General features: G+C 71.9%; 84 protein-coding genes and 1 pseudogene. 42 read left to right on the top strand and 43 right to left on the bottom strand.

Features of this window, described 5'->3' with window-relative positions; all coding sequences use genetic code 11:
• Both DP939_RS39150 and DP939_RS39145 read right to left on the bottom strand, forming a co-directional pair.
• Positions 1-295 (bottom strand): annotated as a pseudogene (locus DP939_RS39150) (IS21 family transposase); the annotation flags it as partial.
• A 1,174-nt stretch (positions 296-1,469) separates the two neighbouring features.
• Positions 1,470-2,114, bottom strand: coding sequence for a hypothetical protein (locus DP939_RS39145; protein ID WP_113985898.1), 645 nt, complete (start codon positions 2,112-2,114; stop codon positions 1,470-1,472).
• Positions 2,115-3,472: 1,358 nt separating this feature from the next.
• Between DP939_RS39145 and DP939_RS39140 the strand changes: the two genes are divergently transcribed.
• Complete coding sequence (locus DP939_RS39140; protein WP_113985897.1) at positions 3,473-4,765, top strand: glycoside hydrolase family 18 protein; 1,293 nt, start codon at positions 3,473-3,475, stop codon at positions 4,763-4,765.
• 133 nt (positions 4,766-4,898) lie between these two features.
• Here the strand turns inward: DP939_RS39140 and DP939_RS39135 are convergent, their stop codons facing one another.
• Together DP939_RS39135 and lepA are read right to left on the bottom strand one after the other, a co-directional pair.
• On the bottom strand, positions 4,899-5,213 hold the full coding sequence (locus tag DP939_RS39135; protein ID WP_147268311.1) for a hypothetical protein: 315 nt from the start codon (positions 5,211-5,213) through the stop codon (positions 4,899-4,901).
• A gap of 320 nt (positions 5,214-5,533) precedes the next feature.
• Positions 5,534-7,375 (bottom strand): translation elongation factor 4, encoded by a 1,842-nt coding sequence (gene lepA / locus DP939_RS39130; RefSeq protein WP_225878761.1) that lies wholly within the window; start codon positions 7,373-7,375, stop codon positions 5,534-5,536.
• Between the two features lie 167 nt (positions 7,376-7,542).
• On the opposite strand from lepA, the gene DP939_RS39125 reads away from it, so the two are divergent.
• The 6 genes from DP939_RS39125 (at position 7,543) to DP939_RS39100 (ending at position 16,816) form a co-directional block, all read left to right on the top strand.
• On the top strand, positions 7,543-8,553 hold the full coding sequence (locus tag DP939_RS39125; protein ID WP_113985894.1) for a glycoside hydrolase family 18 protein: 1,011 nt from the start codon (positions 7,543-7,545) through the stop codon (positions 8,551-8,553).
• A 202-nt stretch (positions 8,554-8,755) separates the two neighbouring features.
• Positions 8,756-9,028 carry a 30S ribosomal protein S20 gene (gene rpsT / locus DP939_RS39120; protein ID WP_113985893.1) on the top strand — a complete coding sequence of 91 codons (273 nt, stop codon included), beginning with the start codon at positions 8,756-8,758 and terminating at the stop codon, positions 9,026-9,028.
• Between the two features lie 273 nt (positions 9,029-9,301).
• Positions 9,302-12,505 carry an ABC transporter permease gene (locus DP939_RS39115; RefSeq protein WP_113985892.1) on the top strand — a complete coding sequence of 1,068 codons (3,204 nt, stop codon included), beginning with the start codon at positions 9,302-9,304 and terminating at the stop codon, positions 12,503-12,505.
• Positions 12,502-15,192 (top strand): FtsX-like permease family protein, encoded by a 2,691-nt coding sequence (locus DP939_RS39110; protein WP_113985891.1) that lies wholly within the window; start codon positions 12,502-12,504, stop codon positions 15,190-15,192. The genes DP939_RS39115 and DP939_RS39110 overlap by 4 nt, the downstream gene beginning before the upstream one ends.
• Positions 15,193-16,128, top strand: coding sequence for an ABC transporter ATP-binding protein (locus tag DP939_RS39105; protein ID WP_113985890.1), 936 nt, complete (start codon positions 15,193-15,195; stop codon positions 16,126-16,128). It abuts the gene before it with no gap.
• Positions 16,121-16,816 carry an ABC transporter ATP-binding protein gene (locus DP939_RS39100; protein ID WP_113985889.1) on the top strand — a complete coding sequence of 232 codons (696 nt, stop codon included), beginning with the start codon at positions 16,121-16,123 and terminating at the stop codon, positions 16,814-16,816. Before DP939_RS39105 ends, DP939_RS39100 begins: the two co-directional genes overlap by 8 nt.
• A 79-nt stretch (positions 16,817-16,895) precedes the next feature.
• Here DP939_RS39100 and holA read toward each other — a convergent pair whose 3' ends face one another.
• The 3 genes from holA to DP939_RS39085 all read right to left on the bottom strand — a co-directional run bounded on the left by holA (position 16,896) and on the right by DP939_RS39085 (position 22,764).
• Positions 16,896-17,876, bottom strand: a complete 981-nt coding sequence (holA, locus tag DP939_RS39095; RefSeq protein ID WP_199565700.1) for a DNA polymerase III subunit delta — start codon at positions 17,874-17,876, stop codon at positions 16,896-16,898.
• Positions 17,877-17,914: 38 nt separating this feature from the next.
• Positions 17,915-20,008 carry a ComEC/Rec2 family competence protein gene (locus tag DP939_RS39090; protein WP_225878760.1) on the bottom strand — a complete coding sequence of 698 codons (2,094 nt, stop codon included), beginning with the start codon at positions 20,006-20,008 and terminating at the stop codon, positions 17,915-17,917.
• Between the two features lie 1,748 nt (positions 20,009-21,756).
• On the bottom strand, positions 21,757-22,764 hold the full coding sequence (locus tag DP939_RS39085; RefSeq protein WP_225878759.1) for a ComEA family DNA-binding protein: 1,008 nt from the start codon (positions 22,762-22,764) through the stop codon (positions 21,757-21,759).
• A gap of 1,806 nt (positions 22,765-24,570) precedes the next feature.
• Here DP939_RS39085 and DP939_RS45675 point away from each other — a divergent pair.
• Positions 24,571-25,029: a hypothetical protein gene (locus DP939_RS45675; protein WP_147268310.1), complete on the top strand. Its 459-nt coding sequence runs from the start codon at positions 24,571-24,573 to the stop codon at positions 25,027-25,029.
• Positions 25,030-25,580: 551 nt separating this feature from the next.
• Here the strand turns inward: DP939_RS45675 and hutI are convergent.
• The 3 genes from hutI to DP939_RS39070 form a co-directional block, all read right to left on the bottom strand.
• Positions 25,581-26,795, bottom strand: coding sequence for an imidazolonepropionase (gene hutI / locus DP939_RS39080; RefSeq protein ID WP_113985887.1), 1,215 nt, complete (start codon positions 26,793-26,795; stop codon positions 25,581-25,583).
• Positions 26,796-27,241: 446 nt separating this feature from the next.
• Positions 27,242-28,705 carry a GTPase HflX gene (gene hflX, locus DP939_RS39075; protein WP_113985886.1) on the bottom strand — a complete coding sequence of 488 codons (1,464 nt, stop codon included), beginning with the start codon at positions 28,703-28,705 and terminating at the stop codon, positions 27,242-27,244.
• Between the two features lie 99 nt (positions 28,706-28,804).
• Positions 28,805-29,500 (bottom strand): DUF4097 family beta strand repeat-containing protein, encoded by a 696-nt coding sequence (locus DP939_RS39070; RefSeq protein ID WP_113985885.1) that lies wholly within the window; start codon positions 29,498-29,500, stop codon positions 28,805-28,807.
• A gap of 241 nt (positions 29,501-29,741) precedes the next feature.
• Between DP939_RS39070 and aceB the strand changes: the two genes are divergently transcribed.
• The 6 genes from aceB to DP939_RS39040 all read left to right on the top strand — a co-directional run bounded on the left by aceB (position 29,742) and on the right by DP939_RS39040 (position 36,431).
• Positions 29,742-31,331 carry a malate synthase A gene (aceB, locus tag DP939_RS39065; protein WP_113985884.1) on the top strand — a complete coding sequence of 530 codons (1,590 nt, stop codon included), beginning with the start codon at positions 29,742-29,744 and terminating at the stop codon, positions 31,329-31,331.
• A 105-nt stretch (positions 31,332-31,436) separates the two neighbouring features.
• Complete coding sequence (locus DP939_RS39060; protein ID WP_225878758.1) at positions 31,437-32,891, top strand: FAD-linked oxidase C-terminal domain-containing protein; 1,455 nt, start codon at positions 31,437-31,439, stop codon at positions 32,889-32,891.
• Positions 32,892-32,907: 16 nt separating this feature from the next.
• A complete protein-coding gene (locus tag DP939_RS39055) occupies positions 32,908-34,125 on the top strand; it encodes an FAD-binding oxidoreductase (RefSeq protein ID WP_113985882.1) in 1,218 nt (405 codons plus the stop codon).
• A 33-nt stretch (positions 34,126-34,158) separates the two neighbouring features.
• Complete coding sequence (locus DP939_RS39050) at positions 34,159-35,409, top strand: (Fe-S)-binding protein (RefSeq protein ID WP_113985881.1); 1,251 nt, start codon at positions 34,159-34,161, stop codon at positions 35,407-35,409.
• Positions 35,406-36,179: an IclR family transcriptional regulator gene (locus DP939_RS39045; protein ID WP_113985880.1), complete on the top strand. Its 774-nt coding sequence runs from the start codon at positions 35,406-35,408 to the stop codon at positions 36,177-36,179. Before DP939_RS39050 ends, DP939_RS39045 begins: the two co-directional genes overlap by 4 nt.
• A 30-nt stretch (positions 36,180-36,209) precedes the next feature.
• Positions 36,210-36,431 carry a DUF2277 domain-containing protein gene (locus tag DP939_RS39040; protein ID WP_113985879.1) on the top strand — a complete coding sequence of 74 codons (222 nt, stop codon included), beginning with the start codon at positions 36,210-36,212 and terminating at the stop codon, positions 36,429-36,431.
• On the opposite strand, the gene DP939_RS39035 is transcribed toward DP939_RS39040, so the two are convergent.
• On the bottom strand, positions 36,428-37,387 hold the full coding sequence (locus DP939_RS39035) for an SPFH domain-containing protein (RefSeq protein ID WP_113985878.1): 960 nt from the start codon (positions 37,385-37,387) through the stop codon (positions 36,428-36,430). The two genes, DP939_RS39040 and DP939_RS39035, sit on opposite strands and share 4 nt — an antisense overlap.
• A 48-nt stretch (positions 37,388-37,435) precedes the next feature.
• The gene (locus tag DP939_RS39030) at positions 37,436-37,888 is read right to left on the bottom strand and encodes a hypothetical protein (RefSeq protein ID WP_113985877.1); all 453 of its coding nucleotides are present in this window, start codon (positions 37,886-37,888) and stop codon (positions 37,436-37,438) included.
• A gap of 101 nt (positions 37,889-37,989) precedes the next feature.
• Here DP939_RS39030 and DP939_RS39025 point away from each other — a divergent pair, with 101 nt between their 5' ends.
• Genes DP939_RS39025 through DP939_RS39015 form a run of 3 tightly spaced genes read left to right on the top strand, consistent with a single transcriptional unit; the run spans position 37,990 to position 40,310 of the window.
• A complete protein-coding gene (locus DP939_RS39025; RefSeq protein ID WP_113985876.1) occupies positions 37,990-38,670 on the top strand; it encodes a response regulator transcription factor in 681 nt (226 codons plus the stop codon).
• A gap of 10 nt (positions 38,671-38,680) precedes the next feature.
• The gene (locus tag DP939_RS39020) at positions 38,681-39,955 is read left to right on the top strand and encodes a sensor histidine kinase (RefSeq protein WP_113985875.1); all 1,275 of its coding nucleotides are present in this window, start codon (positions 38,681-38,683) and stop codon (positions 39,953-39,955) included.
• A gap of 46 nt (positions 39,956-40,001) precedes the next feature.
• Positions 40,002-40,310 (top strand): PepSY domain-containing protein, encoded by a 309-nt coding sequence (locus tag DP939_RS39015; protein ID WP_113985874.1) that lies wholly within the window; start codon positions 40,002-40,004, stop codon positions 40,308-40,310.
• Between the two features lie 25 nt (positions 40,311-40,335).
• Here the strand turns inward: DP939_RS39015 and DP939_RS39010 are convergent, their stop codons facing one another.
• From DP939_RS39010 to miaA, 6 genes are all read right to left on the bottom strand, one after another.
• Complete coding sequence (locus DP939_RS39010) at positions 40,336-41,022, bottom strand: HNH endonuclease family protein (protein WP_225878757.1); 687 nt, start codon at positions 41,020-41,022, stop codon at positions 40,336-40,338.
• Positions 41,023-41,114: 92 nt separating this feature from the next.
• Positions 41,115-41,303, bottom strand: coding sequence for a hypothetical protein (locus DP939_RS45670; protein ID WP_147268309.1), 189 nt, complete (start codon positions 41,301-41,303; stop codon positions 41,115-41,117).
• A 254-nt stretch (positions 41,304-41,557) separates the two neighbouring features.
• Entirely contained in the window at positions 41,558-42,520 is a 963-nt protein-coding gene (gene bla / locus DP939_RS39005) for a class A beta-lactamase (protein WP_225878756.1), read from the bottom strand.
• A gap of 240 nt (positions 42,521-42,760) precedes the next feature.
• On the bottom strand, positions 42,761-45,082 hold the full coding sequence (locus DP939_RS39000) for a tetratricopeptide repeat protein (protein WP_225878755.1): 2,322 nt from the start codon (positions 45,080-45,082) through the stop codon (positions 42,761-42,763).
• Between the two features lie 37 nt (positions 45,083-45,119).
• Positions 45,120-45,926: a diaminopimelate epimerase gene (gene dapF / locus DP939_RS38995; RefSeq protein ID WP_113985871.1), complete on the bottom strand. Its 807-nt coding sequence runs from the start codon at positions 45,924-45,926 to the stop codon at positions 45,120-45,122.
• Positions 45,927-45,935: 9 nt separating this feature from the next.
• Entirely contained in the window at positions 45,936-46,883 is a 948-nt protein-coding gene (gene miaA, locus DP939_RS38990) for a tRNA (adenosine(37)-N6)-dimethylallyltransferase MiaA (protein ID WP_113985870.1), read from the bottom strand.
• 49 nt (positions 46,884-46,932) lie between these two features.
• On the opposite strand from miaA, the gene DP939_RS38985 reads away from it, so the two are divergent.
• Positions 46,933-47,142, top strand: coding sequence for an antitoxin (locus DP939_RS38985; RefSeq protein ID WP_158578936.1), 210 nt, complete (start codon positions 46,933-46,935; stop codon positions 47,140-47,142).
• 87 nt (positions 47,143-47,229) lie between these two features.
• On the opposite strand, the gene DP939_RS38980 is transcribed toward DP939_RS38985, so the two are convergent.
• A complete protein-coding gene (locus tag DP939_RS38980; RefSeq protein WP_225878754.1) occupies positions 47,230-47,763 on the bottom strand; it encodes a methylated-DNA--[protein]-cysteine S-methyltransferase in 534 nt (177 codons plus the stop codon).
• A gap of 73 nt (positions 47,764-47,836) precedes the next feature.
• On the opposite strand from DP939_RS38980, the gene DP939_RS38975 reads away from it, so the two are divergent.
• Positions 47,837-48,766: a ribonuclease Z gene (locus DP939_RS38975; protein ID WP_113985867.1), complete on the top strand. Its 930-nt coding sequence runs from the start codon at positions 47,837-47,839 to the stop codon at positions 48,764-48,766.
• Here the strand turns inward: DP939_RS38975 and DP939_RS38970 are convergent.
• The 4 genes from DP939_RS38970 to DP939_RS38955 all read right to left on the bottom strand — a co-directional run bounded on the left by DP939_RS38970 (position 48,755) and on the right by DP939_RS38955 (position 51,604).
• Entirely contained in the window at positions 48,755-49,168 is a 414-nt protein-coding gene (locus tag DP939_RS38970; RefSeq protein WP_113985866.1) for a type II toxin-antitoxin system VapC family toxin, read from the bottom strand. The genes DP939_RS38975 and DP939_RS38970 overlap by 12 nt on opposite strands.
• Entirely contained in the window at positions 49,165-49,413 is a 249-nt protein-coding gene (locus DP939_RS38965) for a hypothetical protein (protein ID WP_113985865.1), read from the bottom strand. Before DP939_RS38965 ends, DP939_RS38970 begins: the two co-directional genes overlap by 4 nt.
• Positions 49,414-49,529: 116 nt before the next feature.
• Positions 49,530-50,930 carry a dihydrolipoyl dehydrogenase gene (lpdA, locus tag DP939_RS38960; RefSeq protein ID WP_113985864.1) on the bottom strand — a complete coding sequence of 467 codons (1,401 nt, stop codon included), beginning with the start codon at positions 50,928-50,930 and terminating at the stop codon, positions 49,530-49,532.
• 146 nt (positions 50,931-51,076) lie between these two features.
• Positions 51,077-51,604, bottom strand: coding sequence for a hypothetical protein (locus DP939_RS38955; RefSeq protein ID WP_147268308.1), 528 nt, complete (start codon positions 51,602-51,604; stop codon positions 51,077-51,079).
• A 116-nt stretch (positions 51,605-51,720) separates the two neighbouring features.
• On the opposite strand from DP939_RS38955, the gene DP939_RS45665 reads away from it, so the two are divergent.
• Positions 51,721-52,347 (top strand): hypothetical protein, encoded by a 627-nt coding sequence (locus DP939_RS45665; protein ID WP_147268307.1) that lies wholly within the window; start codon positions 51,721-51,723, stop codon positions 52,345-52,347.
• Between the two features lie 18 nt (positions 52,348-52,365).
• Here the strand turns inward: DP939_RS45665 and miaB are convergent, their stop codons facing one another.
• Positions 52,366-53,868 carry a tRNA (N6-isopentenyl adenosine(37)-C2)-methylthiotransferase MiaB gene (gene miaB / locus DP939_RS38945; RefSeq protein ID WP_199565699.1) on the bottom strand — a complete coding sequence of 501 codons (1,503 nt, stop codon included), beginning with the start codon at positions 53,866-53,868 and terminating at the stop codon, positions 52,366-52,368.
• Positions 53,869-54,041: 173 nt separating this feature from the next.
• Between miaB and DP939_RS38940 the strand changes: the two genes are divergently transcribed.
• From DP939_RS38940 to DP939_RS38920, 5 genes are all read left to right on the top strand, one after another.
• On the top strand, positions 54,042-54,797 hold the full coding sequence (locus DP939_RS38940) for an amino acid ABC transporter ATP-binding protein (RefSeq protein ID WP_113985860.1): 756 nt from the start codon (positions 54,042-54,044) through the stop codon (positions 54,795-54,797).
• Between the two features lie 98 nt (positions 54,798-54,895).
• Positions 54,896-55,786, top strand: coding sequence for a glutamate ABC transporter substrate-binding protein (locus tag DP939_RS38935; RefSeq protein WP_113985859.1), 891 nt, complete (start codon positions 54,896-54,898; stop codon positions 55,784-55,786).
• Between the two features lie 97 nt (positions 55,787-55,883).
• Positions 55,884-56,552, top strand: a complete 669-nt coding sequence (locus DP939_RS38930; protein ID WP_113985858.1) for an amino acid ABC transporter permease — start codon at positions 55,884-55,886, stop codon at positions 56,550-56,552.
• The gene (locus DP939_RS38925; RefSeq protein WP_113985857.1) at positions 56,549-57,436 is read left to right on the top strand and encodes an amino acid ABC transporter permease; all 888 of its coding nucleotides are present in this window, start codon (positions 56,549-56,551) and stop codon (positions 57,434-57,436) included. The genes DP939_RS38930 and DP939_RS38925 overlap by 4 nt, the downstream gene beginning before the upstream one ends.
• Positions 57,437-57,571: 135 nt before the next feature.
• A complete protein-coding gene (locus DP939_RS38920) occupies positions 57,572-59,491 on the top strand; it encodes a S9 family peptidase (protein ID WP_113985856.1) in 1,920 nt (639 codons plus the stop codon).
• Between the two features lie 5 nt (positions 59,492-59,496).
• Here DP939_RS38920 and rny read toward each other — a convergent pair whose 3' ends face one another.
• Positions 59,497-61,116, bottom strand: coding sequence for a ribonuclease Y (rny, locus tag DP939_RS38915; protein ID WP_113985855.1), 1,620 nt, complete (start codon positions 61,114-61,116; stop codon positions 59,497-59,499).
• A gap of 406 nt (positions 61,117-61,522) precedes the next feature.
• Between rny and DP939_RS38910 the strand changes: the two genes are divergently transcribed.
• Positions 61,523-62,083 carry a GNAT family N-acetyltransferase gene (locus DP939_RS38910; protein ID WP_113985854.1) on the top strand — a complete coding sequence of 187 codons (561 nt, stop codon included), beginning with the start codon at positions 61,523-61,525 and terminating at the stop codon, positions 62,081-62,083.
• Between the two features lie 134 nt (positions 62,084-62,217).
• Here the strand turns inward: DP939_RS38910 and recX are convergent, their stop codons facing one another.
• Together recX and recA are read right to left on the bottom strand one after the other, a co-directional pair.
• The gene (gene recX / locus DP939_RS48280) at positions 62,218-62,751 is read right to left on the bottom strand and encodes a recombination regulator RecX (RefSeq protein WP_225878753.1); all 534 of its coding nucleotides are present in this window, start codon (positions 62,749-62,751) and stop codon (positions 62,218-62,220) included.
• A gap of 1,121 nt (positions 62,752-63,872) precedes the next feature.
• Positions 63,873-64,988, bottom strand: coding sequence for a recombinase RecA (gene recA, locus DP939_RS38900; RefSeq protein ID WP_113985852.1), 1,116 nt, complete (start codon positions 64,986-64,988; stop codon positions 63,873-63,875).
• A gap of 245 nt (positions 64,989-65,233) precedes the next feature.
• Here recA and DP939_RS38895 point away from each other — a divergent pair, with 245 nt between their 5' ends.
• Entirely contained in the window at positions 65,234-65,503 is a 270-nt protein-coding gene (locus tag DP939_RS38895) for a hypothetical protein (protein ID WP_113985851.1), read from the top strand.
• 16 nt (positions 65,504-65,519) lie between these two features.
• Here DP939_RS38895 and DP939_RS38890 read toward each other — a convergent pair whose 3' ends face one another.
• Positions 65,520-65,714, bottom strand: coding sequence for a DUF3046 domain-containing protein (locus DP939_RS38890; RefSeq protein WP_113985850.1), 195 nt, complete (start codon positions 65,712-65,714; stop codon positions 65,520-65,522).
• Positions 65,715-65,806: 92 nt separating this feature from the next.
• On the opposite strand from DP939_RS38890, the gene DP939_RS38885 reads away from it, so the two are divergent.
• Positions 65,807-66,046 (top strand): hypothetical protein, encoded by a 240-nt coding sequence (locus tag DP939_RS38885; RefSeq protein ID WP_113985849.1) that lies wholly within the window; start codon positions 65,807-65,809, stop codon positions 66,044-66,046.
• A 59-nt stretch (positions 66,047-66,105) separates the two neighbouring features.
• Here DP939_RS38885 and DP939_RS38880 read toward each other — a convergent pair whose 3' ends face one another.
• Positions 66,106-66,594, bottom strand: coding sequence for a VOC family protein (locus DP939_RS38880; protein WP_111171071.1), 489 nt, complete (start codon positions 66,592-66,594; stop codon positions 66,106-66,108).
• Positions 66,595-66,723: 129 nt separating this feature from the next.
• Here DP939_RS38880 and DP939_RS38875 point away from each other — a divergent pair, with 129 nt between their 5' ends.
• Positions 66,724-71,331, top strand: a complete 4,608-nt coding sequence (locus tag DP939_RS38875) for an ATP-dependent helicase (protein ID WP_113985848.1) — start codon at positions 66,724-66,726, stop codon at positions 71,329-71,331.
• A gap of 100 nt (positions 71,332-71,431) precedes the next feature.
• On the opposite strand, the gene DP939_RS48275 is transcribed toward DP939_RS38875, so the two are convergent.
• From DP939_RS48275 to DP939_RS38840, 6 genes are read right to left on the bottom strand one after another with little or no spacing between them, the layout of a single operon-like run.
• Positions 71,432-77,557 carry a non-ribosomal peptide synthetase gene (locus DP939_RS48275; RefSeq protein ID WP_225878752.1) on the bottom strand — a complete coding sequence of 2,042 codons (6,126 nt, stop codon included), beginning with the start codon at positions 77,555-77,557 and terminating at the stop codon, positions 71,432-71,434.
• On the bottom strand, positions 77,554-78,648 hold the full coding sequence (locus DP939_RS38860) for a 2-oxo acid dehydrogenase subunit E2 (protein ID WP_113985847.1): 1,095 nt from the start codon (positions 78,646-78,648) through the stop codon (positions 77,554-77,556). Before DP939_RS38860 ends, DP939_RS48275 begins: the two co-directional genes overlap by 4 nt.
• Positions 78,641-79,624, bottom strand: a complete 984-nt coding sequence (locus DP939_RS38855) for an alpha-ketoacid dehydrogenase subunit beta (protein ID WP_113985846.1) — start codon at positions 79,622-79,624, stop codon at positions 78,641-78,643. Before DP939_RS38855 ends, DP939_RS38860 begins: the two co-directional genes overlap by 8 nt.
• Positions 79,615-80,553, bottom strand: coding sequence for a thiamine pyrophosphate-dependent dehydrogenase E1 component subunit alpha (locus DP939_RS38850; protein ID WP_113985845.1), 939 nt, complete (start codon positions 80,551-80,553; stop codon positions 79,615-79,617). Before DP939_RS38850 ends, DP939_RS38855 begins: the two co-directional genes overlap by 10 nt.
• Positions 80,546-82,021, bottom strand: a complete 1,476-nt coding sequence (locus DP939_RS38845) for a condensation domain-containing protein (protein WP_113985844.1) — start codon at positions 82,019-82,021, stop codon at positions 80,546-80,548. Before DP939_RS38845 ends, DP939_RS38850 begins: the two co-directional genes overlap by 8 nt.
• Positions 82,018-83,454: a class I adenylate-forming enzyme family protein gene (locus tag DP939_RS38840; protein WP_199565698.1), complete on the bottom strand. Its 1,437-nt coding sequence runs from the start codon at positions 83,452-83,454 to the stop codon at positions 82,018-82,020. Before DP939_RS38840 ends, DP939_RS38845 begins: the two co-directional genes overlap by 4 nt.
• A 261-nt stretch (positions 83,455-83,715) precedes the next feature.
• Here DP939_RS38840 and DP939_RS38835 point away from each other — a divergent pair, with 261 nt between their 5' ends.
• Genes DP939_RS38835 through DP939_RS38820 form a run of 5 tightly spaced genes read left to right on the top strand, consistent with a single transcriptional unit; the run spans position 83,716 to position 90,401 of the window.
• On the top strand, positions 83,716-86,748 hold the full coding sequence (locus DP939_RS38835) for a non-ribosomal peptide synthetase (protein WP_199565697.1): 3,033 nt from the start codon (positions 83,716-83,718) through the stop codon (positions 86,746-86,748).
• A gap of 3 nt (positions 86,749-86,751) precedes the next feature.
• Positions 86,752-86,919 carry an MbtH family protein gene (locus DP939_RS47305; RefSeq protein ID WP_199565696.1) on the top strand — a complete coding sequence of 56 codons (168 nt, stop codon included), beginning with the start codon at positions 86,752-86,754 and terminating at the stop codon, positions 86,917-86,919.
• A gap of 1 nt (position 86,920) precedes the next feature.
• Positions 86,921-87,205 carry an acyl carrier protein gene (locus DP939_RS38830; RefSeq protein WP_225878751.1) on the top strand — a complete coding sequence of 95 codons (285 nt, stop codon included), beginning with the start codon at positions 86,921-86,923 and terminating at the stop codon, positions 87,203-87,205.
• Entirely contained in the window at positions 87,202-88,509 is a 1,308-nt protein-coding gene (locus tag DP939_RS38825; protein ID WP_113985842.1) for a condensation domain-containing protein, read from the top strand. Before DP939_RS38830 ends, DP939_RS38825 begins: the two co-directional genes overlap by 4 nt.
• On the top strand, positions 88,506-90,401 hold the full coding sequence (locus DP939_RS38820) for a N,N-dimethylformamidase beta subunit family domain-containing protein (RefSeq protein ID WP_199565695.1): 1,896 nt from the start codon (positions 88,506-88,508) through the stop codon (positions 90,399-90,401). Before DP939_RS38825 ends, DP939_RS38820 begins: the two co-directional genes overlap by 4 nt.
• A gap of 7 nt (positions 90,402-90,408) precedes the next feature.
• On the opposite strand, the gene DP939_RS38815 is transcribed toward DP939_RS38820, so the two are convergent.
• Positions 90,409-91,584 (bottom strand): ROK family transcriptional regulator, encoded by a 1,176-nt coding sequence (locus DP939_RS38815; protein ID WP_113985841.1) that lies wholly within the window; start codon positions 91,582-91,584, stop codon positions 90,409-90,411.
• A 221-nt stretch (positions 91,585-91,805) separates the two neighbouring features.
• Between DP939_RS38815 and DP939_RS38810 the strand changes: the two genes are divergently transcribed.
• From DP939_RS38810 to DP939_RS38790, 5 genes are all read left to right on the top strand, one after another.
• Positions 91,806-93,149 carry an extracellular solute-binding protein gene (locus DP939_RS38810; protein ID WP_113985840.1) on the top strand — a complete coding sequence of 448 codons (1,344 nt, stop codon included), beginning with the start codon at positions 91,806-91,808 and terminating at the stop codon, positions 93,147-93,149.
• 95 nt (positions 93,150-93,244) lie between these two features.
• Complete coding sequence (locus DP939_RS38805; protein WP_225878750.1) at positions 93,245-94,174, top strand: carbohydrate ABC transporter permease; 930 nt, start codon at positions 93,245-93,247, stop codon at positions 94,172-94,174.
• Complete coding sequence (locus DP939_RS38800) at positions 94,171-95,022, top strand: carbohydrate ABC transporter permease (RefSeq protein WP_113985838.1); 852 nt, start codon at positions 94,171-94,173, stop codon at positions 95,020-95,022. The genes DP939_RS38805 and DP939_RS38800 overlap by 4 nt, the downstream gene beginning before the upstream one ends.
• Before the next feature lie 111 nt (positions 95,023-95,133).
• On the top strand, positions 95,134-96,627 hold the full coding sequence (locus DP939_RS38795) for a glycoside hydrolase family 3 protein (RefSeq protein WP_113985837.1): 1,494 nt from the start codon (positions 95,134-95,136) through the stop codon (positions 96,625-96,627).
• 131 nt (positions 96,628-96,758) lie between these two features.
• Complete coding sequence (locus DP939_RS38790; RefSeq protein ID WP_113985836.1) at positions 96,759-98,276, top strand: glycoside hydrolase family 3 protein; 1,518 nt, start codon at positions 96,759-96,761, stop codon at positions 98,274-98,276.
• A gap of 22 nt (positions 98,277-98,298) precedes the next feature.
• Here DP939_RS38790 and DP939_RS38785 read toward each other — a convergent pair whose 3' ends face one another.
• Positions 98,299-99,477, bottom strand: a complete 1,179-nt coding sequence (locus DP939_RS38785; RefSeq protein WP_113985835.1) for an ROK family transcriptional regulator — start codon at positions 99,475-99,477, stop codon at positions 98,299-98,301.
• 298 nt (positions 99,478-99,775) lie between these two features.
• Here DP939_RS38785 and DP939_RS38780 point away from each other — a divergent pair, with 298 nt between their 5' ends.
• Together DP939_RS38780 and DP939_RS38775 are read left to right on the top strand one after the other, a co-directional pair.
• The gene (locus DP939_RS38780; RefSeq protein ID WP_113985834.1) at positions 99,776-100,225 is read left to right on the top strand and encodes an RrF2 family transcriptional regulator; all 450 of its coding nucleotides are present in this window, start codon (positions 99,776-99,778) and stop codon (positions 100,223-100,225) included.
• A 26-nt stretch (positions 100,226-100,251) separates the two neighbouring features.
• Complete coding sequence (locus DP939_RS38775; protein WP_113985833.1) at positions 100,252-101,055, top strand: DNA-formamidopyrimidine glycosylase family protein; 804 nt, start codon at positions 100,252-100,254, stop codon at positions 101,053-101,055.
• A gap of 16 nt (positions 101,056-101,071) precedes the next feature.
• On the opposite strand, the gene DP939_RS38770 is transcribed toward DP939_RS38775, so the two are convergent.
• The 5 genes from DP939_RS38770 to DP939_RS38750 all read right to left on the bottom strand — a co-directional run bounded on the left by DP939_RS38770 (position 101,072) and on the right by DP939_RS38750 (position 107,299).
• The gene (locus tag DP939_RS38770) at positions 101,072-101,428 is read right to left on the bottom strand and encodes a helix-turn-helix domain-containing protein (RefSeq protein ID WP_113985832.1); all 357 of its coding nucleotides are present in this window, start codon (positions 101,426-101,428) and stop codon (positions 101,072-101,074) included.
• A gap of 351 nt (positions 101,429-101,779) precedes the next feature.
• On the bottom strand, positions 101,780-102,373 hold the full coding sequence (pgsA, locus tag DP939_RS38765) for a CDP-diacylglycerol--glycerol-3-phosphate 3-phosphatidyltransferase (RefSeq protein ID WP_113985831.1): 594 nt from the start codon (positions 102,371-102,373) through the stop codon (positions 101,780-101,782).
• Positions 102,370-103,782, bottom strand: a complete 1,413-nt coding sequence (gene rimO / locus DP939_RS38760) for a 30S ribosomal protein S12 methylthiotransferase RimO (RefSeq protein ID WP_113985830.1) — start codon at positions 103,780-103,782, stop codon at positions 102,370-102,372. The genes pgsA and rimO overlap by 4 nt, the downstream gene beginning before the upstream one ends.
• A gap of 116 nt (positions 103,783-103,898) precedes the next feature.
• A complete protein-coding gene (locus tag DP939_RS38755) occupies positions 103,899-104,645 on the bottom strand; it encodes a helix-turn-helix domain-containing protein (RefSeq protein ID WP_158578935.1) in 747 nt (248 codons plus the stop codon).
• A gap of 74 nt (positions 104,646-104,719) precedes the next feature.
• A complete protein-coding gene (locus DP939_RS38750; RefSeq protein WP_113985900.1) occupies positions 104,720-107,299 on the bottom strand; it encodes an FtsK/SpoIIIE family DNA translocase in 2,580 nt (859 codons plus the stop codon).
• 187 nt (positions 107,300-107,486) lie between these two features.
• Between DP939_RS38750 and DP939_RS38745 the strand changes: the two genes are divergently transcribed.
• Positions 107,487-108,404, top strand: coding sequence for a sugar kinase (locus DP939_RS38745; protein ID WP_199565694.1), 918 nt, complete (start codon positions 107,487-107,489; stop codon positions 108,402-108,404).
• Between the two features lie 36 nt (positions 108,405-108,440).
• Here DP939_RS38745 and DP939_RS46515 read toward each other — a convergent pair.
• On the bottom strand, positions 108,441-108,656 hold a 216-nt coding region (locus DP939_RS46515; protein ID WP_199565154.1), incomplete at its 5' end, for a hypothetical protein.

Raw genomic sequence — 108,656 nt, 5'->3', positions numbered from 1 at the left:
GCCGCCGGAAGTTGCGCGCCGACCCGGCATACCCGGCGGCCTGGGCCAGGGGCAGCAGCCGTTTGGCCGAGATCCGCCCGGCCGTGCTGGTGATCTTCTCGGCCACCAGATCGGCGACCGTATCGAAGTTGTGCCCGCGCCGTCTGCGGCCCGGCGGCTTGCCGTCGGCCAGCGCCCGCTCGATGATGCGTCTGACGGTCTTGTGCGTGGTGCCGCACATCTGCGCGGCTCCGCGATAGGTGCCTACCTCCTGGTAGGCGGCGATGATGTCCATGATTTCCCCCGAAGACTTCATGGCCGGGCAGACCCCCTGGGCGGTGATCTCGTGACTGGCTGACACCGTCACGATCACCGCTCAGGGCACACATCGCCGCGCGACACACCAACCAGCGCGAAGACGAAGTGGGGACCTGAACCGGCCACCTGTGGTGGCCTCGAACTGGCCACCTGTGGGGACTTTTACATGGCCACGGACACATTCGCTGCCGATTCCCACCAACAAAGCCAGATGGGCACGCTCAGATGCTGTGGGCGGTGTGGGCAGGGAAACCTTGCGCGCCAAGATGGAGGCACGGCTGGGCCCTGTACGCAAGGCGGGCGTCATGAGAACCCGCGCGAGCGGTGCGCACGGTCAGATGGTGAGGACGGTGTGGGCAGGGGATCTTGCGCGCCAAGGTGAGCAGGGTCAAGACGCCGTATACAAGGCGGGCACCCAGAGCTCATGCGCAGAGCAGGAACGTCACGCCTCCTGCGCAGAGTGGGCCGATCAGACCTCACGCGCAGATCGGGCGCGCTGAGGCCCTGCGTGTGAGGTAGGCACGCCCAGGCGTTGTGGATAGCGTGGGCAGGGAGATCTCGCGCGCCGAGGGAGGCGCGGTCAGGCCCCGTGGGCAGGGCGGGCACGTCCAGATCCCAGTACATGAGTCGGGCACGATGAGACGTCGCGCGAAGCGCTGATCGCGCCCTGCGGAGCGATGGTACTTTCCCGCTGCCTGGACTGGCCGACCCGTGCAACGTCTGATTTGAATATTCCCAGTTACACCACTCGGTGGGACCAACACACCAGATGGCGTCCCCACGAGTGGTGGAAATGCCGCCCGGCTCCGCGTTCCGGCGGACCGCCGTTGGCGGGCGCCGGGCACCGCCGTCGCGCGTCTCGCCGTTGCGGCGCCCGTGGGGGTGCGGCCGGGGCGGTCATGATCCGGCGGACCACGGCCGTTCTTGCCGGTCCACCAGGTATGACCGTGATCACTGGGCTTTTACACCACTAGGTGGGACGCCATCGGACACCATCCGAGCGACGCGGGCAGGGAGATTTTGTACGCCCCAGCGGGCATGGTGAGACCTCATGCGTGGGCGGGCGCGACGAGACCCCGCGTGAGCGATGGGCACGGTCAAGACGCCGTGCGCAAGGGGGCACGGCCGGGCCTCAGGCGCAGGGTGAAACCTCGCAAGCGAGGTGGACAGGGTCAGATTTCGTGGGCGGCTCTGTCGGGTAGGCCGTGGTCCTCGGCCACCGGGTTCCAGAGTTGGATGAACTCCTGCTTCGCGGCCGTCGCCTTCGTGGAGGAGGACAGGCCGGCGTTGTAGTCGGGGTCCTTGGTCCAGTCGGCGTCGCAGTCGTTCGCGCGGCGGCGGGCCCAGGTGAGGAAGCTCTCGTCGGCGTCGAGGGACGCCTGCAGGGCGGTGGTCAGGCGGTTCTTGATGGTGGCGCCGTCGGTGACCGCGCCGAGTTCGAGGGTGCGTACCTGTTCGACCTGCTTGCGGCGGGCCTCGGTGACCCGCTCGATGGTGCTGATGGCCGAGGTGGTCTCCTCGCACTGCCGTACCTGCACCAGCGCGGGGCCGAGCCCGGAGCGGGCGCCGCCGCTGTCGGACAGCAGGTCGTCGACGGCCTGGGCCTGCCCCTTGGCGGTCGTGCCGCCTCCGGCGTCCTGGGGGGCCTCGGACGGCTCACCGGACTCCGACTCCTGCGGATCCCGCGTGCCCGTGCCGGTCGCCTCGCCTCCGGCCGCGGTCGGGGCGCTGACCGGCGTCGCCTGCTGGGGCGTGCCGCCGCGCATCAAGAACCACATCACGCCTGCGGTGACCACGGCGGCCAGCACGGCCGCCATGAGGGGCCACATGACCCGTCGTCGCCCCTCGCCGCTTCGCGGAGGCTCGCCGTCCCCGCCATCCCCGCCGTCCCAGACCTCGGGCCCTCCGCCGAGCCAGCCGCCGCCGCTGGGTGCCTGCGTACCTCCACGGCCTCCCGCCTCGGGCCCTCCCCCGAGCCAGCCCTCGCTGTACCTCTGCGTACCTTCATGCGGTCCCGCCTGGGGCGCGGCTCCGCCCTCCGGTCTCCACCAGGAGGCCGGATCGACCCCTTCCGGGCTCCACCCGGGAGCCGGGCCGCCGGCCGGTGCACCCGGACCCGATGCCGGAGCTCGTCCATCGCCGGCCGTGCCCCATCCGGACGTCTGATCGCCTTCGCCCGCCAAACCCCCACCGCCCTCCGAAGTCCATCCCGATGCCGGACCCTCCAAGGCCCTCGTTTCGCCCGCCTGCGCCGGCTCGCCGCCGATCGGGATGATCGCCGCGCCGCCTCCGCCGGGCATGGTGGGCGGGTCTGGATCCTCGCCCGCCGGCCGGCCGGCGGGCGGGCCACCGGATGGACCGCTCCCCTCCCACTCGGCGGGACGGATGGACCGTAACGGCTTCTCCGCCTCGTGTGGCGCGGGCCGCCCCTTGGGGTCACCGGGCCTGCGGAATCCGGGCGGCGGCAGCCGGCCCCCTGCCGGGGTCTGGGCCTGCGGGCTCATCCGCTGGGTGGCATCCGCGCCAGGTCCCCCAGAGGAAGCCACAGAGGGATCCGCAGCGGGATCGGGCGGGGTGGCCGATGGGCGGGAGTGCCTGCCGTACGGGATGGAGTGCCTGGGGGCCGCAGGGCGTCCGGCGGCGGGTCGGTCGGTGGAGGAGCCGAAGCTCTGCGGTACGGCGGGCGGCTGCGGTCGCCCCTCCGCGCCGCCGAGCGGCTCCGGGCCCGCCCCCCAGCCGCTCTCCGGCACGCCGGGCCCACCGGGCGGGCCTGGTGGCACGCCGCCCGATAACTCGCCTGACAACGAGTCCGAAGGAGCGCCGCACCTGGGACATCGGGCGAGATCCCCGACGTTCACCCCACAGCGGCGGCACGCTTGCTGCTCGTCCATTCCGAAGCTCCACCCCCCAGCCGGGCGATGGCCGGACCCCATGATCCGCCCACCGGGATGAAACCACCCGTGTAACCGTACCTTCGGGACGTCTGAGCTGGTAGCTCTGGCCGCTCCCTAAACCCGAGGCTAGCCGAGGCACGCCGCTCGGCGGTGGAATATTTCGGCAAGGCCGTTGACGTGAGGATCCTCCGGTTCTACGATCCGGAACAACTTTAAGGAAACTTTCCTAAAAGTTGTGCAGCTCGCAGCCCGTCCACCCCCCGCCGAGCCGTGGAGTTCACGTGGTCCGATTCCTCAGGCACCTCACCGTCGCCGCAGCAGCCCTCGGGCTCGCCGCGGCCGCCGCATTACCCGCCCAGGCCCAGCCGCAACCGCTGGGGCAAGACCGGCACGGGCACCACGACAAGTTCAAGCGCGTCGGATACTTCGTCCAGTGGGGCATCTACGCCCGCAACTACCATGTCAAAGACCTGGAGGCGAGCGGCGCTCCCGCCAAGCTGACCCACATCAACTACGCGTTCTCCGACGTCAACGCCAAGGGACTGTGCGCGTCCGCCGACCCGTGGGCCGACTGGGACCGCCCGGTGCCCGCCGAGCTGAGCGTGGACGGCGTCGCCGACGCCCCCGACCAGGTGCTCAAGGGCAACCTCAACCAGCTCAAGAAGCTCAAGGCCAAACACCCCAAGCTCAAGATCCTGATCTCGCTCGGCGGCTGGACCCTCTCCAAGTACTTCTCCGACGCGGTCCTGACCCCCGAGTCCCGCAGCGCGTTCGCGGCCTCGTGCGTCGACCTGTGGCTGAAGGGCAACATCCCCGGGCTTCCGCCGGGCGCCGGCGCCGGCATCTTCGACGGCATCGACCTCGACTGGGAGTGGCCGGGCTCGCCCGGGGCCGAGGGCAACGTCGTGCGTCCCGAGGACAAGCAGAACTTCACGCTGTTCATCGCGGAACTGCGCAAGCAGATGAACGCGCACGACCGGCGCTCGCAGATCACCGCCTTCCTCGCCGCGGCGGCCTCCAAGATCGACCCCGGCCTCGAAGTGGCCAAGGTCTTCAAGCTGCTCGACTTCGCGACCGTCCAGGGGTACGACCTGCACGGCTCCTGGGACACCAAGACCGGCCACAACGGCAACCTGTTCACCGACCCGCGCGACCCCTACCCGGTCCGCTACAGCGTGGACCAGACCGTGCGCGACTATCTGAAGCGCGGCGCGCCCCGGCACAAGATCGTGGTCGGCGTCCCGGCGTACGGTCAGGGCTGGACCGGCGTGACCGGCGGCGGAGACGGCCTGTGGCAGCCCGCCACGGGACCGGCCCCCGGCAGCCAGGCCGCGGGCTCGGAGGACTACAAGCTGCTGGCCAAGAAGCCCGGCAAGCGTTATAGGGACTTCAAGACCGGGGCGTACTGGCTGTACGACGGCAATGAGTTCTGGTCCTACGACGACCCGGCCTCGCTCACCCAGAAGGCCCTCTACATCCGCGCCAAGCGGCTCGGCGGCTCGATGATGTGGTCGCTGGACCAGGACGACGAAAAGGCGTCGCTCACCTCCGCTCTCCACCGAATCCTCCGCTAGGTCCACACAGGTCCGCTAGGGAGGAATCCCCTCAGACCGGGCGGGGTCGCGCATCCTGGGGTCAGTGCGCGCCCCCGCCCGCTTCATCCCGGCCCATCGCCGTCGCCCGGTGGCACCCCCAGGCCGCCGTGGCTCAGCTCGCACTGGGCTCGCCCCCCTCGGGAATGAGCGAGGCGAGCTGGAGCACCGGCTCGACCATCGCCTGCCGCGCCTCCTCCGTGCCGGCCGCCCCGCGCTCGGCCGGCCCGAAGCAGGCCGCGGCGGCGTCGAGCACGGCGAAGAGCACCGTGGAGTCGGGGAAGGGCACCTCGACCAGGATCGTGCCGTCGTCGGCGACCTCGGCGAGCTTCACGTGGTCGCGCAGTATCCGCTGGATCTCCGCCGCCATCGCGCTGCCCAGCATCGCGGCCCGCACGAACCGCTCGGCCGCCTGACCATCTCCAGTCACAATCGAACCTCCAGTTCGCACATGCGTTCGATCAGACGGTACGGCACGGCACCGACAATTCCGTGGGACACGAAGGTGCCGGTGCTGGAACGGCGGGCGACCACGACACCCGCAAAACCCGGCCACCGGGGCGGCACCGGCGACGGCGGACGGCGAGCGGGACGCCCCGCCGTAAAGAGTCTGAGGCCCCGCCGCAAAAGAGGACCGAGGCCCCGCCGTAAAAGAGCCGCCGTAAGAGAGTCGCTACAAAAGAGCCGCCGCAAAAGAACCGCCGCCCGCCCCGCGAAGGGACGGACGGCGGCAACCACGCAGGTAGAGGGCTACTTCTTGGGCTTCTCAGCCGCGGAGGAGTCGGTGGAGAGCGCCGCCACGAACGCCTCCTGCGGGACCTCGACGCGGCCCACCATCTTCATCCGCTTCTTGCCCTCCTTCTGCTTCTCCAGCAGCTTCCGCTTACGCGTGATGTCGCCGCCGTAGCACTTGGCCAGGACGTCCTTCCTGATCGCCCGGATGTTCTCCCTGGCGATCACCCTGGACCCGATGGCCGCCTGGATCGGCACCTCGAACTGCTGCCGCGGGATCAGCTCGCGCAGCTTCTTGGCCATCTCCACGCCGTACGCGTAGGCCTTCTCCCGGTGCACGATCGCGCTGAAGGCGTCCACCGCCTCCCCCTGCAGCAGGATGTCGACCTTCACCAGGTCGGCCTCCTGCTCGCCCGCGGGCTCGTAGTCGAGCGAGGCGTAACCGCGCGTCCGGGACTTGAGCTGGTCGAAGAAGTCGAAGATGATCTCCGCCAGGGGCAGCGTGTACCGGATCTCGACGCGGTCTTCGGACAGGTAGTCCATTCCGAGCAGCGCGCCCCGGCGCCCCTGGCACAGCTCCATGATCGCGCCGATGTGGTCGGAGGGGGCCAGGACAGTGGCCTTGACCACGGGCTCGTAGATCGTGGCGATCTTGCCGGCCGGGAACTCCGACGGGTTGGTGACGATCATCTCCTTGCCGTCCTCCATCACCACCCGGTAGATCACGTTGGGAGCGGTCGAGATCAGTGACAGGTTGAACTCGCGCTCCAGCCGTTCGCGCACGATCTCCATGTGCAACAGCCCGAGGAAGCCGCAGCGGAAGCCGAAGCCGAGCGCCGCGGAGGTCTCCGGCTCGTACACCAGCGCGGCGTCGTTGAGCCGCAGCTTGTCCAGGGCCTCGCGTAGCTCGGGGTAGTCGTCGCCGTCGATCGGGTAGAGGCCGGAGTAGACCATCGGCCGCGGGTTGTCGTAGCCCCCCAGCATCTCCTGCGCGGGGCGGGCCGCGGAGGTGACGGTGTCACCCACCCGCGACTGGCGGACGTCCTTCACGCCGGTGATCAGGTAGCCCACCTCGCCCACGCCGAGCCCCGCCGCCGAGGCGGCGGGCTCGGGCGCGATGACCCCGATCTCCAGCGTCTCGTGCTGGGCCGTGGTGGACATCATCAGCAGCCGCTCGCGCTTGCCCAGGTGGCCGTCGATGACCCGGACGTAGGTGACCACGCCGCGGTAGGTGTCGTAGACGGAGTCGAAGATGAGCGCGCGGGCGGGCAGGTCGGCCCGGCCGACCGGGGCGGGCACCTCGGCGACGACCTTGTCCAGCAGCTCGCGTACGCCCGCGCCGGTCTTGCCGGACACCCGCAGCACGTCGCCGGGGTCGCAGCCGATCAGGTGCGCGAGCTCTTCGGCGTACTTGTCGGGCTGGGCCGCGGGCAGGTCGATCTTGTTGAGCACCGGGATGATGTGCAGGTCGGCGTTCATCGCCAGGTAGAGGTTGGCGAGCGTCTGGGCCTCGATGCCCTGCGCCGCGTCGACCAGCAGGATCGCGCCCTCGCAGGCGGCCAGCGAGCGCGACACCTCGTAGGTGAAGTCGACGTGGCCGGGGGTGTCGATCATGTTCAGCACGTACTCGGCGCCGTCGACCTGCCAGGGCAGCCGGACGGCCTGCGACTTGATGGTGATGCCGCGCTCGCGCTCGATGTCCATCCGGTCGAGGTACTGGGCGCGCATCTGGCGCTCGTCGACCACACCGGTGAGCTGCAGCATGCGGTCGGCTAGCGTCGACTTACCGTGGTCGATGTGCGCGATGATGCAGAAGTTCCTGATCACCGCGGGATCGGTCTGGCCTGGCTGGATGCGCACCGGAGTCCGTTTCGGCTGGGCTGCTGGGAGCGGGGATGCCCGGGATCTGCCCGGCCCCCCTGCAAGTCTAGCGACGGGCCCGACGGGCTCCGCCCACCCCATGTCGCCGGATACGCGGCGGATGCTCTGCTTTGACGGAGATCGCCGGAAGGCGCTGATAATGCGCAATGCGAGTGACGATCGTGGCGCGCCGCGCGTCACGCTTACTGGCCTGGCCCCTGACCGTGCTCCTCATCCTGGTGGCCACGTTCGCCGCGGCGCTGTTGACGCAGTACTCCAGGCCGGCGGCCGGCTGGGCCGCCACGACCGGCCACGACGCGATGTGGCTGGGACACGCGTGGGTGGACGGCCGGCGCACCGAGCGCGACGTGAAGGCGCTGGCCGTACGACTGCGGGGCACCGGCATCAGGGACGTGTACGTCCACTCCGGCCCGTTCGACTTCGACGGCACACTGAACCCCGCCAAGTACCTCAACGCGCGAAATTTTCTGAAGTGGTGGCGGGACCACCTCCCCGGCGTCCGCGTCTCCGCCTGGCTCGGCCAGGCCGTCAAGAACGGCCTCGACCTCGACGACCCCGGCGCCCGGCGGCGGGTGCTCGACAGCGCCCGCGACATCATGGCCACCGGCTTCGACGGCGTCCACTACAACTTCGAGCCGATCGGCGACGGCGACGCCGAATTCCTCGACCTGCTCACCCGCACCCGCGCGATCGTCGGCGAGCGCGGCCTGCTGACGACGTCGGTCCCCCAGGTCGAGCCGTACTCCGGCCTGCGCCCGATCGCCCGCGCCCTGCTCGGCCACGACAAGTACTGGTCACGCGGCTACCTGACCGAGGTCGCCGCCCGCACGGACCAGATCGCGATCATGACCTACGACGCCGGCGTGCCCACCCGCGGCCTCTACGGCGGCCACGTCGTGCGGCAGGCCGCCATCGCGCTGGACCTCATCCCCGAAGGCGGCGCGAGCATCCTCATCGGGGCCCCGGCCTACCACGACCACGGCCTGCCGCTCCTGGACGCCGCCGAGAGCGTCGCAGACGCCGCGCAGGGGGCGCGGATCGCGCTCACCGACTACGGCAGGCGCAGGGAGCGGTTCGGCCTGGCGCTGTACGTCGATTTCGCCGCGACCGAGCAGGATTGGGCTGAATACCGGCAACACTGGCTCCGCACCGGCTAGACTGTGATCCGGAGATGTCCCCGAAGATCCCTGGCCGGTCCCCAGCGACGGCGGGTCCAGGAGATCCCGGGCGATTCCGAAGACCCAGGCCGCTGATTTGAGCTGCGCACCACCCGGTTGGTAACCTGTTCAACTGCGTGTGGCGCGCCCTCTCATCTGCCCGCGCGCCCCATCCAACCGACCTGCAGACCGAGGCTCCTTCGTGGCGAACATCAAGTCCCAGATCAAGCGCAACCGGCAGAACGAAAAGCGCCGGATGCGCAACAAGGCTGTCAAGTCGTCCCTGAAGACGGCGATCCGCAAGTTCCGCGAGGCCGCCGACGAGGGTAAGACCGAGGAGGCCGTGGTGCTCATGCGCAGCGCCTCCCGGCAGCTCGACAAGGCGGCCAGCAAGGGCGTCATCCACAAGAACCAGGCGGCCAACCGCAAGTCGGCGATCGCCAAGCGCGCCGCCGCTCTCGGTGCCGCCGGCTGAGCGACCCGCCGCCGTTCCCGGCCGCACGCCGCACTCCCCACCATGTCGGGGGTGCGGCGTTTTCGCGTTTCCGCAGGCCCGCGGGGCGTCCCCTGTAGCGGATGGATAACCCCCGCTCGTCATAGGTTTGTCACAGTTTCGATATCACATCCGCATAGCCAGGGGATATCGGCTGAGCAACCGTGATATCCGGCCTATTGCCGGATCCCGCCCCGCTCCTCAATGGTGCATACGGAACGTGAAACAAGTGAGCACCACGGGAAGGCGGATCTCATGCGGGGGAGGGCGCCGCTCGTCCTGCGACGCGCGTTCAGCGAACCGTTGCTGCTGCTCGCGGCGCTCGGGTCGATCCTGCTGGCGACCACGACCCTGGTCGCGCTGAGCACGTACGCGTCGTCCGTGGTCGACATGGGCGTACGCCGCGCCGTACAGAACGCCTCCTCGCTCACCACCGCGGCCAAACTCACCTCCACCGTCACCAAGGACGGCTTCCCCGGCCTCGACGCGGCCGTCAGGGACCGGATGACCCGCGCTTATGCCGGCCTCCCGGTCACCGTCACGATCAACGCGCTGTCGGACTCCTACGCCATGCCCGGCCAGGAAAAGCGGGAGACGCCGGATCTGACCAGGTTCGGAGTGTTCGAGGGCATCGACCGGCACGCCCGTCTCGAATCGGGCCGCTGGCCCTCCCCCGCGCCCGAGGGCGCGCCCGCCGTCGAGGCCGCGCTCTCCCAGACCGCCGCCCGCGGAATGGGCCTCGGCGCGGGCGACGAGATCACCGTCGCCTCCCGGCTGCGCGGGCGCGAGCCGATCAAGGTGCGGATCGCGGGCGTGTTCGCGCTCAACGACCCCGCCGACGAGCGCTGGGCCGCCGCCCGCCTGCTCTCCGCCGGTGTCGAGACCGGCGAGTACACGACCTACGGCCCGCTCGTCGTACCCAAGGAGACCTTCGCCGGGCGCTTCACCACCAGCGTGGCGGCGACCTGGCTCGGCGAGCCGGACCTGCGCACACTCGCCCCGGACCGGCTCGGCCCGCTCGCCGCCTCGGTCGGCGCGCTGACCCGGATCGAGGACTCGGCGCTGCCCGGCTGCGCCGACTGCACCGCCACCACGAACCTGCCCGCGATGTCCGCCCAGCTCACCACGGCCGGGCTGGTGGCCCGCTCCACCATGCTGGTGCCCATCCTGCAACTGCTGCTGCTGGCCGCCTACGCCTTGATGCTGACCGCACGGCTGCTCGCCGACCACCGCCGAATGGAGGTCGCGCTGCTGCGTTCGCGCGGCGCGGGCACCCTGCGGCTGGCCGCCCTCGCCGGGGGCGAGGCCCTGCTGGTCGCGCTGCCCTGCGCGATCACCGCCCCCTTCCTGGCCGCCCCGCTGCTCCGGCTGGTCGCCTCGATCCCGTGGATCAGGGCGTCGGGCGTGCAGCCGTCCTCAGCCGCCGAGACCGCCGGGTTCCTGGTGTCCGGGGTGGTCGCGCTGGCCTGCGCGGTACTGCTCGCGCTGCCCGCCATCCGGGGCGCGCGCCGCACCTACGTCGAGGAGCAGTCGATGCGGGGTCGCGGCGACCGCAGCGGACTGTTCCAGCGGGCCGGGGCCGACGTGGCGCTGCTGGGCGTCGCGGCGCTGGCCATCTGGCAGCTCCAGCGGTACGGCGCGCCGGTCACCCAGACGGCGGGCGGCGGCCTCGGCATCGACCCGCTGATCGTCACCGGCCCCGCGCTCGCCCTGCTGTGCGGCGGGATGCTAGGCCTGCGCCTGGTCCCCCGCGTGTCGGCACTGGCCGAGCGGATCACCTCGCGGCGCGCCGGCCTCGCCCCCGCGCTCGGCGCGTGGCAGGTCAGCAGGCGTCCGATGCGGTACTCCGGGCCCGCGCTGCTGCTCACCATGGCCGTCGCCATCGGCGTGGTGTCCATGGCGACCGCCGCCACCTGGCGCGGATCCCAGGAGGACCAGGCCCGGCACCAGGCCGGGGCCGACCTGCGGGTGGCCGGTCCCGCCGAGGCCGCCGAACTCGGGCCGCTCGGCCGCGGCACCGCCTACGCCGCGCTGCCCGGCGTCGCGGCGCTCAGCCCCGCCTACCGCAGCAGCGCGGAGTTCGGCGGCAACCAGGTGACCATGCTGGCGCTACGGGCCGAACGGCTGCCCGCGCTGCTCAACCTGCGCCCCGACCTGTCGGCCGACCCGCTCCCCGCGATCGCCGAGCGGCTGGCCGCGAACCGGCCCGCGACGGCGGCGCTGCCGATCCCCGGCGAGCCGCGGGAACTGCTCCTGAACTTCCGCGTGGAGAGCGCCTCCGGCCCGGCCGAGGCGCGGCTGACGATCGAGGACGCGCTCGGCGTACGGCACGACGTACGGCTCGGCCCGCTGCGCGCCGGGGACAACGCGATGAAGGCCGACCTCGCCGCGCTGGCCGGGCGTACCGGCAAGCTCAGCCACCCACTGTCGGTGCGCGGGTTCACGATCTCGGTGCCGCAGGGCGGCGGACGGGTCACCCTGGCGGGCGTACGCACCGGCGACGGCGGCGCGGTCGCGCTGCCCGTCGGACACACCTGGGGCCACCAGGCCGCCGACGGTCTCACCGTCGCCGCGGACGAGGGCCTGTTCAGCGTGTCGGCCGAGCCGGGCGTCGAGCGCGTGACGCTGCTGCCCGTCGGCGCGGGCGGCACCGGCCTGGGCACGCCGGCGGCCCGCCCGCTGCCGGTACTGGTCACCCGGGACCTCGCGGTCAGCGAACGGATGGCCACCGGCCAGCAGACGACGGTGACCCTGGACCAGCGCCCCACCCCCATCACGGTGGCCGGCATCGTGGACACGCTGCCGGGGGCGGCGGGGCGGCCCGCCGTACTGGCCGACTGGGCGACCGTGCAGGCGCGCGACGCGATCGCCGGGGCGCCCTCCCGGCCCGCCACCGAATGGTGGCTGGACGCCCGCGGCGGCGACACCGCGCCCGCCGTCGCAGAGCTGGCCCGCCACCCCGGCTGGGACCAGACGGTGGTGGACCGCGCGGCGCTCACCCGCGAACTTCGCGATGACCCGCTGGCCAGCGGCCTGCAGGGGGCGCTGATCCTCGGGTTCGCCGCGGCGCTGGTGTTCGCGCTGCTCGGCTTCATGGTCAACGCGGCGGTCGCGGCGCGCGAGCGCGCATCGGAGTTCGCCATCCTGCGCGCGCTCGGCATGAACTTCCGGCAGGTCCTCGGCCTGCTCGCGGTCGAGCAGGCGTTCCTGATCGGACTGTCGCTGGCCGCGGGGACCGGGCTCGCGGTGGCGGTCGCCCTCCTGGTCGTCCCGCACATCGTGGTGACCGGCCAGGCGACCGCGGTCACGCCCGCCGTCACGCTGGACATCCCGTGGCTGCCCACGGCCGGGTTGCTGGTCGTGGTCGCCGCGCTGCTGTTCTTGATCGTCGCCGGACTCGCCAGGACCCTGCGCAGGCAGGCCCTCGGCGGTGCGCTTCGGGCCGGGGAGGACCGGTGAACGTGCTCGTGCTGGCCACCCGCGTACATCGCGGGGCGGCGGCGGTGCTCGCCGTACTGACGCTGACCGCGTCGCTGCTGATCGGCGGGCTGCCCCGCGCCGTGCAGGGCGCCTACGACGACGCCCTGCACGAGGTGATGAACTCCGTCCCGGCGCACCGGACCGACCTGGCCGTACTCCAGTCGGTCGACGCGGACCTCATCGGCGACGCCGAGGGGTTCGCCGCCGCCATGGACCGCTGGCAGCGGCTGCTCCCGCCGGACCTGCGCGCCGCCACCGACCTCGGGCCCAGGTCGCGGACGCACGCCGCCGCCAAGACCGCGCAGACCCCCGTCTCCGGGCGCATCACCCCCGGTCACCAGAAACACCAGTACGTCAACATCGGCTGGGTGTCCGACGCCGACCGCCGGGTCCGCTACGTGGAGGGGACCGCACCGGGGCCGGTCACCACCGCCAAGCGACCCGGCGGGCAGGGGATGCCGCAGTTCGACATCGCCCTCACCAGGGAGGCGTCGCAGCGGATGGACATGCCGGTCGGCACCACGCTGGTACTCGGGCACAGCGACATGATCGCCGCCCGGGTCACCGCGATCTTCGAGCCGCTCGCGCCCCGCGACCGGTACTGGGACCACAACGGCGACATGCTCGCCGTGAGGATCGAGTCACAGCCGGGCAGCGACAACAACGACACCTACATCACCGCCCTGACCTCCGCCGCGACCCTGGCCAAGCTGGACGGCCGGGCCCGCCAGCTCACCTATCGGTGGATCATCGCGGTCGACTCGGCCAAGATCGACGCCCGTAACGCCCGCCAGGTGATCGACGCCACGTCGGTGTTCGTCGACAAGGCGGGCACGCTGGCCATGGGGCAGACGGCCGGCCAGGGCGTACTGCCCGGCGGCGGCTCGCCCGGCCGGGCCGCCACGGGCCTTTCCACGCTGCTCGGCGACTACCTCGTCCGGCTGGGCAACGCCGAATCGCTGCTGCTGCTCATCCTGGCCGGGCTCGCCGCCGTCGCGCTGGGCGTGATCGCGCTCGCCGTCCAGTTGCTGACCGAGCGCGTCCGTCCGACGCTCGGCCTGATGCGCGCCCGCGGCGGCTCCCTGGGACAGGTGGTGGGCACGGGCGCGGGAGTGGCCGCCGCGGTCGCGGTGCCCGCCGCGCTCGCCGGGTACCTGCTGTCGTACCTGGTGCCGGGTCCGCTCACGCCGATCTCGCACATCGGGCCCGTGGTGCTCGCGCTGGCGGCGGTGCTGTTCGCCGCCGGGCGGACGGCGCTGGCCCATCGCAAGCCGCTGCACGACCGGCGCGACGACGTGGTGAGCCGCCGTCCGTCGCCGCGGCGGCTCATGCTGGAAGTGGTGGTCGTGGTGCTCGCCCTCGGCGGGGCCTACCTGCTGCGCACCCGCGGCCTGACCACGTCGGTCGCCGAACACGGGACCGACCCGTTCCTGATGGTCGTGCCGGTGGCGCTGACCGTGGCGGGCGCGCTGATCACCGTGCGGTGCTACCCGTATCCGCTGCGGGCGATCTCCGCGCTGGTGGACCGGCGGCCACGGGCGGTGCCGTTCCTGGGGTTCACGCTGGCGGCCAGGGCCAGGGCGTTCAGCGCGCTGCCGGTGCTCATCCTGCTGCCCGCGCTCACCGTCTCGGTCTTCGCGGCGGTGATCTCCAACGGCCTCACCTCGACCCAGCGGGAGGCGGCCTGGCAGCGGGCGGGCGCCGACGCGCGGATCGACAGCGCGGTGGCCATCCCGCCGGAGGCGATCGAGCGGGTGCGGCGGGTGCCCGGGGTCCGCGAGGTCGTACCGGCCGCCAAGGAGTCGGTGCAGATCGGCAGCGGCGGGGTGTTCGGCACCGGCTTCGCCGTCGACCTGGCCGCCTACCGGAAGATCCTCGCCGGGACGCCGCTGTCGATGCCCGCGCCGCCGGAGGGGGTGCCCGCACCGGCCGTACCGGCCCTGGTCAGCCCCGAACTCATCGGCAACGACACGCTCCAGATCGGCTGGAAGGCGCGGCTGACCGTGGTGCCCAAGGGCACGGTCACCGCCCTGCCCGGCGTTTATGGCGAGCCACGCGGCCTCGTCGTCGTGCCGCTGGACGCCAACGAGCGGGCCGGTTCGCGCACCGAGATCAACACGCTGCTGATCGGCGGCACCAACCTGGACCCTGCGCGCCTGACGGCCGCCGCCGGGCTGTCGGTACCGCCCATCGTGACCACCGTGGACGGCGAGCTGAGCCGGATCACCTCCACCCCGCTGGCCGGTACCGTGCAGACCACCCTGCTGGTGGTCACCGTGGCCCTCGGCGGCTACGCGCTCCTCGCGGTGCTCATCGTGCTGGTGATCACCGGTGCCGAGCGGAGCACCGCGCTGACGTACCTGCGCACCCTCGGCATGTCCGAACGGCAGGCCCGCGGCCTGACCGTTCTGGAGATCGCCCCTATGATCGTGCTGACCGCGCTGGTGGGGCTGCTGCTCGGGCTGGCCCTGCCCGCCGCCCTCGGCCCCGGCATCGACCTCAGCGTCTACGCGGGCGACGTCCGGATCGAGGGCTACCCCATCGATGTGCTGACCCCCTCCCTGCTGGCCATCGGCCTGGCGGGGGTGGCGGTGGCCGGTGCGTTCGCGCACGCCGCCGTCGCCCGCCGCCGCTCGCTCGGCTCCGCGCTCAGAGTAGGTGACTGAATGACGACCGAAACCCCGTCGCTGTCCGACCTGGAGGCCCAGGCCACCAGGGCCCGGCCCGCCTTCGGCGAGCACGCCCACATCCTGTGCGACAACCTGGTGCGCATCTACAAGACCGAGGGCGTCGAGGTCGTCGCCCTGCAGGGCCTTGACCTGCTGGTGGAGAAGGGCGAGCTGATCGCCGTGGTCGGCGCGTCGGGGTCGGGCAAGTCCACCCTGCTCAACGTGCTGTCCGGGCTCGACGTACCGACGGCGGGCGTGGCCAGGGTGGCCGGCATGGACCTGCTGTCGATGAAGCCGAAGGACCGGCTCAGGTACCGCAGGGAGGTGGTCGGCTTCATCTGGCAGCAGACGGCCCGCAACCTGCTCCCCTACCTGAACGGCCAGGAGAACGTGACCCTGCCCATGCGGCTGGCCGGCAAGCGCGCCTCCCAGGCCCGCGCGGGCGAGCTGCTGGAACTGCTGGGCGTGCCGCACTGCGCCACCCGCCGTCCCGGCGAGATGTCCGGCGGCGAGCAGCAGCGGGTCGCCATCGCGGTCGCGCTGGCCAACTCCCCCGAGGTCATCCTGGCCGACGAGCCCACCGGCGAACTGGACAGCGACAACTCCGAGGAGGTGTTCGCCGCGCTGCGCGGCGCCAACCGGGAGCTGGGCGTCACCGCGGTGATCGTCACCCACGACGACCTGGTCTCGGAGCAGGTCGACCGTACCGTGGGCATCCGCGACGGGCGGACCAGCAGTGAGACGCTGCGCCGCGAGTCGGGGGACGGCGGGCTCATCGCCGAGGAGTACGCGGTGCTGGACCGCGTGGGACGGCTGCAGCTTCCCCGCGACTTCATCAACGCGCTGAACATGGAACGCCGGGTGCGGCTGGAGCTGGAACGCGACCACATCGGAGTGTGGCCGGAAGCGTCGGGGGGTGGCGAGGATGAGTGATCCGCTGGTCGTCGTGGAGGGCGTCCGCAAGGTGTACCGGAACGGCCCCAACGAGGTCGTCGCCCTCAAAGAGGTCTCCTTCCAGGCGTTCCCCGGCGAACTGATCGCCGTACGCGGCCGCTCCGGCTCCGGCAAGACCACCCTGCTCAACCAGGTGGGCGGCCTCGACCGCCCGGACGCGGGCCGCGTCGTGGTCGCGGGACAGGAAGTGACCGCCATGCCCGAGGACGGCCTGCTCGCGCTGCGCCGCGACGTGATCGGCTTCGTGTTCCAGTCGTTCGGGCTGATCCCGGTGCTGTCGGCGGCGGAGAACGTCGGCGTGCCGATGCGCCTGGCCAAGCTGCCCGCCGCCGAACGCGACCGGCGCACCGCCATGCTGCTGGCGTTGGTCGGCCTGGAACGGCACGCCAACCAGCGTCCTTACGAACTGTCCGGCGGTCAGCAACAACGCGTCGCCATCGCCCGCTCCCTGGCCAACCGCCCCCGCCTGCTCATCGCCGACGAGCCCACGGGACAGCTCGACTCCCAGACCGGCCGCCAGATCATGGAACTCCTACGCGCCCTGGTCCGCACCGAGAACGTCACCGCCCTCGTCGCCACCCACGACCCCAGCCTGATGACCTTGGCCGACCGCGTCCTCGAAATGCACGACGGCACCCTCACCACCCCCCAACCCGCCACCACCTGAGGCGCTACTCACCCCCGCCCACGCCACGAAACTCCAGACCCCCTGGCCAGGGGTCACCCCCACGACTCCGCATGCGGCTTCAGCGGGTCGTCGAGCGGCTCGCCACGATGGTCTGGACGGCGTGCTCCAAGGCGTACGCGGGGTCGGCGCCGCCGCCCTTGACCTGCTCGTCGGCCTCCGCGACCGCCTGGATGGCCCGGGCGATGCCGTCCGGGCGCCAGCCGCCGAGCTGCCGCCTGACGCGGTCCACCTTCCACGGCGGCATGCCGAGATGGGAGGCGAGCTGTCCGCCGCGCAGGTTGCGCGGGGCCCCGCCGACCTTGGCGAGGGATCGGAGCCCGCCCGCGAGTGCGCTCACGAGCAGCACCGGCGCCACGCCCGTGCCCAGCGCCCAGCGGAGCTGCTCCAGCGCGTCGGCGAGCCGGCCCTCGACCGCCGCGTCGGCCACCGTGAACCCGGTCACCTCGGCCCGCCCCCGGTAGTAGCGGGCGACCGCCGCCGCGTCGATGCCCTTGCGATCGGCAGGCGTGTCGAACGCGAGCTGGCTGCACGCCGCCGCCAGCTCCCGCAGGTCGCTCCCGACCGCGTCCACCAGCGCCTGCGCCGCGTCCGGCGCGATGGTCCGGCCCGCGCGCCTGATCTCGCCCTTGACGAAGTCCAGCCGCTCCCCCGCCTTGGTGATCTTGCTGACCGTGACGACCTGGGCGCCCGCCTTCTTCACCCCGTCCACGAGGGCCTTGCCCTTGACCCCTCCCGGATGGGCGAGCACGAGCACGATCCCCTCGGCGGGCCTGGCGGTGTACTTGACCACCTCGGCGATCACGTCCTTGCCGAGGTCCTGCGCGGACCTGATCACGATCGCCGCCCCGTCCCCGAACAGCGACGGAGACGTCAGCCCGGACACCTGCCCGGGCTCGACCTTCCCCCCCAGGAGATCATGCAGCTCCAGCCCTGGGTCCACCTCTCGCGCCGCGGCCACCACGGCGCTCACTGCACGGTCGGCGAGCAGCTCCTCATCGCCGAGAACCAAGGTCACAGGGGCAGGACTAGTCGCGGCCATGCTCAGAGCATCCCACATGCGATCGTCTCGCCGGGCGGCTAGCGAGCAGGGGGCCCGCGGGGCAGGACGGAGAGCGATCCGGAGGCGGTGGCGATCACCGCGAGGTCGCCGGAACGGTCGGTGCGGTAGACCCGCATGCCCGCCCAGGTGAGCCGGGAGACCGTCGGCGCCGCCGGGTGGCCGTAACCGTTGTCCGCTCCCACACTGATCAGAGCGGCACGCGCACCGACGGACGATAGGAAGGCCGAATCCTGGCGCGCAGACCCATGGTGCGGGACCTTGAGCACATCGGCCCGGGGAAGCCCACCGCTCAGCAGCGCGGCCTGGGCCTCGGTCTCGATGTCACCGCTCAGCAACGCCGATCCCGCCGCCCAGCGAACATGAAGCACGACGCTGGCGTTGTTCACCGCCGCCTCGTCCCCGAGGCCACCGGAAATCTCGCCGGCGGCAGTCCCGAGCACCGTGAGCAGCGAAGGCCCGAAGCTCCACCACTGACCGGGACTCACCCGCCACTCCGGCACCCCGTGTCGTGCGATGTCCGCCGAGAGGCGGTCGACGGCCGGTGCGGCCCGCGTCTGAACCCCCATGGCGACCGCTCCCACCCTCCGCCCCCGGAACGCTCCGGCGAGCCCGCCCACATGGTCGGCGTGCGGATGGGTCAGAACGAGCAGCGGAATCTCACGTACGCCGAGATCGCGCAGGCACCTGTCCACCTGCGTGCCGTCGGGCCCGGTGTCGACCACCACCCCCTTGCCCGGCCCGGCGGCGATGACCAGCGCGTCGCCCTGGCCGACGTCGCACGCCACGAGCAGCCACCGCGCGGGCGGCCAGGCCGCGACCGAAGGCCCGATGGTCAGGAACGCGACGAGCGCCCCCGCCGCCACCGCGCACGCGGCCCACCGGCCGAGCGGACTGCGCAGGAGCGCCACCAGCAGGACCGCCACCGCCCCGAGCAGACCGATCCCGACCACTCCGCCCGGCCACGGCACCGCCCCGTACGGCAACCGCGCCGCCCAGTCGGCCACCATGATGATCCATCCGACCGCCACCCCGGCCGGTCGCACGACCCAGCTCGCCGCCTCGGCGTGCAGCGGAGCCACCAGCGACGCGACGAAACCGAGCAACGTGGCGGGCGCGACGGCAGGGCCCGCCAGCAGATTGGCCGGTACCGCTGCGAGGGAGACCTCGCCCGACATGAGCACCAGGACCGGGGCGACCGCCGCCTGGGCCGCGGCCGGGACGGCGATGGCCTCGCTCAGCCACCTCGGCAGCCTTCCCGCCAGCCGATCGCGCCAGCGGGGGGCGAGCACGAGTATGCCCGCCGTGGCGCAGACGGACAGCGCGAAGCCGTAGGAGCGGGCCAAGGAGGGTTCGAACAGGATGAGCAGCAGGATGGCCGCCGACAGCGCCGCCAGCCCGTCACGGGACCGGCCGGTGCCCAGTGCGATGGCCGCGACCAGCCCCATGAGCAGCGCCCGCAGAACGCTCGGGGATGGCCGCGCCACCACCGCGAACGCGAGCATCGCCGCGGCGGCGAGCACCGCGCGTACGGGCAGCGGCATGTAGACCACCCTGCCGAGGGCCACCGCGGCACCGGCGATGATCGCGAGGTTGGCCCCACTGACCGCGAGCAAATGGGCCAGCCCGGCATCCTCGAAGTCGGCCTCGACCTTCCCGTCCATACGCGAGACGTCGCCCACCACCAGTCCGGGCAGCAGCCCGGACTGGTCGGCGGGCAGCACATCGGACGCGGTGCGCAACCCCGCCCGCAGCACACCGGCGATCCGCTGAACGTGGTTCGGCCCGCCGAGGATCAATGGCCGGCCGCGTACCAGGAGCATCCCGGCTACCAGCCCGGGACGGTCGGCGGACGCCAGCCTGCCCCTGACCCGCAGCCGCTGGCTGGGCAGCAGGCCCTGCCAGCCGTCTCCGGAACCGAGCACGACGACCGGCACACTGACGGCGTGCCTGCGCCCGCCCATCTCGATCGCCTCGACGGCGGCGTCCACGATCACCCGCGGCCCGCCGAACCGCGCCTGAGTGCGCAACGCGCGAGGGTCGTCGGTCAGCACGATCTCCGCAGTGACGGTGGCTCCGACCCGCACACCATCGGCCACCGGCCCACTGCTCACCGCATGCACCCGAGCCCCGACCCCGACGGCAGTCGCCGCCACACACCCCAACACCGCAACCAGCAGCCCCCACCACCCCCACGCCCACTCCCCCCGCCTCACCAGCCCGCCCACAGCCGCCAGACGCCCCGACCATGCAGCCCACCCGCCCGTTGCCACCACGGCCACCCCCCGCCGCTCGCGCCCCGCGGAGTGGTAAAGCCTTTCCGCTGCCCGGGGTGGCCGACGTGCGCGGTGTCCGACTGGAACGTTCCCATTCACGCCACCCGACGGGACACCATCCCCCCGCCCTGCCGCCTCCCCCGAGCTCCCCACGCGGCGTGGCAGTTCGGAACGCAGGACCGTCGTCGGCACAGCCGGAACAGCGCCCGGCAACCCCTGCCGCTCCTGGCCCCCTTCGCCCCCTCCCACAAGCCCACCCGAGCCCCCCAGCCGACGCGTCCGTACGCCCCGCAGAACCGTCGCCAGCCCGCCGACCAGCGGTCCTCGCCATCCCTGCGCCCACTCCCCTCGCCTTTCCAACCCGCCTGTACTCCTCGAGCGGCGCGACCGCACGGCACGCATCACCGCCGCAACCGACCGTCGCCGCCAGCCCCGCCCTCCCCCGCCCCGCCCTACGGGTCCACCGGAGCCCTCCATGTGGCCCGCCCGCATGGCCTCCGGAGTGGTCGGCGCAGGGCCCGGCAGCTCCCCCCGCTCCGGCGACCCCTCACCACCTCTCACAGACCCACAGGAGCCCTCCACGTGGTCCGTCCGCACGGCCTGCGGAATGGTCGGCGCAGGGCCCGGCAGCTCCCGCCACTCCGGCGACCCCTCACCACCTCTTGCAGGCCCACCTGAACGCTCCACACGGCCCATCCGAACGCCCCACCGGACGGTCGCCGCAGCGCCCGGCAGCTCCCGCAGCCCTCCGCCCACTCCCACATACCCATTCGAGACCTCCACACGGCCTGACCGAACGTCCCGCGGAACAGTCCGCACAGCGCCCGGCAGCTCCCGCCACTCCAGCGACCCCTCACCACCTCTTGCAGACCCACCTGAACGCTCCACACGGCCCATCCGAACGCCCCACCGGACGGTCGCCGCAGCGCCCGGCAGCTCCCGCAGCCCTCCGCCCACTCCCACAGACCCATTCGAGACCTCCACACGGCCTGACCGCACGTCCCGCGGAACAGTCCGCACAGCGCCCGGCAGCTCCCGCAGCCCTCCGCCCACTCCCACAGACCCATTCGAGACCTCCACACGGCCTGACCGCACGTCCCGCGGAACAGTCCGCACAGCGCCCGGCAGCTCCCGCCACTCCAGCGGCCCCTCACCACCTCTTGCAGGCCCACCTGAACGCTCCACACGATGCGTCCGTACGGTCTGCCGGACCGTCGTCAGGACGGCAGGCAGATCTCGCCAAGCCCGTGCCTGCTCACCCCTTCCTGCCAACCCGCCTTTGCTCTGCGGGCGAGGTGGCGGTGCGGGGCGCAGGACCGTTGCCAGGATGGCCAGGACGGCCGCTCCCGCCACGATCGTCGAGGTAAGTGGGGAGCAGCCCAGCAGGATCCACGCCGTTGCCCAAGTGGCGAGTGCGGGCGCCGCCAGCGCGGGCACGTTCAGTGCCGGTTTCTGCTCGCCCGGAGGCTCCGCCGAAGCGGCGTCCGGTTGCGGGCCACGACGGGCGGGCAGACGGCTGACCTCGAACCTCAAGCGGACCTCCTTTCGTCGAGCTCGCTGAAGACACCGGTGTACGCGAGGTGGTGTCACACGCGGACTTTGTCCTTGATGTCGGCGAACTTGCTGTCGCCGATGCCAGAGACCTCCTGGAGCTGGTCCACGGTCCGGAAGCCGCCGTTAGCAGTGCGGTAGTCGACGATGCGCCGCGCCAGCACCTCGCCGACGCCGGGTAAGACATCGAGTTGCTCGACGGTGGCCGTGTTCAGGTCGATCAACGCGCCAGGCAGGCCGGACTCCCTTGGGACACCTGGGGCATCGGGCGCGGGTACTTGAGCGGGCGCGTGGGCGACGGGCGGGCCGCCGACGATGATCTGCTCGCCGTCCATCAGGCGCCGGGCGAGGTTGATCGAATCGGTGGCGACACCTCTTTTGGGGCCGCCTGCGGCGGCGACCGCGTCTTCCACCCGGCTGCCATCGGGCAGGGTGAAGACGCCCGGTCTTCGCACCTTGCCTGCCACATGCACTGTCACCTCGGCGGCCGCTGGAGAGCGAGAGACCGGTGAAGAGGGCAGGGCGACAGGACGCACCGCCCCGGTGGGCAGTGGTGGCAGCGGCTCGGCCACAGGTTGCGACCGCCATAAGTAAAAGCCACCGGCCAGCGCCGCCCCTAATCCGAGAAGAAGCAGCAGGCGCGCCTTGGGGCTGTCGAGCTTGAGCGCCACTTCATTGGCGGCGATCGTCGAGCGAAGCGTCTCACTGAGCGGCCGCGGTGGCCGCACGGCCGGCGCTCGCTCATCGTGGGTCATCGACGCCTTTGAAGCCCGTCGATCCTCGCGATCCACCCGTTCCCAGGTGTCGCTCGGTGCCGCGAAGCCCGCTGACCCGTCAGAGTCCACAAATTCATCTGGGATGCCCTCGAACTCCACCGCCCCAGCGGCCCGGCTTCCCGAACCCGCCAGCACAAAGGGATCCCGGCGATCCTCCAGGCCACCCCCGAGCACCGCCGATCCACGAGACCTGTCGGTAAAGCCCGGCAGCTCATCGGAGAAGTCCTCAAAGCCCACCGGCTCATCCGAAATGCCGCCAAGCACCACCGCCCTATCGGACCGACCTCCCGAACCCAGCGATCCAACAGAAAGGTCCTGGGGGTCCACCGGCTCATCCGGAACGCTCTCATAGACAGCCGCCCAACCGGACCGGCCGCCAAAGCCAGCCGAGACGACCTGATGATCCCGAGAGCCCGCCAGCCCGTCCGGCGCACCTCGAAGGCCCACAGACCCACCAGGCCGGCCCCCGAAGCCCCCCGGCTCTCCAGGTAGATCGCCAGAGCCCGGCCACTCATCCAGCGCATCTCCAAGGCCCGCCGACCCACCGGACCGCCCGCCGAACGCCGCCGACACAACATGACGATCCCCAGGCCCCGCCAGCCCGTCCGGGATGCCCCCAAGATCCACCGATCCACCAGGCCGACCCCCGAAGCCCCCCGGCTCTTCAGGTAGATCGCCAGAGCCCGGCCACTCATCCGGCGCATCCCTAAGACCCGCCGACCCACCGGACCGCCCGCCGAACGCCGCCGACACAACATGACGATCCCGAGAGCCCGCCAAGCCGTCCGGGATGCCCCCAAGATCCACCGACCGACCGAGCCGATTCCCTAAGCGGGTCAGCCCTTCAGGAAGATCATCGGAGCCCGTCCACCTATTCGGTGCGTCTCCAACGTCGGCCGACCCACCGGACCTACCATCGAAGGCCGTCGACACGAGATAACGATCCCGAGAGCCCGCTACCCCGTCCGGCGCACCTCGAAGATCCACCGATCCATCAGGCCGGCCCCCGAAGCTCAGCGGCTGATCAGGGTGATCATCGGAGCCTGTCCATTCATCTGGAACGCCCCCAAGGTCCGCCGATCCACTGGAGCGACCTGTGAAGCGCGCCGACAGAACAGGAAGATCCTGAGGGCTCATCGGTTCGTCTGCGATACCTCCATGAGGCGTCGGCTCACGGGACAGACCCCTCGGGCCCAGGGGCTCAGAGGGAAGATCATTGAATCCCGTCCGCTCACCCGGGAGGTCCTCGAGATCCGCTGGTTCAGCGGGGCGCCCCCTGGAGTCCACTGAAACCTTGGGACTATCGGTGTCCTCTTGATGTGCGAAGTCACCGGCCCGTCGGCGTCGAAACCACCCTCGTCGGCCGCCGTGCTTCGATGGTGGCTCTGGCCGTTTCTCTCGTCTTCGTCGGGCCTTGTCCCGCTTCTTCGCCCTTGGAGCTTGTGGTCGCTGGTCCACCTCCGCCGCCTCGGGCCAGGCCCAGTCCCATCCCGGCGTCGCCTGCTGCCCCCACAGGGCCTCTCCGGCGCCCGTCCGCTCCGCCTTGCCCCACCGCGGCGAAAACCCCTCAGAACGAACCCCATGCGTCTCTGTCGACTCACGACGATCGAACGCTCGCGTCCAAGCGAAATCCCCCTCCACCGTGTCGGGCGGAACGGGGTGGTTCCAGGGGAGCCCTTTCTGTCCGGCCCGCCGCACCCCCGTTGCCGGAGCCGGATCCACCCGAGGAAGCCGCTCTGCCCCACTCTTTCGAGGGGGATCGTCCTCCTGTACTCCGGCCGCGTCACCGACCAGGCCCGGCCTGCCCGCCGGAGGCCAGTCCCACTCGGGCGTCGTCGGTCCCGACTGCTCGTGATCTCCGGCCTCCACCGCCTGCGGCCGGGCGCGCCGGGATGGAGGCAGGAGGCCCAGCAGTCTCGCCTCCGGAGTCGTGTGGGCAGATTGTGAATTCGCCATGCAGCGCAGGTTAAGCGGCTAGCGACCGCCGTTTCGGCGCCGAACGGCGTTCTGGGGATAACCCTGCCAAGTCGCACGATCATGCCTGTGGATAATGGCGGACTACAGAAATCAAACATGAGCGTTGCGGCAACCGGCAAGCTGCGGTACCTGCACGACGCTGACATCCCCGACCGTGCCGCCACGGGCATCGGTGCTGCCTACGCGATCAAGCCTGCGGACGATGGCTGCCACGCCCAGGGCAGTGAACCGGATCAGCGTTGCGGCAACTGGAAGCTGGTGGTGCCCCGCCGAGTGGTCCAAATGGAAACGCTCAAATGGGACATCGTTCAGGTCTTCCACTCCGGCTGCGAGGGAAAGTTCTACCACTCCGCAGGACGCGATCCACCGATCCGGTCGGCCCGCACAGCTCACGATCAACTCTGTGAACGATGGCGGGCTGCCATGCCGCGGCAGGAGGATTGGATCACAGATCGACATCGACAACGCTGCCGCCCCACGCGATCGAACTCATGGACCACAACGGACTGCCGCACCCAAGCAAAGGAACCGGATCAGACATCGGCGCTGCGGTAACCGGCGAGCTGCGGTACTCGCGCAACGCTGACCTTCACGTCCTCTCCCGCCGCCGATCCGGTCAGCCGCGAACATGGGTGCCAGCTCACGCGAGCGAACTCATTACGATGACCGGCTGCCACACCTACGGCACAGAGCAATGGGTCACACGTCGTTTTGCGGTAGCCAGCAAGTGGCAGTATCCGAACGGCGCCGGCATCGGCCCAGACCATCCGTGTCGGCCCACACGATCGAGCTCGTAGGCCACAACGGTCCACCACGTCTAGAGCAACGGAACTGGATCACGTGTCGGCGCTGGGCTGTCCCCGCACGAAGCTGGCGGCCGTCAGGGGGTCTCTGGGAGGATCGCCGGATCGGACTCCAGTGTCGGCGGCGTGGGAGGGGCATGGGGAGCGGGAGATGCCCCGGCGGGGCGAGGTGGCGGTCAGGCAGCGCGGAGGGATCGCCTTGCGGGCGTACGCCCTACGGGGTCCGGTCGATGGGCTTGTGCCCGGACCGCCGCTCGTGGCTGTCTGATCCGGTGCCGTCGTCGAGGGCGGGTGTGGCTCGTGTTACTGGACGGGGGTGCCGCCGCTCCAGACGCGCTTGGGCTTGAGGCCGAAGGACCAGGCGAAGGCGCCCTCGTGGTCGGCGTCCCATTGGACGATGTCGGCGAGGCGGCCGGGGGCGAGGACGCCGCGGTCAGGGGCGCTCAGGACGGTGGCGCCGCCGAGGGTGGCCGCGCGGAGGGCGTCGTTGACGCTCATGCCGAAGGCGGAGACGGCCAGGCTGATCACCAGCGCCATGGAGGTGATGCCGCAGTGGCCGGGGTTGTGGTCGCTGCCGAGGGCGATCGGGACGCCTTGGGCGATCATGCGGCGGACCGGTGGCATGGCGCCCATGCCGTGCTGCATCGCGGTGGCGGGGCAGACGACGGCGGGGATGCCGTAGCGGCCGAGGACCGCGATGTCCTCGTCGGAGGTGTGGTGCAGCAGGTCGGCGGAGGCGCAGCCGAGCTCGGCCGCGAGCTGGACGGCGCCGCGCCTGCTGTAGGCGCCGGCGTGGATGCGCGGCAGCAGGCCCACGTTGCGGCCGGAGGCGAGCACCCAGCGCGCCTCCTCGGTGGTGAAGTGGCCTTCGTCGCAGTAGACGTCGACGCTGTCGGCACCGGCCGCCGCGGCGTCGCCGCACCAGGAGCCGACCGCCTCGACGTAGTCGCGCTGGCGGCCGAAGTATTCCGGCGGCACGACGTGCGCGGCCAGGAAGGTCGCGTGGATGCGCGGCATCATCGGCTCCTTCTCCAGCTCGCGCAGCAGCCGGATGTCGGCCAGCTCGCCGTCGCGGGTGAGGTGGTAGCCGGTCTTGGCCTCGACGGTCGTGGTGCCGTTGAGCAGCCAGTCGCGCAGGCGCTCGCGTACGCCGTTGCAAAGAGTCCAGGGGTCGGTGCCGCGGGTCACCGTCACGGTGGAGCCGATGCCGCCGCCCGCGGCGTTGATGGCGCTCGACGAGGAGCCGCCGGACCGCATCGCCATCTCGGCGTAGCGGTTGCCCGCGTAGACGGGGTGGGTGTGGGCGTCGATGAGGCCGGGAGTCACCAGGGCGCCGCCGAGGTTCTCCACATGGTCGACGTCGACGATGTCGTCGACGACTCCGGGCACGCTCTGCGGCAGGTCGGCCGCGCGGCCCACCCAGGCGATGCGATCGTTGTGGACCAGGATCGCGGCGTTGCTGCACACGTCGTTCCCGGTCCAGAGCCGACCGATGTTGGTCAGCAGGCGAACGGTCATCGCATCACCGCCCGGTCGGGAACCCCGAGGGTGAGCGGCGCCCCGGCCCGCTCGGGCGCCGTGGCGCCAAGGGGGCCCGCTCGCATTCCGGACGACATCGGGGGTCTCCTGCTCTCATCCGCTTGAGGTTGTGCGGTGACCGTATCGCCGTGATCATGATCCGGCGATTTCAGTTCAGTTACGTTATTTCACAGGTCGGCTCGGTGTACAGGGTTATTCGCGAAGAACGCCCTGTCGATCTTGCGCTCCCCCGCTGGGGGCGGCCGGTCGTCCCGCCTCGCTCGCCGACGCGACAGCGCATCTCAGGCCACATCTTGGCGGACCAGCATCAGAACTCACAACAGCCGACATACGAAACCCGCGCCAGAATCGTGTCGAAAGGTTTGGCTAATAGTAGCAATACGGACCCTTCCGGGCCACCTTCTCGGACCCGGAAGGATGCCGTCTCAGCTTACGATCTCCATCGGCTTGGCGTGCCGTTCCAGCTCCACGAAGAGGCTGGGCAGCACCCGTGCGTGCAGGATGCTGCCGTCGCCGGTGTGCTCGACGGACAGCACCTCGCCTTCCGCGTGGGCGCGGGAGATCAGGTCGCCCCTGTCGTACGGCACCAGCATCCGGACCTCGTGGTCCAGTCTGGGCAGCTCACGCTCGATGACGGCCATCAGCTCGTCGATCCCCGCGCCGGTCCGGGCGGAGACCACCACGGAGCCGCGCTCCTTGGCGGTGAGCGCGGCGAGCGCCACCGGGTCGGCGGCGTCGGCCTTGTTGACGACGACGATCTCGGGGATGCCGGCGGCGTCGACGTCGCTCAGCACTTCGCGTACCGCGGCGAGCTGGGACTCCGGATCGGCGTGGGAGCCGTCCACCACGTGCAGGATCAGGTCGGCGTCGCCGACCTCCTCCAATGTCGAGCGGAACGCCTCGATGAGCTGGTGCGGCAGGTGCCTGACGAAGCCGACGGTGTCGGCGATCGTGAAGAGCCTGCCGTCGGGCGTGCGCGACCGCCGTACGGTCGGGTCGAGCGTGGCGAACAGCGCGTCCTCCACCAGCACGCCGGCTCCGGTGAGCCGGTTGAGCAGGGAGGACTTGCCCGCGTTGGTGTAGCCGGCGATGGCGACCGCGGGGACCTCCCGCGTGCGCCTGCGGGTGCGCATGGTCTCGCGCGCGGTGGACATCTCGCCGATCTGGCGGCGCAGCTTGCCCATGCGGGTGCGGATGCGCCGCCGGTCCAGCTCGATCTTCGTCTCACCGGGACCACGGCCGCCGATGCCAACGCCGCCCGCGGCCCGGCCGCCGACCTGGCGCGACAGGTTGCCGCCCCAGCCGCGCAGCCGCGGCATGAGGTATTCGAGCTGGGCCAGCTCGACCTGGGCCTTGCCCTCGCGGCTCTTGGCGTGCTGGGCGAAGATGTCCAGGATCAGCGCGGTCCGGTCGATCACCTTGACCTTGACCACGTCTTCGAGCTGGCGGAGCTGACCGGGGGTCAGCTCACCGTCGCAGATCACGGTGTCGGCGCCGGTCGCGGCGACGACGTCGCGCAGCTCCACGGCCTTGCCCGAGCCGATGTACGTCGCCGGGTCGGGCTTCTGGCGGCGCTGGATCAGGCCCTCAAGGACCTCCGAGCCCGCCGTCTCGGCCAGCAGCTTCAGCTCCATCAGAGAGTTGTCCGCGTCAGCGGCCGTGCCCTGCGTCCACACGCCCACCAGGACGACCCGCTCCAGCCTGAGCCGGCGGTATTCGACCTCGGTGATGTCTTCGAGCTCTGTGGAGAGCCCCGCCACCCGGCGGAGCGCCTGGCGGTCTTCCAGGTCCAGCTCGCCCGTCTCGGGGGCGATCTGGGAGATCTGCTCCAGGTCGTCCCACTCGCGGGCGCTGTCACGGGTGAACCGGGTACGGGAATCGTTCGGCATATACGTCATCTCTGTGAGGAGAACGCTCGGACACCGTGGTGTCTTCCCCGATGGTGGCACGTCTTAGTCCGGCGTTCATCCGGTTATCTTCGCGGGACGTCAGGATTTCAGGACCGACGCGTTGCCGGAGCCCGTGGTCAGCGTCAGCTTGTTGGGCACGGACCTGTCCTGGGCCACCTCGACCTTCTCCGAGCCCGAGCCCACGTCGATCGTCACGTCGTACTTGCCGTCCGGGACGTACACCGTGGCGTCGCCCGAACCGGTCTCGACCTCCACCTCGTCGGGGATGGCCATGTACTTGAACTGCACGTTGCCCGACCCGGTCTCCACCAGGGCCGACTTGCCCGTCAGGCCCGCCGCCTCGATGTCGCCGGAGCCGGTGTTGGCGGTCACCCCCCCGGACGCGGCACGCAGGGTGATGTTCCCTGACCCCGTGTTCAGGGCCAGTACGACCCCTTTGGGGATCTCCACCCGGTAGTCCACCGAGCAGGTCGTCACCCCGATCCCGTTGGGGCAGTCGTAGCGCAGGGTGACCTTGTCGCCGGTCACCGGGTGCTCGGCCTTGGGCTTCTGCCCGCGCCAGTGGATCGTCTCGGTGACCTTGATCCCCTTGCGGTCCGACTCCGTGACGATGATGTCGCCCGACCCCGTGTCCACCTGCATATGGGCGATCTTTTCGGTTATGTCGTAGTTGACGACGCTCTCCTTCTCGGGCCCGCCGAATCCGCCCGCTCCGCAACCGGCCAGGATGAGCCCGGTTCCGAGGACCGCCCCCGCTACGGCGTACCTGTTCATCTTCCAAACCCTCGTCTCTTCGGAGTCGCCGACTGTGTCTCCGCGATCAGCTTGGCGCGGCTCACCGCTTCGTGCCCATCGGGGAGTCCCCCACCCGTCCCCCGGTATCACCCCTAAATGAAATGTCCGGGGAAGCCCGGAAAGTCGGGGGTCCCCCGTTGACGTCTCAGGGGCATGAAGTAGCGTCACTTCCATAATCCAGAAGACAGTTTCCACTGTACGGAAAACCAAAGGGGAGGCCATGGACAGTGTGGAGATCACCGGCCCCATGCTGGACCGGTTCGACGAGATCCTGACGCCCGAGGCGCTGGCCTTCACGGCGGCCCTGCAGCGGGAGTTCGGGCCACGGCGCGCCGAACTCCTCCAGGCGCGCCAGGCACGGCAGGCCGAACTGTCGGCCGGCGCGACCCTCGACTTCCTCGCGGAGACCAAGCAGATCCGCCAGGACGACGCCTGGCGGGTCGCGGACCCCGCGCCCGGTCTGGTGGACCGCAGGGTGGAGATCACCGGCCCGGTCGACAAGAAGATGACCATCAACGCGCTCAACTCCGGCGCCAAGGTCTGGCTGGCCGACTTCGAGGACGCCAACTCCCCGCTGTGGGAGAACTGCGTGAACGGCCAGCTCAACCTGCGTGACGCGCTCGACCGTACGATCGACTTCTCCGTCGGCGAGAAGACCTACGCGCTGCGCCCGGACGAGGAACTGGCCACCGTCGTGGTGCGGCCGCGCGGCTGGCACCTGGAGGAGAAGCACCTGCTCGTGGACGGTTCGCCCGTCTCGGCCTCGCTGTTCGACTTCGCCCTGTACTTCTTCCACTGCGCACGCCGCCAGATCGCCAAGGGCCGCGGCCCGTACTTCTACCTGCCCAAGATGGAGTCGCACCAAGAGGCCCGCCTCTGGAACGACGTGTTCGTCCGGGCCCAGGAGGCCCTGGACATCCCGCGCGGCACGATCAGGGCGACCGTGCTCATCGAGACCTACCCGGCCGCGTTCGAGATGGAGGAGATCCTCTACGAGCTGCGCGAGCACTCCGCGGGGCTGAACGCCGGCCGCTGGGACTACCTGTTCAGCGTCATCAAGAAGTTCCGCACCAGGGGGCGGGAGTTCCTGCTGCCCGAGCGCAACGCCGTCACGATGACCGCGCCGTTCATGCGCGCCTACACCGAGCTGCTGGTCAGCACCTGTCACCGGCGCGGCGCCCACGCCATCGGCGGCATGGCGGCGTTCATCCCCTCCCGGCGTGACCCCGAGGTCAACAAGGTCGCGCTGGAGAAGGTCCGCGCCGACAAGACCCGGGAGTCCGGAGACGGGTTCGACGGCTCGTGGGTGGCCCACCCGGACCTGGTCCCCATCTGCCGTGAGGTCTTCGACGGCGTGCTCGGCGACCGGCCCAACCAGGTGGACAGGCTGCGCGACGACGTCCAGGTCACGGCCGAGGACCTGCTGGCCGTCTCGCGTACGCCGGGCGAGATCACCGAGACCGGGCTCCGCGCCAACGTGAACGTCGCGCTGCGCTACCTGGCCGCCTGGATGGCGGGCAGCGGCGCGGTGGCGATCTTCAACCTGATGGAGGACGCCGCGACCGCCGAGATCAGCCGGTCCCAGATCTGGCAGTGGATCCACAACGACATCGAGCTGTCCGACAGCGGGATCACGGTCACCCGTGCCCTGGTGGAGCGGGTCATCGAGGAGGAACTGGCCAAGATCCGCACCGAGCCCGGCTACGACGAGGCCCGCTTCACCGAGGCCGCCGCGCTGTTCAGGGAGGTCGCCCTGGACGACGACTTCGCGGACTTCCTGACCCTTCCCGCCTACGCCCGCATGCCCTGATCCACCCGTGCCGGACGAGGGATCTTCGCCGCCCAGGCGAGGGTCCCTCGCCGGGTCGGTCCACCCTGACGTTGCAGGAGGATGGAAAGGGAGGAGGGAGCCATCGTGACTGAATTGTACGACGTGCTGCCCGGGAGACTGGCGGGCGTCCTCGGGCCGGACGCGGTGATCACCGATCCGGTGCGCCTGCGCACCTACGAATGCGACGGCCTCACCTACCACCGGGCCACGCCGGGGGTCGTGGTGCTGCCGGAGACGGCCGAGCAGGTGGCCGCGGTGGTGCGGCTGTGCAACGAGTACGGCGTGCCGTTCGTGGCGCGCGGCGCGGGGACGGGCCTGTCCGGCGGCGCGCTGCCGAGGACCGACGGAGTGCTCCTGGTGACCTCCCGGATGCGGCGGATCGTGGAGATCGACCTGCCCAACCGCCGGGCGGTCGTGGAGCCCGGCGTCACCAACCTGGCGATCACCGAGGCGGTGCGCGACCAGGGCTACTACTACGCCCCCGACCCCTCCAGCCAGCAGGTCTGCTCGATCGGCGGCAACGTCGCGGAGAACTCCGGCGGCGCGCACTGCCTGAAGTACGGCTTCACGGTCAACCACATCGAGGCGCTGGAGATCGTCACGCCCGACGGCGACATCGTCACTCTCGACACCCGCGATCCCGGATACGACCTGGCCGGGGCCTTCGTCGGCTCGGAGGGCACGCTCGGCGTGACGACCAAGATCACGGTACGGCTGAGCCGCACGCCCGAGTCGGTGATCACGCTCCTCGCCGCGTTCCACGACGTCGAGGCGGGCGGGCTGGCCGTCTCGCGGATCATCGCCGAGGGCATCGTGCCCGCCGCGATCGAGATGATGGACGCGCTGGCCATCGAGGCGGCCGAGGCCGCGGTCCGGTGCGGCTATCCGCGGGGCGCGGCGGCGGTGCTGATCGTCGAGCTGGACGGCCCCGCCGCCGAGGTCGCCGCGCAGTTCGCCGCGGTGACCCGCATCTGTGAGGAGAGCGGGTCCTTCGAGCTGCGCACCGCCGACGGCCCGGAGGAGCGCGCGGCCATCTGGAAGGGCCGCAAGTCGGCGTTCGCGGCGGTCGGGCGGATCAGCCCGGCCTACATCGTCCAGGACGGCGTGGTGCCGCGCACGGCGCTGCCGAGGGTGCTCGCGGGCATCGACCGGCTGTCGGCCGAGCATGGCATCCGGGTGGCGAACGTGTTCCACGCGGGCGACGGCAACCTGCATCCGCTGGTGCTGTTCGACGACGGCGAGCCGGGGGCGGGCGAGCGGGCCGAACTGGTGTCGGCCCGCATCCTCGACCTGTGCGTGGAGAACGGCGGGTCCATCACGGGCGAGCACGGCGTCGGAGTTGATAAAGCCCGATATATGCCGAGAATGTTCTCAGAAGACGATTTGGACACCATGCAGCTCGTCCGCTGCGCGTTCGACCCGCGCGGACTGTCCAACCCCGGGAAGGTCTTTCCGACGCCCCGCCTGTGCGGGGAGGTCCCCGGTGTGCGCAAGGGCGTCCATCCGCTGGTCGCGTCCGGGAAGGCGGAGCAGTTCTGATGGCGGGGCGGTTCTGATGTCCGGCGCGCGGGAGGTCCGGCGCGAGGCCGGGGCGTCCCTGGAGAAGACCGGGGTGACGATACGCGACGGCGGTCCCGGCGACGAGGTGGCGGGCCTGCGCCCGAGCTGGGTCGCGCTGCCCGAGTCCACCGAGGAGATCGCCGCGGTGCTGCGCGCCGCGGCCGGGCACGACCTCGCCGTGCTCCCCGTCGGCGGCGGTACCAAGCTGCACTGGGGCCCGCCGCCCGAGCGCTGCGACGTGCTGCTCGACACCTGCTGCCTGGCCGCCGCGCCCGATCACGCGGCCGGGGACCTGGTGGTCCGCGCCCAGGCCGGGGTGACCATGGAGGCGCTGGCCGGGCTGCTCGCGGAAAGCGGCCAGGAGCTGGCGCTGGACGTGCCGATGGCGGGCGCCACCGTGGGCGGCACCCTGGCGACCGCGACGGCCGGTCCGCGCCGGTTCAGGTACGGCACGGCGCGTGACCTGCTGATCGGCATCACGGTCGTACTGGCCGACGGCACGGTGGCCCGGTCCGGCGGCCGGGTCGTCAAGAACGTCGCGGGTTACGACCTGGGCAAGCTGTTCACCGGCTCCTACGGCACGCTCGGCGTCATCGCCGAGGCCACGTTCCGCCTGCACCCGCTGCCCGCCCAGCGCCGCTGGATCGCCTTCAGCGCGCCGGACCCGCACGCCGCCCGCTCACTCGTCGCCGCGCTGGCCGTCGCCCAGGCCGAGCCGAGCGCCGTCGAGCTGGACTGGCCCGCGCCCGGCGCGCCACTGACCGTGTCCGTCCTGATCGAGGGCACCGCCGCCGATCAGCGCGCCGCCGCCCTGCTCCCTCTGGGCGAGGCGGCGGCGCTCCCGCCCGAGCAGGGGGACGACGCCGCCGGCGTGCTGCTCGAACTGCGGGTGCCGCCCGCGAGCCTGGCCGCGGCGCTGCTCGCCGTACGCGACGCGGCCGAGCGGGTGGGCCTGAGCCCGCGCGTGAGCGGCGCGGCGGCCTCGGGGGTGCTCCGGATCGCCCTGCCCCCCGATGAGGGCCTCAGCGGCTTCGTGGGCGCTGTGCGCGCGGCCATCGACGGCCGGCTCGTCGTCGTGACCGCGCCCGAGCCTCTGATGCGCGGGATCGATCCCTGGGGCGAGACCGGGGCGCTGACGCTGATGCGCCGGGTCAAGGAGCGGTTCGACCCCGGGCGGCGGATGTCGCCCGGCCGGTTCGTCGGAGGCATCTGAGATGGAGGCGCCGATGGCGGAGGAGGGACGATCATGGACCCCGAGCTGATCAAGGATTGCGTGCACTGCGGGTTCTGCCTGCCGACGTGCCCGACGTACGTGCTGTGGGGCGAGGAGATGGACTCCCCTCGCGGGCGGATCCACCTGATGAAGCAGCACGTCGAAGGCACCCCGATCACCCCGGAGATGGCCGGGCACTTCGACGCCTGCCTGGGGTGCATGTCGTGCGTGACGGCCTGCCCGTCGGGCGTGCGCTACGACAAGCTGATCGAGCAGACCCGCGCCGAGGTCGAACGCGAACACGTAAGGCGGCCGGAGGACCGCGCGCTGCGGGCCATGGTCTTCTCGCTGTTCCCCTACCCGCGGCGACTGCGCGCGATGCGCCTGCCGCTGCGGCTCAGCGGGCGACTGCGGGCCAGGCTCGCGCCGCGGCTGGCGGAGGTCAACCCGTCGCTCGCCGCGATGGCCGAGCTGGCCCCGTCCGTCACCGCGCGGGTCCGCCTGCCGCACCGGGTGGCGGCCCGCGGTGAACGGCGGGCGGTGGTCGGGATGCTCACCGGATGCGTGCAGGGCGAGTTCTTCCCGCAGGTCAACTCGGCCACGGCGCGGGTGCTGGCGATGGAGGGCTGCGAGGTCGTCATCCCGCCGGGCCAGGGCTGCTGCGGGGCGCTGTCGCTGCACTCCGGCCAGGAGGCGCAGGCGATCAGGCTGGCCAAGCAGACGATCAGGACGTTCGAGCGGGCCGGAGTGGACACGATCGTGGTGAACGCGGCGGGCTGTGGTTCCACCATGAAGGACTACGCGGACGTGCTCGCCGGCGAGCCCGGCTGGGCCGAACGGGCGCGGGCCATCCGCACGGTGGACGTGAGCGAGTTCCTGGCCGGGCTCGGTCCGGTGGCCGAACGCCACCCGCTGCCGATCTCGGTGGCCTACCACGACGCCTGCCACCTGGCGCACGCGCAGGGCGTCCGTGCCGAGCCGCGCGCACTGCTGAACGGCATCCCCGGGCTCACGATCAAGGAGATCGCCGAATCGTCGATCTGCTGCGGGTCGGCGGGCACCTACAACATGTTCCAGCCGGAGGCCGCGCGGGAGCTGGGCGAGCGCAAGGCCACGCGGGTGCTCGCGACCGGCGCGGACGTCCTGGTCTCGGCCAACCCCGGCTGCACCATGCAGATCACCGCGGCGCTGCGGCGCATGGGCGAACCGGAGATCCCGGTCGCGCACACCGTGCAGGTCCTGGACGCCTCGCTGCGCGGCCTGCGCCTCGGGGCGCCGGCTTGAGCGGGGTGCAGAGCGTCGGCCGCGCGCTCGACCTGCTGGAGACGCTGGCCGAGCTGGGCGGCGAGGCGGGCATCTCGGAGCTGGCGGCCCGTACGGCGCTGCCGTACGGGACGATCCACCGGCTGCTGCGCACGCTGCTCGCCCGCGGTTACGTTCGCCAGGAGTCCGACCGCCGGTACGCGCTGGGCGGAGCCCTGGTACGGCTGGGCGGAGTGGCCCAGGGAATGGTCGGCGAGTGGGCGCAGCCGTACCTGACCCGCCTGGTGGAGCTGTCCGGCGAGACCGCCAACCTGGCGGTGCTCGAAGGCGACTTCATCGTCTACGTGGCCCAGGTGCCCTCGCCCCGGCGGCTGCGGATGTTCGCCGAGGTGGGACGAAGGGTGCTGCCGCACAGTACGGCGGTGGGCAAGGTACTGCTCGCCGCCAGGCCGGCCGAGGAGGTCGTGGCGCTCATCGACCGGACCGGCACCCCGCGGCGCACCACCAACACGATCATCGGCAGGGCCGCCATGCTCGCCGCGCTGGACCGCGTCCGGACCGAGGGCTACGCGCTCGACCTGGGCGAGGAGGAGCTGGGCGTGCACTGCCTGGCCGTGCCCGTGCACGACGGCGACCGGGTGGTGGCGGCGATGTCGGTGTCGGGCCCGGCCGACCGGATCGACGCGCTGGACCGCGCCGAGCTGGCCAGGGGCATGCGGAAGATCGCCGACGAGTTCGGGACGGAGCTGGCGCCGCGCGCGAACTCCGACCGGGCCGTCGACCCTGCGTGAGCGGTCCCATCGACCCTGCATGATGGGAACATGTGCCGCAGTATCAAGACACTCCGCCCGCCGTACACCGACACCGTGACCGAAGAGGAGATGCGCGCAGCCGCCCTGCAGTACGTCAGGAAGATCTCCGGCTTCCGGGCCCCGGCCGCGCACAACGCCGAGGCGTTCGACCGGGCGGTGGCCGCCGTGACGGCCGCCACCGCCGATCTGCTCGGCTCCATCGAGGTGCGGGGCCAGGCCAGGGCCTCCTAACGGCGACGCGGGCTGATGGTGATGTTGCCGTCCTGCGGGACGGGGATCACCTCGACCTTGCCGTCCTGGATCGCCTTCCACAGCACCGCGCCCTGCGGTCCGAGCACGCCGACCAGGTCCTTGATGGACTCCAGTTCGGTGCGGACCTTGGCGTTGCGCTGGGCCTGGGCGATGTTCTCGGCCTTGGCGGCCTGCTCGGCGGCCAGGGCGTTGACCAGTGACTCCGGCGGCTCGGGCTTTTGGATGGTGAGGACGACGTCGCCGCAGTCTCCGGTGCCGCCGAAGTTGGGACTGCAGAAGTAGTCCGCGCCCGCGGTCTCCTTGATGAACTGCCGGGCGAGCTGCCCGACGCGCTGCTCCCACTGCTGCTTGATCGCCGGATCGTTGAACAGCTTGCGCCACTCGAACTCCTGCGAGGCGGCGTCCATGGCGCGGTCCAGGGGCTGCTTGAAGTAGAAGTTCAGCATCTTGTCCCAGCCGCTGGAGGAGGAGCCGCTGTCCTTGGAGTACGCGCCGAACTTCAGGCCGATCCGCTCGTGGAACTGCCGCAGCGTGCGGCAGTCGGTGTTCAGCGTGAACGTGGCCGAGCCGGCGACCTGCATCTCCACGTTGTCCTTGGAGACGATCGAGATGGGCCGCGACTCCGAGTCCTCGGACCCGGAGAAGTCGAAGGTCCGCTGGCCGAAGGGGTAGGAGTAGGAGGTGTCCCCCGGTCCCAGCAGGGTCGCCCCGCTGGAGGGGTTGATGCACCTCTCGAAGGCGATGGCCTCGAACGTGCCCCCCGCGTAGTGCAGGATCACCTCATCGGGCCGGGTGCTGACGCGGGAGCAGCCGGCGAGCGCGAAGCCGAGTGCCACGACCGCGACGACCGCGCCGACGAACCATTTCAGCAGCCCCCGGTTCCCCCCTTTCCCGCTCGAACCCGTGGTGACGCCCTGCTTCTTGCTCGTGCTCATGGCGGATCACCGTACTGGAGCCACGGTCGCAATCTGGTATGAACCCGGTCACTCCGTGTCGCGGCGAATGGTGTGGGCGGGTTTTCCACTCGCGTCGCAGCGGACCTCGACCCGGATCTCGGTGTCGCCGGTCTCGAACTCCGCGCGCGCCCGCGCCACGGGCCCGGCGTCCACGTCGTCCACCGCGTAGCCCTGGGCCGGGGTGAGGGACCCGAGGGTGACCATCCCGCCGGAACACCGGGCGACCAGCGTGCCGCCCTCGGTGCTGATCAGCGTGCCAGGGCCGGGGGCGGGACCGGAGACGGGCGCGGAGGGGACGCCGCGCGGGGTGCCGGCCGGCTGGGCGAGCATCCGGCGTACCTGCTCCTCCGACAGCGGGCCGCCCGCGGGCCCGGTCAGCGTGCCGCCGAGCAGGCCGATCAGGGCGACGCCCGCCGTGGTGGCCGCCACGGCGGTACCGAGCCATCCCGCCGCCGCCAGCGCGAGTCGTCGCCTGTCCACATCGCCACCCTGCCCCGCGCGGTGATAAGCGGGGGTTAAGACGACCCTAATCCCCGTTCACCGGCTTCAACGGCGGGCCATGCCGCGGATACCGTGGGCCGATGGCCAGTGTCCTGCTCGTCGAGGACGACGCGACGATCCGTACCGCCCTCACCCGGGGCCTGCGCGAGCGCGGGCACGCCGTGTCCTCGGCCCCTACCGCCTTGGACGGCCTGCGCGGCGCCGTGGAGGACCGCCCCGACCTGGTGGTGCTGGATCTGGGCCTGCCCGACCTCGACGGCGTGGAGATGCTGCGCATGCTGAGGGCGGTCAGCCGGGTCCCGGTGATCGTGGCCACCGCCCGTGACGGGGACGCGGCCATGGTGGGCGCGCTCGACGCGGGAGCCGACGACTACGTGGTCAAGCCGTTCAGCGCCGCCCAGCTCGACGCCCGGGTCCGGGCCGTACTGCGCCGCGCGGGCGAGAGCCCGGCCGACTCCTCCGTGCAGGTCGGCGAACTCCGCCTGGACCCGCGCACACGGGAGGCGGCACTCGGCGGCGACCCACTCGACCTCACCCCGCGGGAGTTCGACCTGCTGCACTACCTGGCGGCGCGCAAGGGCCAGGTGATCGGCAAGCGGGAACTGCTCACACAGGTCTGGCAGATCCCCTACGGCGGCGCGGACAAGACCGTGGACGTCCACCTGTCCTGGCTGCGGCGCAAGCTGAAGGAGACCGCCCGGCAACCGCGCTATCTGCACACCGTGCGCGGGGTCGGCGTCAAGCTGGTCGATCCGGCATGAGGGATCGGGCGTGAGAAGGTGGCTCGCGGTGCTGGTCGCGGCCACCACCTCGCTCGTCCTGATCGCCCTGCTGGTGCCGCTCGCCCTGCTGGTGCGCAACGCCGCGGAGAACCGCGCGGTGGGACAGGCGACAGGCGAGGCCGAGTCCGTGGCCGTGGCGGTCGGCTCGGTGGACCCCGGAACACTGGCCATCACCGTCGAACGCGCCGCGCTCACCACCGGGCACCCGATCACCGTGTTCCTGCCCGGCGGATCGACCGTGGGCGCTCCCGCCCGGCGTACCCCGGCCGTGGAACTGGCGGCGCGCGGCAGGAGCCTGGCCGCCGACGCACCCGGCGGCAGGGAGATCCTGGTCGCCGTGCAGGGCGCGGGCGGCACCAGCGTGGTCCGTACGTACCTGAGCGACGCGGACCTCACCCGGGGCGTTCGCGAGGTGTGGCTCGGCATGCTGGCGCTCGGCCTGGCCCTGATCGGGATCGGCATCGCGGTCGCCGACCGGCTGGCCGGGGCCATCGTCCGGCCGATGGCCGCCACCGCGCGGGCCTCCCACCGGCTCGCCGCGGGCGACCTGTCGGCGCGGGCCGTGCCCGAGGGCCCGCCGGAGGCCCGGGCGGCGGCGCTCGCGCTCAACCGGCTGGCCGGGCGGATCGATGATCTGCTCGCCGAGGAGCGGGAGGCGGTGGCCGACCTCTCACACCGCCTCCGCACGCCCCTGACGGGCCTGCGGCTGGACGCGGAGTCGCTTCGGGACCCGGAGGAGGCGGCGCGCATCGGAGCCCGTGTGGACGATCTGGAGCGCGCGGTGACCGCTGTGATCAACGAGGCGCGGCGGCGTTCGGGCGGGCGGCGGCACTGCGACGCGGCGGCGGTGGTGGCCGAGCGGGTCTCCTTCTGGTCGGCGCTGGCCGAGGACCAGGAGCGCCCGCTCACCACGGACCTGCACCCCGGGCCGCTGCCGGTCCCGCTGGCGTCCGAGGAACTGGCGGCGTGCGTGGACGCGCTGCTCGGCAACGTCTTCGCGCACACCCCGGAGGGCACCGCCCTGGCCGTACGGCTGGCCCCCGGCGTGGTGATCGAGATCGGCGACGAGGGCCCGGGGTTCCCGGCCGGACGGCTGGCCAGGGGCAGCAGCGGCGCCGGGTCCACCGGGCTGGGCCTGGGCATCGTCAGGCGGTCGGCGGAGTCGGCGGGCGGGTCCATGGCCCTGGGGCGCGGGCCGCACGGCGGTGCGGTGGTCACCGTCACCCTGCCGCAGGGCGATTCCGCGGTTTTAGGGGCGGCTTAACGATCGGCTAGCGCGGTTCTAAGGCGGGCGGCGGGAGTGTGGGGCCATGAACACACGAAGCAAGGTCATCATCGCGCTGGGCGCGGGAGCGCTGGTCGTACTGACCGGCGGCGCGGCCCAGGCCGCCGCCCCCTCCCCCGCGGCGGCACACGGGAAGGGCGCCTGCGCGCGGGCGGTCGAGATCGCCGGGAAGAAGGCGCCGGGCGCCCGCGTCACCGACGTCGAACGGGAACGCGAGCACGGGCGTCAGGTCTGCCAGGTGGAACTGGAGAAGGGACGCTGGGAGTACGAGGTCGACGTGGCGCTGGACAACGGGGAGATCGTCAAGTTCGAGCGTGAGTACGACGACGACTGACGGCCTGCGTCCCCATCTTGCCGGGTCAGCAGCCGGACAGGGTGTCCCCCATGGCGTCCTTCTCGGCCTGGGTGACCCACAGGTCGTACTTGACCTTCACGTCGATCTGGCGCGCCACGTAGTCACACCGGTAGGCGCGGCGCGGCGGCAGCCACGTCGCCGCGTCGCCCGCGCCCTTCTGGCTGTTCAGCGGGCCATCGACGGCGAGGAGGTTGAGCGGGTCGTTGGCGAGCTGACGCCGCTTGGCCTCGTCCCAGCGGGCCGCGCCCTTCTGCCAGGCGTCGGCGAGCGCCACCACATGGTCGATCTGCACCTCCATGCTGGTCTTCGGGCCGCGCTCGAACTCTATGGTCTTGCCGCCGTACGGGTCCTTGAGCGTCCCGGTCAGCACGATGCAGTCGTGCGTCCCCTTCTTGAAGGTCTCGTTCTCAAGGTCCCGCTTGAGGACGTCGTTCCTCGTGTCGCACCCGTTGCGATCGACATCGGCCCACGCCGGGCCGAACTCGTCCCGGTCGAACCCGGTCATCGGCGCACGCCCCTTGACGGTGAGCCCGGCCAACTCGTCCTGCGCCTCCTGGACGTCGACCTTGCTCCCACCGCCCGCCTTGTCATCGGGCAGATCGCCCCGCGCCTCCCCGCCGGCGCACCCCGCCAACACCACCGCCGCCGCCAGCGCCGTCACTGCGGCCATCCGGTTCTTCCGGTTCCTCACCGCTGCTCCCAGGTCAAGGTTTAGTAATGGTTACGTATAGCAACTACCCAGAAGCGGTGGTGTTAGGGGGTCTCGTTCATGAGAATCAAACGTTATTGGGGTTCCAGCGGATTGGCCCGGTAGTTCATGAGTCTCACCGCCTGGTGCCGGATGTCCTGCGGCATCCCCGGCGCATCCCGTACGTCGGCGAGCCAACCGGCCACCTCGGCGGAGTACGGCGGACCGCCGATCCAGCCAAGCGCCGCCCGCAGCCAGTAGGGCATCCCACCCGCGAGGGCCACCCCGGGGAGCGCGTCCAGCGGAATGCACGCGGTTAGGGGTCGAAGGGGCGCAGCGGCGTGTCGAAGGTCCCGATGTGAAGCAGCTCGCCGTTCAGGAATCCGGCCCAGGTGTCGGCGGAAACCCGGATCACCGGCAGCCGGGACAGATCCCCACCTGTTCATGAGTTTTGCCGCGACGTTAGTGCAGATCGCTTCGCGCGCGGGCGAACAAAAGAGTCTCAGCCGACCAAATGAATTCGTCAGGGTCCGGCTGATCAGTGCTTACGTAGGGCGCGGACCAGGGCGGTGGCGGTCTTGGCGAGGACCTTTTCGTCGGCGTCGGCCTCTGCCGGCTTTCTGCTGGTGTACACGGCCATCACGATAGGGGCGGCGGCCTTGGGCGGCCAGATCACCGCGACGTCGTTCGCCGTGCCGTACGTTCCGCCGGTGCCGGTCTTGTCGCCCACCTTCCAGGTGGACGGCAGGCCGGCGCGGATGCGATTGCCGCCGGTCTTACTGGCGACCAGCCAGGTGGTGAAGCGCTTTTGATCCTTGGCGTTCAGCGCGTCACCGGTGGCGAGCCGGCGGAAGTCGTTCGCCATCGCGGCGGGCGAGGTGGTGTCGCGTTTCTCACCGGGTTTCCAGTGGTTCATTTCCGGTTCCCAGCGGTCGGAGCGGGAGATCCGGTCGCCGAGCGAACGGAAATAGCGGGTGAGCCCGGCCGGGCCGCCGATCTCCTTCAGCAGGATGTTCCCCGCGGTGTTGTCGCTCTGGGTGACCGTCGCCTCGCACAGACGGGCGACGGTCAGCCCGCTTTTCACGTGTTCCTGAGTGACCGGTGAATTGGGTTCGATCTCGGCGGCGGTCCAGCGCACCACCCGCTTCAACAGGCCGGGATCGGATGTCCGCGCCTTGTGCAGCACCGCGGCGGCCACCACCGCCTTGAAAGTGGACGCGAGCGGGAATCGCTCGTCCGCGCGATGGCCGATCGTTCTTCCGGTCGCCGTGTCGATGGCGTACGCGCCGATCCGGCCGTCGAACGAGGCTTCCAGCGCCCGCAGTTCCCGCCGGACCGCCGCCTTCTCCGCCTCCGGCACGGCGGGTGTCGAGGTTTGAGCCGGCGGCGAATCCACAGTGGCGGGCGCGGCCCGTGGCGGCGGCTCGGCGGCCGGGGCGGAACACCCGCCGAGTGCCCCACCGGCCACGAACAGGCTCGTCACCAGGGCCGCTTTCGGCACGGCCGGAATACGCCAGGCACTTCGCATGGGACACGAGCCAAGCAGAGCGGAAGGACGCGTGTCCAATCAGGCGGGGCCTTGAGCCGGTGCCAGGTGCGGCGGGCGAGCGGCGCGCCCGCGAAACGCCGGGCACGGGGCCCGGCGTGGCACGGCGCGACGGCGGGAGCGGTGCGTGCCGTGAAGAACAGCCCGGACCGAGCAGGACCGCTCCCGCATCGCCGAACGCCGAAGGCCCCTACCTCAGAGCCCGTACTCCTTGACGATGCGCTCGTGGCGCTCGACCTCGATGCCCACCTCGCGGGCCAGGTCGAGCCAGGCCAGCGGGTGCACCCAGCGCTCGGTCGCGTCGTCCAGCAGCGCGTCGACCTCGGTCGGGCCGACCTCCGGCGGCACCGCGACCCACCCGAACACGCCCGGCAGCCGGTCCCCGCTCGTCGGGTGGCTGACCGTGTAGTTCTCGTCGCTGTAGACCCACATCGGCCACCCGCGCTCCGCGAGGACCTCGTTGAACTCCGCCCAGTCGTGCTCGGACGGCGCCGCACCGTCGAAGAACCAGCTCGTGTACCCGCCCGGCCGGAGCATTCGCACCGCGGCGAACGGCGGGATGAACTCCTCGCGCTCCTTCGCCCCGTCCGGGACCGGCTCGAGGAGCTGCGGGTCGAAGACCACGACGTCGCCCGCGTTGAACTCCATCCCGGGCGGCTGCGGCATGGCCAGCCGCGCGGTCGCGGGCCCGGTGCGGACGCTGATGACCTGGCGCTGGCTGCCGTCGGGGGCGGGCAGGATGACCCGGATCAGGCCCATCTCCTGCTCCACCGGCCCGGAGTCGCCCTCCACGGGCATGCGCAGCCTGGCCGCGCCGAGGCGGACGGTCTCCCAGTCCTCCACGCTGCTCGCCATGACGATCATGCGCCAGACGTCTTCGTCCTCCAGCTCGGGCGAGTCGAGGACCTCGCGGATCGCCTGGGCGCCCTTGGTGTTCTGGTCGAGCCGCTGGGCCGAGCCGGACAGCAGCCGGCGGGCGTCGAGGCCCGCTCCGGCGGCGAGGGCCTGCTCGGCCTCCGCCAGCGTCTCCTCCCAGCGCTCGCGGGCGCGGTGCAGCCGGGCGAGGGTGAGGTGGCGCTGCCCCTCGGGGAGCCTGGCCGCGAACTGTTCGAGGCGTTCGTCCTGCCTGGCCTCGATCAGCAGGTTGGCCAGGATCGCGATGTCCTCGTCGTCGGGCGTGCCCGGCGCGGACTCGCCCTCGACCATCATGGTCCAGTAGATGTCGGCGCCGCGTGAGGGATAACCGAGGAAGCCCAGCGTGGTGGTGAGCCTGCGGGTGCCCTCCAGGTCATCGCCCGCCAGCGGGGTCAGCCACTCCACCCAGCGCTCGGGGTCGGCCTTGGAGCCGTCGGCGGCGTCGAAGATGCCCACGCGCTCGGCCAGCGGGCCGGGGGCCTCCGGCGGCGTGGTCGCGTCGGCGTCGCGGCGGAGCTTGGCGATGCGGGCGGGCAGCTCGCCCACCTGCTCCTCCTTCAGCTCGGCGAGGCCGCTTTCCGCGATGTCGGCGAGGTAGCGGGCCTGCCAGACGCCCTGCCTGGCGATCGCCAGGTCGCCCGCGATCAGGGCCAGCTCGACCCTGGCCCGGTAGCCGCCCATCATCGCGAAGTAGTCGATCCACTGCCGCAGCACCCGGCCGAGCTGCCAGGTGTTGGCGATCTGCGACGATCCGGCGAGGACGTGGACGGCCCGCGACCACTCCACGAACGAGTGCGGGTGATCGCCGACCACGTCGAGGTCGGGCAGCGCCTCGACGGCCTCGGAAGTGCGGCCGAGGGTGCCGAGCACCAGCGCGCGCAGCACGCCCTCGCGGTGCGGGCGGTTGATCGGATCGTCCGGCTTGAGGCCGGACGCGGCTTCGAGGGCGCCCAGGGCGTCTTCGGCGCGGTCGGCGGCGAGCAGCGCGCGGGCCGCGGCGGCGGCCAGCTCCCAGCTCGCGTCGTTGTCGGCGGCGCGCAGCCGCTCGATCGCGGACTCGGCGTACGCGACGGCCTCGCCCGGACGCCCGGAGTCGAGCAGCGCCATGACGTACTGGGTGGTCAGACCGCAGAACGGCAGAGCGCCCGGCTCCACCCCGGAAAGCGCCTCGCCGACCAGCCGGAGGCGGTCGGCGGCATGGCCGGGGCCGTCGGCGTTGGCCTGGGCCACGGCCAGTGCCTCGACGGCGGCCAGGGCCGACGGGCAGTCACGGACGTCTTCGCGCTGGGCGAACGCCAGCAGCTCCTCCGCGTCGCCGAGCGCCACCGCGCCCTGGGCGCGGTCGCCGATCCGGCCCACCAGGTGCCAGTAGCGGGCGTAGAACTCCAGCCAGGGCAGCTCCAGCGTCTCGGCCTGCCCCGCGACGGCCGGGGCTACCACGTCAAGCTGGGCGTATCGCCCTTCATACGCCTGCGCGGGGAGATCTCCAAGCGCGATGGCGAGACCGGCGTCGCCGGCTTCTTGAAGTTGCCGCTGGGTGTCGCCGACCCAGGCCCAGATGTCCACGTCCATGGGCAGCCAGTCTGCCAGGTCGGCAGGCATGCCCCAAACGCCTGCGACACCGGCGCGCCCGAGGGGCTCAGGTGAGATATTCGCCCGCGGCCACGATCACCGCGGGGCCGCAGAGGTGGGTCGTCGCGGCCTCCAGGACGACGCTGAGCGTGCCGCCGGGCACCTCGACGGTCCAGGTGCCGGTGTCCTCTCCGGCGAGCCTGGCGGCGGCCACCGCGGCGGCGACGGCGCCCGTGCCGCAGGAGCGGGTCTCGCCCGAGCCGCGCTCGTGGACGCGCATCACCACGCGGCGCGGGCCGACGGCGTTGATCAGCTCGATGTTGACGCCTGTGGGGAAGTGCGCGGAGTCGAAGCCGGGCTGGTGGGTCAGGTCGAGCTGCACGACCGGGTCGCCGATGACGCAGGCCAGGTGCGGATTGCCCATGTCGACGTGCAGCCCCGCGTACTCCTGCCCGGCGACGGTGGTGGTGCTCTCCCCGTGCAGGGTGGCCGGGCCCATGTCCACCGACACCTCGCCCTCCACGCCGACGCGGACCTTCTTGATCCCGCCCCTGGTCGCCACGGGCAGGTCACCCGGCCCGGCGAGACCGGCGTCGACCAGGTAGCGGGCGAAGACCCGCACGCCGTTGCCGCACATCTCGGCCATGCTGCCGTCGGCGTTGCGGTAGTCCATGAACCACTCGGCCCGCCCGGCCTGGTCGGCCACCTCGGGGCACAGCTTGGTGCGCACGACGCGCAGCACGCCGTCCGCGCCGATCCCGGTACGCCGCTCGCACAGCGCGGCGACGAGCGCCGCCGAGACGTCCAGCTCGCCGTCCGGGTCGGGGAGGATCACGAAGTCGTTGTCGGTGCCGTGCCCCTTGAGAAACCGCATGACCCAACCCTATCGAGCGGCCCCCGCGAGCGTGTACAGGGCGCGTTCGAGCAGGCCGGGCGAGTCGTGACGGAGCCACACCACGCGCGGGTCGCGCCGGAACCACGACTCCTGGCGGCGCGCGAACCTGCGGGTGGCCCTGATCGTCTCGTCCTTGGCCTGTTCCTCGGTCCACTCCCCCGCCAGGTACCGGAGCACCTGCGCGTACCCGAGGGCCCGGCTCGCCGTACGGCCTTGCGCGAGACCGTGACGGGCGAGTTCGCGTACCTCGTCCACCAGCCCGGCCCGCCACATCCGCTCGACCCGCAGGGCGATCCGCTCGTCCAGCACCGGGCGGGGGACCTCGATCCCGATCTGGACGCTGGGATAGACCGCGTCGTAGGACGGCATGGTCGCCGAAAACGGCCGCCCCGACAGTTCGATGACCTCCAGGGCCCGCACGACGCGCCTGCCGTTGCTGGGCAGGATGGCCGCCGCGGCGGCGGGGTCGAGGCGGCTCAGCCGGTCGTACAGGACACTCGGCCCGGATTCGGCCAGTTCCGCCTCCAGCCTCGCCCGGATCCGCGGGTCGGTGCCCGGGAACTCCAGGTCGTCCAGCGCGGCCCGGACGTACAGGCCCGACCCTCCGGTCAGGATCGGCGTCACCCCGCGCGCGCGCATGCCGTCCAGGAGCGCGCGCGCCAGGCCCTGGTACTCCGCGACACTGGCCGTCTTGCGGACGTCCCAGACGTCGAGCAGGTGATGCGGCACACCGCGCATCTCCTCGGGGGAAAGCTTGGCCGTTCCGACGTTCATTCCTCGGTAAAGCTGCATGGAGTCGGCGTTGACCACCTCACCCCCCAGCCGGAGGGCCAGATCCACGGCCAAATCGGACTTTCCTACCGCTGTCGGGCCGACGACGGCTACCACGGGTCGCTCTGTCACGCCGATAAGTGTGTCAACTGCCTGGGTATGCATGGGGTGAGGGGAAATATAGATCGATTCGGGGGAATCCATCATGTCGATCATGGACAAGATCAAGGAGATGTTCGGCGGCCACAGCGGCAAGACCCACGACATCCCGCGTCAGGCCGAAGGCCGGACGGACGACATCGTGGACAAGGGCTCCGAGTGGGCCAAGGACAAGACCGGCGGCCGCTACGACGACCAGATCGACCGCGCCGCCGAAGAGGCCCGCAAGCGGACCCAGGGCGGCGACGACGGCCGGGAAGGCTGACCCACCGGCCCGCTCACCCGCGTGGGCGACATGGGCTGACGACGGGGCCGCGCCGGGAGGGTGCGGCCCCGCCCTCGCCGTGCGGGCTCACATCTCCCAGTCGAGCATCGGCTGCAGGTAGCCCTCCAGGGTGAGCAGCCAGCGCTTGGACTCCACGCCCGTCCCGCCGCTGAAACCGCCGAGCCCGTCGCCCGCCACCACGCGGTGGCAGGGCACCACGATCGGGATCGGGTTGGCGCCCATGATCGAGCCGATCGCCCGCGCGGGCACGCCGCCGCCGCTCATCTCGGCCAGCTCGCCGTAGGTCACCGCCTTGCCGTACGGCACGCGCCCGTGCAGCGTGCCGAGCACCCGCCGTTGCACCGGGGAGAGCAGCCGCCAGTCCACCGGGACGCTGAAGGACCGCAGCTCGCCCGCGAAGTAGCGGGTCAGCTCGGCGAGCACGCCCGCCGTACGCCCGTCGGGGTCGCCCTCGGCCATCGGCAACCCCAGCCGCCGCGCCGCGTCCGCCCGCCGCTCGGGTGTGTCGCCCCAGACCAGGGCGGCCAGCCCGACGTCGGTGACGGCGACGGCGAGCCGCCCGAGCGGCGTCGGCACCGCGCCGAATACCACGCTTTCCACCACAAGATTCTATGCGCCCGCGACACCGGCGGGCACGGGCGGCGCAGGGCGACCAGTCCCTAGCATGGGGTCCGTGTCCATGCGCGAACTGATCGTCCTCGGTACGTCCAGCGCGGTGCCCACCCGGCTGCGCAACCAGAACGGCTACCTGCTGCGCTGGGACGGCGAGGGCTTCCTGTTCGACCCCGGCGAGGGCACCCAGCGGCAGATGTCCCACGCCGGGCTGAGCGCCCACGACGTCACCTGGATCTGCGTCACCCACCTGCACGGCGACCACTGCCTGGGCGTGCCGGGCGTCGTCCAGCGGATCGCCCGCGACGGTGTCGCCCACCAGGTGACGGCCGCCTATCCGGCGAGCGGCGCGGAGTACTGGCGGCGGCTACGGCACGCGACCCTGTTCGTGGACACCACGGTCATCGCCGAACGCCCCCTCACCGGCCCCTCGGTCACCCTCCCCGCGGGCCCGGTCACCCTGACCGCGCTCCCGCTGTCCCACACCGTCCCGGCGTACGGCTACCGGCTCGACGAGCCCGACGGCCGGCGCATGCTCCCCGACCGCCTGCGCGCCCGCGGCCTGGCGGGCCCCCTCATCGGCCGCCTCCAGCGCGAGGGTGCCGTCACCGCCCCGGACGGCTCCACCGTCACCCTCGCCGAATGCAGCGACCCGCGCCCGGGCCAGAGCGCCGCCTTCGTGATGGACACCCGGCTCTGCGACGCCGCCTTCCGGCTCGCCGAGGGCGCCGACCTGCTGGTGATCGAGTCGACGTACCTGTCCGCCGAGGCCCGCCTCGCCGAGGAGTACGGTCACCTGACCGCCGCCCAGGCCGGCCGGATCGCCGCCGAGTCCAACGTCCGCCGCCTGGTGCTCACCCACTTCTCCGAACGCTACGACCCCGGCGACGAGCCCCGCTTCCTCGACGAGGCCGCCAAGTCCTTCTCCGGCGAGATCGTCCTGGCCCACGACCTCGCCACGATCCCCGTCCCGAAGCGATCAGGGAAGTAACCGGAACGCCCGTACATGGCTGGGGCGCACGACGCTGAAATGCCGGTGGTCGAGCGTCGCCACCGCGTCCACACCGAGCCGTTCGGCGGTGGCGATCACCATGGCGTCGACCGCGCCCAACGGAAGATCCTCGTATCGGCCGACCAGTTCGGCGGCGCGGGCCAGGTCTCCTTTGGAGGGCATCACCAGGCGCGGGTCGCCGTTGGACAGCGAGGTCAGAAAGGCCGCCTCGGCGCGGGAGCCGCGGTACTTCTCGACCAGTTGGCACACTTCGACTACGACGGCCACCGGCACCAGCAGGGGGCCGGGAACCGTCTCAAGGAACTCGGTGCAACGCCGATGGTGCTTGTCGTCGGCGTCGAGTGCGGCCACCAGCGGGCCGGTATCGACAATGATCGTCACACAGGGTGATTCAGCCGGTCCCGCAAGATCTCTTCATGGCGTTCGGCGAGATCGCCCTCGCCGGAGCTGAACAGGCCCGCGAAGGACAGATGCCGCCGCTTGACCGGCGGGGTGGCCTCCGGCTCGGCCGCGCCCTCGTTGGCCGCCACCAGCCGCAACATCACGGCCCGCACCTCATGGACCTGGTGCGGGTGCAGTCGGTCGAGGAGCGCGTGCTCGTCTTCGTACTTGCGTGCGGCGTCCATGCCCCAAGTGTACTTTCCGAGAACCTCCGCCCCTACCCAACGTGAGGGTGGGGGCACCAAGGCCGGTGGGCGCCGGTGGTCACCCCCGCTCACGGTCGTGCGGGCCCTGGGTGGGGTCACATGTTGATCATGTGGCCGGCCAGGCCGTGGACGGCCTCCTTGACGGCCTCGCCCAGGGTGGGGTGGGCGTGGATGTTCCGGCCGACCTCGTGGACCGTCAGGTCCCACTGCTGGGCCAGGGTCAGCTCCGGGAGGAGTTCGGTGACCTCGGGGCCGATGAGGTGGGCGCCCAGGATCTCGCCGTACTTGGCGTCGCTGATCACCTTGACGAAGCCGTTGGGGTCGCCGAGGCCGTGTGCCTTGCCGTTGGCGGTGAAGGGGAACTTCACCACCTTGACATCGAAGCCCTGCTCCCGCGCCTGCGCCTCGGTCCAGCCGAAGCTGGCGACCTGCGGCTGGCAGTACGTCGCGCGCGGCACCATGACGAAGTCGATCTCCATCGTCTCCGCGCCGCCGATCGTCTCGGCCGCCACGATGCCCATCGCCTCGGCCGCGTGCGCCAGCATCAGCTTGGCGGTGACGTCGCCGATCGCGAAGATGTGCGGCACGTTCGTACGGCCGCGCCCGTCCACCGCGATCGCGCCGCGCTCGGTCAGCGCCACGCCCGTGTTCTCCAGCCCGTAGCCCTCGACCCTGGGCTGGAACCCGATCGCCTGCAGCACCTTGTCGGCCGCGAGCTTCTGCTGCTCGCCGTTGCGCGAGACGGTGACCTGGACCCGGTCGCCGGAGTCGTCGATGGACTCGACCTTGGTGGAGGTCAGCACCTCGATGCCGAGCCGCCGGTAGCGCTTGGCGAGTTCGGCGGACACCTCGGCGTCCTCCAGCGGGACGATGCGGTCCAGGAACTCCACGATCGTCACCTTGACGCCGTAGGAGTTGAGCACGTACGCGAACTCCACGCCGATCGCGCCCGCCCCGGCGATGATGACGCTTCCGGGCAGCCGGTCGGCGAGGATCTGCTCCTCGAAGGTCACCACCCGCTCGCTCAGCGACGTGCCGGGCAGCAGCTTGGTGGTGGTGCCCGCGGCGATGATGCAGTTGTCGAAGGTCACCGTCTCGCTGCCGCCGCCGTTGCGGGCGACCTGGAGGGTGTGCGCGTCCGTGAACGTGCCCCGCCCGTCGTACTCGGTGATGGCGTTCTTCTTCATCAGGTAGTGGACGCCCTTGACCCGGCCGTCGGCGACCTTGCGGCTGCGCTTGAACGCCTCGCCGTAGTCGAAGGACACGGTGCCGTCGACGCGCATGCCGAACGTCTTCGCCTCATGGGTGAAGATGTGCGCGAGCTCGGCGTTGCGCAACAGGGCCTTGGAGGGGATACAACCGACGTTGAGGCAGATACCGCCCCAGTATCGCTCCTCGACGACCGCCACCTGCAGGCCGAGCTGCGCGGCTCGCACCGCGGCGGTGTATCCGCCGGGCCCCGCGCCCAGGACTACCACGTCGTAGTGAGTGCTCATGTGCCGGACCCTATTCGCAGCGGGCCTTCCGGGCATCAGCGGGGGGCATGTCGGCGCGCCCCGCACGGCGCACTGTGGGACCAGGCTACAGGGCACGGCCCGCCGTACCGGCTCGGGAAAGCGGTACGACGGGCGCGCTCAGCCCCTTACTGCGGGCCTCGGCCGGGGACCAGGCCGGGAGGACCGTCGCTCGGCCAGTCGTCGACCTCCTCCGCCTGCCCGCCGTCGTTCTTCGGCGAGGTCGGCGTGGAGTCCTTCTTCTCTTCCGGGTCCTTCTCCGGCTCGCGGCCGGCGTTGCCGGGCTCGCCCGCGTCGCCGGGGTCGGCGTCGGGGACGGAGTGGGCCTCCACGGAGGGTGTGTCCTCCGCCGTGCCCTCTCCCTCGCCGCCGGGCTCGGCGGGCTCGGCGGGCTCGGACTGTTCCGCGGGTGCCGCGGGGGCTTCCGCGCGGTCCGCGGGCTGCCCTGTCGTGGCGGTGCCGCTGGGCGCGGCACCGCCGGTGTCGTTGAGCACCGCGAAGGCGACGCCCCCCGCGGCGAGGACGGCGACGAGAGCACCCGCGGCTATGGCCTGGCCGCGCCTGCTCCCTCTCTTCCTCCTGGACCCTGTGTTCTTGGTCTCGTCGTGCTCGGTCGGATCGGTATGGCCCGTCGATGATCGGACGTGCCGCTGCATGAGTCGACAACTCCCTGCGGTCGTATCGGTGGAAACCAGCACGGTTCCCGAGGGTGCTGGACCACACTAACCCCAGTAACGAAATCGGCGCACAAGGATCACAAAGGAATCACACCTTGTCCCTCATCTCACGACTTTTCGCGGGTCAGCGGCGTTCCTGGGTGGCGGCGGCGGGCGCGGTCGCCGTCCTCGGTACCGCGGGAACCGGGGTCTTCCTGGCCTTTTCGGCTGGCCAGAACGCGAATTCCGGGCCACCGGAGCAGTCGACGACGAGTGACGGCACCCCGCGCCCGCGGCCGGGACGGCCGGTGGGCACGGCGGGGCGGCCGGAGCCGCGGCCGTCCGGTGAGTTCTCCGGATGGGTGCCGGGGAGCGGCACACCGACGCCCGCCCCCTCGACGCCGCGACGCGAGGCGGCGGTCCCGGTACCGAGCGGGGATCGGGTGGATGCGACGCGTCCGGGCGGGCACCCTCCGACCGCGGGGCGCCAGGCGCCCCGCCCGCCCACCGCCAAGACGCGCCGGAACGGCGGAGCGCGCCACGCCCCGGTACGCCCGCCCGAGCGCAGGGCTCCCCGCCGTCAACAGGCTCCGGAGCCCGAACCACGACCGCAGCCCCTGCCACAGCCACAGCCCGCGCCGCGCCCCTCGGTCACCTGGCGCGGCGCCAACCCGTGCGCGACCTTCGACGACTTCCGCCGGCCGTACTGCGACCGGTTCCTCGACCGGCTCCGCAGGCACTGAGCCGGCGGGCCCGGCGGCTCAGGAACAGCCGGTGGCCTGGACGGCGGTGGCGGCGGGACGGCCGATGGACGGCATGCCCAGCATGACGCCTGGAGCGGGCGCCGGAGCGGCCTGGCGCGCGGCCCACGCATCGCCCGCGCGGGTGCGGCGCAGCGACAGCGGCACGCCGTCGGCCACCAGGTGGTGCGGGGCCGCGTAGGTGATCTCGACGCGGACCATGTCACCCGGCCGGGGCTGCTCCGCACCCGGCGCGAAGTGGACGAGCCGGTTGTCGGGGGCGCGGCCGGACAGGCGGCGGGTCGCGTCGTCCTTGCGCCCCTCGCCCTCGGCCACCAGGACCTCGATCACCTTGCCGACCTGCCCGCGGTTCTCCTCCCAGGAGATCTCCTCCTGCAGCGCCACCAGCCGCTCGTAGCGCTCCTGCACGACCTCCTTCGGCACCTGCCCGTCCATGGTGGCCGCGGGGGTGCCGGGGCGGATGGAGTACTGGAAGGTGTAGGCGTGCGCGAAGCGCGAGGCGCGGACCACGTCGAGGGTCTGCTGGAAGTCGGCCTCGGTCTCGCCGGGGAAGCCGACGATGATGTCGGTGGAGATGGCCGCGTCCGGCATGGCCGCGCGGACCCTCTCGATGATCCCGAGGTAGCGCTCGGCGCGGTAGGAGCGGCGCATCGCCCGCAGCACGGTGTCGGAGCCGGACTGCAGCGGCATGTGCAACTGGTGCATCACGTTGGGCGTCTCGGCCATGGCGGCGATCACGTCGTCGGTGAAGGCGGCGGGGTGCGGCGAGGTGAACCGCACGCGTTCCAGGCCGTCGATCTCGCCGCAGGCGCGCAGCAGCTTGCCGAACGCCAGCCGGTCGCCGAACTCGACGCCGTAGGTGTTGACGTTCTGGCCGAGCAGCGTCACCTCCAGCACGCCCTGCTCGACGAGCGTGCGGACCTCGCCGAGTACGTCGCCGGGGCGGCGGTCCTTCTCCTTGCCGCGCAGCGACGGCACGATGCAGAACGTGCAGGTGTTGTTGCAGCCGACCGAGATCGCCACCCACGCGGCGTACGCGGACTCGCGCTTGGTCGGCAGGGTGCTGGGGAAGACCTCCAGCGACTCCTTGATCTCGACCTGCGCCTCGCGCGCGATCCTGGCGCGTTCGAGCAGGACGGGCAGCGAGCCGATGTTGTGGGTGCCGAACACCACGTCCACCCACGGCGCCTTGCGGACGATCTCCCCCTGGTCCTTCTGGGCCAGGCAGCCGCCGACCGCGATCTGCATGCGCGGGTTGCGGGTCTTGGCCGGGCGCAGGTGCCCGAGGTTGCCGTAGAGGCGGTTGTCGGCGTTCTCGCGCACCGCGCAGGTGTTGAACACGACCACGTCGGCGGCCTCGCCGTCGTCCGCCCGCACGTAGCCCGCGTCCTCCAGCAGCCCGGCGAGCCGCTCGGAGTCGTGTACATTCATCTGGCACCCGTAGGTCCGGACCTCGTAGGTGCGGCCATCGCCGGCGCGGGCGCTCTCCTCGGTGACATTCATCTCGCTGACAAGACTAAGCGTCATCCGGACGCGAGCGGGCATCACTCACGTACAGGACGGGCCCCTGCCCCTGTGACCTGGGGCACCAACAGCGCGTTCGTCAACCCGCCGTGATCGGATCGGTACCCGGCGGTTAGTGACGGGTGCCCTTCACCTGCATAACGTTGACCACCATGACGGAGAACGGGGACGCGACTCCACTCGTCAGCCTGGTCGGGGTCAACAAACACTTCGGCGCGCTACATGTGCTGAAGAACATCGACCTCACCGTGGACCGTGGCGAGGTAATGGTCGTCATCGGGCCCTCCGGCGGGGGCAAGTCGACACTGTGCCGGACGATCAACCGCCTGGAGACGATCGACGAAGGCCAGATCATCTTCGACGGCATACCGTTGCCCGAGGAGGGCAGGGCGCTGGCCCGGCTGCGCTCCGAGGTCGGCATGGTGTTCCAATCCTTCAACCTCTTCGCCCACAAGACGATTCTGGACAACGTCACACTGGGGCCGGTGAAGGTTCGCAGGAAGCCGCGCAAGGAGGCGGCCATGCGCGCGATGGAGCTACTCGACCGGGTGGGCATCGCCAGTCAGGCGCACAAGTACCCGGCGCAGCTCTCCGGCGGGCAGCAGCAGCGGGTGGCCATCGCCCGCGCGCTGGCGATGGACCCGAAGATGATCCTGTTCGACGAGCCCACCTCGGCACTGGACCCGGAGATGGTCCAGGAGGTGCTCGACGTCATGATCGGCCTGGCCAGGGACGGCATGACCATGGTCGTGGTCACCCACGAGATGGGATTCGCCCGCCGGGCCGCCAACCGGGTCGTGTTCATGGCCGACGGCCAGATCGTCGAACAGAACACCCCCGACGAGTTCTTCACCAACGCCAGGACCGACCGGGCCAGGGACTTCCTGTCGAAGATCCTCACCCACTGAACCCCTGACCTCGCGCAACACGGCTCTCACCCCCCAAGGCTCCCCACCTTTAGGCTCCAACCTTTAGGCCCCATCCTTTAGGAAGAAGAGGTACGTAAATGCGGGTAGGACGTTTCGGCGCGGTACTCGCCGCAGCGGGCGCGCTGACGCTGGGCCTGGCGGCGTGCGGTGGCGGCGGTGGCGGCGGTGGAACCGGCGCCAAGACCGATCGGGCCACCTCGGTCGTCGACAAGGTGAAGAACACCAAGCGGATCGTGGTCGGCACCAAGTGGGACCAGCCCGGCCTGGGCCTGAACACCGGCGGCGGCGAACCACAGGGCTTCGACGTGGACGTGGCGAAGTACGTCGTGAAGGAGATCTCGGGCGACCCGAACGTCCAGATCGAGTGGAAGGAGTCCGCCTCCTCCAACCGCGAGCCGTTCCTCGCCAACGGCACGGTCGACATCATCTTCGCCACCTACTCGATCACCGAGGAGCGCAAGGCCAAGGTGACGTTCGGCGGGCCGTACATCGTGGCCCACCAGGACACCATGGTCCGCGGCGACGCCACGGAGATCACCAAGGCGACCGACCTCGCGGGCAAGCGGATCTGCCAGGCCGCGGGCTCCAACTCCTACAAGCGGATCACCGACCCGCCGCCGGACGGCAAGCTCGACCTGGACGCCAAGCTGGTCGGCGCGAGCAACTACTCCGAGTGCGTCTCCAAGCTGAGCGGCAACAACCTGGACGCGGTGACCACCGACGACCTCATCCTGGCCGGGTTCGCCGCGCAGGGCGGTAACTACAAGATCCTCGGTGACCCGTTCACGGACGAGAAGTACGGCGTCGGCCTGAAGAAGGGCGACACCAAGACCTGCGAGGCGGTCAACAAGGCCATCACCAAGATGTACAGCGACGGCACCGCCAAGCAGATCTTCGACAAGTGGTTCGGCAAGGCGAAGGGGCTCACCGCGCCCACGGCCGCGCCGCAGTTCGAGACCTGCGCGTAGGGTTCGCCGCGACTCTTCGCACTTCTCTCACGTACGCGGCGGCCGGTGACCGGCGCGAGCCGGCACCCGCCGCCGCCGCACCCGTGGCTGGAGCACGATGGATGAACTGATCGAATACGCGCCGGACCTGCTGGCCGGTTTCGCGGAGAACCTGAAGCTGTCGGCGGTGTGCGGTGTGCTGTCGCTGATCTTCGGCACGATCCTGGTCGGCATACGGGTCTCCCCCACGCCGGTACTCCGCGCGGCGGGCACGACTTACGTCAACATCGCGCGTAACACACCGCTGACCCTGGTCCTGGCCTTCTCCTCGCTCGGGCTCAGCGACCAGATCGGGCTCGTCTTCTCCGACGAGCCGAGCACGAACGGGTTCTGGCTTGTGGTGCTGGGCCTCACCGCCTACACCTCCACCTTCGTCTGCGAGGCGCTGCGCGCGGGCATCAACACCGTGCCGTTCGGGCAGGCGGAGGCGGCCCGGGCGATCGGGCTGACCTTCCTGCAGTCGCTCAGCATGATCATCCTGCCACAGGCGTTCCGGGCCGTCATCGCGCCGCTCGGCAACGTGATGATCGCGATGATCAAGAACACCACGGTCGCCATCGCCGCGGGGTACCTGGCCGACGTGGCGTTCGTGATGAAGGACACCTTCGACACCACCGGCGTGTCGATCCCCATCTTCCTCGGCATCGTCGTGGCCTTCATGGTGGTGGTGCTGCCGATCGGATTCCTGACCGGCTGGCTGGCCAAGCGACTGGCGGTGGCCCGATGAACGGCGGCGCGACCCTTCTCTTCGACGCCCCGGGGCCGCGGGCCCGGCTGCGCAACCACCTGCTGACCGCGGTGGCGCTGGTGGCGCTGCTGGCGATCGCCTGGTTCGTCTACAGCAGATTCGACGCGAAGGGGCAGTGGCGGGCCGAGATCTGGGAGCCCTTCGCACGGCCCGCGACCTGGACCAACTTCATCGTTCCCGGCCTGATCGGCACGCTCAAGGCGGCCGGGCTGGGCGCGGTGTTCGCGCTGGTCTTCGGCGCGGTCTTCGGTCTGGCCAGGCTGTCCGACCACCGGTGGGTCCGGATCCCGGCCGGGGTGGTCGTGGAGGTCTTCCGGGCGATTCCGCTGCTGCTGCTGATCTTCTTCGTCTTCTACCTGCTGCCCTCGCTGCTCGGCGGCGGTGACTACACGCTGATCGCCGTGGTCGTGGGGCTGACCCTGTACAACGGGTCGGTGCTGGCGGAGATCATCAGGGCCGGGGTGCTCGCGGTGCCACGCGGGCAGTCGGAGGCCGCGTACGCGATCGGGCTGCGCAAGACCGGCGTACTGTGGCGCATCCTGCTCCCGCAGGCCATCACCGCGATGATGCCGGCCATCGTCAGCCAGTTGGTGGTGTTGCTGAAGGACACCGCGCTCGGCTACATCATCGCCTACGTGGACCTGCTGAACTTCGGCTTCAAGATCATCCCGCCGAACTTCCCAGGGTCGCTGATCCCCGCGGCGATCGTCATCGGGATCATCTACATCGGCCTGAACATGCTGCTCAGCGCGCTGGCCACCTGGCTGGAGCGGCGCAGCAGGCGCAGCCGTAAGAGTGCGGCGCGGCCGATCGGGCTGTCCACGGTGGCCGGACCTGCCGGGGCGGGCGTGGGTCAGGGCTGAGTGCCCCTTGAGGCGGTCGCCGGAGTTCCGCGGCGACCGCCTCGCTGTCACCTGAACACCTGAGCAGGTGGCGCACTCACGTAAAGGGACGGCCAAAGGGAGACGGACGGCCGCCTTTTCCGGCAGGATGCGGCTATGTCCCCCGAGCGACCGCCGACCCGGACCACCACCGTGCCGCACACCGCCTGGCCCTCACCGATCTCCACCTCCGACGTCGCCCGAGCCGGGCTCGGCCTCGGGTTCCCCAGCGTGCTGGGCGATGAGGTGTGGTGGAGCGAAGACCGTCCGGCCGAGGGCGGGCGCACCACGATCATGCACCGCGCCGCCGACGGCACCCGCCGCGAGCTGCTGGCCGCGCCGTGGAGCGCCAGGTCCCGGGTGCACGAGTACGGCGGGCGCTCGTACGCGGTCGCGCCCGGCGGCCTGCTGGTCTTCGCCAACCACGCCGACCAGCGGCTCTACCTGGTCACCGCAGACGCGGAGCCGGTGGCCCTCACCCCCGATCCCGAGCGGCACGCCGGGCTGCGGTACGCCGACCTGCACATCCGCGACGGGCATGTGTGGGCGGTGCGCGAGCGCCACCACGACGACGGCAAGGTGGACCGGGCGATCGTGTCGATCTCCCTCGACGACCCCGCCATCGGTCATGCCGGGGCAGAGCCCATCGAGCACGTCACCGGCAGCGACTTCTACGCCTTCCCCACCATCTCCCCCGACGGCGCACATCTCGCCTACATCTGCTGGAACCACCCGCGGATGCCGTGGCAGGGCACCGAGTTGCGGGTCACGCGCCTCGCCGACGGCCATTCCTGGATGGTCAAGGGCGGCCAGACCGAGTCTGTGCTGGCTCCGCGGTGGCGCGATGACCGGCACCTCTACCTGATCTCCGACTGGTCGGGCTGGTGGAATCTCTACCAGATCGGCATCTACGGCACCTCGCTGCAGGCGCTGCATCCGGCCGAGGAGGAGTTCGCCGGGGCGCTGTGGCGGCTGGGCTACGCCCCGTACGCCGTGCTCGGCGACGGGCGGCTCGCCGTGCTGCACGGCCGCGGCGACCTGCGGCCGGCCATCCTCGATCCGGATACCGGCACGCTGACCGACCTCGACGTGCCCTACGACGGCTGGGTGCCCTCGCTGGCCGCCGACGGCATGACGCTGACCGGCATCGCGTACGGCGCGGCGGTGCCCGGCTCGGTGGTGCGGATCGACGCCGTGACCGGCCGGGTCGAAGGGCTGCGCCGGGACGTCGAGGAGCTGCCCGACATCGCCTACCTGCCGGAGGCGCGGGCCGTGGAGATCGAAAGCCGCTTCGGGCGGCGCGTGCACGCGATCGTCTACCCGCCGGCCAACCCGGTCGCCAAGGGCGAGGGCCTGCCGCCGTACGTCGTGGCGGTGCACGGCGGGCCCACCGCGCACGCGGTCCGCGCGCTCGACCTCGAACGCGCGTTCTTCACCAGCCGCGGGATCGGCATCATCGACGTCAACTACGGCGGGTCCAGCGGCTATGGCCGGGCCTACCGGGAGCGGCTGCGCGGCCAGTGGGGCGTCATCGACGTCGAGGACACCATCGCCGCCGCCGAGTGGCTGGTCGCCGAGGGCCTGGCGGACGAGACGCGGATCGCCGTGCGCGGCGGCAGCGCCGGCGGCTGGACCGCGCTCGCGGCCTGCTGCGCCTCCCGGGCGTTCGCCGGCGGCGTGTCCTACTACGGCGTCAGCGCCCTCGCGCCGCTCAACGCGACCACGCACGACTTCGAGTCACGTTACGTCGAATGGCTGGTCGGCGCCGAGGACCCGGTGCTGTACGCCTCCCGAGAGCCGCTCGCCCGCGCGGGCGACGTACGCTGCCCGATGCTGCTGCTCCAGGGGCTCGACGACCCGGTGGTGCCGCCCGCGCAGTCCGAGGCGTTCGCGGCGGCCCTGGCCGAGCACGGCGTGCCCTGCACCTACCTGACCTTCGAGGGCGAGTCGCACGGCTTTCGCCGGGCCGAGACGCGCAGCGCCGCGCTGGCCGCCGAACTGGCCTTCTACCAGCAGATCTTCTGGGCGGGCCGGTGAACTGATCAGCGCGCGAACTCCGTCGAGCGCGACTCCCGCACGACGGTGATGCGGATCTGCCCCGGATAGGTCAGCTCTTCCTCGATCTGCTTGGCGACGTCGCGAGCGATCACCTGGGTCTGGATGTCGTCCACCGTGTCGGGCTTGACCATGACGCGGATCTCCCGGCCCGCCTGCATGGCGAACACCTTCTCCACGCCGTCGAAGGACTGGGCGATCTGCTCCAGGCGTTCCAGCCGCTTGACGTACGCCTCCAGCGACTCGCGCCGCGCACCCGGGCGGCTGCCGCTGATCGCGTCGGCGGCCTGGGTGAGCACGGCCTCCACGGTGCGCACCTCGACCTCGTTGTGATGGGCCTCGATCGCGTGGACGACGTCCTCGTGCTCGCCGTACCTGCGGGCGATCTCGGCGCCGATCAGCGCGTGGCTGCCCTCGACCTCGTGGGTGAGGGCCTTGCCGATGTCGTGCAGGACGGTGCAGCGCTTGAGCAGCTTGGGGTCCATGCCCAGCTCCACGGCCATGATCCCGGCGATGTGCGCGGACTCGACGAGGTGCTTGAGCACGTTCTGGCCGTAGGAGGTGCGGTAGCGGAGCTGGCCGAGCAGCGTGACCAGTTCGGGGTGCATGTCGGTGATGCCCAGCTCCACCAGGGCGTCCTCACCGGCGCGTACGCAGAGGTCCTGGACCTCGGCCCGGCTGCGCTCGTGCGCCTCCTCGATGCGCTGCGGGTGGATGCGGCCGTCGAGCACCAGCTTTTCCAGCGTCAGGCGGGCGGTCTCCCGGCGTACCGGGTCGAAGCAGGAGAGCAGCACCGCCTCCGGGGTGTCGTCGATGATCAGGTTGACCCCGGTCGTCGACTCGAACGCCCTGATGTTGCGTCCTTCGCGGCCGATGATGCGGCCCTTCATCTCATCGCCCGGCAGGTGCAGGACCGAGACCACCGACTCGGCGGTCTGCTCGGTCGCGACCCGCTGCACGGCCAGCGTCACGATCTTGCAGGCGCGCTTCTCCGCCTCCTTGCGGGCCTCGCTCTCGATCTCCCTGATCAGCAGCACGGCCTCGCGCTTGGCCTGGTTCTCGATCTCCTTGACCAGCTCGTTCTTGGCCTGTTCGGCGGTGAGGCCGGAGACGCGCTCCAGAATCGCCCGGCGTTCGTCCTCGATCTGCAGCAGGTCCTCGCGCCGGTCGGCCAGTTCGGTCTCGGTCTCGGCGAGCTTCCTGCCCCGCTCCGCCTGCCGCCGCGCCTCCTCGTCCAGGCGCTGCTCCCGCTCGGCCAGCCGGTTCTCCCGGCGCTCAAGGTCGGCCCGGAACTCCTTCAGCTCCGACTTGAGGACCCGGGTCTCCTCCTCGACCTCCTGGCGCAACTTGATCGCGCTCTTCTCGACGGCCTCGGAGCGGCCGGCGATCTCGCCCGCCTCGGCTTCCGCGCGGGTGCGGATCTCCCCGGCCTCCTGCCTGGCCCGCTCCAGCTCGGCCTGGACCTCGGCCAGTTCCTCCGGCGAGGGCCCGGTCGCGCGAAGGCCGATGGCTCCGGTACGGCGCGCGAGTACGACCAGCGCGGCGATCGCCACCACGGCGAAGACGAGCACCGCCACCGTCAGGGCGACCACCACCGCAGTCTCCATGCGCGCCCCCAGCCTCCTCGCGTAGCGATCTTCAAGCCCGCGAAGGGTCACACCCACGGCACGGAAACACCAACCGCTGGCGCCGCCAGGACAGATATCAACCCGCGTCAGGTAAGGCACCGACCGTCACCGATCGACGCCGTGCCCGCCTCACCTTCGAGCCCGTTCGTCCGTCGTACACCGTTATGGCAATCCGCACAGCGCGGAGTGACTCCTCACTGCCGTCGAGATTAAGCGTCGAAGAGGTAACGGGCAAGCAAAGGCGACCTGTCAAGCTAGTTCCTACTCATACGACGCCGTCCCACAACATCCCCCAAATCACCACATTCAACCCTGATACCGCACGGAATAGTTCATGCCAGGAGGGGACTGCACGCATTGGCATCGAGGAGAGGAGTGATCGAACATGTCCGGCCTGGTGGTCAGGCGTCATGGCCGAAACGACGCCCACACCGTCCGTGGCGTCGTCTCACTCATCCACCGCGGCGCGTGCGTCAGGGAGGTCGCGGGGGGCGACCCGTCCGCGGGGGACGCTGAATTCATCGGGCGCTTCGATCGGTACATCGCAAACCGGGGTTTCGAACTCGTCGTGGCGTATGAGGACGGCGAGCCGGTGGGACAGGCGTGGGGCTGGCCACTGGACGAACGATCGGGCGCCGCCTGGTGGAAGGGCCTGGTACGCCCGCCCGAGCCGGGGTTCGACCACGAGGACGGGCACCGCACCTTCGCGCTCTCGGCCCTCATGGTCCACCGCGCCTGGACCCGCCGCGGCATCGCCCGCACCCTCCACGACGAACTCCTGCTGCACCGCCCGGAAAAGCGAGCCACCCTCCTCGTCCGCCCGGGCAACATCGCGGCCTACTCCGCCTACACCAAGTGGGGATGGACCCACCGCGCCACCCTCCACCCGGACGCCCCCTTCGCCCCCACCCTGGACGTCCTCACCCTCGACCTCACACCCCCATGACCCCGCCCCCTGACACGACCGTACCGAGACATCCACCACCGAACCGCCCCCGGACCATCAGCCAGATCCACGCGATCCGCCCCCACCCCCGCAAGGCACCACCCGAGCAGGGGTGCGCGGGGATCTCGGTGGGGTCAGTCGAGGTCTTCGGGGAGGTCGGCGGAGTCGAGGCCGTCGGCTTCGAGGGCCTCGCGGATGATGCGGAAGGCCAGGCCGGGAGAGTATCCCTTGCGGGCGAGCATGCCGGCGAGGCGGCGGGTGCGTACCGGGCCGGGGAGGCCGCGGGTGGAGGGGAGCTTGCGGGCCACGAGACGGCGGGCGGTCTCGGCCTCCTCTTCGGGATCGAGGCGATCGACCGCGTCGCGTACGGTGTCGTCGTCAACGCCGCGCCGCCGCAGCTCGGCCGCGAGGGCCCGGCGGGCCAGCCCGCGCCCGGCGTGACGGGAGGTGACCCAGGCGTCGGCGAACGCCTTGTCGTCGATCAATCCCACTTCGGAGAAGCGGGCGAGCACGGCGTCGGCCGCCTCCTGTGGGACCTCACGCCGGCGCAGCGCGTCGGCGAGCTGTGCCCGGGTACGTGGCGCCATGGTCAGCAGCCGCAGGCAGATCGACCGCGCCACCGCCTCCGGATCGGCATCCGGCCCCTCACTGGCAGGCGACCCCGGCACCGGCCCTTCCGGATCGACGCCCGACCCCCCACGGGCCGAGGAGCGCGACTTCGCCCCTCGCCCACCACGCCGCCGCTTCCCCGAACCGCCACGCTCAGCACCCTCATCGCCCACCGGCGACGCATCGGCGGGCTTGCCACGTCGCGGCGCGGGAGCTGGGTCGTCAGCGGACGGCGAGAGATCAGGCCGGGCATTCCAGTCCAGTGGCCCCTCCGAATCCGCACCAGCCGACGACCGAGACACCTGCCGCCACCCCCTGCGCACGCCCTCGCCGTCTACCGGCGTGGAGCCGAAATCGTCGGCCGACGAGGAAAAGCCAGGACGAGCGTCCCAGCCCAGTGCCCCGCCAGCAGCCCACTGCCCTGACGCATCACCACCGGCCGACGCCTGGGCGCCCGGCCTCCGCCCATCAGGCCAAGGTTCCGTTGAACCGCCATCAGATCGCCGCCCTGCCCGCGACTCCCCACGCTCGAAGCTCTCATCGCCCACCGGCGCATCCCGGCCCGGCGATGCACCAGCGGACGGGGAGGGACCGGGCCGAGCGCTCCAGTCCAGAGGCCCGTCAACAGCCCGCCGCCCTGACGAAAACCCAGCCACAAACCCCTCCGAACCACCACCGGCCGACGACCGAGACACCGGCCCCCGCCTATCAGGCCGAGGCTCCGTTAGACCGCCGTCGGATCGCCCCTGCCCGCGAGCCGCCACGCCCGCCCCGGCGACTCCCGTCCCGGCCATACATCGGCGGGCATGCCACCTCTCGGCGCGAGATCGACGAGCGTTTCAGTCCAGTGGCCCCTGCCCCGGCCATCAGCCCCTCCGAATCCGCACCGGCCGATGACCGCGAACACCTGCCGCCGCCCGGTACTCACGCCCTCGCCGTCTACCGGCCAAGCGTCACCGAGGCTTCGGGGCTCCGGGCTGGAGCCAGGAGCGTCGGCCGACAGGAAGAAGGCGGGGCGAGCGTTCCGGTCCGAAGACCCCTCAGCGGCCCGGTGCCCTGGTGAAAACCCAGGCATCGGCCGCGCGCCCGGCCCACCACCGGCCGGTGGCGAGGGCGGTTGCCTCGGCTGTGGGTCGGTGGGTGGGTCATCGGGAGCGCCCGGCGTCATCGGGGAGGCCGATCAGACGTCTCCGGGCTTGGGGGTCGTGGCCTTGCTGCCCCGGGTGGTGGCGGCGGCACGGGGCGGGGTGGCCGGAGGAGCGGGCGGGGTGGCGGGGGAAGGCTCTGCCGGGGCGTCGAGGCGGGGGCCGACGCCGAGCTTCTCCTTGATCTTCTTTTCGATCTCGTTGGCGATGTCGGGGTGTCCCTTGAGGAAGTTTCGCGCGTTCTCCTTGCCCTGGCCGAGCTGGTCGCCCTCGTAGGTGTACCAGGCGCCGGACTTGCGGACGAAGCCGTGCTCCACGCCCATGTCGATGAGGCCGCCCTCGCGGGAGATGCCCTGGCCGTAGAGGATGTCGAAGTCGGCCTGGCGGAAGGGCGGGGCCATCTTGTTCTTGACGACCTTGACGCGGGTGCGGTTGCCGACCGGCTCGGTGCCGTCCTTGAGCGTCTCGATGCGCCGGACGTCGAGCCGGACCGAGGCGTAGAACTTCAGCGCCTTGCCGCCGGTCGTGGTCTCGGGCGAGCCGAACATGACGCCGATCTTCTCGCGGAGCTGGTTGATGAAGATCGCGGTCGTGCCCGTGTTGTTCAGGGCTCCGGCGACCTTCCTGAGCGCCTGGGACATCAGGCGGGCCTGGAGGCCGACGTGGCTGTCGCCCATCTCGCCCTCGATCTCGGCCTTCGGCACCAGGGCCGCGACCGAGTCGATGACGATGAGGTCGACGGCGCCGGAGCGGATCAGCATGTCGGCGATCTCCAGCGCCTGCTCGCCCGTGTCGGGCTGGGAGACCAGCAGTGCGTCGGTGTCGACTCCGAGCTTGCGGGCGTATTCGGGGTCGAGGGCGTGCTCCGCGTCGATGAACGCGGCGATGCCCCCCGCCCGCTGCGCGTTGGCCACCGCGTGCAGGGCGACGGTCGTCTTACCGCTGGACTCGGGACCATAGACCTCGACGATCCGGCCGCGCGGGAAACCGCCGATGCCCAGAGCGACGTCGAGCGCGATGGAACCGGTCGGAATCACCTCGACCGGGGGACGGGTGTCGTCGCCGAGGCGCATGACCGAGCCCTTGCCGAACTGGCGCTCGATCTGAGCGAGCGCCGTCTCAAGGGCCTTCTCGCGGTCATTGGCTGCCATGAATGCCCCCTGGAAGGGTGTCGTGGTGTGTCGTTATCGTCGCGTGAAAGCTACGCGGTGCCACCGACATTTTCCGGCGCTCGGCCGAAGTCGGTCGCTCCAATATAGCCGAACGGCTGTTCGATCGCCCGCGAACACGCGTCGCGCACCCATCCTCCAGGCGACATTCCCGGGCATTTCGGTCGACCTGTTGTCACTGTGCTGACCTGGAGTGATCCTGTAGGAAGACGACTGCGAGGTGCCCCGTGACAAGCACGTTCGCCGAGCAACGCCGCGCCTACCTTGACGAGCTGTCCGCCCGCCTGCCCGAACGCGGGCTGATCGGCAGGATGCTCGGGGGCTCCGACCCCATGCTGTGGATCTGGCACCCCACCACCGGCAAGCAGACCATCGTGTTCGCCACGCCGTCCAAGAACGGCTGGCTGTTCCTGTGGTCCCCCGGCGGCCAGGAAGGGGCCGACCTCCCCGAGCAGGCCGCCGACATGGTCAAGAAACTGCTGGCGGAGGAGCACTGAGCCGGCCGGGCGAAGGTCAGCGGAGTTTGGCGTCGACGTCGGTCACCTTGCACACCGCCCGCCACACGGTCTTCGCGGCCACGCCGTCGGCCAGCGCCTGGGTGACCGTCCGCCCGCCCAACTCGGCAATGACGTAGTCGCGTGCCCACGACTCGGCGTACGCCTCGCCGAAGTGCCGGCGCATGCGGTCCCAGAAGTCGGATAGACGCATCACCCAAGTATGGGGCAAGCAGCGGGCGGCACGTCCCTTTGGGCCCGCGACCCGCGCTTGAGGTACGGCGGGGCGTGGGTAGAACCCCCGCCATGGCGAAGCTCCCCCTTATCGGCGTCGTCGCCGGCGTGCTCGCCGCGACCGCCCTGGCGCTCACCCCCGCCCAGAAGACCGCCCGCCGCGCCCGCAGGCGGGCGCTTCTCGCGCAGGTCCGCGCCGCCGTCCGGCAGGAGAAGGCGGCGCGCTCCGAGCGGCGCGGCGGTACGGCGGAGCCGTTCACCCGCGTCCGCCCGCGCAGGCCCAAGGGCACCCGCAGCCGGTGCGGCGACTGAGAGAGACGGCGCCGCGTCTGTAAAAGCCGCGTCTGTAAAGCGCCGCTGCCGTTAAGCGGTCAGAGCACGCGGGAGCCGTACATCTCGCCGAGGGGGTCGGCGAGGAGTTCGAGGCGCGCGTTGTCGGGGTCGCGGAAGTAGATCGACGCGCCGCTCTCGATGTCGTGCGGCACACCGGCCGCTTCGAGCCTGCCGCGCAGCCGTTCCCAGGTGGCCGGGTCCACGGAGATGGCGATGTGGTGCAGCCCGCCCAGCACTTCGCGGTAGGGGCCGAGGTCGAGCCCGGGGAAGTCGAAGAAGGCGAGCAGGTTGCCGTTGCCGATGTCGAAGAAGAAGTGGCTGGACCCCTTGTAGTCGCGGTTCTCCACGATCTCGGTGAGCGGGAACTCCAGCAGGTCCTGGTAGAAGGCGATGGTGCGCTCCACGTCGGAGGACAGGAGCGCGACGTGGTGAAGGCCGCGCGCGCTGCTCGGCGGGCGGTGGTCGCGCACATGCGAGGATCTGATCCGGGCCCTGGCCGCTTCGATCGCCGCGTGGTCGATGCTCATACCCGTCGTCTATCTCCGCCACCATCCCCCCTCAATCCCCCACGAAGGCGACATTCTGCTGATCAGAGCCGGTGAACCGGCGGCAGGGCACCCGGCGGAATTGTCGGTGGCACGTTGCATCATGGGGCCATGACCGGTTCGTCGCTCGCCCATTTCACCGACCTGACCAGGCAGTGGTTCGCCGCCGCGTTCGCCGCGCCCACCGCCGCGCAGGAAGGGGCGTGGGCGTCGATCGCCCGGGGCGACAACACCTTGGTGGTGGCCCCCACCGGTTCGGGCAAGACGCTGGCGGCGTTCCTGTGGTCCATCGACCGGCTCGCCGCCGAGCGGGCGGGCGACCCGCCGCCCGGCGGCGGGCGCGGGTGCCGGGTGGTCTACGTCTCGCCGCTGAAGGCGCTGGCGGTCGACGTCGAGCGCAACCTGCGCGCGCCGCTGACCGGCCTGCGGCAGACCGCCGTGCGCCTGGGCGTGCCCGCCCCGCAGATCTCGGTCGCGGTCCGGTCCGGCGACACCCCCGCCGACGACCGCCGCAGGTTCGCCACCAAGCCGTCCGACATCCTGATCACCACCCCCGAGTCGCTGTTCCTGCTGCTCACCAGCCAGGCCAGGAGCGCGCTGGCCGACGTGGAGACGGTCATCGTCGATGAGGTCCACGCGGTCGCCGCGACCAAGCGCGGGGCCCATCTGGCGCTGAGCCTGGAGCGGCTCGACGCGCTGCTCCCCCGCCCCGCGCAGCGGATCGGCCTTTCCGCGACGGTCCGCCCGGTCGGGGAGGTGGCGGCGTTCCTCGGCGGGGCGCGCCCGGCCACGGTGGTGCAGCCGCCGTCCGACAAGGTGATCGACGTCGATGTGGTCGTCCCCATCGAGGACATGACCGAGCTCGACGCCCCGGTGCGCGACGGGGCGCAGGCCGGCGAGGAGGCCGAGCCGTGGGAGCGGGAGCCCGACGCGGCCAGACGTTCCATCTGGCCGCACGTCGAGGAGCGGCTGCTCGACGTGATCGAGGCCAACCGCTCGACGATCGTCTTCGCCAACTCCCGGCGGCTGGCCGAGCGGCTGTGCACCCGGCTCAACGAGCTGGCCCATGCGCGGGCCGACGGCGTACAGGCCGCCGGGCAGCCGGTGCCCGCCGAGATGATGGCCCAGGCCGGGGCGAGCAAGGGGGCGATCCCGGAGATCGTGCGGGCGCACCACGGGTCGGTGTCCAAGCAGGAGCGGGCGCAGATCGAGGAGGCGCTGAAGTCCGGGCGGCTGCCCGCCGTGGTGGCCACCTCCAGCCTGGAGCTGGGCATCGACATGGGCTCGGTCGACATGGTGGCGTGCGTCGCGGCCCCGCCGAGCGTGGCGAGCGGCCTGCAGCGCATCGGCAGGGCCGGGCACCAGGTGGGCGCGGTGTCCCGCGGGGTGATCTTCCCTAAGTACCGTGGCGATCTGGTGCAGACCGCGGTGGTCGCCGAGCGGATGAAGGCGGGCGCGATCGAGGAGCTGCGCTACCCGCGCAACCCGCTCGACGTCCTGGCCCAGCAGATCGTGGCGATGACCGCGATGGACGACTGGACGGTCGACGACCTGGAGGCCGTGCTGCGGCGGGCCGCCCCCTATGCCACGCTGCCGCGCAGCGCGCTGGAGGCCACCCTCGACATGCTGGCCGGGCGCTATCCCAGCGAGGAGTTCGCCGAGCTGCGCCCGCGCATCGTGTGGGACCGCGTGACCGGCACGCTGCGCGGGCGTCCCGGGGCCCAGCGGCTGGCGGTCACCAGCGGCGGCACGATCCCCGACCGCGGCCTGTTCGGGGTGTTCCTCGTCGGGGAGAAGTCGTCCAGGGTGGGCGAGCTGGACGAGGAGATGGTCTACGAGTCGCGGGTCGGCGACGTGTTCGTGCTGGGCGCCACCTCCTGGCGCATCGAGGACATCACGACCGACCGGGTGCTGGTCTCCCCCGCGCCCGGACAGCCGGGCAAGCTGCCGTTCTGGCACGGCGACACGGCGGGCCGGCCCGCCGAGCTGGGCCGGGCGATCGGCGAGTTCCTGCGCGGCATGGCCGAGGGCGGTGGCGAGGAGCGGGTCAGGGCGGCCGGGCTCGACGACCACGCGACCGCCAACCTGCTGGCCTACCTCGACGAGCAGCGGGAGGCCACCGGCTACGTGCCCGATGACCGCACGCTGCTGGTCGAGCGGTTCCACGACGAGCTGGGCGACTGGCGGGTGGTGGTGCACTCGCCGTACGGCGCGCGGGTGCACGCGCCCTGGGCGCTGGCGATCGGGCGGCGGCTGCGCGAGCGTTACGGCACCGACGTACAGGCCGTCCACTCCGACGACGGCATCGTGCTGCGCGTGCCCGACACCTTCGAGGGCGCGCCCTCCGACGTGGCGGCCTTCGACCCGGAGGAGATCGAGCAGATCGTGGTCGAGGAGCTGGGCGGGTCGGCGATGTTCGCCTCCCGGTTCCGGGAGTGCGCGGGGCGGTCGCTGCTGCTGCCCCGGCGCAGCCCGGGCAGGCGTACGCCGCTGTGGCAGCAGCGGCAGCGGGCCGCGCACCTGCTCGGCGTGGCCGGTTCCTACGGCTCGTTCCCCGTGGTGCTGGAGACGATGCGCGAGTGCCTGCAGGACGTCTTCGACGTGCCCGGCCTGGTGCGGCTGATGCGCGACCTCGCCGCCCGCAGGGTGCGCGTGGTGGAGGTGGAGACCTCCCAGGCGTCGCCGTTCGCGGCGTCGCTGATGTTCGACTTCGTCGGCGCGTTCATGTACGAGGGCGACGCCCCGCTGGCCGAGCGTCGCGCGCAGGCCCTGGCACTGGACACCCGGCTGCTCGCTGAGCTGCTGGGCCAGGCCGACCTGCGCGAGCTGCTCGACCCCGACGTGATCGCCGACACCGAGCGCGAGCTGGCCCGGCTCGACCGGCCGCTGCGCGACGCCGAAGACCTCGCCGACCTGCTCCGCTCGCACGGGCCGCTGCTGGCCGACGACGTGCGGGTGCGGGAGGGCGATCCCGGCTGGCTCACCGGCCTGGAGCGCGACCGGCGCGCGATCCGCGTGCGGGTGGCGGGGGTGGAGCAGTGGGCGGCCATCGAAGACGCGGGCCGGTTGCGCGACGCGCTGGGCGCGCCGCTGCCGGTGGGGGTCCCGGTCGCGTTCCTTGAGCCGGTGGCCGACCCGCTGGGCGACCTGGTGGCGCGGCACGCCCGCACCCGGGGGCCGTTCCCGGCGAGCACGGCGGCGGCCCGGTTCGGGCTGGGCGTCGCCGTGGTGAGCGACGCGCTGGCCCGGCTGGCGGCGAGCGGCCGGGTGGTGGGGGGCGAGTTCCGGCCCGGCGGGCGCGGCGAGGAGTGGTGCGACTCGGGCGTGCTGCGGCTGCTGCGGCGCAGGTCGCTCGCGCGGCTGCGCAGGGAGGTCGAGCCGGTGGCGCCGGAGACCTTCGCGGCTTTCGCTCCGGTGTGGCATGGGATCGCCGCCGGGTCTCATCGCTCCGGGGGCGAGGCGTACGACCGGCGGCCGGGCGGCGGGCAGGGCCCAGGGCGGGCGATGGACGCGCTGGTCAACGCGATCGAGCAGTTGCAGGGGGCCGCCGTGCCCGCGTCGTCGCTGGAGACGCTGGTCCTGCCGTCCCGCGTACCGGGCTACTCCCCCGCGCTGCTGGACGAGCTGACCGCGTCCGGCGAGGTGATCTGGGCCGGGCAGGGCGCGCTGCCCGGCGGCGACGGCTGGGTGTCGCTCTACTTCGCCGACACGGCCCCGCTGCTGCTGCCGGAGCCCGCCGAGATCACCCGCACGCCGGTGCACGAGCAGATCCTCGCGGTGCTGGGCGGCGGCGGGGCGGTGTTCTTCCGTGAGCTGGCCAATCAGGTGTTCAGCAGGGCGCTGCCCGACGGGGCCGGGGCGGTGCCCGACGACGCGGCCCTGGCCAGGGCGCTGTGGGACCTCGTGTGGTCCGGCCAGGTGACCGGTGACACGCTGGCCCCGCTACGGGCCACGCTCGGCACCGGGCGGCCCGCCCATCGCCCGGCCGGTGGGCGCAGGCGGCGCGCGGTGCTGCCCACCCGCAGCGGGCCACCGACCGTCGGCGGCCGGTGGTGGGCGCTGCCCGCCCCCTCCCAGGACGGCACGCAGCGCGCCCACGCGCAGGCCGAGGTGCTGCTCGAACGACACGGCGTGGTCACCAGGGGCGCGGTCGCGGGCGAGCGGTCGCCGGGCGGTTATTCGGCCGTCTACCAGGTGCTCCGGGCGTTCGAGGAGGGCGGCCGGTGCCGGCGGGGCTACTTCGTGGAGGGGCTCGGCGGAGCCCAGTTCGCGCTGCCCGGCGCGGTCGACCGGATGCGTGCCATGGCCCCGCCCGCGGGCGGTTCCAGCAGGCCGGCGGGCGAGACGGGCGCGCGCCGGGCCGTGGTGCTGGCCGCCGCCGACCCAGCCAACCCGTACGGCGCGGCGCTGCCCTGGCCGGTCCATCCCGGTGAGGTCGCCCACAAGCCGGGGCGCAAGGCGGGGGCGCTGGTGGTGCTGGTCGAGGGACACCTGGTGCTGTACGTCGAGCGCGGCGGCAAGACCCTGCTGTCGTTCGCGGGCGACGACCGGGTACAGCCGGCGGTGGACGCGCTGGCGCTCGCGGTACGCGACGGGGCGCTCGGCAAGCTCACGGTCGAACGGGCGGACGGCACCTCGATCAACGACTCCCCACTGGCCGCCGCACTGGAGGCGGCGGGCTTCCACCCCACTCCGCGCGGCCTGCGGTTGCGCGCATGACCCCGAAAGCCGTCCATGCGAGGGAGGGGCCCTGGGCCCGGCCCCTCTGCGGGGCCGGGGGTGTGCCCCGTGGGGCGGGCCGGTGGCCTTGTGGGGATCTTCAGGGGCGGGGAGTGCGGCCTTCGAGGGCGGCGAGTCCGACGAGGTCGTCGGGGAGGGCGTCGGGGACGTGGGTGTCGAAGCGGGACAGGGCGCGTACGCGTAGGGCGATCAGTACCAGGAGGGCGATCGCCAGGCCGAACAGTAGGTACATCAGGCCGATGCCGCGCCCCGCGCCGGTGCCGATCACCGCGCCCACGGTTCCGGCCAAGGGTCCGCCGGGGGCGAGCAGCGGCTCGAACAGCGCCGTGCCGTAGGGCGCGACCAGGCCGAAGCCGATCGGCAGGGTGGACCAGGCGATCATCTGGTTGATCGCGAACACCCGGCCGTGGAAGCGCTGCGGCACCTTGACCTGGATGAGAGTGGCGTAGACGCCGTTGAGGACGGCGAGCCAGTACGACATGCCGAACGCGCCGACGCCGATCACCACCAGGCTGTCCACGAAGCCAGTGGCTAGGCAGAACGCGGCCAGGGCGAGTCCGGACAGCAGCATGCCGCGCATCCGCATGCGGCGCGGCCCGCCCCAGATGGCCACCGTGAGGCCGCCGAGCAGGGCGCCGAGGCCGCCCGCGAAGGACACCTTGCCGACGTCCTGGAGGGTGGCGAACGCGAGCACGAGCGGCGAGATCAGCAGGAACAGCGGCGAGACGAGCACGTTGAACACCGCGAAGAACGCCAGCATGCCGCGGAACCCGCGATGGCCCCAGGAGTAGCGGAAGCCGCCGATCATCTCGGCCATGACCGTCTCTCTGCGGCGCGCGGCCATGGTGGCGGGGAACTTCGTGGCCAGCAGGACGGCGATGGCGAGGGTGTAGCCGGTGACATCGAGGATGAGGATGCCCTCCAGGCCGATCACGGCCATCAGGGCGACCGCGACCAGCGGCACGATGAGCTGGGCCGTTCCGGTGGCGGTCTGCACGATGCCGTTGGCGTGCCCGAGGTAGCGCTTGGGGACCAGTTGCGGGATGGCGGACTGGTAGGCGAGCCGCTGGAAGGCCAGGGCCACGGAGAGGATGGCGAGCAGTGGATAGATGTGCCAGATCTGCAGGTTGCCGGTCCACAGGAGGCTGCCGAGGCAGAGTTGTACGCCGCCTGCGGCGACGTTCGCGGCCAGCATGACCCGGCGGCGGTCGAAGCGGTCGGCGACCGCGCCCGCGAGGGGGGCCGCGAGCAGGCCGGGGACCAGGGCGATCACCGAGAACAGGGCGTAGCTGACGAGGGAGCCGGTGGTCAGGTAGATCCAGATCGGTACGGCGAACTCGGTCAGCGCGGCACCCAGGATGGAGGCGAGCTGGCCGACCGCCACCAGCATGAACCGGCCCATGCTGGGGGACGCCCCGGCGTTGGGCGGCGGCCCCGCCACGGTCCGCGCCTGTGGCGGACCCGTTGGTACGCCCGGTCGGCCGATGCTGCCTGTGTCCTGCTGGTCGGCCCTGGACGCGGCTTTCGTACGGGGGATCCGCCCGGTGTCCAGCTCGGTACGAGGCGCCGGAACGATGGCGGAAAGGTCGGTACGGCCATCGGCCCCCGGCCCGGTGGCAGCGGGCCCTGCCACGCCGATCCTCGGGTGACCGCCCGACGCGAGGGCGGCCGAGGCGGCGGTTGCCGCAGGGTCGGCGGCACAGGCGGAGTCGGTGACCGACGTGGTCCCGGGGTCAATGGCGGCGGCCGGGTCGGAAGTCACGGTGGGGCCGGTGCTGAGGTCCGGGACCGGGGCGGAGGCAGAGGACGCGGCAGTGGCCACGGGGTCGATGGCGGGGGCCTCGGGGCTGGTCGCGGCGAGCTCGGTCACCGACGTGGCCCCCGCGTCGGTGGCCGCAGGGCCGGTGGGGCCGGTGTTGAGATCGGTGACCGGCGCGGGGGCGGCGGACGCAGCGGTGGCCACGGGGTCGGTGGCGGCCGCCGGGCCGGTAGTCACGGTGGGGCTGGAGCTGAGGTCCGGGACCGGGGCGGAGGCAGAGGACGCGGCAGTGGCCACGGGGGCGGTGACCGGGACCTCGGGGCTGGCCGCGGCGAGCTCGGTGACCGACGTGGCCCCGGGGTCGGGGTTGAGATCGGTGACCGGCGCGGGGGTGGTGGTTGTCGCGGGGGCAGGGGCGAAGGGGGAGTCGGTGGACTCCGGGGTGGTCGCGGTGGCGGGGGCGGTCAGGAGATCGGTGGGGGCCGGGGGGGTGGTGGTGGAGATGCCGTGGAGCCACCAGGTGGGGGTGGTGATGAGGGTGGCGGTGGGGAGGGAGGGGTGGACGGTGGTGAGGATGGCGGCCAGTTCGGTGGCGCGGTATTTGAGGAAGAAGTGGTTGGCCTCGTCCAGGACCACCAGGCCCACGGTGGAGGCGATCAGGTGCCACTCGGGGTAGCGCTCCTGGTAGAACTCCATCGCCGGGTCCCGTTCGCCCGCCACCGAGATGACCGGGGCGCGCAGGGGTGGCATTCCCTCGTGGAAGAGGCGGGCGAAGTACTCCTCGGCCTCGCGGGTGCTCTGGCGGCGGTTTTCGATGATCAGCTTGAGCTGGTCGGGGGCGAGTTCGTCCACGTCCAGGCCGGAGGCGCGCAGGGCGTTGGCCCAGAAGCGGTCGCTGCGCAGCCGTTCCATGCGGGTGGCGAGCCGGGCCAGCGGGCCGGACGGGCGGGAGAACGGGAAGATCCCGCCCAGGTAGACCGCCTCGACCTCGCGTCCGGCCGCCTCCAGCCTGCGGGTGACCTCCACGGTGAGGGTGACGCCGAGGCCGCAGTGCCCGTACAGCACGATCGGCCCGCGCACCGACTCAAGGATCTCTGTGGCGCACTGTTCGGCGACCTCGGCCGAGGGCCGGGCGGTTTCGCCCAGTTCGTTGCCGGGGACCGCGACCGAGTACAGGTCCCAGTCGGCCGGCAGGGCGTCGGCGAGCGGCTGGTAGATGACCGCGCTGCCGCCGCCGTACGGCACGCACACCGCCGTCGCCGCGACCCGCCGTCCCGCCGGGGTGAGCCGGTGCAGCAGCCGTTCGGACGTGCCCGCCGCGCCCGGCTCCATGACCTTGGCCAGCCGCCGCACCGTCGGGTGCTTGAAGACGTCCAGGATGGTGGGCTGCCGCCCGCCGGGAGGTACGGCGTGCCGGAGCTTGGCCACGAGCTGGGCGGCGAGGAGCGAGTGCCCGCCGAGGTCGAAGAAGTCGTCCAGGACGCCGACCCTCGCCAGTCCCAGCACCCCCGCCCAGATCCCGGCGACCGCCTCCTCCAGCGGCGTGTCCGGCTCGACGAAGCCGGTCTCCTGGTCGGGGCGCTCGTCGCCGGGGTCGGGCAGCGCGGCGCGGTCCACCTTGCCGTGCGACTTCAGCGGGAGTTCGTCCAGCCAGACGTAGCGGGCGGGGACCATGTAGTCGGGCAGTTTCCCGGCGAGGTCGGAGCGGAGTTCGCCGACGTTCGTCTCGGTCCCGACCAGGTACGCGACCAGCCGGTCCGCGCGGGCCTCCACGACCGCCTGATCGATCCCCGGAAGGTCTTCCAGCACGGCCTCGATCTCGGCGAGTTCGACGCGGTACCCGCGCACCTTGACCTGGAGGTCGCGGCGGCCGAGGAAGTGCAGATCGCCCTCGGGCGACCAGCGGCCGATGTCCCCGGTGCGGTACATCCGCGCGCCGGGCTCGCCGAACGGGTCGGGCAGGAAGCGTTCGGCGGTCAGTGCCGGGCGGCCGAGGTAGCCACGGGCCAGCCGGTCGCCGCCCAGGTACACCTCGCCGGGCACGCCGATGGGCGCGGGCGCGAAGTTCTCGTCCAGTACGTACACCCGGGCCCCGGGCAGCGGGCGGCCGATGGGCAGCATGCCGCCCCCGCCGGCCACGGGAGGCACGGCGTAGGTGGTGATGCCGACGGTGGCCTCGGTGGGCCCGTAGTGGTTGACGACCTCGCAGGCGAGCCCGGCCGCCCAGTCGGCGCGCGACGCCTCGCCGCCGAGGATCAGCGTGCGCCGCGGCAGCAGGTCCGCCTCGGGAGCCTCGGCTTGCAGGGACGCCAGGTGGGACGGGGTGATCTTCAGGTAGTCGGTGCGGCTGAAGCGTTCGGCCAGTTCCACGGCGGGGGTGCGGGGCGAGACCAGGTGCAGCCGGCCCCCGGTGAGCAACGCCAGATAGAAGATCGTCACGCCGAAGTCGAACGACAGCGACTGCGCCAGCGTGAAGTCCGCGCCCTCGGGCACGCCGAGCCGCAGCCGTACGCCCGCCAGGTAGTTGACCACCTGCCGGTGCTGGATGCCGACGCCCTTGGGCCGCCCGGTGGTCCCGGAGGTGTAGATCACGTACGCCAGGTCCTCCGGCGACGCGTTCTGCACGGGCAGCGGATCGAGGTCGGCGGGAACGTCGCCGAGCAGGATCACCTGGCCGGTGAGGAGGTCCGTGTGCTCGGGGACGGTGATCACGGCCCGTGCGTCGCCGTCCTGGAGCATGTACGCGACCCGGTCGCGCGGGTAGGCGGGGTCGATCGGGATGTACGCGCCGCCCGCCCGCAGCACGCCCAGCACCGCGACGGCGAGGTCCGCGGACTGGTCCAGGCAGACCCCCACCCGCACGTCGGGGCCGACGCCCGCCGCGCGCAGGTGGGCGGCGAGCCGCCCGGCCCGCAGGTCGAGTTCGGCGTAGGTCAGGCTCTCCCCGCCGCAGACGATCGCGGTCGCGCCGGGGGTGGTGGCGGCCTGCGCGGCGATCAGCTCCTGCAGCGACCCGGCGACCTCGGGGAGCGGTTCGGCGGGATGGCTGAAGCGGCCGAGCGCCGCGCGTTCCGCGTCGGTGATCAGGTCCAGCCGGGAGACCGGGGTCTCGGGCGCGTCGGCGATGGAGTCCAGCAGCCTGGCATAGCGCGCGGTCATCCGCTCGATCGTGCCGGGCAGGAACAGGTCGCTGTTGTAGATGACGTAGCCGCTCAGGCCGTCCGGCGTCTCGTGCAGGTAGAAGGACAGGTCGAAGCGGGAGGCGACGGCCGGCAGCGTCAGCCCGGTCACGGAGTATCCGGGGACCGGGCTCGCGGCGGCGGCCCCGTAGTTCTGCAGCGCGAACATCACCTGGAACAGCGGCGTGCGGCTCACGTCCCGGGCCACGTTCAGCTCGCTGACCAGCCGGTCGAACGGCAGCGCCTGGTGGGCATATGCGTCCAGCGCGGTCTCGCGGGTGCGCGCCAGCAGGTCGCGGAACGACGGGTCGCCCGTCAGGTCGGCGCGCAGCACCAGCGTGTTGACGAACATGCCGACCGCGCCGTCGAGTTCGGGCACGTCGCGCCCGGCGACCGGCGAGCCGACCGCGAAGTCGGCCTGCCCGCTGTGCCTGGCCAGCAGCACCTGCAGCGCGGCCAGCAGCACCATATACGGCGTGGCCCCGCATCCGGCGGCGAGGGCGGCGATCCGCTCGGCCGTCCCCGCGTCGATCTGGAACTCGTGCCCGGCCCCGGCGCTGCTCTGTTCGGCGGGCCGTGGCAGGTCGGTGGGCAGGTCCAGGGCGGGCAGCCCGGACAGGCGTTCCCGCCAGTAGGCGATCTCGCCGTCGTGGTCCCTGCCGCGCTCCCACAGCGCGTAGTCGCCGTACTGCGCCCCCGGCGGCTCCAGTTCGGCGTCCGCGCCGCACAGGGTCAGCACCTCGCGCAGGATCACGTCCGCCGACCAGCCGTCCGCCACCAGATGGTGGACGGCCAGCACCAGCAGGTGGTCACCGGGCGAGATCGTCACCAGCGCCGCCCGCCACAGCGGCCCGTTCGCAAGGTCGAAGGTGCGCGCGAGCAGCGCCGTGCCCGCCGCGCGGGCCGCGTCCTCGCCCGGGGCCGCGGAAACGGTCAGTTCGACCCGGGGCTCGGGGTCGATGACGATGGAGGGCCGCCCGTCGCCGTCGGTGGGAAAGCTCATCCGCAGCGCCTCGTGGCGGGCGGCGACCCCGGCCAGCGCGGCCTCCAAACGAGGCCCGGTCAGGTCCCCCTGTACGCGCACGACCAGCGGGATCGTGTACGCGGTGGTGCCCGGCCGGTACTGCTCCAGGAACCACAGCCGCTCCTGGGCGGGCGTCAGCGGCGGCTGCGCGGCGGGGTCGCGGGGGGTGATGACCCGCGCCCGGGTACGCCGCCGCAGCCGCTGCGCGAGCAGGGCCTTCTTGTCCGGCGAGAGGGTGGTCACGCGGTCTCCGGAGTCTCGATGATCTGCTTGAGGCGGCCCATGTACAGCGCGGCGTCCCGGCCGTTGACCAGCCGGTGGTCGTAAGCGATGCCGATGGTGGCGCGGGTGCCGTCCGAGGGCGGGGTGACCGCGAGCGCGCAGGCCGTGCCGGGCAGCACGTAGGGGATGGCGAGCACGACGTCGGGCTCGGTGTGCAGGGTGATCACCATGCCCGCGCCGCTCAGCTCCCGTTCGGTGAACTCGCCGCCCGCGGCGGCCACCCGGTACTTCATCAGCAGCGTGGCCAGTTCCTTGACGCCCATCCGGGCGGCGTCGTGGACCACCGGGACGAACAGGCCCTCCCCCGCGTCCACGGTGACGCCGATGTGCGGCGCGTCGGGGATGTCGGCGGCGGTGCCGTCCGGGGTGAGGGTGGCGAAGAACATCGGGTGGTCGGCGTGGGTCTCGGCGACCGCCATGACGAACAGTTCGGCGAGGCCCACGGGGCGGCGGGTCTCCCTGGTCAGGCGGGTGGCGCGGGCCAGCAGCGGGCCGAGGTCCATCCGCACGGCGGTGTAGGCGGCGGGGATGGTCTGGTGCGAGGTCTCGACGGCGCGGCCGACCGCCCGCTGCACGCGGGACAGCGTGCGGCGGGTGCCGCCCGCGGGGCCGGGGACGTCGGCGGGCCGGGCGGCGGGAGCGGCGAGCCGTTCGACGTCGGTACGCCGGACGACGGCGACGCCGAGCGCGCGGACCGCGTCCTCGGTGATGCCCAGCTCGTTCATCAGGGCCCGGGCCGGTTCGGTGATGAGCGGGCCGTCCGCCTCGGGTACGGCGGGCGCGGGTACCGCGGCGGGTTCGCGCCGCGCCGGAGCGGCGGCAGAGGCGGTGATCCGGGCGATGGACTGGGCGGGCCGGCACCAGGTGCCCGCGGGCACGCCGTGGTGCAGGTGGCCGGACTCCTCGGCGGTCAGCTCCTCGGCCGCCTTGGAGGTCTCGACGATCACCATGGGGTCGCCCGCGCGGATCGGCGCGCCGTCCTCGACGAGCCATTCCACCAACAGGTACTCGGCGTCGTTGTTGTTCAGCTTGGGGACGCGGATGTCAGCCACGGAGGGCCCTTCTGATGGCTCGGTGGATCGACGACTCGCTGACCAGCACGCGTTCTTCGAGGTGGGCGGCGGTGGGAATGATCGAGTCCGCGGAGTGGACCAGTTGCACGGGGCGGTCCAGGCGGTCCCACATGCGGTCGTGCAGTACGTGCGCGACCTCCGCGCCCCACGTGCCGCCCGCCGTGCTCTCCTCGACCACGAACACCGTGCCCGCCGAGCCGATCTCCGCGGGGAACTCGAAGGGGTAGAGCCGCGAGGGCACCAGGAGGGCGGCGTTGATCTCGTCCTCCAGCAGCAGCGCGCGCATCGCGGCGAGCGCCTTGCAGGCGGTGCCGCCGGTGGCGATGATCACGCAGTCGGGGTCGCCGCCGGGCAGCGCGACGCGCGCGACGCCGTCCGGGGTCTCGGGCGGGGTCAGCCGGAACGGCTCGGCCGCCGGGAACATCGGGCGGGTGTAGAGGACCTTGTCCTCGAACAGCACGCACGGTTCGCCGCGGTCCAGCATCGCGGCGAACACGGCGTGGTTGTCGTGGAACGGCGAGACCTCGTAGATCGCCAGGCCGGGCACGCCGAGCAGGTGTTTCTGCGGGCTCTGGCTGTGCGTGGGGCCGTATCCGCGCCCGCCGCCGCTGGGGCAGCGCACGACCATGCGCAGCGGCAGCCGCCTGCCGTACATCGTCACCGACTTGGCGGCGAAGTTGACGAGCTGGTCGAAGGCGAGGGTGACGAAGTCGCCGAACATGATCTCGGCGATGGCGGTGTCCCCGGCCAGGGCGAGCCCGGCGGCCATGCCGGTGAGCGCGCCCTCGCTGATCGGGGTGGACAGCACCCGGCCGGGGAAGCGCTCGGACAGGCCGCGGGAGATCTTGAAGGCGCCGCCGTACGGGTCGGTGATGTCCTCTCCGAGCAGGTAGGCCCGGGGGTCGCGGTCGAGCAGGTCGTGCAGCGCCGCGTTGAGGTTGTCGGCTACCCGCACGCGGCCCGCCCGGTGGACGGCGGGCGGGCGGCGACCTCGTCGGCCACCGCCGCCACGTACGCGCGCTGCTCGGACTCCACCCGGGCCAGCCCGCCGGGGTCGGCCGCGGCGTAGCGGTGGTACCAGTCGCCCGCGCGGGCCTCGCGCAGGGTCTGCTCGTCGCGCGTGTCGTCGCCCTTGCTGTGCGGGCCCAGCCGATGGGTGCGGAACTCCAGCACCAGCGGCCCGCGCCCGTCCCGTACGTGCCCCAGCGGCTCGGCGACGATGTCGCGGATCTCGGCGGGGTCGGTGGAGCCGATCGCGAGGTGCGGGACGCCGAAGGCGGCGGCCCGCCCGGCGATCGTCCCCGCGAGGTGCGCGGTCGTGGGGGTGGACTGGGCGATGCCGTTGTTCTCCACCACGACCACGACGGGCAGCCGCCACAGCGCCGCGATGTTCAGCGCCTCGTAGACCGCGCCCTCGCCGAACGTGCCGTCGCCGATGTAGGCCCAGGCCGCTGCGCCCGGCTCGGCGCGCGAGAGGTGCAGCGCGACACCGGCCGCGACCGGCAGGCTCTCGCCCTGCACGCCGGTGGACATGTACCGGTCGCGGTGGATGTGCTGGCTGCCGCCCACTCCCCCGCAGACCGCGCCCTCCCGGCCCATGATCTCGGCGAGCAGGCCGTGCGGGTCGCGGTACCTGGCCAGGTAGTGGCCGTGGCCCCGGTGGTTGCTGAAGACGTGGTCGCGCGGGTCCATCAGCGGGGAGAGCGCCACCGGTACGTGCTCCTGCCCGAGGCAGGTGTGCGTGGTGCCGTTGAGCATCCCGGCGGCGAACAGGTCGAGCAGTTTGTACTCGAACGCCCGGATCATCAGCATCAGTTCGAGGTCGTCGCCGTCCCCGCCGGGGTACGGCAGGCCGCCGGGCGGCCGGTCGAGCAGGTCAGTCATTGCGGACCGCCTGGAGCACCCCGGCGATGGTCGGCGTCTCGAAGAAGGCGTCCAGCGGCACCTCGATCTTCAGCCGCTTGCGCATCCTGGCGATGATCTGGGTGATGGTCAGCGAGTGCGCGCCCAGGTCGAAGATGTCGTCGTGCGGCCCGATCGGCGAGATGCCCAGGACCTCCTCCCAGATCGCGGCGACCTCGCCCACCAGCGAGTCGTCCACCCCGGCGGGCTCTTCGGCCGCTGGAACGGTGGAAACGACTTCGGCCACGTGGGCCGTGCGGATGTCCAGCAGCTTGAACAGCGGCGCGTCCGGGGTGGCGGCCACCCGGTCCAGCAGCGCCACCAGGTCACCGGCGACCGTCCCGGCCTCGGGGACCTCCGCGGGGTCGTACCGCAGCGAGCCGGTCAGGCCGCCCGCGGTGTCCAGGAACTGGAATTGGAGCGATCCTCTGACGGCCTGGTTGGAGGCCAGCCATTCGACCGAGGCGTCCAGCCCGGCGAACAGCGGCTCGGGCTCCTCGCGCCTGCGGTAGCTGATCGAGACCGGCGCGAGCGCCGCGTGCGGGCGCAGGCCGGGCACCGCGCGGGCGAGCGGGAGGTGCCGGTGGGCGTAGAGCGCGCGCAGTTCGGCGCGCAGCCCGGCGGCGAAGTCCGCGAACGGCATGCCCGTCTCGGGACGGCTGAACAGCGGCAGCTCGTTGACGAACGACCCGATCGCCACCGCGTCGCCGGGGCGGCGGGTGCTCAGGTCGATCGCGGTGACGACCTCCTGGTTGCCGTAGGAGCGCAGCAGCGCGTGCAGGGCCGCGGTCAGGACCTCGAACCTGGTCAGCCCGGGGATCGCGAAGTCGGTCTCGGTCTCGAAGGCGACGGTACGGCCCGGGGCGGTGCTCCGGGAGCGGGCCTGTGCGCCGGGCAGCGCCACCGGGCCCGGCTCGCGCCAGCGGGTGTCCCAGAAGCCGGGGCCGGGTTCGGCGTCCGAGCCGGAGGGCGCGGGCACCGCGAACACCGGGGGCCGGGCGCCGCCGTAGGCCGCGGCCAGTTCGGCGACCAGCAGGTCCTTGGACCTACCGTCGAAGACGAGGTGGTGGGCCACAATGAGCAGCAGGTGCCGCAGCGGCGACTCGCCGACCATGGTGAAGCGGACCAGCGGCCCCGCCGCGAGGTCGAACGACCGCGCCACCTCCCGGCGCAGGATCTCGCTCAGCGCCTCGCCCTCGGCGGCGATGTGGGCGACCTCCACGGCGGCGTCGCCGCTCCGCAGGTACGGCACGCCGTCGTCCTCCTCGACGCGCCCGGCCAGCACCGGGTGCCGTTCCACCACGGCCGCGCACGCCCTGATCAGCGCGCCCCGGTCGAGCGGGCCGCGCAGCCTGATCACCACGGGGACGTGGTAGGCCGAGCCCGCGCCCAGCCGTTCATTGATCCACATCCCGTGCTGGACCGCGTCCACGGTCGTCGTACCGATCATCGTGCTCCTTCTCGCAGGAGGCGCTTGTCCACCTTGCCCGCGTGGTTTCTGGGAAGGGCGTCCATCAGGACGACCCGGGCGGGGCGTTCGTGCGGGGCGAGCCGGTCGGCCAGGAAGAGCCGCAGTTCCTGCGGGGTCACCGAGCCGACCAGGGCGAGCGCGACGGACATGCCCAGCGTGGGGTGCGGCACGCCGAACGCGGCGGCCTCGCGGACGCCCGGGCACTCGTGCGCGGTCTCCTCCACGTGCAGGGTGGAGACCTTGAACGCGCCCGACTTGATCACATCGCTCTCGCGGTCCACGAGGTAGAGGTAGCCGTCCTCGTCGAGCCGGCCGAGGTCGCCCATCCGCACCCAGCCGTCGCGGAACACCTCGCGGCTGCCCCGCTCGTCGGCCCAGTAGGCGCGCGGGGCGGCCGGCGAGCGCAGCCAGACCTCGCCGGTCGTGCCGGCGGGCACCGGTTCACCGGACGCGGTGGCGATCTTGACGGTGCCGCCGCCGACGGCCTGGCCGACGCTGCCGGGGCGGTCAGGGTCGTACATCATGATCGTCTGGGCCGGGTAGGACTCGGTCGAGGTGTAGTAGTTGACGATGGCGGCGCGGGGGAAGGCGGTGCACAGCCGTTCGGCGACCGGGGCGGGCAGCGGCGCGGCGGCCGAGCCGAGCAGGCGCACGCACGACAGGTCGTGGCGGTCCTGCACCCCGGCGGCGAGCAGTTCCACCGCCATCGCGGGCACCAGGAACACCGTGCCCGCGTGGTAGTCCTCGATCAGGGCCGCGAACCTCCCCGGTGTGAAGCGGGGCAGGGTGACCGTGGCCGGGTGCGCGGACAGGGCGGTGACCAGCATGGTCTGCCCGGCGTTGGTGCCGATCGGGAACGCGTGCGCGAGGTGGGCGGAGTGGGCGAACGGCCGCCTGGGCCCGCCGTGGCCGAAGGCCAGGTTGGCGTGCGTGGCGGCCACGCCCTTGGGCCGCCCGGTGGTGCCGGAGGTCAGCAGGATCTGCGCGACGTCGCCGGGACGCGCGGGCTCGGGGTCGGGGCCGTCGCCGAGCAGCAGGTCGCCCGGCCGCAGCACGGTGGCCGCGCCGCAGTGCGCGAGCGCCGCGTCGATCTCGGACTCGGCCAGCCGGTCCGAGAGCGGTACGGCCACCGCCCCGGCGGCGGTCACCCCGCAGAAGGCCACCGCGTAGTCGATCCAGTCGCCGTTGCCGAAGACCAGTCCGACGCGGTCGCCGCGGCCCACGCCGCGGGCGGCCAGGCCACGGGCCACCGCGGTGGCGCCGCGGGCCCACTCGGCGAAGGTGAGCGAGCCGGGGCGGGCGCCGAATGCGCCGGTTCCGCCTCCGTGGACGATCAGCGCCTCCCGCTCGGGGTCGGCCTGAGCGCGGGCATGGAGAAGGGCGGGAATGGTGAGGTTGGAGATCGCACTCATGGGTGAGCCCCCGGGCATCACGTAGCCATCTGTCAACACCGTCTTGACTGTTGCGCGAAGCGGAATAGTAAGGTTTCTTTCTGGAAAGAAACCTTTCCTTTTCGGCGAGGCCGACAGTTTTACATGGGCTTTGGAGAGCCGCAACCCCTTGTGAGACAGGGCTTGCGACATCCGCGAGGCCCGTGGAACACTGGGCCCACCCGGAAACAGTTAAGAATCTTTCCGGAAAGAATCCTTCCGAAACAGCGTGGGAGACGGTACGTGACTAACGGCCCGCTGTCGTTCGGCCAGGAGAGACTGTGGTTCCTGCACCGCCTCGACCCGCAGGACCCCTCCTACACGACGCACTACGCCTACCGGCTGCGTGGCGGGCTCGACACCACCCGGCTCCAGGCCGCGTTCACCGAGGTCGCGGCCCGGCATGAGCCGCTGCGCACCCACTATCCCGAGGCCGAGGACGGCCGTCCGGCGGCGGTCGTCGAGCCGCCGGGTCCCGTGGAGATCGAGCGGGTTGACGCGGACGGCGTACGCGCCGCGCTGGCCATCGTCGCCGACCGCACCAACACCGCGTTCGACCTGGCCGCGCGGCCACCGCTGCGGCTCACGCTGATCCGCCTCGCCGACGACGACCACGTGCTGTGCGTGGTGCTGCACCACATCAACGCCGACGGCTGGTCGATCAACGTGCTGCGCCGCGAGGTGGCCGAGCTGTACGCCGGCGGCACGCTGGAGACGCTGCCGCTGCGCTACGCCGACCACGTACGGGCCGAGCGCGAACAGGACGCCGACGTCTCCTGGTGGGCCGAACGGCTGGCCGGAACACCGCCGCTGGACCTGCCCGCCGACCGCCCCCGGCCCGCCGTCCGGACGCCCTCGGGCGGAGAGGTGATCTTCGAGATCCCGCCCGGCCTGGCCGCCGCCGTCAACCGGCTGGCCAGGCGGGAGCGCTGCACGCCGTACATGGTGCTGCTGGCCGCCTACCAGGTGCTGCTGGCCCGCCACAGCGGGCAGGACGACTTCTGCGTCGGCACCCCGGCGGCCGGACGGGACCGCCCCGAGGTAGAGAACCTGATCGGGATGTTCTCCACCACCCTCGCGCTGCGCGCCGACCTGTCGGGCGACCCGGTGTTCGCCGAGCTGCTGGCCAGGACACGGAGAGGCGTCCTGGCCGCGCTCGCGCACCGAGAGGTGCCCTTTGAACGACTGGTCGGCGCGCTCGGCCTGGACCGCGACCTGAGCAGGACGCCGCTGTTCCAGACCATGTTCGCGGTCCACACCCACGGCGACACCGGCGAGCCGCTGCCCGGCCTGACCGCCGCACCGGTCCCGCACGGGTGGCACCCGGCCAGGTTCGACCTGTCGATGGACCTCTACCCCCGCGACGACGGGGCCCTGACCGGCCACGCCATCTTCAGCGCCGACCTGTTCGACCACGGCACCGTCGAGCGGATGACCGCCCGCTACCTGGTGCTGCTCGAAGCCGTCGCGGAAGACCCGCGGCGGCCGGTCTCCGCGCTCCCGCTGCTCCCCCGCGCCGAGCGCGACCTGCTGCTCGGCGCGTGCAACGACACCGCGGCCGACCTGCCGCCGGTCACCATCGTCGGGCTGCTGCTGAACCACGCCGCCGCCACGCCGGACGCCGTGGCCGTCGTCCACGACGGCGGCGAACTGACCTACGCCGAACTCGCCGCGCGGGCGGCGGGCCTGGCCGCCCGGCTGGCCAAGGACGGCATCGGCCGCGGCGACCTGGTGGCGATCACCACGGGACGCGGGCCGGAGACGCCGGTCGCGCTGCTCGGCGTGGCCATGAGCGGGGCGGCGTACCTGCCGGTCGATCCGGACTATCCGGCGGCCCGCGTGGCGTACGTGCTGGAGGACGCGCAGGTCGCCCGGGTGCTCACCGACGAGGACGTACGCCGGCTCGCCGTACCGGGCACCGCCTGCGAGGCCCCCGGCGCCCGCCCCGAGGACCCCGCCTACGTGATCTACACCTCCGGCTCCACCGGGCGGCCCAAGGGCGTCGTCGTGCCGCACCGGGCGCTGACCAACTTCCTGCTCGCCATGCGGACGCTGCTGGACGGCGGCCCCGGCGACACCTGGCTCGCGCTGACCTCGCTGTCCTTCGACATCTCCGCGCTGGAACTGTTCCTGCCGCTGGTCACCGGCGGCCGGGTGGTCATGACCGGCGGGATCGACGCCCGCGACGGCGACGCCGTGGCCGCGCTGGTGGCCCGGCACGGCGTCACGCACGTCCAGGCCACGCCCTCCGGCTGGCGGATGCTGCCGGGCCTGCGCGTGGACACCGCCCTGGCCGGCGGCGAGCCGCTGCCGCCCGCGCTCGCCGCCGAGCTGCGGCCGAACGCGCGGCGGCTGTTCAACGTGTACGGCCCGACCGAGACCACGATCTGGTCCACCGCCTGGCAGGTACCCGAAGAGCCCGGCGAGGTCGCCATCGGCCGGCCGATCGCCAACACCACCTGTCACGTGGTGGACCGGCACGGGCGCCTGGCCCCCATCGGCGTCCCCGGCGAGCTGCTGATCGGCGGCGCGGGCGTGGCGGACGGCTACCTGCGCCGCCCCGGGCTGACCGCCGAGCGGTTCGTCCCCGACCCGTACGGCCCGCCGGGCGCGCGCCTGTACCGCACCGGCGACCTGGCCCGCCGCCGCGCCGACGGCACCCTGGACTGCCTCGGACGCACCGACCACCAGGTCAAGCTGCGCGGCCACCGGATCGAGCCCGGCGAGATCGAGGCCGTGCTGGACGCGCACACGGGTGTGCGGCAGTCGGTCGTGGTGGTCCGGGAGGAGACGCTGGTGGCGTTCGTGGTCGGCGACGCCCCGGTGGCGGAGCTGCGGGCGCACGCGGCGGCCACGCTGCCGCCGTACATGGTGCCGGGCGCGTTCGTGCAGGCCGAGGCGCTGCCGCTGACCCCGAACGGCAAGGTGGACCGCGCCGCGCTGCCCGGCGACGCGCAGCCGGTACGCGAGGCCACCGCCTACGTGCCGCCGCGCACCGACGCCGAAGAGCTGGTCGCCGACGTCTACGCCGAGGTCCTCGGCCTGGAGAAGGTCGGCGCGCACGACGACTTCTTCGCGCTCGGCGGCCACTCGCTGCTGGCCACGCGGGTGATCGCGGGCATCCGGGCGCTGACCGAGGTGGAGGTGCCGATCCGCACGATCTTCGCCGCGGGCGCCGTCGCGGACCTCGCCCGGGCCGTCACGGACCTGCTGACGGCCGAGATCGACCGACTGACCGACGAGGAGGCCGCGCGCCTCGCGAGGGAGCGGGACTGAGCGATGACCTATCTGGTGGTGGTCAACCACGAGAAGCAGTACTCGATCTGGCCCGCCGACCGGGAGCCCCCCGCCGGGTGGGACCCCACCGGCGTCACCGGCGACCGGCAGGCGTGCCTGGAGCACATCGAGCTGACCTGGACCGACATGCGACCACACAGGGAGCCATGACGTGAGCACAGTGGGGGGGCACGCCCCGGCGGGCGCCGTGCGCGAGACGAAGGAACGGCTGGCCGGGCTGGTGGCCGCGGCCAGCGACGGCGAGGTCTCCGCGGCGGAGGCGCTGGCCGCCGACCTGCCGCTATCGGCCCTCGGCTTCACCTCGCTGGCGCAGATGCGGCTGATCGACGCCATCGAGCGCGAGTTCGGCGTGGACGTGGACTTCTCCGACGAGTCGCTGGCCGCGCTGGAGGACCTGGACCTGCTCGCCGCCTACATCACCGGGCGGGCGCGGTGACCGGCGAGCCGCTCACTTGGGGGCAGCGGGCGATCTGGGCCGCGATCGAGCGGACCGCACCGGACGACCGCTACTTCAACTTCGGCCGGGTGCTCGCCGTGCCCCGGTCCGTCCAGCCGCTGAGCGTGGCGGACGTCCGCCGGGCCGTCGGCCTGCTGACCGACCGCCATGAGGCGCTGCGCACCACCATCGGCCCCGGCCCGGCGCAGATCATCGGCGAGGCCGCCGAGCCGGTCGTGGGGATCGTCCACGCGGCGCGCGGCGAGGAGGCGGCCGTGGCCGCCGAGTTGCGGGCCCGGATGGAGTCCGCGGCCTTCGACTACCGCGAAGAGCGCCCGCTGCGTACCGGCGTGGTCATCTGCGACGGCACGGTCAGCCACGTCGTGCTGGTCTTCTGCCACATGGCCGCCGACGGCCTCGGGGCCGAGGTCGCGCTGCGCGACCTGCGGTTGCTGCTGCTGCGCGGGGAGGCAGGCGGCCCGCCGCCCTCCCAGCCGGCCGCACTGGCCCGCTGGCAGAACTCGGCGGAGGGGCTGCGCCTCGCGCGGGCCGCCGACGAGTACTGGGAGCGGGAGTTCTCCCGCATCCCCGTCTCCATGTTCCCGACACAGGTCGCCGATCCGTCCGGGCCGCCGATCTGGCGGGCGCTGCTGACCTCCCGGGCCGCCGCCATGGCCGCGCAGCGGCTCGCCGTACTGCACGGCGCGACGACCGGAGCGGTACTGCTGGCGGCGAGCGCGGCCATGGTCGGCCGGATCACCGGCCAGGGGCTGTGCGCGATGCTGCCGATCGTGGGCAACCGGTTCCGCGCCGACACCAGGAACGCGGTGACCACGCTGTCCCAGGAGGGCCTGTTCGTCTGCGACGTCACCGCCGAGCGGTTCGAGGACCTGCTGCGTGTGGCCAGGCCCGCCGCGCTGCGCGCCTACCGACACGCCTACCACGACCCGGCGGGCCGGGCGGCGGCGACCGCGCGGGCGAGTGACGCCAGGGGCGCGGAGATTCAGCCGTACTGCTGCTTCAACGACATGCGCTTCGCCGAGCACCCGCCGCGCGCCTGGGAGGCCGCAGAGATCGACGCGGCGCTCGGTTCCTCCACGCTCACCTGGCCGATCAGCCAGGAGCGGCTGAACTGCCGGTTCTGTGTGCACATCACCGGCGAGGGCGCGAACCTGGGCATCTCGGTGACCGCCGACACCCGCTACCTGCCCAAGGCCGGGATGGAGTCCTGGCTGCGCGGGCTGGAGGACCTGCTGGTGGAGGCGGCCGTCCGGGCCGCGGCGCGGGAGGTCCACGCCGGATGACGGTGACCGCGTACGCCGCGGCCACGTCCTGTGCGCACGGCGAACCGCTGCTCTTCCACGTCCAGGCCGAGCCGTCCGACCTGCCGGTGCGGGTCAGCGTCGCCGACGCGACCGATGACCGGCGGGTGCTGTCGGCGCGGGTGGACGGCCCCGAATGGACCCTCACGGTCCCCGCGGACTGGCCGAGTTCGCTGTACCGGGCCCGCTTCCTGGCCCCCGGGCAGGCCGACGCCGACCTGCCGTGGCCCAGGGAGCAGCAACTGCCCGGCACGGCGGTCTCGCCGCCCAACGAGGTCTACTTCGTGGTGCGACCGGCGGTGCCGCGCTCCCCTGTGCTGCTGTCGGTGCCGTTCACCACCTGGCAGGCGTACAACCGGGCGGGCGAGCCGGGCCAGAGCATCTACTGGACCGAGGAGCCGACCCGGGCCTCCCGGGTCACCTTCGACCGGCCGGGCGGCGGGCCGCCGCCCGAACGCTGGGAGGAGGGCATGCTGCGCTGGCTGCGCCCGGCGGGCTACACCGTGGACCTCTGCTCCAACCTGGACCTGCACGACGGGCTGGACCTGCTGAGCGGCTACCGGCTGCTGATCGTCAGCGGGCACGACGAGTACTGGTCGGCGAGCATGCGGGACGCGGCCGAGGAGTTCGTCCGGCGCGGCGGCAACATCGCGATCTTCGCCGGCAACACCTGCTGGTGGCAGATCCGGCTGGAGGACGACCGGCGCACCATGGTGTGCCACCGCGACCCGATGACCGACCCCTCCCCCGACCCCCGGCTGGTCACCACCGAGTGGTCGGCCGCCCCGGTGAACCGCCCGGAGAACTCGCTGACCGGCGTCAGCTTCCGGCAGGGCGCCGGGGCCTGGGGGCCGTACATGCCGCTGATCCTCAAGGAGTCCTACACGGTCAGGTTCGCCGACCACTGGGCGTTCGAGGGGACCGGGCTGGCCGACGGCGACCCGTTCGGGCAGGGCACGCTCGGCTACGAGACCGACGCCGCGGAGTACACCGAGGTCATGGGCGTGCCCCGGGTGACCGCCAGGGACGGCACGCCGTCCTCGTTCGTGGTGCTGGCCACGGCGGACCTGCGGCACTGGAGCGCGTACGGCCAGGGCGGCGCGGCCACCATGGGCGTGTTCACCAGCGGGCGCGGCACGGTCTTCAACGCCGCCACGATCAACTGGGGCAACGCGCTGGACGACCCCGTGGTGGACCGGATCACCCGCAACGTGATCGACCGGCTGTCGGCTCCGCCCGGCCCCGCCGAGTGGGAGGTCATCGGCCCGGCGGCCGACATGGTGGCGGTGGCCGGATACGCCCGGTCGCTGTTCGGGGTGGGCGCGGGCGGCATCCTGCACGTGCGCGAGCTGTGCGGGCAGAACCTGCCGTGGCGGCCGATCGCCGACGCGGGCGGGGTGCGCTGCCTGGACGTGCCCCGCGAGGCCGCGGCCGGGCTGGGCATCGGCCTGTACGGCGTGACGCCGAGCGGGGTGCTGCGCCACCGGCCGCTGCCTGCGGGTTCCGGCGGCTGGACCGACGTGTGCCGCGCCCCGGCCGGCACCATCGCCCTGGCCATCGCCGACGGCCGTTTCTACGCGGCGACCACGGCGGGGCGGCTGCACTGCCTGGCGTTCGCCGACGTGCCGGGCGCCGCCTGGGCGGACATCGGCCCCTCGGCGGACGCGGTCGCGCTCAGCGGCATGACCGGCCGCCTGTACGCGATGGACGCGGGCGGCGCGATCCACACCCGCCTGCCGCCCGGCGGCGACGAGGACGAGTGGCGCACGCTGTCCCGCGGCGATTCGTGCGTGGTGCCCGCCACGTTCACCGCGCACGCGGGACGCCTGGTCACGGCGGGGCCGGCCGTGCCGCTGCGGTGGCGGGCGGTCTGAGGCCGCCTCAGGCGTCCACCGTGCTGGTGAAGACCTCCTCGCGGGCGCGCTCCAGCGCCGCGAGGAGCGCGCCGCGCAGTACCGGGTCGCCCTCGACCTCGGTCACCCTGACCTGGGGGCGGCTCGGGCAGATGCGCGCCACGGCCTCCTCGACCCGGGCCGCGAGGGCCTTGCCGCCCGACCTGCCCACGTCCCCGGTCAGCACGACCAGGCCGGGGTCGAGCACCACGGTCACCGCGGCGACGCCGATCGCCAGCCGTCCGGCGATCTCCTCGATGAAGTCGCCGTTGGCGCCGCTCGGATCGGCCACGGCGGCGGCGACCTGCTCGCTGATGGACTCTCCGGTCAGGCCGTTGGCGGCGGCCAGGCCCGCGATGGCCTCCCCGCCCACCAGGCGCTGGAAGGACCCGGACTGAGGCTCGCCGACATCGACCGGCAGCGGCTCGCCGGGCACCGGCAGCCAGCCGATCTCGCCCGCGCCGCCGCTGCTGCCACGGTGCAGCCGCCCGCCGAACATCACGCCGAGGCCCTGGCCGATGCCGGCCCAGACCAGTACGAAGTCCGACAGACCGCGAGCGGCCCCGTGCTCACGCTCCGCAATCACCGCGAGGTTGACGTCGTTCTCGATGACCACGGGCCGGCGCAGGCTCGCGCTCAGCGCGGCCAGCACGCCCTCGTGCCAGGACGGCAGGTCGAAGGAGAACCGCACGTCTCCGGTGTGCGGATCGACCACGCCCCTGGTTCCTATCACACAGGCGCGCAGTTGGGCCATGGACACCCGCGCGGTCTGGCAGACCCGCTGCAGGGCGTTGTGCACGATCCTGACCGGGTCGCCGTGGCCGTTGGGATCGACCGCGATCTGGGCGATCAGTTCGCCGGTGATGTCGGCGACACCTGCGGTTACGCGGTCGGGGAGGACCACCAGGCCGGCCACGTACGCGCTGGAGGGCACCACGCCGTACAGGGCCGCGTTGGGGCCGCGGCCGCCCGCCTGTTCGCCGACCGGAGCCACCAATCCGCGCCCCTCCAGGCGCGCGAGAAGCTGTCCGGCCGTAACCTTGGAAAGTCCGGTTCGCTCACCCAGTTCGGCGCGGGTGAGCGGGCCGTCGGAGAGCAGGAGCTCCAGTGCGGCGCGGTCGTTCAACTGGCGCAGCAACCGAGGTGTTCCCGGGCGTCGGGACAAGGATCGGCCCCCCTCTCGTCACGATACGCTAACGAGCGTTTTTTTTAAGAAACTTTCTTGTTAGTTTAGCGAGAGTCACCCCGCAGGCAAGTGATCCCGCCTCGGGATGTCACAGCGCCGACCGTCCGAGGTCGCCATCGACCTGGTGCGGGGTGGTCTGCCAGGGCCCGCACCCCCGAACGCGCGACCCCCGACGCGAAGCCGGGAAGGGAGAAACCCAAGTGAGAATCTCAAAGATCACGGTTGCGACCGCGACGTCCGCCGTGCTTGCTCTGAGTGTCGCCGCCTGTAGCAGCGGCAGCGGCGGTACCCAGGCGGAGAAGACGCCGTCCGAGGCCGCCTCCTCCGCGTCCGGGCCGCAGTTCGCGGGCAAGACGCTGAAGGTTTGGCGCCTCGGGGCGCCCAACGAGGTCTTCGAGAAGTACATGAACGACCTCAACGGCAAGTTCGAGCAGCAGACCGGCGCCAAGGTCGAGCTGACCTGGGTGCCGTGGCCGGACTCCCAGAAGAAGTGGACGGCCGCGCTCGCCAGCGGCGAGGGCCCGGACGTCACCGAGTTCGGCAACGACCAGGTGTCCGCCTGGGTGGCCCAGGAGGCCCTCGCCGACATCACCGAGGTCGCCAAGAGCACCGCGGACTTCCAGCAGATCCCGCAGAACCTGTGGGGCTACGAGACGATCGACGGCAAGATCTACGCCGTGCCGTGGGGCGGCGGCACTCGCGCCGTTCTCTACCGCAAGGACTGGTTCAGCGAGCTGAAGATCGAGGAGCCCAAGACCTGGGACGAGCTGATCGCGGCCGCCAAGAAGATCCAGAAGGAGAAGGGCTCCGACGTCGACGGCCTCGCCTTCAACGGCGGTTCGGACGCCAACATGTCGCTCTCGCCGTTCGTGTGGTCGGCGGGTGGCGACTTCGCCGCCTTCGAGGGCGGCAAGTGGGTCGGCAAGCTGACCGACCCGGCCTTCAAGGAGGGCTTCCAGTTCTACACCGACCTGGTGGCCAAGGAGGGCGTGTCCGGTAAGTCCCGCCTGAACCTGAACTCGATCGAGATCGCGCAGCGCTTCGCCGCGGGCAAGGTCGGCATGTTCGTCACCGGCGGCTGGGACATCGCCTCCATCGAGGAGCAGAGCAAGGGCAAGATCAAGGCCGACCAGATGGCCTTCTTCTCCATCCCCAACAAGGAGGGCACCGGCCCGGCTCCGGCGTTCCAGGGCGGCAACGACATCGCCGTCTGGAAGGACACCGAGAACCCCGAGCTCGCCGCGGAGTACGTCAAGCTCGCCGCGGGCCAGGAGTTCGGCGGCCGGTACGCCAAGGAGAACGGCCTGCTCCCCCTCTACCCCGACGCCCTCGCCGAGTACGCCAACGACCCGGCGCAGAAGGCGTTCGCGGAGACCTTCAAGGTCGCCAAGGGCTTCCCCGCCGACCCGCAGTGGGCCGAGGCCAATGACACCAAGGCCGTGCTGCAGAACGCGGCGCGCGCGGTGATCAAGGGGGAGAAGGACGTCGACGCGGCCCTCACCGCCGCCAACAAGGAACTCGAAGAGATCCTGAACCAGCAGTAACCATGGCGCACACACGATCCATCGCCCGGGGCGGAGGAGAACCCTCCGCCCCGTCGCGGGGCCCCAGAAGAAGGCCACCGCGCAGGACCAGCGGCATGTCGCCGAAGCTGGTCCCCTACGCGCTTTTGATACCCGGCCTCGTGGTCATCGCGGCGCTGTTGCTCTACCCCCTGTTCCAGATGATCGTCATGTCCTTCCAGAAGGTGGGACTGAAGCAGATCAGGCCGAAGAACCCGGTCCCCGCGGAGTGGAACGACTTCGAGAACTACACCACGGTTCTCCAGTCGGACCTGTTCTGGACCTCCCTGCGCAACACCGTGGTCTTCGCGGTGGTGACGGGGGCGCTCACCCTGGTGGTCGGCACGCTGGTGGGGCTGCTGCTCAACCGGCTCGGCCGGGTCATGTCCACGATCGTGGTGGTGGGCATCATGGCCGCCTGGGCGGTGCCGCCCACCTCGCAGGCGATCATCTGGAAGTGGCTGTTCGACGCCGACTCCGGGATCATCAACTGGGCGCTCAACCTGCTGCCCGACTGGCTCTCATCGCTGCTCTTCGGCCGCGCCGACTGGTCCGGCCAGCCGTGGCTGAACGAGCCGCTGACCATCTACATGGTGCTGGTCGTGGCGGTGCTGTGGGCGTCGTTCCCGTTCGTGGCGGTCTCCGTGCTCGCCGGGCTGAAGAGCATCCCGTCGGAGCTGTACGAAGCGGCCAGGGTGGACGGCTCGACCGGGATCAAGACGTTCGGGAAGATCACCTTCCCGTTGCTGAAGCCGGTCTTCTCCGTTCTGATCGTCCTTCAGATCATCTGGGACTTCAAGGTCTTCACCCAGCTCTTCCTGATCGCCGGTGGCACCAACATGCCGCGTGAGGCGTTCAACCTGTCGCTGTGGAGCTACATCGAGGCGTTCAGCCCGCCTCCGGACATGGGCCTCGGCGCGGCCATCGCGGTGGTGCTCACCGTGGTGCTGTTGCTGATCACGTTCGTCTACGTCCGGCAGATCGTCAAAGCGGAGGACGTCCGATGACGCCACTCGCGCGCAAGCGCCTTGCCAAGTACGGTCTCAACGCCGGCGCGATCGCGGTGTTCCTGTTCGCGGTCTTCCCCGTGTACTGGATGGTCGCGACCGCGTTCAAGCCGAACGACGAGATCTACACGACCGAGTTCGTGCCGATCCCGCTCTCCCCCACCCTGGACCACGTCGAGCGGGTGTTCACCAAGGGTGTCGCCGGGCACTCGATCTGGGCGTACCTGTTCAACAGCGCCATCGTCGCGGTCACCACCGTGCTGGTCGGGGCGGTCTTCGCGCTGCTGGCGGCGACCGCCGTGGCGCGGTTCAGGTTCAGGTTCCGCACGTCGTTCCTGGTGCTGCTGCTGATCGTGCAGATGGTGCCCGCCGAGGCGCTGCTCATCCCGCTGTTCCTGATGGTCCGCCGGCTGGGCATGTACGACCAGTTGATCGGCCTCATCGTGGTCAACATCGGGCTGACACTGCCATTCTCGGTGTGGATGCTGCGCACCTTCGTCGCCGCGGTCCCCAAGGATCTGGAGGAGGCGGCATGGATCGACGGGGCGACCCGATTCACCACCTTCTGGAAGGTGCTGTTCCCGCTCGTCGCCCCCGGCCTGGTCGCGACCAGCATCTTCTCGTTCATCACGGCGTGGAACGAGTTCGTCTTCGCGCTGACACTGATCAACGAGTCCGGCAACTACACGATGCCGAGGGCGCTGCAGTTCTTCATCGGCCAGCGCTCCACCGACTGGGGCGGGATCATGGCCGCGTCCACGCTGATGACCATCCCGGTCCTCGTGTTCTTCCTCCTGGTGCAGCGGCGAATGGTCTCCGGCCTCGTCGCGGGCGCCGTCAAGGGCTGATCCCCTCTCCCTTCCCACCGGTCTCTGACGGCTCGCGGCCCACAAGGCGCGAGCCGCCATGCCGGCCTGCCGTACCGTCCGTCACTCCGAACCATCCGTAGGAGCCGAGCCATGCCCGAAAACTCCGCGAGCCGCCCGACCGGGCCGATCGACCGGGAGCTGTACCGCCTGGCCGCCGGCACCCTGCTCGTCGCCTTCCAGGGCACCACCGTCCCCGAGTGGGTGCTGACCGAGGCCGAGCGCGGCCTCGGCGGCGTCACCCTGTTCGGCTTCAACGTGGCCGACGCGACGCAGCTCGCGGCGCTGACCGGCCGCCTGCGTGAAGCCGGTGACCTGGTGATCTCCCTGGACGAGGAAGGCGGCGACGTCACCCGGCTCGCCTACCACACCGGAAGCCCCTACCCGGGCAACGCCGCACTGGGCGCGGTGGACGACGTGGGGCTCACCCGCGAGGTCTACCACGCGATCGCCGGTGAACTGGCCCTGTGCGGCATCAACCTGAACATGGCGCCGGACGCCGACGTGAACACCGCCGACGACAACCCCGTGATCGGCACCCGCGCCTTCGGCAACGACCCCACGCTGGTGGCCAGGCACACCGTGGCCGCCGTCGAGGGGCTGCAGGCGGCCGGAGTCGCCGCCTGCGTCAAGCACTTCCCCGGGCACGGCGCCACCCTGCAGGACTCCCACCTGGAGATCCCGCTGGTGGACGCCGGACTCGACGTGCTTCGCGCGCGTGAGCTGGTGCCGTTCCGGGCGGCGATCGAGGCGGGGGCCAGGTCCGTGATGACCGCCCACGTCCGGGTGCCCGTACTGACCGGCGACGCGCCCGCCACGCTGTCCTCCGCCGCGCTGACCGGCCTGCTCCGCGAGGAGCTGGGCTTCGGCGGCGTGATCGTCTCCGACGCGCTGGACATGCGGGCGATCACCGACGCCTACGGCCTGGCCGGTGGCGCGGCGATGTCCCTGGCCGCCGGCGCCGACCTGCTCTGCCTCGGCCCGCTGCCGACCTATGACGACGTCCGCGCGGTCATCGCGGGCATCGCCGAGGCCGCCCAGGAGGGCCGCCTGCCGGTCGAGCGGCTGGCGGAGTCGGCCGCGCGCGTGGCCGCGCTGCACGCGTGGTTCGCCGAGCCCCGGTCCGCGGCGCCCGGCGGGCAGGTCGTCGGCCTGGCCGCGGCCCGGCGCGCGCTCAGCTTCACCGGAACGCCGCAGGCGCCGGTCGATCCGCTGGTCGTGGAGCTGGAGACGCCGCCGACCATCGCGGTGGGCGAGGTGCCGTGGGGGTTCGCGCCCTGGCTGCGGGCCGCCGAGGTCGTCCGGGTCACCCCTGGCGAGGACGGGCCGGAATCCCTCCTGGAACGCGCCAAAGACCGCTCACTGGTGATCGTGACCAAGGACGCCCACCGGCACGAGTCGAGCCGGGCCCTGATGGCGGCGCTGGTGGCGGCCCGCCCGGACGCCGCCGTCGTGGAGATGGGGCTGCCCGTCTGGCGTCCCGGCAGCGCGGTCTACATCGCGACGTACGGGGCCGCGCGGCCCAACGCCCAGGCCGCTGCCGAGCTCCTCTTCCCGGGCCTCGTCAAGGCCGCGACGACATCCTGACACATGCCTTGACAAGGGCCTCGGCAGATATTTGTTAGTAAAGTTTCTTGTTTAATAGGGGAGTCGATGCTAAACAGGTGATGCGGCCGGAACATGGCCGCCGCCCCTCGCGTCACGGAGACGGAGACACGATGACCATCGAGACCGCCCGAGACGTCGCGAGCGCCGACCTGGCACGACTCGCCGACTGTGTACTGCAACCAGGGTTCATCGGCACCACCCCACCCGACTGGATCCGGCGCCGCCTGGGCTTAGGGCTCGGCGGCGTCACGCTTTTCGCCCGGAACATCACCGGTCCGGACCAGCTTGCCAGACTCACCGCGGCCCTGCGAGCGGAAAACCCCGAGATCGTCATCGCCACCGACGAGGAGGCCGGTGACGTCACCCGGCTGGAGGTGGCGGCGGGCAGCTCGCGGCCCGGCAGCCTGGCGCTCGGCGCGGTGGACGACCCCGGCCTCACCGAGGCGGTGGCGCGCGACGTCGGCGGCGCGCTCGCCCGAGCGGGCATCACGCTCAACTACGCCCCCGTGGCCGACGTCAACTACGCCGACAACCCGGTCGTCGGCACGCGGGCCTTCGGCGGCGACCCGTGGCTGGTCGCCCGGCACACCCGCGCATGGGTCACCGGCCTCCAGGAGGCGGGGGTGGCCGCCTGCGCCAAGCACTTCCCGGGGCACGGCGGTACGACCGTCGACTCCCACGACGACCTGCCCGCGGTCACCGCCTCGGCCGGTGAGCTGGCCAGGGTCGCGCTCTCGCCGTTCCGGACCGCCATCCGGGCGGGCGTGCGCTCGATCATGACCGGGCACCTGCTCGTCCCCGCGCTCGACCCGCACTGGCCCGCCACGATGAGCACGCGCATCCTCACCGACCTGCTCCGCGGCGAACTCGGCTTCGAGGGCCTGATCGTCACCGACGGCATCGAGATGCCCTCCCTGTCGCTGCGCTACGGCCTCGGCATGACCGCCGTGCGGGCGCTGGCCGCGGGCGCCGACGTCATCTGCGTGGGCGGTGAGAACACCTCCCCCGGGCTGGTGGACATGCTGCGCAACGCGATCGTGGGCGCGGTGCGCGAGGGCACGCTGCCCGAGGAGCGGCTGGCCGAGGCCGCCGCCCGGGTGCGGGCGCTGGCCGCCTGGGCCGCCGTGCCGCGTCAGGGCTGCGGAGGCGCGGAGCCGGGCATCGGGGTCGCCGCGGCGCGCAGGGCCGTGCGGGTGACCTCCAAGGAGCACGCGGGGCCGCTCCCGCTGGCCGTACCGCCGCACGTCATCGAACTGAACTCGGTCACCAGCCTGGCGGTGGACCGCAGCACCGGCTGGGGGGTCGCCGGGCCGCTCGCGGCGCTCATGCCGGGCACCACGGCGGTCCGCCTGGACCCGGGGCAGGCCGGGCTGCTGGGCTTCGAGATCGCGTTCGCGCTGGGCCGGCCGCTGGTGGTCGCCTGCCGCGACGCCGCCAGGCACGGCTGGGTGGCCGCGGCCATCGAGACCGTGCTCTCCCACCGTCCGGACGCCGTGATCGTGGAGATGGGCCGGCCGGGCCCGTCCACGCCTGGCGCGCACCACATCGCGACCTTCGGGTCATCTCGGGCATGCGGCACCGCCGCGGCCGAAGTGCTGTCCGGCAGGACCGCCGGCCAGTCCGCGTAGGGCCCCGTCCGTGTAGGGCCCTCTAGGAAGAGAAGACCTCCTCGCGGGCACGCTCCAACGCCGCCAGGACGGCCCCGCGCAGCACCGGGTTACCGGTCTGCTCGCTCGGCACCACCTGGGGACGAATGGGGCAGATCCGCGCGACCGCCTCCTCCACGCGGGAGGACAGCGCCGTGCCGCCCGCACGGCTCACATCGCCGCCCAGGACCACCAGGCCGGGATCGAGCACCACGCACACCGAGGCGACCCCCAGCGCGAGCCTGGCGGCGATCTCGTCGAGCAGCGGCTCGCCCTCCGGCCCCGCCTTCACCGCCGCCGCCACGCACTCGGCCTGCCGGGAGCCGGTGAAGCCGTACGTCTCGGCCAGCTCGGTCACCGCCTCCACGCTGACCAGCGACTGCAGGCCGCCCGCCAGCGAGGGCAGCCGGCCGGGAATGGCCCGGACGTCCTCCGCCAGCGGCACCCCCGGCACCGGCAGGTAGCCGATCTCACCGGCGCTGCCCGAGCGGCCGCGGTGCAGCCGCCCGCCCAGCATGACGGCCAAGCCGAGCCCGCGGCCCACCCAGACGAGCACGAAGTCGTCGGCCTCGCGCGCCGCGCCGCCCGCGTACTCGGCGACCGCGGCGAGGTTGACGTCGTTCTCGATGACGACCTCGCGGCGCAGGTCGCGCGCCAGCGCCTCGTGGATGCCCTCGTGCCAGCCCGGAAGGTCGAAGGAGAACCGCACGTCGCCGCTGCGCGGGTCGACCACGCCCGGCGTGCCGATCACGACCCCGCGCAGCTTGGCCAGCGACACCTTCGCCGAACGGCACGCCTTGACCACACCGCTGTGCACCACGGCCACCGGATCCTCATGGCCGTCGGGCGTCACGGTCACCTCGGCCACGATGTCGCCGTGGATGTCGGCGACGGCCGTGGTGACGCTCTCCGGGCCGACGTCGAGCCCCGCGACGTACGCCGAGGAGGCGACCACCGCGTACAGGGCGGCGTTGGGACCTCGGCCCCCGGCCAGCTCGCCGACCACCTCGACCAGGCCGCGCTCCTCCAGCCGGGCCAGCGTCTGCGACGCGGTCACCTTGGAAAGGCCGGTCATCTCGCCGATCTGGCCCCGCGTGAGGGGACCAGAGGACAGCAGCAGCTCCAGGGCGGCCCGATCGTTGATCTCCCGCAGCAACCTGGGCACCCCAGGACGTCGCTCCATACCCATGCTCTCTGATCGCCGTGTTCCCGCCGCCTTCATCGAGCACAGATTAGCTGGCGGAGTCATTTAGTAAGGCTTCCTGTTAGTTGCACGCCCAGCGTAACGGACCCTCGTCCACGCTAGAACACACCTCGCCGGAGTGTCGATCAACTGCGCGGGGCGGATGCCCCGGCGTCCGGGATGGGCCATCCGCCACGGTCAGCGGTACGGCGGGCATCGAGGTCAGAGCCATGGTCACAATGGTCTTCCGGCGGGGCCTGCGCCCGACCACTGTTCTCCAGGCGGGATAATCGACAACATGCGCCTTTCCGCTCGTGTCGACTACGCCCTACGCGCCGCCGCCGAGCTCGCCGCCGCAGGTGCCGGCCCGACCACGGTGGGCGAGCTGGCCAAAGAGCAGGACATGCCACCCAAGTACTTGGAGAACATCCTGCTGCAGATGCGCCGTGCCGGGCTCGTACGTGGCCAGCGCGGCCCAGAGGGGGGCTACGTGCTGGCCCGCCCGGCCGCCGAGATCTCCCTCGCCGATGTCATCCGTGCCGTTGACGGCCCGCTGGCCAACGTCCGGGGCGAGCGCCCCGAGCACGTGGGCTACCGGGGCGCGGCCGAGTCCCTTCAGGAGGTGTGGATCGCGCTGCGCGCCAGCGAGCGGGCGATCCTGGAAGAGGTGACGCTGGCCAACGTCTGCTCGGGCACGCTGCCCGACCGCGTGCGCAAGCTGGCCGCAGACCCCGCGGCCTGGGACTGACCAGGCCCGCGGGAGGGGCGTGAGCCGTGCCGGAGGGCGACGCCGTCTACCGCACCGCCGTACGCCTGCGCGCGGCGCTGGACGGCCGCGTGCTGACCCGCAGTGACTTCCGGGTTCCCAAGCACGCCACGGCCGATCTGACCGGCCGTACGGTCATCGAGACGGTCTCCAGGGGCAAACATCTGCTGACCCGCGTGGACGGCGGGCTGACCGTGCACACCCACCTGCGGATGGACGGCTCCTGGCGGGTGCTGCCCGCGGGCGGCCGCCTCCCGCCGGGCGACGTCGTGCGCCTGGTGCTCGGCAACGCCGAGCAGGTCGCCGTGGGGATCCGGCTGGGCATGGTGGACCTGCTGCCCACCGCGCGTGAGGACGACGTGGTCGGGCATCTGGGGCCCGATCTGCTGGGCCCCGACTGGGACGCGGCGCTCGCCGCGGCCCGGCTCGCCGCCTGGGCGGGCACGCACGACGAGGGCACGATCGGCGAGGCCCTGCTCGACCAGCGCAACCTCGCGGGGATCGGCACGATCTACCGGGCCGAGACGCTGTTCCTGGCCGGGATCTCACCCTGGCGTCCGGTCGCGCGGGTGGGCGACCTGGAACACCTGGCGGACCTCGCGCACCGGCTGCTCATGGCCGGTCGGCGGCGCGCCGCGACGGTCACGACAGGTGATCCGCGACCGGGCCGGGGCACCTGGGTCTACGGCCGCGGCGGGCGGCCGTGCCGACGCTGCGGCACGCGGGTGGGCGTGACCCACCTGGGCGGCGCGCCCGCGACGCGCTCGCCAGAGCGGCTGGTCTACTGGTGTCCCGCCTGCCAGCCGCGGTAGCCGGTGAACGCGGCCCTCAGGCCGCGACCATGTCCTTGACCTCGGGGAAGACGGTGCCGGAGATGCCGCTCCCGACACCCTCGCCGATGGACAGGCGCTCGTGCTCGGGCACGTCGGCCATGACGGGGGCGGCCTGCAGTTCGGCGAGCGCGAACTGGTCGGAGACCTCGCGCAGCACCTGGGACAGGGGAACCCCGAGCGCGCCGCAGATGGACGCGAGCAGCTCGGAGGACGCCTCCTTCTGACCGCGCTCGACCTCCGAGAGGTAGCCGAGCGAGACGCGCGCCAGCGTAGAGACCTCTCGCAAGGTGCGACCCTGCCGCACCCGAAGTCGCCGCAGCACGTCACCGAGCAGTTGTCGCAGCAGGACCATCTGTCGTTCCCTCCCCGGTGCGGGTGCCTTCACACCACTTCGCGCGATCGGTTCGTGCCGCCCATCTCTGTGACCCTCGTACATGCTCCTCGCCGTCATCACCGTTCCCGTGGGCCCGCCGGCCGGGCTCCCGCTGTAGTCGCTTTTCGCCGATGGCTTACGGACCTCACTCACAGCTCCACCGTACCCGCATCCACCGACGTGGCGGCAGACCGTAAGGAGCATGTTCGCTGGTGACGTAACACGGTAATCACCGGGAATGTTCCCTCATGTTCGCCTCGCGCTCATCTATCAGCAGATCAACCGCTTTCTCCGCTGTCTGTACCCGAATCTCGTTCAAGTGATCCATGTTCACCCGCCACGGGCCTTACGGGCCACCTGCTGCAGGCGCACCGCGCGCACGACGTAGTCGATTCCTGTGACGAGCGTCACCACCAGCGCCGCCGCCATCAAGATCCAGCGCAGCGGGTCGTAGACGCCGGGCCAGATGTACAGGCCGATCGCGACGACCTGGAGCACGGTCTTCACCTTGCCGCCATAGCTCGCCGGGATCACGCCGTGCCTGATCACCGCGAACCGCAGCAGCGTGACCCCCAGCTCCCTGGCCACGATGGCCCCGGTGACCCACCAGGGCAGCTCGCCCAGCAGGGACAGGCTGAACAGCGCCGCGCCGATCAGCGCCTTGTCGGCGATCGGGTCGGCGATCTTGCCGAAGTCGGTGACCAGGCCGTAGCGCCTGGCCAGCTCGCCGTCCAGCCGGTCGGTCAGCGAGGCGATCACGAACAGCACGAGCGCCGCCACCCGCCAGCCGGTGCCCGGCAGGAACAGGCAGGCGACGAAGAAAGGGACGAGCACCAGACGGACGACCGTCAGAACGTTGGCGACGTTCCACGGGCTCACGCGGCGGCCTTTGGCCGGCGTCGTCGCGTCCGGCGTCTCGGTCATGGACCGGCCTTGATCCGGGCGATGAGATCGACTCCCTCGGCGTCCACCACCACGGCGCGGACGATCTCGCCGGGCCGCAGGCCGATGCCCTGGACCGTCACCGACCCGTCCACCTCCGGGCCCTGGTGCGCGGCACGGCCCTCGTAGCCGCCGTCGCCGAGGTCGGCCTCGATCAGCACGTCGACCTCGGTGCCGATGCGCTCCTCGGCCCGCTGCGCGGTCAGCTCCTCGGCCAGCTCGGTGAGGGCCGCCACGCGGGCGTCCACGACCTCCTGGTCGAGCTTGCCGGGCAGCCCGGCGGCCTCGGTGCCCTCCTCGTCGGAGTAGCCGAACACGCCCGTCACGTCGAGCCTGGCCTCTTGCAGGAAGCCGGTCAGCTCGGCGAACTCCTCCTCGGTCTCGCCGGGGAAGCCGACGATGAAGTTGGAGCGCACCCCGGCCTCGGGGGCCTCGGCGCGGATACGGTCCAGCAGCTCAAGGAAGCGCTGCGGATCGCCGAAGCGCCGCATCCGGCGCAGCACGGTGCCGCTGGCGTGCTGGAAGGACAGGTCGAAGTAGGGGGCCACGCCCTCGGTGGCGGCGATCACGCTGAGCAGCCCCGGGCGCAGCTCGGCGGGCTGCAGGTAGCTCACTCGCACCCGCTCGACGCCCTCGACCGCGGCCAGCTCGGGCAGCAGCTTCTCCAGCGCGCGCAGGTCGCCGAGATCCTTGCCGTAGGACGTGGAGTTCTCGCTGACCAGCACCAGCTCCTTGACGCCGTGCTGGGCCAGCCAGGCGGCCTCGGCGAGCAGCTCGTCGGGGCGGCGGGAGACGTAGGCGCCGCGGAAGGCGGGGATGGCGCAGAAGGTGCAGCGCCGGTCGCAGCCGGAGGCCAGTTTGAGCGCGGCCACCGGGCCGTCGTCCATGCGTTTGCGCAGCACCCGGGGGCCGCTGGCCGGGGCGATGCCCGGGGGCAGCTCACCGTGGCCGGGGATGGCGTGCGCGGGCGCGGCGGCGGCGCGCTGGACCGGGGAGATGGGCAGCAGGGTGCGGCGGTCGCGCGGGCTGTGCGCGCGCAGCGGGCGGCCCGCGACGACGTCGTCGAGGCGGGCGCCGATCTCGGTGTAGTCGTCGAAGGACAGCACCGCGGACGCTTCGGGCAGGGCGTCGGCGAGCTGCTCGCCGTACCGCTCGGCCATACAGCCCGCGGCCACCACCTTGGTGCCCGCGTCGGCGGCGGCGAGGATCGTGTCGATCGAGTCCTTCTTCGCCGACTCGATGAAGCCGCAGGTGTTGACGACGATCACGTCAGGATCGTCGTCGCCGAGGCTCCAACCGGCAGCCTCAAGTCGCGCGGCGAGCTCCTCGGAGTCGACCTCGTTGCGCGCGCAGCCCAGTGTGATCAGCGATGCGGTTCGGCGGGATGACATGGTGACACTACGGTATCGGCAGTTGCCCCCTACCTGAGCCCCGCCCCGGCCAGGTTGTGCCCGATATGGCGGATAGACCGGAAGATAACGGCAAGTGTCCGCGCGGCAACCGTGGCTCAGCGGGGTTTGTAGGTACGGGTGACCGTTTCCCCGAGCGGGCCGGGAACCCCGAGGTCCCTGCCGTTGACCCGCACGGTCACCGCCCCGGCGTTGCCGATCTCCAGGCTGACCTCAGACCTGGCACGCCAGGTGGCGGTCGCGCCGCGCTTCAGCCGCCCGGAGAACAGCGTGCGGTCCTTGCCGTCACGGGCGGTGACCCGGGTGGTCTTGCTCGCCTTGACCTCCACCACGACCATGTCGCCCGGCCGGACGGGCGCGGCGGCGGCCGCGTTGCGCGGCGGCACCGCGGGCGGCGGGGCGCTGGGTTTGGGCGGCGCCGGGCGTACGTCTGCCACGTTGACGTCGCCCGCGCCGCCCATCAGCCGCACCACGCCGAACACGATCGCGATGCCGAGCGCGATGGCCAGGGCCATGCTCCAGTTGAGCGAACGCCGCTCGCGCAGCCTGATCCGCCGATCCGCCTGGAAGACCGCGGAGGCGCGCACCGGAGCCGGTGTGCCGCCCGCCGCCTCGTCGTACGCCCGCACCATGGCCTCCGGATCGAGGCCCACCGCCTTGGCGATGTTGCGCACGTGCCCGCGCCCGTAGAAGTCGCCCCCGCACGGGGAGAAGTCATCGCGTTCCAGGGCGTGGATGAGCGACTCGCGGATCCGTGTCCGCGCGCTCACCTGCCCCACCGTCAACCCCGCGGACCGCCGCGCACGCGCCAGTACCGATCCGATGCTCTCGCTACGCCCATCCATACGAACGCCTCCCCCTGACGTTGCGTAGTAAGTCATATTCAATCAGCAGCGGCTCGCGTACCGTGCATCGGGGGTCACTCTCCGCGCAGGATCGCCAGCAGCCCTGGCAGATCGTCCGGTTTGACCAGCACTTCGCGGGCCTTGGACCCCTCGCTCGGGCCGACGACCTCGCGGCTCTCCAGCAGGTCCATCAGCCGCCCCGCCTTGGCGAAGCCCACCCGCAGCTTGCGCTGGAGCATCGAGGTCGAGCCGAACTGCGTGGTCACCACCAGCTCGGCGGCCTGGATCAGCAGGTCGAGGTCGTCGCCGATGTCCTCGTCGATCTCCCGCTTGGCACTGGCCGCGACGGCCACGTCGTCGCGGTACTCGGCCTGCATCTGGCCCTTGCAGTGCCCGACGACCTCGTTGATCTCCTTCTCCGAGATGAACGCGTTCTGGAGCCGCATCGGCTTGCTCGCGCCCATCGGCAGGAACAGCGCGTCGCCCTGCCCCACCAGCTTCTCGGCGCCCGGCTGGTCCAGGATGACCCGCGAGTCCGACAGCGAGGAGGTGGCGAAGGCCAGCCGGGAGGGCACGTTGGCCTTGATCAGGCCGGTGACGACGTCGACGCTCGGGCGCTGGGTGGCGATCACCAGGTGGATGCCCGCCGCGCGGGCGAGCTGGGTGATGCGGACGATGGAGTCTTCGACGTCGCGGGGGGCGACCATCATCAGGTCGGACAGCTCGTCGATGATCACCAGCAGGTAGGGGTAGGGCTGGTAGACCCGCTCGCTGCCGGGCGGTGGGACCAGCTTGCCCGCCCGCACCGCCTTGTTGAACTCGTCGACGTGCCGGAAGCCGCTGGCGGCCAGGTCGTCGTAGCGGCGGTCCATCTCGCCGACGACCCACTCCAGCGCCTCTGCGGCCTTCTTGGGGTTGGTGATGATCGGCGTGATCAGGTGCGGGATGCCCTCGTACACGCTCAGCTCGACCCGCTTGGGGTCGACCAGCACCATGCGGACCTCGTCCGGGGTGGCGCGCATCAGGATCGAGGAGATCAGGCCGTTGACGCAGACGGACTTGCCCGCGCCGGTCGCGCCCGCGATCAGCAGGTGCGGCATCTTGGCGAGGTTGGCCACGATCGTGCGGCCCTCGACGTCCTTGCCCAGGCCGACGATCATCGGGTGGTGGTCGGCCTGCGCGACCGAGGAGCGCAGCACGTCGCCGAGCGAGACCAGGTCCTTGTCGGTGTTCGGGATCTCCACCCCGATCGCCGACTTACCCGGAATGGGGGACAAGATCCGGACATCGGCGGACTTGACGGCGTACGCGATGTTCTTCGTGAGCGCGGTGACCTTCTCCACCTTCACCGCGGGGCCCAGCTCGATCTCGTACCGGGTCACCGTCGGCCCCCGGGTGAAGCCGATCACCTGCGCGTCGATGGAGAACTGTTCGAGCACGCTGGTCAGCGCGTTGACCACGACCGTGTTGGCCTTGGTCTGCGGCTTGGGCGCGGTGCCCGATCGCAGCGAGGCGAGGTCGGGCAGGGCGTAGGGACCGGCCTGCGGCGACAGCACGAGCTGTTCGACCTTGCGCGGCGCGGGCGTCGGGACGGGCGGCTCCGGGGGCTCCGGCGGCGCGGACGGCTCGGGCCGGGCGGGCTCGGCGGCCTCCGGCTCGTCCATCAGGCCCGGCACGATCTCCGGCGAGTGGTCCTCGCGCCGCTCGCCGCCGTCCTTGACGATCGGCGTGTCGTAGGGCTTGTCGTGCTCGCCCGGCTCCTCGCCCGCGCCCTTGGCCCGGCCCTTGGACCTGCCCGCCGTCTTCGGCGCGCGCTTGCGCTCGCCGGCGGCCTTGCCCTCGCCCTCCTTGTGGAACAGCATGTGGCGGATCTCCGCGAGCCGTTCCGGCACCCGGTGCACCGGGGTTGCGGTGATCACCAGCACTCCGAACCCGGACAGGAGGAGCAGCAGCGGGATCGTGATGAACGACGGCAGGATGCTGTCCGGCGGGGCGGAGACGATGAAGCCGATCATCCCGCCCGCGGCGGAGACCTTCTCCATGGTGTCGTTGTCGCCGCCGGCCGGATAGGGCGTGTCGTTGACCACGTGGACCACGCCGAGCACGCCGATGACCAGGGCGGCCCACCCGATCACCATCCGGCCGGTGTCGGCGTTCTGGTCGGGGTGGCGCAGGAACCGCCAGGCGAGCAGGGCGAGCATGATGGGCACCGCCCAGGCCAGCGAGCCGAACACGCCCCGCAGGACGGCGTTCACCAGCTCCGAGGCGGCCCCCTGGGTCTCCCGCCAGGTCATCGCGGCCAGCGTGATGGCCCCGGCGAGCACGGCCAGGCCGAGGCCGTCGCGGCGGTGCGCGGGGTCGAGGTCGCGCGCGGTGTGGCCGAGCGCGCGGGCCGCGCTGCCCACGCCGTGCGCGAACAGCAGCCACACACCGGCGAACAGCCTGCCGATCATCCCGAAGACCCAGCTGATCGGGTCTTGGTGCAGCGCGCCCTGACCTTGGGCGGCCCTGGTCCGCCCGGTGGCGCCCCGCTTGGCGGGCGTCGTGCGGGCCCCGGATCTCTGCCCTGTTCTCGACGGGGTCGAGCGCTTCGCGGTCCCCTTCTGGTTCTGGGGTCCTCCCCGCTGGGCGCCCTTGGACGTACGGGTGGCCATGATGAACAAGTTACGCGGGAGGCACGCCGGATTCGGCTAGGCGCGCCGTACCGGCGAGCCTCCAGGGGATCGGAGAGATCGGGCACGGAGGGACGTACGGCATAATCTCGTGGCGCCCCGTTGTGTGACAAACGACCATATTTCGCTACATGATGTCGCTACTCGAAGCGGGCGAAGGAGCCGGACCGTGGACGTGGTGGTGCTGGGCGAGCCGCTGGTGGAGTTCTCCTCCGAGCGGCCGCTGAACGACGCGGAACTGTTCCGCCTGTCCTTCTCCGGCGACGCGCTCAACGCGTCCGTCGCCGCGGCGGCCCAGGGCGCGCGGGTCGCGCTGGTCACCCGGGTGGGCGACGACGAGTTCGGGGAGCGCCTGATCAGGTTCGCCGCCGGGCGCGGGGTGGACACCGGCTGGATGATCCGGGGCGGCGGACCCACCGGGGCGTACGCGGTCGGCGCGGACCCCTCCGGCGAGCGGGCCTTCAGCTACCTGCGCCAGGGCAGCGCGGCCACCCGGCTGAGCCCGGCGGACGTGGACCGCTCCCCTGTCGCCTCGGCCAAGGTGGTGCTGCTCAGCGGCATCGCCGCGGCCATCTCCGAGTCGTGCGCCCAGGCCGTGCGGCACGCCGCCCGCCTCGCCTCGGGCAGGGTCGTCTACGACCCCAACTTCCGCGCCCGGCTGACCACCCCCGCCCAGGCCGCCCAGGTGCTGCGCGACATCGCCCCGCACACCGCGCTGGTCAAGATCTCCAGCCCCGGCGACAGCACCGCCCTGCTCGGCGTCGCCGACCCGGAGAAGACCGCCCGCGCGTGCCTGGACCTCGGCGCGCCCGCCGTGGCGGTGACCATGGGCGAGGACGGGGTGCTGCTCGCCGGGCGCGAGGCCGCGCCGGTGCTCGTGCCCGCCCGCACCGCACCCACCATCGTGGACCAGACCGGCGCGGGCGACAATTTCGCCGGCGCGCTGGCCGCCTGGCTCGCGCGGGGCGAGAGCCTGCCCGCCGCCGTCGCGGCCGGTACCGCCGCCGCGGCGGTCAGTCTGGCCGGGCAGGGCGGCACCGGCAGGGTCGCCACGCCCGAGGACGTCGAGCGGCTGCTCGCCGGTTGACCCCCGCTAGCCCCGTTTTCCGCACGTGAGTGATCTTCAGCGGAGGTCTCGTGGATCGATGTCGAGGAGGTCCAGGAGATCGAGTTGGAGATCGGTGGGGTGCGGGATGATCGGGGGTGATTGGCCGGTGCCCGGGATCAGCCGGATACCGGCCAGCGCGTCGAGGATGAGCTTGCCGGTGGGCACGGCGGGCCGTCCGGCGTACAAGCCGTCCATCTTGGCCTGGCCGCGAGCCGCCAGGGCGTGGCGGAC

Source organism: Spongiactinospora rosea (genome assembly GCF_003315795.1).
In the GTDB taxonomy this organism is placed as follows: Bacteria; Actinomycetota; Actinomycetes; order Streptosporangiales; family Streptosporangiaceae; genus Spongiactinospora; species Spongiactinospora rosea.
Note: the sequence above shows the minus strand (reverse complement) of the source record. Positions and strands in the feature narration are given on the sequence as shown.

Excerpts from the sequence above, each read along its gene's own strand:
- DP939_RS39145 (WP_113985898.1), bottom strand. The coding sequence starts at position 2,114 with ATGGCGGCCGTGCTGGCCGCCGTGGTCACCGCAGGCGTGATGTGGTTC.
- DP939_RS39125 (WP_113985894.1), top strand. The coding sequence starts at position 7,543 with ATGCGAGTGACGATCGTGGCGCGCCGCGCGTCACGCTTACTGGCCTGG.
- DP939_RS39115 (WP_113985892.1), top strand. The coding sequence starts at position 9,302 with ATGCGGGGGAGGGCGCCGCTCGTCCTGCGACGCGCGTTCAGCGAACCG.
- DP939_RS39105 (WP_113985890.1), top strand. The coding sequence starts at position 15,193 with ATGACGACCGAAACCCCGTCGCTGTCCGACCTGGAGGCCCAGGCCACC.
- DP939_RS39100 (WP_113985889.1), top strand. The coding sequence starts at position 16,121 with ATGAGTGATCCGCTGGTCGTCGTGGAGGGCGTCCGCAAGGTGTACCGG.
- holA (WP_199565700.1), bottom strand. The coding sequence starts at position 17,876 with ATGGCCGCGACTAGTCCTGCCCCTGTGACCTTGGTTCTCGGCGATGAG.
- DP939_RS45675 (WP_147268310.1), top strand. The coding sequence starts at position 24,571 with ATGAGCGTTGCGGCAACCGGCAAGCTGCGGTACCTGCACGACGCTGAC.
- hutI (WP_113985887.1), bottom strand. The coding sequence starts at position 26,795 with ATGACCGTTCGCCTGCTGACCAACATCGGTCGGCTCTGGACCGGGAAC.
- hflX (WP_113985886.1), bottom strand. The coding sequence starts at position 28,705 with ATGCCGAACGATTCCCGTACCCGGTTCACCCGTGACAGCGCCCGCGAG.
- DP939_RS39070 (WP_113985885.1), bottom strand. The coding sequence starts at position 29,500 with ATGAACAGGTACGCCGTAGCGGGGGCGGTCCTCGGAACCGGGCTCATC.
- aceB (WP_113985884.1), top strand. The coding sequence starts at position 29,742 with ATGGACAGTGTGGAGATCACCGGCCCCATGCTGGACCGGTTCGACGAG.
- DP939_RS39055 (WP_113985882.1), top strand. The coding sequence starts at position 32,908 with ATGTCCGGCGCGCGGGAGGTCCGGCGCGAGGCCGGGGCGTCCCTGGAG.
- DP939_RS39050 (WP_113985881.1), top strand. The coding sequence starts at position 34,159 with ATGGACCCCGAGCTGATCAAGGATTGCGTGCACTGCGGGTTCTGCCTG.
- DP939_RS39040 (WP_113985879.1), top strand. The coding sequence starts at position 36,210 with ATGTGCCGCAGTATCAAGACACTCCGCCCGCCGTACACCGACACCGTG.
- DP939_RS39035 (WP_113985878.1), bottom strand. The coding sequence starts at position 37,387 with ATGAGCACGAGCAAGAAGCAGGGCGTCACCACGGGTTCGAGCGGGAAA.
- DP939_RS39025 (WP_113985876.1), top strand. The coding sequence starts at position 37,990 with ATGGCCAGTGTCCTGCTCGTCGAGGACGACGCGACGATCCGTACCGCC.
- DP939_RS39015 (WP_113985874.1), top strand. The coding sequence starts at position 40,002 with ATGAACACACGAAGCAAGGTCATCATCGCGCTGGGCGCGGGAGCGCTG.
- DP939_RS39000 (WP_225878755.1), bottom strand. The coding sequence starts at position 45,082 with ATGCCTGCCGACCTGGCAGACTGGCTGCCCATGGACGTGGACATCTGG.
- dapF (WP_113985871.1), bottom strand. The coding sequence starts at position 45,926 with ATGCGGTTTCTCAAGGGGCACGGCACCGACAACGACTTCGTGATCCTC.
- miaA (WP_113985870.1), bottom strand. The coding sequence starts at position 46,883 with ATGCATACCCAGGCAGTTGACACACTTATCGGCGTGACAGAGCGACCC.
- DP939_RS38985 (WP_158578936.1), top strand. The coding sequence starts at position 46,933 with ATGGACAAGATCAAGGAGATGTTCGGCGGCCACAGCGGCAAGACCCAC.
- DP939_RS38965 (WP_113985865.1), bottom strand. The coding sequence starts at position 49,413 with ATGGACGCCGCACGCAAGTACGAAGACGAGCACGCGCTCCTCGACCGA.
- lpdA (WP_113985864.1), bottom strand. The coding sequence starts at position 50,930 with ATGAGCACTCACTACGACGTGGTAGTCCTGGGCGCGGGGCCCGGCGGA.
- DP939_RS38955 (WP_147268308.1), bottom strand. The coding sequence starts at position 51,604 with ATGCAGCGGCACGTCCGATCATCGACGGGCCATACCGATCCGACCGAG.
- miaB (WP_199565699.1), bottom strand. The coding sequence starts at position 53,868 with ATGAATGTCACCGAGGAGAGCGCCCGCGCCGGCGATGGCCGCACCTAC.
- DP939_RS38940 (WP_113985860.1), top strand. The coding sequence starts at position 54,042 with ATGACGGAGAACGGGGACGCGACTCCACTCGTCAGCCTGGTCGGGGTC.
- DP939_RS38935 (WP_113985859.1), top strand. The coding sequence starts at position 54,896 with ATGCGGGTAGGACGTTTCGGCGCGGTACTCGCCGCAGCGGGCGCGCTG.
- DP939_RS38930 (WP_113985858.1), top strand. The coding sequence starts at position 55,884 with ATGGATGAACTGATCGAATACGCGCCGGACCTGCTGGCCGGTTTCGCG.
- DP939_RS38925 (WP_113985857.1), top strand. The coding sequence starts at position 56,549 with ATGAACGGCGGCGCGACCCTTCTCTTCGACGCCCCGGGGCCGCGGGCC.
- DP939_RS38920 (WP_113985856.1), top strand. The coding sequence starts at position 57,572 with ATGTCCCCCGAGCGACCGCCGACCCGGACCACCACCGTGCCGCACACC.
- rny (WP_113985855.1), bottom strand. The coding sequence starts at position 61,116 with ATGGAGACTGCGGTGGTGGTCGCCCTGACGGTGGCGGTGCTCGTCTTC.
- DP939_RS38910 (WP_113985854.1), top strand. The coding sequence starts at position 61,523 with ATGTCCGGCCTGGTGGTCAGGCGTCATGGCCGAAACGACGCCCACACC.
- recA (WP_113985852.1), bottom strand. The coding sequence starts at position 64,988 with ATGGCAGCCAATGACCGCGAGAAGGCCCTTGAGACGGCGCTCGCTCAG.
- DP939_RS38890 (WP_113985850.1), bottom strand. The coding sequence starts at position 65,714 with ATGCGTCTATCCGACTTCTGGGACCGCATGCGCCGGCACTTCGGCGAG.
- DP939_RS38885 (WP_113985849.1), top strand. The coding sequence starts at position 65,807 with ATGGCGAAGCTCCCCCTTATCGGCGTCGTCGCCGGCGTGCTCGCCGCG.
- DP939_RS38880 (WP_111171071.1), bottom strand. The coding sequence starts at position 66,594 with ATGAGCATCGACCACGCGGCGATCGAAGCGGCCAGGGCCCGGATCAGA.
- DP939_RS38875 (WP_113985848.1), top strand. The coding sequence starts at position 66,724 with ATGACCGGTTCGTCGCTCGCCCATTTCACCGACCTGACCAGGCAGTGG.
- DP939_RS38850 (WP_113985845.1), bottom strand. The coding sequence starts at position 80,553 with ATGACTGACCTGCTCGACCGGCCGCCCGGCGGCCTGCCGTACCCCGGC.
- DP939_RS38845 (WP_113985844.1), bottom strand. The coding sequence starts at position 82,021 with ATGATCGGTACGACGACCGTGGACGCGGTCCAGCACGGGATGTGGATC.
- DP939_RS38840 (WP_199565698.1), bottom strand. The coding sequence starts at position 83,454 with ATGAGTGCGATCTCCAACCTCACCATTCCCGCCCTTCTCCATGCCCGC.
- DP939_RS47305 (WP_199565696.1), top strand. The coding sequence starts at position 86,752 with ATGACCTATCTGGTGGTGGTCAACCACGAGAAGCAGTACTCGATCTGG.
- DP939_RS38820 (WP_199565695.1), top strand. The coding sequence starts at position 88,506 with ATGACGGTGACCGCGTACGCCGCGGCCACGTCCTGTGCGCACGGCGAA.
- DP939_RS38805 (WP_225878750.1), top strand. The coding sequence starts at position 93,245 with ATGTCGCCGAAGCTGGTCCCCTACGCGCTTTTGATACCCGGCCTCGTG.
- DP939_RS38800 (WP_113985838.1), top strand. The coding sequence starts at position 94,171 with ATGACGCCACTCGCGCGCAAGCGCCTTGCCAAGTACGGTCTCAACGCC.
- DP939_RS38795 (WP_113985837.1), top strand. The coding sequence starts at position 95,134 with ATGCCCGAAAACTCCGCGAGCCGCCCGACCGGGCCGATCGACCGGGAG.
- DP939_RS38790 (WP_113985836.1), top strand. The coding sequence starts at position 96,759 with ATGACCATCGAGACCGCCCGAGACGTCGCGAGCGCCGACCTGGCACGA.
- DP939_RS38785 (WP_113985835.1), bottom strand. The coding sequence starts at position 99,477 with ATGGAGCGACGTCCTGGGGTGCCCAGGTTGCTGCGGGAGATCAACGAT.
- DP939_RS38780 (WP_113985834.1), top strand. The coding sequence starts at position 99,776 with ATGCGCCTTTCCGCTCGTGTCGACTACGCCCTACGCGCCGCCGCCGAG.
- DP939_RS38770 (WP_113985832.1), bottom strand. The coding sequence starts at position 101,428 with ATGGTCCTGCTGCGACAACTGCTCGGTGACGTGCTGCGGCGACTTCGG.
- pgsA (WP_113985831.1), bottom strand. The coding sequence starts at position 102,373 with ATGACCGAGACGCCGGACGCGACGACGCCGGCCAAAGGCCGCCGCGTG.
- rimO (WP_113985830.1), bottom strand. The coding sequence starts at position 103,782 with ATGTCATCCCGCCGAACCGCATCGCTGATCACACTGGGCTGCGCGCGC.
- DP939_RS38755 (WP_158578935.1), bottom strand. The coding sequence starts at position 104,645 with ATGGATGGGCGTAGCGAGAGCATCGGATCGGTACTGGCGCGTGCGCGG.
- DP939_RS38750 (WP_113985900.1), bottom strand. The coding sequence starts at position 107,299 with ATGGCCACCCGTACGTCCAAGGGCGCCCAGCGGGGAGGACCCCAGAAC.